The organism is Chitinophaga sp. H8 (genome assembly GCF_040567655.1).
GTDB classification, from domain to species: Bacteria; Bacteroidota; Bacteroidia; order Chitinophagales; family Chitinophagaceae; genus Chitinophaga; species Chitinophaga defluvii.
Genome location: NZ_JBEXAC010000002.1, coordinates 1326444 through 1441786, shown reverse-complemented (window position 1 = coordinate 1441786; position 115343 = coordinate 1326444). Strand labels below are relative to the sequence as shown.

Annotated in this window: 92 protein-coding genes (2 of these 92 cut by a window edge); 38 read left to right on the top strand and 54 right to left on the bottom strand. The window is 44.4% G+C overall.

Features of this window, described 5'->3' with window-relative positions; translation table 11 throughout:
* Positions 1–626, top strand: partial view of an Asp-tRNA(Asn)/Glu-tRNA(Gln) amidotransferase subunit GatB gene (gene gatB, locus ABR189_RS19735; protein ID WP_354662194.1) — the final stretch only. The gene continues 832 nt to the left of window position 1, outside the view; the window shows 626 of its 1458 coding nt (coding positions 833–1458); its start codon lies beyond the left edge, outside the window; its stop codon occupies positions 624–626.
* A gap of 250 nt (positions 627–876) precedes the next feature.
* Positions 877–2022: a redoxin domain-containing protein gene (locus tag ABR189_RS19730; protein WP_354662193.1), complete on the top strand. Its 1146-nt coding sequence runs from the start codon at positions 877–879 to the stop codon at positions 2020–2022.
* A 76-nt stretch (positions 2023–2098) separates the two neighbouring features.
* On the opposite strand, the gene ABR189_RS19725 is transcribed toward ABR189_RS19730, so the two are convergent.
* The 10 genes from ABR189_RS19725 to ABR189_RS19680 form a co-directional block, all read right to left on the bottom strand.
* Positions 2099–2605, bottom strand: a complete 507-nt coding sequence (locus tag ABR189_RS19725; protein WP_354662192.1) for a hypothetical protein — start codon at positions 2603–2605, stop codon at positions 2099–2101.
* A gap of 52 nt (positions 2606–2657) precedes the next feature.
* Complete coding sequence (locus tag ABR189_RS19720; protein ID WP_354662191.1) at positions 2658–4130, bottom strand: SusD/RagB family nutrient-binding outer membrane lipoprotein; 1473 nt, start codon at positions 4128–4130, stop codon at positions 2658–2660.
* Positions 4131–4147: 17 nt separating this feature from the next.
* The gene (locus ABR189_RS19715) at positions 4148–7267 is read right to left on the bottom strand and encodes a SusC/RagA family TonB-linked outer membrane protein (protein ID WP_354662190.1); all 3120 of its coding nucleotides are present in this window, start codon (positions 7265–7267) and stop codon (positions 4148–4150) included.
* A 506-nt stretch (positions 7268–7773) separates the two neighbouring features.
* Positions 7774–8622: a hypothetical protein gene (locus ABR189_RS19710; protein ID WP_354662189.1), complete on the bottom strand. Its 849-nt coding sequence runs from the start codon at positions 8620–8622 to the stop codon at positions 7774–7776.
* 24 nt (positions 8623–8646) lie between these two features.
* The gene (locus tag ABR189_RS19705; protein ID WP_354662188.1) at positions 8647–10368 is read right to left on the bottom strand and encodes a SusD/RagB family nutrient-binding outer membrane lipoprotein; all 1722 of its coding nucleotides are present in this window, start codon (positions 10366–10368) and stop codon (positions 8647–8649) included.
* A 31-nt stretch (positions 10369–10399) separates the two neighbouring features.
* Positions 10400–13555 carry a SusC/RagA family TonB-linked outer membrane protein gene (locus ABR189_RS19700; RefSeq protein ID WP_354662187.1) on the bottom strand — a complete coding sequence of 1052 codons (3156 nt, stop codon included), beginning with the start codon at positions 13553–13555 and terminating at the stop codon, positions 10400–10402.
* Between the two features lie 293 nt (positions 13556–13848).
* Complete coding sequence (locus ABR189_RS19695) at positions 13849–15291, bottom strand: SusD/RagB family nutrient-binding outer membrane lipoprotein (RefSeq protein ID WP_354662186.1); 1443 nt, start codon at positions 15289–15291, stop codon at positions 13849–13851.
* A 26-nt stretch (positions 15292–15317) separates the two neighbouring features.
* Positions 15318–18554 carry a SusC/RagA family TonB-linked outer membrane protein gene (locus ABR189_RS19690; RefSeq protein WP_354662185.1) on the bottom strand — a complete coding sequence of 1079 codons (3237 nt, stop codon included), beginning with the start codon at positions 18552–18554 and terminating at the stop codon, positions 15318–15320.
* A 750-nt stretch (positions 18555–19304) separates the two neighbouring features.
* A complete protein-coding gene (locus ABR189_RS19685; RefSeq protein ID WP_354662184.1) occupies positions 19305–19997 on the bottom strand; it encodes an IS1595 family transposase in 693 nt (230 codons plus the stop codon).
* A gap of 270 nt (positions 19998–20267) precedes the next feature.
* Positions 20268–22679 (bottom strand): efflux RND transporter permease subunit, encoded by a 2412-nt coding sequence (locus ABR189_RS19680; protein ID WP_354662183.1) that lies wholly within the window; start codon positions 22677–22679, stop codon positions 20268–20270.
* A gap of 466 nt (positions 22680–23145) precedes the next feature.
* On the opposite strand from ABR189_RS19680, the gene porZ reads away from it, so the two are divergent.
* Both porZ and recO read left to right on the top strand, forming a co-directional pair.
* Entirely contained in the window at positions 23146–25443 is a 2298-nt protein-coding gene (porZ, locus tag ABR189_RS19675) for a type IX secretion system anionic LPS delivery protein PorZ (protein WP_354662182.1), read from the top strand.
* 89 nt (positions 25444–25532) lie between these two features.
* The gene (recO, locus tag ABR189_RS19670) at positions 25533–26270 is read left to right on the top strand and encodes a DNA repair protein RecO (protein WP_354662181.1); all 738 of its coding nucleotides are present in this window, start codon (positions 25533–25535) and stop codon (positions 26268–26270) included.
* A gap of 8 nt (positions 26271–26278) precedes the next feature.
* Here recO and ABR189_RS19665 read toward each other — a convergent pair whose 3' ends face one another.
* The 4 genes from ABR189_RS19665 to rsfS form a co-directional block, all read right to left on the bottom strand.
* Positions 26279–27067: a UDP-2,3-diacylglucosamine diphosphatase gene (locus ABR189_RS19665; protein WP_354662180.1), complete on the bottom strand. Its 789-nt coding sequence runs from the start codon at positions 27065–27067 to the stop codon at positions 26279–26281.
* A gap of 202 nt (positions 27068–27269) precedes the next feature.
* Positions 27270–27905, bottom strand: coding sequence for a LutC/YkgG family protein (locus ABR189_RS19660; RefSeq protein ID WP_354662179.1), 636 nt, complete (start codon positions 27903–27905; stop codon positions 27270–27272).
* A gap of 6 nt (positions 27906–27911) precedes the next feature.
* On the bottom strand, positions 27912–29933 hold the full coding sequence (ftsH, locus tag ABR189_RS19655) for an ATP-dependent zinc metalloprotease FtsH (RefSeq protein ID WP_354662178.1): 2022 nt from the start codon (positions 29931–29933) through the stop codon (positions 27912–27914).
* A gap of 75 nt (positions 29934–30008) precedes the next feature.
* On the bottom strand, positions 30009–30413 hold the full coding sequence (gene rsfS / locus ABR189_RS19650) for a ribosome silencing factor (RefSeq protein ID WP_354662177.1): 405 nt from the start codon (positions 30411–30413) through the stop codon (positions 30009–30011).
* Between the two features lie 161 nt (positions 30414–30574).
* On the opposite strand from rsfS, the gene ABR189_RS19645 reads away from it, so the two are divergent.
* On the top strand, positions 30575–31318 hold the full coding sequence (locus ABR189_RS19645; RefSeq protein WP_354662176.1) for a biotin--[acetyl-CoA-carboxylase] ligase: 744 nt from the start codon (positions 30575–30577) through the stop codon (positions 31316–31318).
* 16 nt (positions 31319–31334) lie between these two features.
* On the opposite strand, the gene ABR189_RS19640 is transcribed toward ABR189_RS19645, so the two are convergent.
* The gene (locus ABR189_RS19640) at positions 31335–32879 is read right to left on the bottom strand and encodes an ArnT family glycosyltransferase (protein ID WP_354662175.1); all 1545 of its coding nucleotides are present in this window, start codon (positions 32877–32879) and stop codon (positions 31335–31337) included.
* A gap of 302 nt (positions 32880–33181) precedes the next feature.
* Here ABR189_RS19640 and ABR189_RS19635 point away from each other — a divergent pair, with 302 nt between their 5' ends.
* Together ABR189_RS19635 and ABR189_RS19630 are read left to right on the top strand one after the other, a co-directional pair.
* Positions 33182–34144, top strand: a complete 963-nt coding sequence (locus tag ABR189_RS19635; protein WP_354662174.1) for an AraC family transcriptional regulator — start codon at positions 33182–33184, stop codon at positions 34142–34144.
* 90 nt (positions 34145–34234) lie between these two features.
* Entirely contained in the window at positions 34235–35227 is a 993-nt protein-coding gene (locus ABR189_RS19630) for an aldo/keto reductase (protein ID WP_354662173.1), read from the top strand.
* A gap of 85 nt (positions 35228–35312) precedes the next feature.
* On the opposite strand, the gene ABR189_RS19625 is transcribed toward ABR189_RS19630, so the two are convergent.
* The 4 genes from ABR189_RS19625 to ABR189_RS19610 form a co-directional block, all read right to left on the bottom strand.
* Positions 35313–35642: a translation initiation factor gene (locus ABR189_RS19625; protein WP_354662172.1), complete on the bottom strand. Its 330-nt coding sequence runs from the start codon at positions 35640–35642 to the stop codon at positions 35313–35315.
* An 11-nt stretch (positions 35643–35653) separates the two neighbouring features.
* Entirely contained in the window at positions 35654–36541 is an 888-nt protein-coding gene (locus tag ABR189_RS19620; RefSeq protein WP_354662171.1) for a diacylglycerol/lipid kinase family protein, read from the bottom strand.
* Between the two features lie 32 nt (positions 36542–36573).
* Positions 36574–37425 (bottom strand): carboxylating nicotinate-nucleotide diphosphorylase, encoded by an 852-nt coding sequence (gene nadC / locus ABR189_RS19615; RefSeq protein WP_354662170.1) that lies wholly within the window; start codon positions 37423–37425, stop codon positions 36574–36576.
* Positions 37426–37623: 198 nt separating this feature from the next.
* On the bottom strand, positions 37624–38043 hold the full coding sequence (locus ABR189_RS19610) for a DUF4783 domain-containing protein (protein ID WP_354662169.1): 420 nt from the start codon (positions 38041–38043) through the stop codon (positions 37624–37626).
* Positions 38044–38473: 430 nt separating this feature from the next.
* Here ABR189_RS19610 and gpmI point away from each other — a divergent pair, with 430 nt between their 5' ends.
* The 4 genes from gpmI to uvrC all read left to right on the top strand — a co-directional run bounded on the left by gpmI (position 38474) and on the right by uvrC (position 44105).
* Positions 38474–39997: a 2,3-bisphosphoglycerate-independent phosphoglycerate mutase gene (gene gpmI, locus ABR189_RS19605; RefSeq protein WP_354662168.1), complete on the top strand. Its 1524-nt coding sequence runs from the start codon at positions 38474–38476 to the stop codon at positions 39995–39997.
* 214 nt (positions 39998–40211) lie between these two features.
* Complete coding sequence (locus ABR189_RS19600; protein WP_354662167.1) at positions 40212–41492, top strand: LVIVD repeat-containing protein; 1281 nt, start codon at positions 40212–40214, stop codon at positions 41490–41492.
* Positions 41493–41712: 220 nt separating this feature from the next.
* Positions 41713–42297, top strand: coding sequence for a hypothetical protein (locus tag ABR189_RS19595; RefSeq protein WP_354662166.1), 585 nt, complete (start codon positions 41713–41715; stop codon positions 42295–42297).
* 2 nt (positions 42298–42299) lie between these two features.
* The gene (gene uvrC, locus ABR189_RS19590; protein ID WP_354662165.1) at positions 42300–44105 is read left to right on the top strand and encodes an excinuclease ABC subunit UvrC; all 1806 of its coding nucleotides are present in this window, start codon (positions 42300–42302) and stop codon (positions 44103–44105) included.
* A 25-nt stretch (positions 44106–44130) separates the two neighbouring features.
* On the opposite strand, the gene ABR189_RS19585 is transcribed toward uvrC, so the two are convergent.
* The 9 genes from ABR189_RS19585 to ABR189_RS19545 form a co-directional block, all read right to left on the bottom strand.
* Positions 44131–44730: a DinB family protein gene (locus ABR189_RS19585; RefSeq protein ID WP_354662164.1), complete on the bottom strand. Its 600-nt coding sequence runs from the start codon at positions 44728–44730 to the stop codon at positions 44131–44133.
* A gap of 183 nt (positions 44731–44913) precedes the next feature.
* Positions 44914–45489 carry a Crp/Fnr family transcriptional regulator gene (locus ABR189_RS19580; RefSeq protein WP_354662163.1) on the bottom strand — a complete coding sequence of 192 codons (576 nt, stop codon included), beginning with the start codon at positions 45487–45489 and terminating at the stop codon, positions 44914–44916.
* Between the two features lie 218 nt (positions 45490–45707).
* Positions 45708–46754, bottom strand: a complete 1047-nt coding sequence (porN, locus tag ABR189_RS19575) for a type IX secretion system ring subunit PorN/GldN (protein ID WP_354662162.1) — start codon at positions 46752–46754, stop codon at positions 45708–45710.
* Positions 46755–46774: 20 nt separating this feature from the next.
* Complete coding sequence (porM, locus tag ABR189_RS19570) at positions 46775–48316, bottom strand: type IX secretion system motor protein PorM/GldM (RefSeq protein ID WP_354662161.1); 1542 nt, start codon at positions 48314–48316, stop codon at positions 46775–46777.
* 59 nt (positions 48317–48375) lie between these two features.
* Complete coding sequence (gene porL / locus ABR189_RS19565; protein WP_354662160.1) at positions 48376–49116, bottom strand: type IX secretion system motor protein PorL/GldL; 741 nt, start codon at positions 49114–49116, stop codon at positions 48376–48378.
* A gap of 122 nt (positions 49117–49238) precedes the next feature.
* Positions 49239–50525 carry a T9SS ring complex lipoprotein PorK/GldK gene (gene porK / locus ABR189_RS19560; protein ID WP_354662159.1) on the bottom strand — a complete coding sequence of 429 codons (1287 nt, stop codon included), beginning with the start codon at positions 50523–50525 and terminating at the stop codon, positions 49239–49241.
* A gap of 364 nt (positions 50526–50889) precedes the next feature.
* Positions 50890–52941 (bottom strand): thioredoxin domain-containing protein, encoded by a 2052-nt coding sequence (locus ABR189_RS19555; protein ID WP_354662158.1) that lies wholly within the window; start codon positions 52939–52941, stop codon positions 50890–50892.
* A gap of 73 nt (positions 52942–53014) precedes the next feature.
* On the bottom strand, positions 53015–53779 hold the full coding sequence (locus tag ABR189_RS19550) for a uroporphyrinogen-III synthase (RefSeq protein ID WP_354662157.1): 765 nt from the start codon (positions 53777–53779) through the stop codon (positions 53015–53017).
* Positions 53780–53841: 62 nt separating this feature from the next.
* Positions 53842–54867 carry a DUF4271 domain-containing protein gene (locus ABR189_RS19545; protein WP_354662156.1) on the bottom strand — a complete coding sequence of 342 codons (1026 nt, stop codon included), beginning with the start codon at positions 54865–54867 and terminating at the stop codon, positions 53842–53844.
* 221 nt (positions 54868–55088) lie between these two features.
* Here ABR189_RS19545 and hemW point away from each other — a divergent pair, with 221 nt between their 5' ends.
* The 7 genes from hemW (at position 55089) to ABR189_RS19510 (ending at position 66021) form a co-directional block, all read left to right on the top strand.
* Positions 55089–56213, top strand: a complete 1125-nt coding sequence (gene hemW, locus ABR189_RS19540; protein ID WP_354662155.1) for a radical SAM family heme chaperone HemW — start codon at positions 55089–55091, stop codon at positions 56211–56213.
* A gap of 505 nt (positions 56214–56718) precedes the next feature.
* Positions 56719–57705, top strand: coding sequence for a FecR domain-containing protein (locus ABR189_RS19535; protein ID WP_354662154.1), 987 nt, complete (start codon positions 56719–56721; stop codon positions 57703–57705).
* A 39-nt stretch (positions 57706–57744) separates the two neighbouring features.
* On the top strand, positions 57745–61377 hold the full coding sequence (locus ABR189_RS19530) for a SusC/RagA family TonB-linked outer membrane protein (protein ID WP_354662153.1): 3633 nt from the start codon (positions 57745–57747) through the stop codon (positions 61375–61377).
* An 18-nt stretch (positions 61378–61395) separates the two neighbouring features.
* Entirely contained in the window at positions 61396–62832 is a 1437-nt protein-coding gene (locus ABR189_RS19525) for a RagB/SusD family nutrient uptake outer membrane protein (RefSeq protein WP_354662152.1), read from the top strand.
* A gap of 25 nt (positions 62833–62857) precedes the next feature.
* The gene (locus ABR189_RS19520; RefSeq protein ID WP_354662151.1) at positions 62858–63718 is read left to right on the top strand and encodes a zinc-binding metallopeptidase; all 861 of its coding nucleotides are present in this window, start codon (positions 62858–62860) and stop codon (positions 63716–63718) included.
* Positions 63719–63757: 39 nt separating this feature from the next.
* Positions 63758–65062, top strand: coding sequence for a DUF4302 domain-containing protein (locus ABR189_RS19515; RefSeq protein ID WP_354662150.1), 1305 nt, complete (start codon positions 63758–63760; stop codon positions 65060–65062).
* Positions 65063–65412: 350 nt separating this feature from the next.
* Positions 65413–66021, top strand: a complete 609-nt coding sequence (locus ABR189_RS19510) for an RNA polymerase sigma-70 factor (protein WP_354662149.1) — start codon at positions 65413–65415, stop codon at positions 66019–66021.
* A 67-nt stretch (positions 66022–66088) separates the two neighbouring features.
* Here the strand turns inward: ABR189_RS19510 and ABR189_RS19505 are convergent, their stop codons facing one another.
* Together ABR189_RS19505 and ABR189_RS19500 are read right to left on the bottom strand one after the other, a co-directional pair.
* Positions 66089–67063 (bottom strand): deoxyhypusine synthase family protein, encoded by a 975-nt coding sequence (locus ABR189_RS19505; RefSeq protein ID WP_354662148.1) that lies wholly within the window; start codon positions 67061–67063, stop codon positions 66089–66091.
* 109 nt (positions 67064–67172) lie between these two features.
* Positions 67173–67625 carry a hypothetical protein gene (locus tag ABR189_RS19500; RefSeq protein WP_354662147.1) on the bottom strand — a complete coding sequence of 151 codons (453 nt, stop codon included), beginning with the start codon at positions 67623–67625 and terminating at the stop codon, positions 67173–67175.
* Between the two features lie 297 nt (positions 67626–67922).
* Here ABR189_RS19500 and ABR189_RS19495 point away from each other — a divergent pair, with 297 nt between their 5' ends.
* The 8 genes from ABR189_RS19495 (at position 67923) to ABR189_RS19460 (ending at position 75362) form a co-directional block, all read left to right on the top strand.
* Positions 67923–68579 carry a tetratricopeptide repeat protein gene (locus tag ABR189_RS19495; RefSeq protein ID WP_354662146.1) on the top strand — a complete coding sequence of 219 codons (657 nt, stop codon included), beginning with the start codon at positions 67923–67925 and terminating at the stop codon, positions 68577–68579.
* 85 nt (positions 68580–68664) lie between these two features.
* Positions 68665–70107, top strand: coding sequence for an alpha/beta hydrolase (locus ABR189_RS19490; protein WP_354662145.1), 1443 nt, complete (start codon positions 68665–68667; stop codon positions 70105–70107).
* A gap of 79 nt (positions 70108–70186) precedes the next feature.
* On the top strand, positions 70187–70768 hold the full coding sequence (locus ABR189_RS19485) for an acyl carrier protein phosphodiesterase (RefSeq protein WP_354662144.1): 582 nt from the start codon (positions 70187–70189) through the stop codon (positions 70766–70768).
* A gap of 104 nt (positions 70769–70872) precedes the next feature.
* Positions 70873–71490, top strand: a complete 618-nt coding sequence (locus ABR189_RS19480) for a DUF2911 domain-containing protein (RefSeq protein WP_354662143.1) — start codon at positions 70873–70875, stop codon at positions 71488–71490.
* Positions 71491–72051: 561 nt separating this feature from the next.
* Positions 72052–73194 carry a cystathionine gamma-synthase gene (locus ABR189_RS19475; RefSeq protein ID WP_354662142.1) on the top strand — a complete coding sequence of 381 codons (1143 nt, stop codon included), beginning with the start codon at positions 72052–72054 and terminating at the stop codon, positions 73192–73194.
* A 96-nt stretch (positions 73195–73290) separates the two neighbouring features.
* The gene (locus ABR189_RS19470; RefSeq protein WP_354662141.1) at positions 73291–74064 is read left to right on the top strand and encodes a TIGR02757 family protein; all 774 of its coding nucleotides are present in this window, start codon (positions 73291–73293) and stop codon (positions 74062–74064) included.
* A gap of 18 nt (positions 74065–74082) precedes the next feature.
* Positions 74083–75024, top strand: a complete 942-nt coding sequence (locus tag ABR189_RS19465; RefSeq protein ID WP_354662140.1) for a DUF6263 family protein — start codon at positions 74083–74085, stop codon at positions 75022–75024.
* Entirely contained in the window at positions 75024–75362 is a 339-nt protein-coding gene (locus ABR189_RS19460; RefSeq protein WP_354662139.1) for a hypothetical protein, read from the top strand. The genes ABR189_RS19465 and ABR189_RS19460 overlap by 1 nt, the downstream gene beginning before the upstream one ends.
* Positions 75363–75381: 19 nt before the next feature.
* On the opposite strand, the gene ABR189_RS19455 is transcribed toward ABR189_RS19460, so the two are convergent.
* Both ABR189_RS19455 and ABR189_RS19450 read right to left on the bottom strand, forming a co-directional pair.
* Positions 75382–76065, bottom strand: coding sequence for a sterol desaturase family protein (locus ABR189_RS19455; protein WP_354662138.1), 684 nt, complete (start codon positions 76063–76065; stop codon positions 75382–75384).
* 87 nt (positions 76066–76152) lie between these two features.
* The gene (locus ABR189_RS19450; protein ID WP_354662137.1) at positions 76153–78060 is read right to left on the bottom strand and encodes a serine hydrolase; all 1908 of its coding nucleotides are present in this window, start codon (positions 78058–78060) and stop codon (positions 76153–76155) included.
* Between the two features lie 171 nt (positions 78061–78231).
* On the opposite strand from ABR189_RS19450, the gene ABR189_RS19445 reads away from it, so the two are divergent.
* Together ABR189_RS19445 and ABR189_RS19440 are read left to right on the top strand one after the other, a co-directional pair.
* Positions 78232–79245 (top strand): fumarylacetoacetate hydrolase family protein, encoded by a 1014-nt coding sequence (locus ABR189_RS19445; protein ID WP_354662136.1) that lies wholly within the window; start codon positions 78232–78234, stop codon positions 79243–79245.
* Between the two features lie 31 nt (positions 79246–79276).
* Positions 79277–80152 carry a flavin reductase family protein gene (locus ABR189_RS19440; RefSeq protein ID WP_354662135.1) on the top strand — a complete coding sequence of 292 codons (876 nt, stop codon included), beginning with the start codon at positions 79277–79279 and terminating at the stop codon, positions 80150–80152.
* Between the two features lie 74 nt (positions 80153–80226).
* On the opposite strand, the gene ABR189_RS19435 is transcribed toward ABR189_RS19440, so the two are convergent.
* Positions 80227–80976, bottom strand: a complete 750-nt coding sequence (locus ABR189_RS19435; protein ID WP_354662134.1) for a DUF4197 domain-containing protein — start codon at positions 80974–80976, stop codon at positions 80227–80229.
* Between the two features lie 39 nt (positions 80977–81015).
* Positions 81016–81849, bottom strand: coding sequence for a universal stress protein (locus ABR189_RS19430; protein ID WP_354662133.1), 834 nt, complete (start codon positions 81847–81849; stop codon positions 81016–81018).
* Between the two features lie 330 nt (positions 81850–82179).
* Between ABR189_RS19430 and lysS the strand changes: the two genes are divergently transcribed.
* The 3 genes from lysS (at position 82180) to ABR189_RS19415 (ending at position 86606) form a co-directional block, all read left to right on the top strand.
* Complete coding sequence (gene lysS / locus ABR189_RS19425) at positions 82180–83694, top strand: lysine--tRNA ligase (protein ID WP_354662132.1); 1515 nt, start codon at positions 82180–82182, stop codon at positions 83692–83694.
* Between the two features lie 94 nt (positions 83695–83788).
* Positions 83789–84145: a hypothetical protein gene (locus tag ABR189_RS19420; protein WP_354662131.1), complete on the top strand. Its 357-nt coding sequence runs from the start codon at positions 83789–83791 to the stop codon at positions 84143–84145.
* 307 nt (positions 84146–84452) lie between these two features.
* Positions 84453–86606: a S9 family peptidase gene (locus ABR189_RS19415; protein WP_354662130.1), complete on the top strand. Its 2154-nt coding sequence runs from the start codon at positions 84453–84455 to the stop codon at positions 86604–86606.
* A gap of 1176 nt (positions 86607–87782) precedes the next feature.
* Here ABR189_RS19415 and ABR189_RS19410 read toward each other — a convergent pair.
* The 4 genes from ABR189_RS19410 to ABR189_RS19395 form a co-directional block, all read right to left on the bottom strand.
* On the bottom strand, positions 87783–88121 hold the full coding sequence (locus ABR189_RS19410) for a tRNA-binding protein (protein ID WP_354662129.1): 339 nt from the start codon (positions 88119–88121) through the stop codon (positions 87783–87785).
* Between the two features lie 576 nt (positions 88122–88697).
* The gene (gene lptC, locus ABR189_RS19405; RefSeq protein ID WP_354662128.1) at positions 88698–89213 is read right to left on the bottom strand and encodes an LPS export ABC transporter periplasmic protein LptC; all 516 of its coding nucleotides are present in this window, start codon (positions 89211–89213) and stop codon (positions 88698–88700) included.
* 106 nt (positions 89214–89319) lie between these two features.
* Positions 89320–90621, bottom strand: a complete 1302-nt coding sequence (gene bamG, locus ABR189_RS19400) for a BamG family beta-barrel-assembly machinery protein (RefSeq protein ID WP_354662127.1) — start codon at positions 90619–90621, stop codon at positions 89320–89322.
* A 225-nt stretch (positions 90622–90846) separates the two neighbouring features.
* Positions 90847–91482, bottom strand: coding sequence for an LON peptidase substrate-binding domain-containing protein (locus tag ABR189_RS19395; protein ID WP_354662126.1), 636 nt, complete (start codon positions 91480–91482; stop codon positions 90847–90849).
* Between the two features lie 268 nt (positions 91483–91750).
* Here ABR189_RS19395 and ABR189_RS19390 point away from each other — a divergent pair, with 268 nt between their 5' ends.
* From ABR189_RS19390 to ABR189_RS19380, 3 genes are read left to right on the top strand one after another with little or no spacing between them, the layout of a single operon-like run.
* Complete coding sequence (locus ABR189_RS19390) at positions 91751–92794, top strand: glycosyltransferase family 4 protein (protein WP_354662125.1); 1044 nt, start codon at positions 91751–91753, stop codon at positions 92792–92794.
* Positions 92795–92826: 32 nt separating this feature from the next.
* A complete protein-coding gene (locus tag ABR189_RS19385; protein WP_354662124.1) occupies positions 92827–93540 on the top strand; it encodes a class I SAM-dependent methyltransferase in 714 nt (237 codons plus the stop codon).
* Position 93541: 1 nt separating this feature from the next.
* The gene (locus ABR189_RS19380; RefSeq protein ID WP_354662123.1) at positions 93542–94510 is read left to right on the top strand and encodes a hypothetical protein; all 969 of its coding nucleotides are present in this window, start codon (positions 93542–93544) and stop codon (positions 94508–94510) included.
* Positions 94511–94596: 86 nt separating this feature from the next.
* Here ABR189_RS19380 and ABR189_RS19375 read toward each other — a convergent pair whose 3' ends face one another.
* A complete protein-coding gene (locus ABR189_RS19375; RefSeq protein ID WP_354662122.1) occupies positions 94597–95463 on the bottom strand; it encodes a glycosyltransferase family protein in 867 nt (288 codons plus the stop codon).
* Positions 95464–95602: 139 nt separating this feature from the next.
* Between ABR189_RS19375 and meaB the strand changes: the two genes are divergently transcribed.
* A complete protein-coding gene (gene meaB / locus ABR189_RS19370; RefSeq protein WP_354662121.1) occupies positions 95603–96532 on the top strand; it encodes a methylmalonyl Co-A mutase-associated GTPase MeaB in 930 nt (309 codons plus the stop codon).
* A gap of 171 nt (positions 96533–96703) precedes the next feature.
* Here the strand turns inward: meaB and ABR189_RS19365 are convergent, their stop codons facing one another.
* Positions 96704–98590 carry a chloride channel protein gene (locus ABR189_RS19365; protein ID WP_354662120.1) on the bottom strand — a complete coding sequence of 629 codons (1887 nt, stop codon included), beginning with the start codon at positions 98588–98590 and terminating at the stop codon, positions 96704–96706.
* 412 nt (positions 98591–99002) lie between these two features.
* On the opposite strand from ABR189_RS19365, the gene ABR189_RS19360 reads away from it, so the two are divergent.
* From ABR189_RS19360 to ABR189_RS19350, 3 genes are all read left to right on the top strand, one after another.
* Positions 99003–99584, top strand: a complete 582-nt coding sequence (locus ABR189_RS19360) for a protoglobin domain-containing protein (RefSeq protein WP_354662119.1) — start codon at positions 99003–99005, stop codon at positions 99582–99584.
* 42 nt (positions 99585–99626) lie between these two features.
* Entirely contained in the window at positions 99627–99887 is a 261-nt protein-coding gene (locus ABR189_RS19355) for a DUF2024 family protein (RefSeq protein WP_354662118.1), read from the top strand.
* A gap of 75 nt (positions 99888–99962) precedes the next feature.
* Positions 99963–100568 carry a MarR family winged helix-turn-helix transcriptional regulator gene (locus ABR189_RS19350; RefSeq protein ID WP_354662117.1) on the top strand — a complete coding sequence of 202 codons (606 nt, stop codon included), beginning with the start codon at positions 99963–99965 and terminating at the stop codon, positions 100566–100568.
* A gap of 53 nt (positions 100569–100621) precedes the next feature.
* Here ABR189_RS19350 and ABR189_RS19345 read toward each other — a convergent pair whose 3' ends face one another.
* The 14 genes from ABR189_RS19345 to ABR189_RS19280 all read right to left on the bottom strand — a co-directional run.
* On the bottom strand, positions 100622–100840 hold the full coding sequence (locus ABR189_RS19345) for a hypothetical protein (protein WP_354662116.1): 219 nt from the start codon (positions 100838–100840) through the stop codon (positions 100622–100624).
* Between the two features lie 47 nt (positions 100841–100887).
* Positions 100888–101460 carry a DUF420 domain-containing protein gene (locus ABR189_RS19340; protein WP_354662115.1) on the bottom strand — a complete coding sequence of 191 codons (573 nt, stop codon included), beginning with the start codon at positions 101458–101460 and terminating at the stop codon, positions 100888–100890.
* Positions 101461–101590: 130 nt separating this feature from the next.
* Positions 101591–102262, bottom strand: a complete 672-nt coding sequence (locus ABR189_RS19335) for an SCO family protein (RefSeq protein ID WP_354662114.1) — start codon at positions 102260–102262, stop codon at positions 101591–101593.
* A gap of 75 nt (positions 102263–102337) precedes the next feature.
* Complete coding sequence (locus ABR189_RS19330) at positions 102338–102742, bottom strand: cytochrome C oxidase subunit IV family protein (RefSeq protein ID WP_354662113.1); 405 nt, start codon at positions 102740–102742, stop codon at positions 102338–102340.
* Positions 102743–102882: 140 nt separating this feature from the next.
* Positions 102883–103557, bottom strand: coding sequence for a cytochrome c oxidase subunit 3 (locus ABR189_RS19325; protein ID WP_354662112.1), 675 nt, complete (start codon positions 103555–103557; stop codon positions 102883–102885).
* A 27-nt stretch (positions 103558–103584) separates the two neighbouring features.
* Complete coding sequence (locus tag ABR189_RS19320; protein ID WP_354662111.1) at positions 103585–104148, bottom strand: cytochrome c oxidase subunit 3; 564 nt, start codon at positions 104146–104148, stop codon at positions 103585–103587.
* A 17-nt stretch (positions 104149–104165) separates the two neighbouring features.
* Positions 104166–105074, bottom strand: a complete 909-nt coding sequence (gene cyoE / locus ABR189_RS19315) for a heme o synthase (RefSeq protein ID WP_354662110.1) — start codon at positions 105072–105074, stop codon at positions 104166–104168.
* An 87-nt stretch (positions 105075–105161) separates the two neighbouring features.
* The gene (locus ABR189_RS19310) at positions 105162–106982 is read right to left on the bottom strand and encodes a cytochrome c oxidase subunit I (RefSeq protein ID WP_354662109.1); all 1821 of its coding nucleotides are present in this window, start codon (positions 106980–106982) and stop codon (positions 105162–105164) included.
* A 117-nt stretch (positions 106983–107099) separates the two neighbouring features.
* A complete protein-coding gene (locus ABR189_RS19305) occupies positions 107100–108134 on the bottom strand; it encodes a cytochrome c oxidase subunit II (RefSeq protein WP_354662108.1) in 1035 nt (344 codons plus the stop codon).
* A 70-nt stretch (positions 108135–108204) separates the two neighbouring features.
* Positions 108205–109410, bottom strand: coding sequence for a quinol:cytochrome C oxidoreductase (locus ABR189_RS19300; RefSeq protein ID WP_354662107.1), 1206 nt, complete (start codon positions 109408–109410; stop codon positions 108205–108207).
* 43 nt (positions 109411–109453) lie between these two features.
* Positions 109454–110053 (bottom strand): c-type cytochrome, encoded by a 600-nt coding sequence (locus ABR189_RS19295; protein ID WP_354662106.1) that lies wholly within the window; start codon positions 110051–110053, stop codon positions 109454–109456.
* Positions 110054–110093: 40 nt separating this feature from the next.
* On the bottom strand, positions 110094–110687 hold the full coding sequence (locus tag ABR189_RS19290; protein WP_354662105.1) for a DUF3341 domain-containing protein: 594 nt from the start codon (positions 110685–110687) through the stop codon (positions 110094–110096).
* An 87-nt stretch (positions 110688–110774) separates the two neighbouring features.
* Complete coding sequence (nrfD, locus tag ABR189_RS19285; RefSeq protein ID WP_354662104.1) at positions 110775–112208, bottom strand: NrfD/PsrC family molybdoenzyme membrane anchor subunit; 1434 nt, start codon at positions 112206–112208, stop codon at positions 110775–110777.
* A gap of 113 nt (positions 112209–112321) precedes the next feature.
* A protein-coding gene (locus ABR189_RS19280; RefSeq protein WP_354662103.1) for a TAT-variant-translocated molybdopterin oxidoreductase crosses the window boundary here: on the bottom strand, positions 112322–115343 show its 3' portion. 38 nt of this gene lie beyond the right edge of the window; only the last 3022 of its 3060 coding nucleotides appear in the window; the start codon falls outside the window, past its right edge; its stop codon occupies positions 112322–112324.

Genomic DNA, 115343 nt, shown 5'->3' with positions numbered 1-115343 from the left:
ACTTCCCTGAACCGGATCTGGCGCCCTTCAAACTGTCTGATGCATTTATTGATGACATACGGGCCACTTTGCCCGCTTTGCCGGAAGAACTGATCCGGAAATATACCCAACAGCATGGCTTATCCGAATATGATGCCAGGGTGCTCTGTGATGATAAAGCAACCTCCGATTACTTTGAAAACCTTACAGGCTTTACTTCCCAATATAAAGCTGCGGCCAACTGGATGCTGGGGCCGGTAAAATCATACCTGAATGAACAGGCCATCAGTATGGCACAGTTCCCGCTGCCTCCACAGCAATTGACCCGGCTGTTACAGATTGTGGAAGCAGGTAACGTCAGCTTTTCTATTGCTTCCTCCCGTATCTTACCGGAAATGATCCTGGCCCCGGAAAAAGATCCGCTGGAAATAGCCACCGCGCTTAATCTGCTCCAGGAAACCAATACGGATAGCCTGGTACCTATTATTGATGAGGTATTGGCCAAATACGCCGGAAAGGTGGCTGAGTTCCGGGCAGGAAAAAAAGGGCTGATGGGATTGTTTGTGGGAGAGGTAATGAAATTGTCAAAAGGGAAAGCCGATCCCAAATTAACCAACCAGCTACTGGAGCAAAAATTAAAAGGCTGAAATATTGTCGCAGACAATTTGCCTATATTCAATACCTAAATCCATTGCCAGCATGGAAACCCTTGGCTGGCAGGTGCATATCTGCCCCATCCATGCCAATTATTCACTATATCAATAAGCCAACAAAAAGTGAAAATTTGACCAGTGGCGGGTATTGCTGTTCATTGTTTATTACTTTTGACAATAACAGCGTGCTATCATTCGTATTACACTTGTTTAAATAACAGTATTGCACGGTAAAAAAATGACTATGAAAAAATACTTACTCTGGCTGGCAATGGGAGTATTCCTGGCCAGCTGCTCGGAGCAAACCGAAAAAGGAGACTTTAAAATTGATGTGCATTTAAATAATGTACCTCTTGGCCAGGTGTTCCTCGAGGAGCTGACCCTGCAGAATGTAAAAGTAGTGGATACTACCGCAGTGAAAGATGCCAGTGGTAATTTCTCCCTGAAAGGAATGGTAGCCGAACAGGGGCTTTACCGCATCCGCTTTGCTGATGGCAAAAATATCCTGCTGGCTTTAGATGCCGGAGATATGAAGATTGACGGGGATTATAACAACCTGGAAAAAATAACCGTATCAGGTTCTGAAGCCACTACAGAAATGCAGGCTTTTGTACAGGATATCAGTAAAAAAGCAATGGTGCTCACAGAAGAAATGAGAGCAGTAGACAGCTTACATAACATTAAAGCACCGGATAGCGTTTTACAAACAAAAGTAGCTACCCTGCAAAAGAACGAAAAAGCTTTCCAACAGGAATTCTTTGACCTGGCCGCTAAAACAAAAAACCCTGCCAATGCCGTTTTTGCTATCAGCCAGGTAAGCGATCCCAGGGCCCTACTGGAAAATAAAAAGCTGATTGCTGATATCAAAACCCGGTTCCCTAAAAATGAACTGGTAAAAAGTATGATTGATAAGCTGACCGAAATGGAATCGGCTGCTACAGGTGCTGCAGGTGGTGAAGAGGCGGCTGCTGTTAAAATAGGCCAGGAAGCTCCTGACTTCACCCTTCCGGATGTTTCCGGCAAAATGGTGAGCCTGGCTTCCTTCCGTGGTAAATATGTACTGGTAGACTTCTGGGCCAGCTGGTGTAAACCCTGCCGCATGGAAAACCCTAACGTGGTGAAAGCCTATCAGCAATTCAAGGATAAAAACTTCACAATACTGGGTGTATCCCTGGATCAGAAAAAAGAACCCTGGTTACAGGCTATTAAAGACGACGGACTTACCTGGAACCATGTAAGTGACCTGAAGTTCTGGGAATCTGCTGTCGTGCCTCTATATGGCATCCAGGGCATTCCAATGAACTACCTGCTGGATCCTCAGGGTAAAGTAATCGCTTCTAACCTGAGAGGGGAAGACTTGGAAGCTAAACTGAAAGAAATAGTGAAATAATTATAAATACCACCAATAAAAGGAAGGCGCCTCAATAATTGAGGCGCCTTTTTGATGTAACAAGTATACAATGCTATTAAGGTGTTACCCTGATACGGCACTGCACCGGGATGATCTCGCTGTTATCATCCATGGTGAGTAAGATAAGAAATGCTCTTTCTCCTCCTTTATCCAACGGGATCTTATCCGATGCCTTCGGTGCTTTTGTATTAAACTCCGTAACATTGGTAGATAAAGTATAAGTAGTCCCGTTTACCGCTACTGGTGCTGCCAGATAAGATGGATAACTGGGATCTTTCAGATTACCTGCATTAAGTGCAGTAGCGCCGCAAACGATTTTGCTGACTTCTTTGATCTTATGAGGAGCATTAGCCGGAATGCTCAGTTCCAGTTTAATCACGCCTCCTCCCTGTATGGATACCTTGTAATAAGGGTTAAACCCGCTGGTAGTGGCGCCGACGAAGGTAACCGGTATTTCCGGTTTATTATCCTTTACCAGATCATCGGTAAATTCCTTTTTACAGGCCACGGCCCCGAATGCAAACAAGGCAAAAAGAACTATTTTATTAAATACAATTTTCATAATGCTTTCCTTTTAATAAATAATAATCCGGATGATGCTTATCCGCGTAATATCAATCCACATCCCACCAAACTTTTACGTTAGGCAGTTTTACATCTTTAAAATTAGGGTTAGCGGCCACTTCATCATTAATATACTGCGCTCTAACCGGACGCTTTCCGTCAATCCCTACCGCATTCTGGTGTTCTGGCATCACCGGATAACCGGTTCTTCTCCAGTCATTCCAGGCTTCCAAACCACACCCTGTATGAGAAATATATTTCTGCGTAATGATCTGCTCTATCTTCTTTGCTTTATTGCCGGATAAAGTAACTACTGCCGGATGGCTGGTGAAATAAGCTTCAATATCTGCTTCCTTTACGCCTGCATCTTCCATAGAAGCACGGATGCCTTCTTCAAAATAGGCCTGTGCCTCTGCATCAGTAATGTTTACACCATCCAACCTGATACCTGCTTCTGCCAGCATAAATGCTCTTTGTGCACTGGTAAGCAATCTGGATGGACCAACACCGCCTTTCCCTGTAATGACATCACTCCATTTTGACCATGTTTCAGCAGGAGGAAGCGTACCTCTGTAACCATTATCCAAAGTCACATAATTACCGGTTGGTTTAGTAATAAACAGGGGTAATCTGGGATCATCCAATGCTTTCAGCCGGTCTACATAACGGGTACTGGCAATCATTTCATTCCGGAAAAGGCTGATATTAATCAACTCATAAAGGGGGCTGCGGCTTCCTACACTACTGCCAAATGGCACTGCCAGATTCTCTGCATTATCCGTAATAAAATCGTTTTTCACCAATAGCTCGTTAATAATAGTGGTTGCCAGGGCGGGCTCTTTCCCGCTGATTTGCATAGCCAGCTTTAACAATAAGGTGTTGCCTGCTTTTTTCCAGGCATCCGTATCGCCGTTGTAGATAATATCATCGGTTCCCAGCTCCATAGTACTCGCAGAATCCATGGCCAATATTCCCGCCTTTGTCATATCAATCAGTCCGGTGATAGTAGCATTACCTTTATAGATATCTTCCTGCGTATCTAACTTAGGCTGCAATATTTCTCTGTCATCACCATACAGTGCATCAGAATAGGGCACATCTCCCCAAACATCCGTAGCAATACTGAAGGTATAAGCAGACATAATTTTACCCACACCGATATACGCTAATCCATCTACTTCACGGGCGCCTTCAATCATCTTTTTATAGGATATCAGTGAGGCACTGCCATACAATTCAAATGACCACTGATTACCAAAATCACCACCATCTGTATTATAGATATCCCAGGTGGCAGGGCTGCCGGCAGCTCCGGTCAGATAATCCATTGTTACTGCGGTAAACCGGTTCAGTTCATTACTGGTAGCAAATGCAGTCCCGGAAAGAGCGGTCGGCAATAACAAGGTAGGAGGTACCTTGGTAGGTTTGTTGGGTGTGGCGTTTACATCCAGGAATTTCTTGCATCCTGCAAAAGAAATCGCCAGCAATAACATCGGTATATATTTTAGCTTCGTTGACTTCATGTTCATTAATTTTTGCGTTAGAAAGTAACTCTCAGATTCACTCCATAGTTGCGGGTATTAGGTGCCCCATTCAACTCCAACCCTTGTATATTACCTGCTCCCTGTGTATTCGTTTCAGGATCCGCAGGAAAATGTGGTGCATAGAAATAAAGATTGTGCGCGCTAACCCCCAGGCTCAGCGATCCAATAGGAGACCTGCTTCCAAAAAGGCTGGTAGGGAAATTATAATACAAAGACATTTCACGCAGCCGGTATACGGTAGCATCAAATACTGCTCCTTCAGATGCCAAACCTCCCAATGCTGCCCAGTAAGATTGTGCACTTATCTGAATGTTGTTGGGAATGTATTTACCATCTGCTACCTCTATCACACCAGGTAATATCCTGGGCTGTTCCCTGTCTTTGCTCGTAATATCCAGACTTCCGTTACTCCTCAGGTCAACCATGCTGAAAGAGTAAATATCTCCTCCCTGACGGGTATCTACCTGAAATGAGAAGGTAAAGTTTTTGTACTTTACTGTATTGGTAATGCCACCAAACCATCTTGGGTTAGGGTCTGCAATGACTTCTCCTGCTACGGCAGGTACCAGTAATCCGGTATTAGGATTGATCACCAGCTGTCCATCCGCATTCCTCACATTTTTACTACCGATAATTACACCGTAAGCGTAACCTTTTGCAATAGAAGGATCGATACCGCCGAAATAGTTACCGATAATAACGCTGTTTTCTACTCCCGGAGCAATTTCTTCTACTTTATTGCGAATGCGGGTATAGTTGGCTGAAAGTTCCCATGAAACAGATCGTGTTTTTACCGGCACAGCATTCAACATCAGCTCTATACCTTTGTTGGTCATCAAACCCACGTTGGTGGTCCTGGTATTAAACCCGCTGGAAGGGGAAACCGCCACATCAAAAATCTGATTGGCACTCCTGGTATAAAAATAAGTAGCGTCCAGGTTAACCCTGTTCTTAAACAATCCGATGTTTACCCCACCTTCATAGGAGGTGATAAATTCCGGTGTGAGCTGTTCACTACCTATTCTGCCATCCAACTGAAATCCGCTGATATTACCTGTTCCTAGGGCAAGCGGATATTCTATGCTGGCAGTATTGTTACCATAAGATGTTTTGGCGTATAATGTTTGTAACAGATAAGGGTCTGCATCACGGCCTACCTTAGCGGCACTAACCCTTACCTTAGCATAGGAAAGTACATCTGATTCCAGATGGAAGGCATCCGTTGGTACAAAACTTAATGCAGCTGAAGGATAGAAGTATTTATTCTTACTCACCGGCAGTGTAGATGATTGGTCCATCCTTCCTGTCAGATCAAGGAACAGATAGTTCATGTAACTAAAATTCAACTGCCCGTAATAACCGATCAGCCTGCGCCGGTTAGATTGCTCCTGGCTGGCAGAAAACACACTACCATTACTCACATTGAAGAAATTAGGAATAGTAAGCCCATCCGCAACAACAGCAGCATTCTCATAATCACGATGGTTGATATTCTGTCCTAATAAAGCAGCAATATTTAACCCTTTCGTAAAGATATCCTCCTTGTTAGCCCGGATCATCAGATCGCCGTTCAATTCAGAACGCACAAACTGATCTTCTGTTACCTGACCAGCAGCTTCTCTGGCAGAGCCAATCTGCAATATCAGTTTTCTTCTGTCAGAATACACATCAGCTGTAGCACGATAAGAAACATTCAGCCACTTCGTAATGTCATATCCCATGGTAAAGTATCCGAACAGACGGTCTACATTACTGGTCAGTTGTTCTTTTTCTGCACTCCACATAGGGTGGTTCTGTGCAGGATTATAGAAAAAGCTCTTTTGGTTAATATCCTTCAGATCTTTATACTCCATTCCCATGAGATCATAGCTTCTTGGAATACGTGTCAGCTGTCCAAAGGCACTTCCTCCATTACCCATCGGGGTGCCTCCTTGTCCGCTTCTTACATAGGTAATGGAAGTACCAATCTTTAACCCGTTCTGTAATTTTTTATTTCCCCCCACCTGAATACTATGGCGCTTATATTCAGAAAAAGGAATAATACCCTTCTGAATAGTGCTGCTCACGCCAAGGGATATATTATTATCAGGTGTTCCTGATGCGATACTTACACCATTCTGTACAATAGTTCCTGTTTTGTAAAAGTCCCTGATATTATTGGGATAGGCACGGTAAGGTACCTTATCGCCCTGCACAGTTACAACGCTATCTAGCCCTGAGCCAAATTTTGGCCCCCAGGAATTGCTGGAGGTATTTACAAAATCATTATTGGCACCCTGGCCATATTCATTTTGCAATTTAGGCAGGCCATAAACATTCTGGAAAGTAACGGATGAAGTAACGGTCACCTCTGTTTTACCGGTAAGATTTTTTCCGGCTTTTGTAGTAATAACAATAGCACCGGAAGAGGCTCTTGATCCATACAATGCCGCTGCTGCAGGACCTTTCAACACGGTAATGGATTCAACGATTTCCGGGCTGATATCATTCAGACGGTTTGCCGGCTGTGAACCAAAAAGGGTATTCTCTGTCTGGTCCAGTGAGTTACTGAATATAACACCGTCCACTACAATCAATGGCTGATTATTTCCGGAGAAAGAAGTGATACCTCTAATGTTAATATTGGTACTGGATCCTGGTGCACCACTGGCAGAGGTAATGTTAACCCCGGCTACTTTACCAGCCAGGGAGTTCAATACGCTGGGCTCCGCTTTTTGCGAAATCGCTGCGCCATCCACCGTCTGAACGGCATAACCTAAAGCCCGCTTATCACGGGTAATACCCTGGGCAGTTACAATTACTTCCTGCAAACTCTTGGTATCCTGTTTTAGTTGCAGGTTAAAATTACTTTTCCCTCCGCTGAGATTCAGCTCCTGGGATTCGTAGCCAATAAATGAAACAACCAGTGTAGCCGCATCCGTTGGTACATCTAATTTAAACGTACCATCCGCTTTACTGAATACACCTGTTTGAGTGCCTTTCACAGCAACAGTGACTCCCGGTAATGGAACACCATCCTTTGCATCAGTGACTTTACCGGTAATAGTTCGGTTTTGAGCATATGCACATAGCACGCTCATGGCCATAAGAAGCCATAGGAGTAATCCTTTTTTCATAAGCAATTAAATTTGATATGTGAATTCCAGTTAACTACATAGCACAGGAAGTACTGCAAACGAGCTGTATGCAATTTATAGGGTGATTTACATCATAGCGGTTAACTATCACAGCATGATAATTGCTCTGGGCTGCACAGGATCAAAGGCTATAGAAGTAATACAATAAAAGCATGGCACACTGTTGTAAGGTGGTACCCTGTTTAGATTTTGTTTTTTAAGTTTTGGATATTAATTACTGACGTTGTGAATTTTGGTTTAGATTAATAAATGATTCAATTGATTTTGGTTCGTTAGATTTGGTTTGATTTTGGTTCGTTGGGTTAAAATATTCTTTGTGCTACATTACTGATGCTCTCCTATTGGACTAAATTCTAACGCAATATATAAAAATAACAGGAATTCACCACGTACAACTTATGTGTTATAATAAAAAAGGTTAACCTGAAGCAGTCATGACTGCTTCAGGTTAACCCACGTTAGTTATTCTTTATAACGGGTTCCCGCTATTTATGTATTTTAATTGTTACTGTTCCAAATGACCCCTCTGTAACACTATTGGTAATACTCGCAGTGATTATTTTATTACATGCATCTAACTCTCCCGCACCTACGATAGTAAAATTATGATATCCTATATAACTGGCCAGATAGGTTTGTTTGGGAATAATGACAGAGTGTTTTTTAGGATCTATTGTAACTTTAACCACTGCACTGGGGTTTTCAATAAACCCTGTAATCTTTAATCCTTCTGCACCATCTCTGGATATTGTTACAGGATAGCTTCCTTCCCAGAAATCAGGATCATCTATCGTGAACGTACCTGTGAATTCATCCAAATCCAAAGGACATACCTTCCGGTACTTGATAGTAGGGCTGGAACCATCCAGGTTCATTGCATCCCCTCCATAGGGCGACTGACCATCCAGGAATGCAGGTACTACCTGTCCGTTAGCCAATGTCATATTCAGCCCTATTTCAAAATAATCACCTGCTTTTATATCAGCGGTTGTTTTTCCGAACAGCTCAATCATCTCCTTCGCTGTAACACTCTCCACAGCAGGCAATGTGGTAACTCCTGTTTTCAGGATTTTCACATTCGAATAATCACCGTTCATTGTTACTGCTATATCAGAGGTTCGGGGAGGTGTATTATCCTTAAAATATAACCCAACATTGAATTTGCTGCTGAATTGATTCGGATCTTCAATTAAGAAATCTGTAGTTTCATCAATGGTGAGTAAAGGTATCGGCGTTTGTACCAGCGCAGGCAGTTTCTCATTATCATTCTTTCTGCAATGGCTTAAAAGTACCATCCCCCCCAGTAATATTATTAAGCTAAGTATCTTCTTCATAGTAAAAGATTTAATGCGTAAAAATTAATCCTTATCCCAAAATACCCTTGCGGAGGCAGGTTGCTTCTGTGGTGGTGCATTTACGTTTACACTCAGATCATCATTGCTCCATGGCAGGGATAGCGGGTATGCCCTGGTAAGTTGCACCTGGATAGCTGGCTGCACAGGATTGGACGGATCTCCGCTGATAGGCGGCTGCAATTTACCACCTGGTGCCTGTGCAGGATTATTAGGATTAAAAAGTACGGGATAGCCTGTACGGCGATAATCAGTATATTGATCCACACTGCTGCCATAACTGCCTATCCATTTCTGTGTCAGTATGATTTCCATTTTCTTAGCTGCAGAACCTGCATCATACTCTGCCAATGCTTTGGTTTTGTAAGTAGTAACCGCTGCAGAACCTACCAGTTTGGGTATTACCTGGGTATTCCCTACCAATGTTACTACATAATCTACCATCTTCATCGATTCATCCATAGCTGCAGATAACGTAGCCTTTGCATCGCCTGCCAGTACACCGGCACTCATCAGCTCCGCTTCTATGTACATACGATCGGCATTAGTAAGCATCTTAAAAGGTGCAGCACCGGTGGAAGAAGAGGCATCTACTTTTTCAGCCCCGCCATCATCATAACGGCCCCCTACAGGATAAATACCAAACACGGTCATACTCTGATCCTGTGAAAAATCCCTGTTAGGCCCTATAGATCCAAACGCGATAGATAAATATCCGCCATCCCGGTATTCTGAAGGACTCTGAGAAGGCTCATCATTTTTAAGCTGACGATAAAAGTAATAAGGAATCCGGGGATCAGGATTACTGGTTAGAATAGCTGGATTATATCCTTTCATAATAGCCCAGAACCAGGGACTCTGGTAGTGCGTTTTTTGTCCGGCATAATAATCATTAAATCCAGGGTTACGATCATCTGGAGTGGTGCTTTTACCATATTTAAGCATAAAGCTCCCTTCTGTAGATTCGATCAGCATATCACTTCCTACCAGTGCAGTTACCTGTGCAGAAACATTCTGCACCAGCCTTAACTGATTATACAGTTTCAGCTTAATAGTATTAGCTGCTCTTTCCCACAACTCCGGCTTTCCACCATAAATCAGGTCATCCGCGCCGGGCTTTGCAGGATTTTCCGCATCTGCTTTAAGGTCTGCAATACCTTCGTCCAGCAATGCCAATAGCTTAGGATATATCTCACTATCCTTGTCGTATTTGGGATAGCGTATTCCATCGGATATCAGCTTATTGGCTTCTGAAAAAGGTACATCACCAAACACATCTACAAACTGGCTGATGGCATATGCCTTTAATATTTTGGCAATACCGGTGTAGATTTTATTATCCTCCTGGGTGCCCTGGTTAATGATGGTTTCAATGTTCTGAAGACATCCCAGCACATCAGATCCTACCTGTGCAGGAGAGCTGCTGTACATACCTTTCCAGGCACCGTTGATGTTAAATTCATTTCCGTCTGCACCGTATTGATCCTGTGCTTCACGCACTGTTACCTGGTGCATGTATACAGATAATACTTCCGTAAGCCCGCGTGCACCGCGGTTATCATTCGTAAATCCAAGTGCATATACCATCCCTTGCTCGGCGGCAGGTAACAACCTGTTCAGAGAAGTAACTGCCGGGTTATTGGGATCTTTGTTGACGTCCAGGAAGTTTTTAGTACAACCAGTTAGCACTACCAGGCTCACTAAAAAACTATTTATTATTCTTTTCATTTTTTCCGGTTTTGGGTTGTTCTCTAATTAGTTAGAATGTTACCTTAAGATTCACACCATATCTCCGGGTGGTAGGCGCTGCTGATAACTCGATCCCTTGTGTAGTAGTAGATCCGAAGCTGTTAGCTTCCGGATTGAAATTAGTATACTTGGGAAAGTTAGGCGCGAGATACCATAAATTACGGCCGGTTACGGTAAATGTTAATCCGCCGATAGGTGTCCGTTTAAAAAGATGTTTCGGAAAATCATACCCAATAGTCAGCTCGCGGAAAGTATACAAAGTAGCATCATACACATTCCACTCTGTGGCAGAGTTAATGGCAAATGACTCTCCAAAATACAGTTCATTCATACTAACCACTGTACTATTCGGAATCTTATTTCCTTTGGAATCTTTAATAGGTAATCCTGTGTTGGCATCACCATAATACCCTGGGATGATATAACCTCTTTCACGATCTTCCGTATCTTTTGTTACACCACGTCCAAGTAATGAACTAACGGTCACTGAATACAGATCTCCGCCTTTGGTCATATCAAATAAGGCGTTCAGGAAAATTCCTTTATAGTTCAGCGTGGTACTAAGCCCCGCTTTAAAATCCGGATTGGGATCACCTATCATCTGTTGCTCTGTAGAACGGATCAGCAGCCCTGTATTGGGATCTATCAGCAGGTTGCCTGCTTCATCCCGGTAGTCTACTGTTCCACGCAGATACCCAAATGGTTTTCCTGCTTCCAGATAAGGAGATATTTCTGTAAGGATATTGTCCAATGGGATACGTGTTACCCCTGGCAACAATTCTGTTACCTCACTCTTATTCTTGGTGAAAACACCATGCAATGACCAGGTTAGATTTTGTGTCTTTACAGGGATCACATTCAGATCTATTTCTACCCCTTTATTGGTCAGCTTACCGAAGTTTTCAAATATTTGTGTAAACCCTGAAGACGCGGGTAAGGTAATAGGAGCAATCTGGTTACTGGAATTCCTGTTGTACACCGCCACATCAAGGGCGATACGTCCCTTTAAGAATTCCAGGGTTGCACCTACTTCCACATCGCGGGTAAACTCTGGTTTCAGATTGGGATTAGCAGCAGAAGGATCAGCTATTAATCCTGAAACTCCCTGGAAGGGGCTGTTAGTTCTGAATATGTTGATCAGCGAATACGGATCAGCATCGCGGCCTACTCTGGCCCAGCTGGCACGGATCTTACCAAAGTTCAGTACATCTCCGCCGATATCAAATGCCTGTGTAAACACAAACGAACCGGATACACTGGGATAAAAATAGCTGTGACTGTTGGTAGGCAAAGTAGAAGACCAGTCATTTCTGCCCGTGAAGGTCAGGAAAGCAAATTGTTTATACCCCAGCTCCAGGTCTGCAAAAAGCCCCCATAAGCGTCTGCGGGTGTATTCTCCCTTATCAGGTAATACCGTTTTGGTGTTGGTGATGGTATAAATACCTGGTGAGATGATTTCATTTCCGAGGATGATCTGATTTCTCATCGTACGTTGGTTCACGTTATGCCCCAGTACTGCTTTAAAATCAAAGTCCTCATTTATTTTAGGCGTTAATGTTACCAGGAAGTTGGACTCTATTTCCTGGAACTGATAGTTTTGTTCCTTGATACGTCCTTTTCCTTCTGCCGCACGGGAACCAATATCCGTGATTTCCCTTCTGAAGAAGGTATTGGTATTGGTACCTATCTGGTAGTTAAGGCTGATCCATGGATTTATTTCATATCCCAGTTTGATGCTGGCGATATAACGGTCAGTCACCGTTGAAATAGTATTATGCCGGAAAGACCAGAGCGGGTTATCATATTGCGCATTACTGGTAGATACCGGCAAACCGTTTTTATCTTCGAAAGGCAACCCTGCAATATTCCAGTTACGTGCGAGGAACAGGTTACGTGCAAAGGAAGAAGCAGATCCTTCCACCTGGTTTTCACCAAATACACCACCTACCTGATTGCTACGGGAATAACTGAAATTTCCACCTACCGTAACCCCCATGCCCAGCTTGGAACTACCACCAATACTGATATTGGCGCGGTTAAAGCTGGAATTAGGAACATAACCGTCCTGGTTAAGATAAGAAGCAGTAGCACTCAATGCTGTTTTCTCATCTCCTCCGTTTACAGTTACTGAATTTTCATAAATAGATCCCGTTTTAAAAAGGTCTTTTACGTTATTGGGTATTGCCCTATAGGCCACTTTACCGGTGGGGAACAATTCCGGAAATGCAGCCAGGTAGTCGGGCCATACGGGTATAGAATCCAGTGTACCAAACCTGGGGCCCCAGGAACCATTGGCATTGGCATAATTAAACAGGGTACCAGGTCCGTAAGTATTCTGATACTTAGGCAGGTTAGCGATGTTTTCAAAAGAAAGAGAAGTAGAATAGCTTACTTCCAGCCCTTTTTTGGACCGGCCTGCAGAACCTGATTTAGTAGTAATAATTACGGCACCATTGGAGGCACGTGAACCATACAGTGCGGCGGCCGCGGCCCCTTTTAATACGGTCATGCTGGCGATGTCATTGGGATCGAGGGATGAAAGGCCACTGGAATAGGCGCCACCTCCGGAAGTCTGACTGGAAGTAGTGATCTGGTCATTATTATAAGGAACACCATCTACCACGATTAATGGTTCATTATTACCAAAAAACGAAGTATTACCCCTTATATTAATGCGGGTAGCAGCACCTGGCGTACCTTGCGATACCCTGATATCCACCCCTGCTACCTTTCCTTGTAACCCTTTTAACATATCCGGTTCTGACTTTTGCAGCAATTCATCCGGCTTTACCTGGCTGAGGGAATAACCCAGGGATTTTTCACTTCGCTTGATACCCACAGCAGTGACTACAATTTCACCCAATTGTTTTTTATCCGTTTCCAGTGCTACATCTATGTTATTACCAGCACCTATGGTCATTTCCCGGTTCAGGTAACCTACAAATGAAAACACCAGCACTGACCCTGGCGACACTTCTGTAATACGATAAGTACCATCTCCAATGGTAAAAACCCCCTTTGTGGTTCCTTTTACGACAACTGTTACACCGGGCAGGGGAGACCCGTCTTTGGCATCCGTAACTTTTCCGCTGATGGTTCGTGTCTGGGCTGTCGCGTGTAATACGCTGGTGACCACGAACAGCCAGGCGAGTAGCTCTCTTTTCATAAGCAATTAGATTTTGACTGATGGTATGAGTAGAATAACAATATTAATTTACGTAAAAAAAAGCATATATACCATCACGATACGCTAAAATAGTATCAGTTAATTATAAAAATACTGTGATATAATAAATGTTAAATATTTGTTAAAGCAATATATTGAAGTTATCATGTGCACAAACGAACATGATAATTAAAAGGATGGATGCAGAAAAGGAGGGAAATTGGGGGATAACATTTATGCACAAAAAAAGGGGGAGCGTCATGCTCCCCCTTTCACACTTTATAAAAAAATAATTATTTAGTATCCCACCATACTTTGTCGGTAAGCAACTTGGAACCCGGGAAGTTACCATTGTTGGTCACTTCTGAACTTGGATACAGGAAACGCTGTGGTTTGCTGTCATCATTGTAAATCGAAGCTTTTGACTTGATCAGGAAGCTGGGATATCCGGTACGACGATATTCAGTCCATGCCTCAAAACCCTGATTACCGCACATAGCAAAGTATTTCTGGGTAATGATGTCCCTGATACGTCCTTCTGCTGCTGCCGGAAATGCGGCTACTCTGTCAGCTACATAAGAGCCTTCAGCTATATCATAAGAGCTAAAGCTGGCACTGATACCTTGTCCATACAAACCAGAAGCACTACCTCCGCCATAACCACGAGCAGATGCTTCCGCCTGCAGGAAATAACTTTCTGCTGCAGAAATGAATTTAACCGGTGCCATAGCTGATTTATTGTTGGAATACCTTGCTCCTACTACAAAAGAAGGCGTAGAGTAACTACCAGATGTAATCAACGCAAAGCCTCCCTGTACGATAGGGGTTACCTTTCCTGTGGCGGCCAGTGGCTGATAAAATACGCTCACCCTGGGGTCCTGCAATGCATTCATCGTATCCACACAGGTAGCACTTGCCAGCAAATTGGAGGTAAACTGCAGCTGAACAATTTCAGAATAAACCGGGTTCTGGTTATCACCAGTACCAGAGTATTTCACTTCCGCATCTCTTTCCAGGAAATTGTGTTTAGCTACTACCGCTTTAATACCTGCTTCTGCTTTCGCTTTATCTACATCCAGCAGGCGCAGATAAGCTCTTAATTTCAGTGTATTAGCAAATCTGTCCCATTGCTCCATATCACCTCCAAAGATCAGGTCATCCGCACCTGGCAGGTAAGCAGACGCAGGATCGATCATAGCTTGTGCCTCGTCAATGTATTTAAAAATGCTGTCATACACTTCTTTTTGTGTATCATATTTAGGGTTCAGATTATCATCCCCCTTTGTTGCTTCTTTTAATGGCACATCACCAAAAGCATCTGTCAGCATCTGATAGTTATATGCCTTCATCAGCAAAGCAATCGCAGCATATTGTTTATTCTTGTCAGACCGGCCTTCTTTCAGGATCATCTCCAGATCTTCCAGAGAGTTGCTGTACAGGTTATTCCAGGGCCAGTCATAATCAGCTGCACCTGGCTGATACTGATCTATAGACCTATACTGGGAAGCACCAAAGTTCTGTGTCCAGTATTGGCTCCAGATATTACCGTAAATCTGAAACGTACCCCCCAACACAAACGAGATGCCCGCCTGCGCAGAAGGTAAAATCAAAGATACCTGTGCATTTTCCGGTGCATTCGGATTATCGTTAATATCCAGGAAATTTTTACACCCGGTAGTCGTCACCATACAGATGGCTAATGCTCCCAGTGCGGATTTTATATAACCTTTTTTCATTTTCAATCTTTTAAATTTTAACAACTTTAGAATGTCACTTTCAGGTTAAACCCGAAATTCCGCACGGATGGTTGCGCCGTAAAATCAAAACCCTGCGCATTGCTGGCTCCGGAAGAATTGATTTCAGGGTCTGCATAGATATTATCCTTTGCTGTCCATAATGCCAGGTTGTTACCAAACAAACCAACGGATGCATTACCGAATGGTGTTCTTCTCAACAACGCCTGTGGTAATCTGTAGCTCAGGCTTATTTCACGTAACCGGATATACGAAGCATCTACGATATTTTCACCTGTAGCTCTGGATGGACCAGAAAAATAACTGGTGGGATCAAATTTAATAGAGGTGTTCTCTACCAGTTTGCCGGTACCATCATCATAAACGGAATTTGGCCATACATGTGGTTCACGGCCACCCACGATTGTTTCAGGGTCTGTTCCGGTAAATAACATGTTGTCTCTTGTTCTGGAGAAGAATCTGCCACCTTGTTTGGTATCAAACAGGATATTAAAGCTGAATCCTTTATAGGAAGCATTAGCACCTGCAGAAGCCATATAATCCGGATTGTAGGATCCCAGGTATACCGCATCTGTTTTCATAGGTGTACCGGTTTGTTTATTGATCACTACACGTCCCTGGTCATCACGCATCATCGCTTCGGAATAGAAAGTACCATAAGGTTTCCCTACTGCAGCAACAATGCTCATACCACCAAAACCACCTAAGGATACCTGGCTTACGCCATTGGCGATTTCCAATACTTCATTGTCGTTCTTGGTATAAGTACCGTACAATTCCAGTGTAAATCCGGAAGCGGTACGGATAGGTGTACCACGCAGGCTCAGTTCCACCCCTTTATTCTGAACAAGCCCTGTATTCAATGCTTTAAATCCAAAACCGGTAGCATTTGAAATAGGCGTGCTCAGGATCTGGTCTTTAGATTTATTCTGATAATAAGAGAAGTCTACAGAGATCCTGTCATTAAAGAAGTTCATCTCCGTACCTACCTCAAATGCAGTGGTGATTTCAGGCTTCAGACCAGCATTACCGATACGATCTCCCATGGTATAACCAGGTACACCATTAAAGGGGAAGGTATTGATAGCAAAACCGCCTCTGAGCTCTGTTTTGTTATAGTATGTTTTTAACAGGTAAGGACTTGCATCATTACCCACCTGCGCCCAGCTGGCACGCACTTTACCATAACTGATCACGTTGCTGGCTTTAGTGCCGTTCAGCAGTTCAGAAAAAACAAAGGAACCATTCACACTTGGATAGAAGAATGAATTATTGGCTATTGGTAATGTGGAAGACCAGTCGTTACGGGCGGTTGCTCCCAGGAATATCATGTTTTTATAAGCCAGGTTCAACTCTCCGTATAAACCTACCAGACGGCGGTTGGTATACTCATTAAAGGAATAGATAGGACCATCACTGTTATCCAGGCTATACCATCCTGGAATTACCAGACCATTTGCAGTATTCGTAGCTGTTTGCAGGGTAGTAAAGGTACGCTGGCGAACGTTGTTACCTACCATTAAAGAGGCATTGAAATCCTTGTTAAACTGCTTTTTGGCAGTAACCATCAGGTCATGTGTAATTTCACTCAGGTTAAAATGGTCTTCTCCGTATTTACCGGTTTCCACCTGTGCATATTCAGGACCATAATTTCCGGATTTGGTATCTAAAGGAGCAAAATTGAATTTTGGACTCTTATATCTTCTGCGATCTGAATACACATCGGCACCTACTCTTTCCACGATATCCAACCACTCAACGGGTTTGTAACCAATGGTAAAGTTACCGTTCACACGATCCACATCATTCAGATTCTTGTAGTTTTTCAGGATATAATAAGGGCTCTTCACATAAGCGTTATAGTAGCCATATCCTTCATTTCCTTCTTCATCATAGAATCCTCCCATACTGTAATAAGGATTGCTCAGATCACCCATCTTGTCCAAAGGAATATCACGGGGTGTCTGTAATACAGTGTTGTATACAGAACCACCATCCTGACCACCCTGGATCATGTTGCTGTTAATCTTGGTATAATTAACACCGATGCTGGTATAGAATTTATTGCTCAACTGGGCTGTACCGTTAAAACGTACACCATACTTGTTATAGTTATCATAACCGCCTGGCATGATACCATCAGAATTCAGGCTGTTCAGTGATAAATAGTAGGATGTTTTTTCGCCTGCACCAGATAAGGACAGGTTATTATTGATAGCTTTTCCCAGTTCAAAAAAGTTCTTGATATTATCTTTCAGGGCTACATAAGGCTTAGACTGTCTTTTTCCGTTAATTTCCTGTCCCCATTCTCTATCCTTACCATCAAACTTAGGTCCCCAGCTGGTATTTTCTTTAGGATCAAAGTCATAATATCCTTCTCCATATTCATTCTGGAAAGTAGGCAGTTTCAGTACATTAGAAAAAGTAACGGCTGTATTGAAAGTGATTTCCTGTTTTTTATTACCATCTATCTTTTTACCTTGTTTGGTAGTGATGACGATCGCACCATTAGATGCACGGGAACCATACAATGCCGCTGCCGCAGGCCCTTTCAATACTGAAATAGATTCAATATCATCCGGGTTGATATCATTTCCCCTGTTACCAAAGTCTACGTTATTGCGGGCATCCTTACCCAGTTTATCACTGTTACCCAAAAGGCTGGAGTTATCAATGGGTACCCCATCTACTACCATCAGCGCCTGGTTATTACCGGCAATGGAAGAACCACCTCTCAGTACAATCCTGGAAGAACTACCAGGTGCACTTGCAGTAGTGGTGATGTTCACACCGGCTACCTTACCTGCGAGTGCATTCAAAGGGCTGGTGCTCTGACCTCTGGTCAGCTCATCGTTTTTGATGATGGGAGCTGCATAACCCAGTGAACGTTTGTCACGGCGTATGGCATTTGCCGTTACTACGGTTTCTGTAAGTTTGGTAATGTCCAGATGCATCACCACATTAACGGTATTGGATGCACCCAGTTTGGATTCCAGTTGTTGCATACCAACTGACTTAAATACAAGTACAGGGCTTGATGTACCATCCGGAAGTTTAATGGAATAAACCCCATCCGGGTTTGTAACCGCACCGGTGCTGGTGCCTTTCACTATTACTGTGGCTCCTATTACAGGTTGCCCATCATCTGCTGATGTAACTTTCCCCGTTATAGTGCGACTCTGCGCAAAAACCTGACCAGCTGCCAGACATAGCACGGACAGGAGGAGAAATAGACTTTTCCTCATAAGCATGATTTTGTTCCGATTTTGATTTTAAATAAAAACGTTTAAACAATGGGCATAAACGCCTGGTTCATTTTGGTTTTGTGCATTAGATTTTTGTGGTCACTTATTTATGCGGAGAAGGAAAAAATTATATCAAAGTATAAGGTTTACTCCCTTAATGAAGAACATTGATTTAACAAACTTGCCAAACGAAAAAAATTTTACTAACCTGATAACGATATCACCTGGTTAAATAACAAACACATTATTTAACTAAATAATAAATGTTGTCCGGTTGAATAAAATAACAAGCAGGTTCCGATAATTTCAATTTCAATCACGTAGGGAAGCTATTAATACTTCTTCCTCATAAGCAGTTTCCGTGTGTTTAACCTAAATTTAACATATCAAATATAGGATTTTTAACAAAACTTTAGTTCTATTATTCTTTCTCGATAATTAAATAACAAAACTTTGACAATTTGTTAACTTATCATGTTGTTTTTAATTAGTATAAAATGAGCTCATAATATTTTGGAACAGAGGGGTTTATAAAAAAAAAGCAAGCGATAAGATTATCGCCTGCGCTCATCAACCAAAATCTAAATCGAGATTACTCTTAAATATTTTTTAGCCTTACGCTAAATGACTGCAATTGCAGATATGCATGGTTTCCGTTAATATTTTTCATTATAGCATATAGGAACCTGCCTTACTAGGGCCATTGCATAACATGACTAACTTACATTCCATGACTTTACCTGCTACTGATCAGGCTAACGTAAGCGGGTAAGTTTTTAATAAATTCAACATCCCGGCATACAAATCCTCATGCCGGCTGTTATAGCGGAACTCACATTCCTTTAAATGCAGATAGGCGGTATTACGGTTCAATCCTTTGAACTTAGCCAGCCTGTGACGGGTAAGTGCCCAGAATGCATCCACATCGTCTGTATCGGCCTTTTCTGTGCCACCATTTTCCAAACGGTATAAACGATACTGACCCAGATCCACCAACCCGCGGAATAAACGGATCCTTTCCACAGCTCCCAGGGTTTCCAGCCCTGAACGCCCCCTTACTACGGCATGTACCATAGAACGGCTCACATCCGGCAATATCTCCGTATGTACCCGCTCTTCCTGCTTATAAATTCCGAAAATAACCGGCTTTATAATCTTCCCTACTTCGGGCTTTACTGCTACCAGCGTATCCTGATCATACACGCTTTCAGATAAATCCTCCTCCGGCAACTGCGCAGTAACCTGACTGATGCCCGGATTACCTTCCTCGCAGGAACGCGCAATCTGCTGGCGTATCTTTTTCAGATAACTATTAATGGTTACCCGGCTCACTCCGCTGATACTGGCAATTTGAGTGGCGGTGAGATCATCGGCAAATAGCTTGAGGATCTCCTTAAACTTTCGCTCAGATAAATGAGCTCCTTTTAAGTATTTGTTTTTCATGAACAAGAGATTAGAACGGCATCATAAACCTCTTATTTTTTCCCCGGTATATCAGGCCATTTTATACAAACGGCTAAAACTATGTGATGAATGCTGCCCACTAGATTATTTCATCACACTTTTTTGTCCATTTTAGCCAAAAAAGGATCCCAATTGCGCATTTCATAAAAAAAGCCGGCTACTTTTTACAGTAGCCGGCCATTAAATATGCCTGTCATGTTATCTCCCGGTTATTGCGCCTTGTATGCTCAACCGGGTTAAATACACTGATTATTCCTTATCATCCACCCCAATTTGAGATAACTCCATATCCTCTTCATCATCCAGTGGTTTCCACAATTCCTTCTTCTTTGCCTTCTTTAACAAGGCTTTTTCCATCCACAACAACAACGCCGGCAAAATGGTGAGGTTGGTAATCATCGCCATCACCAGCGTCAGGGAGGTTAACCACCCCAATGCTTTGGTACCTCCAAACTCTGAAAAACTAAATATCATAAACCCGGCAAACAGAATCATGGAAGTATAAATTATACTTAATCCTGTTTCGTGAATGGTTTGTTTAACGGTAGCAGATATATCCAGGTCATGATGCGGAAGCTCCTGCTTAAAGTTGACCAGAAACCGGATCGTTACATCAATTGCTATCCCCAACGCTACACTAAATACCAATACAGTAGAAGGTTTGATGGCAATATTGGCCCATCCCATCACCCCGGCAGTTACCACCAGCGGAATGATATTCGGAATCAGGGAAATGATCAGCATCCGCCATGAACGGAACAGGTACAACATACAGAACATGATCAGCACAAAGGCCAGTAAGATACTCTCAGTAAGGCCATTGATAATAAACCGGGTCCCTTCCTGGAAGATAATACTGGTACCGGTAAAGGTGACATGATAGTGCGCAGTGTCAAAAATGGCATTTACCTGCGGGCGTAAGGAGTCCATTAACCGGGGCAGCTTTTCAGAGCCTACATCCGCCATATTCACACTGATACGCGCTATCTGCCGGGTACTATCCATAAAAGAAGATACCAGCTTGGTAAAGGTAGAGGTACCTCCACCTGCTGCTTCTCCACCTTTCATGCGCAGATAAGGGGCCAGAAAACCTATGTCAAACTGATTGGGTACGCTGTAGTTGGTACTGTCTCCGTTATAATAAGCCTGCTTTGCAAATTTAATCCCTTCTACTACCGACAATGGCCGCGCAAAATCCGGCTGCGCACCTACCAGCTTAGTCAGCTCATCCAGCTTATTCAGGGTTTGCAAACTGATCACCCCGTTCTTCTTTTTGGTGTCTACCGCTATTTCCAACGGCATCACGCCCTTAAAATTCCGCTCAAAAAACTTCAGATCGGTATACAGCTTATCCGTTTTAGGCACGTCATCCAGCATATAACCTACTGACTTCAACCGCAACATCCCTACTATAGCTGCTCCCACCACCAATATCGTTACAATGTAGATCGCAGGGCGATATTTGAATACCATGGTATCCAGGAAGCTGAGCACTGCACGGAACATCCGGTTATCCAGGTAACTGGTATGCTTGGTTTTAGGGGGTGGCAGATAACTTAATACTGCTGGCAGGAAAATAAAGGAGATCACAAAGATGAACATGATGTTCAACCCGGCTACTACCCCAAATTCTTTTAAGATGGCACTATTGGTAAAACAAAATACACCAAAGCCAATGGCGGCGGTAATATTGGTGAAAAGGGTCACAATGCCCATCCGCTGGATCATACGTATCAGCGCCTTCGTTTTATTGTTATGCTTGGCATACTCCGTATGGTACTTGTTCAGAAAGTATACGCAGTTGGGAATGCCGATCACCACAATCAATGGCGGGATCAAACCGGTCAGCAAGGTGATTTTGTATCCCATTAACACAATGGTAGCTACCGACCATATTACGCCTATGGCTACCACTACCATCGACATCATCACAGACCCAAAGGAGCGGAAGAACATAAAGAGGATCAGCGCCGTTAGCACAAAGGAGATCTTCAGGAACAATTTCAACTCATCGGCTACCTTCGTGGCCATGATAGTACGTATCAAAGGCAATCCGCTCAACCGTACCTCCGTTTGATGCTTCTTTCCAAAAGCATCGGCCAGCTTCATGATCTCATCTGCTACCTGGGTACGCTTCGCGGAATTAAATACATCCCGGTTCACATAAATAGCCATCAGGTAGGCATTGGTTTCCGGATTGTATAAAAGCCCCTTATAAAATGGCAGCGAATGGAATACCCCCGCCAAACTGTCGATCGTTGCCTGCTGACTCAAATCCCCGTTAAACAACTGTACGGCTGTCAGCTTTTTAGTGCTGTCGTTCTTTACCAGATTAATGGCTAACGGTACACTTAGTATATTTTCTACTGCTGTTATCTTTTTAAGATCCTTATTCAGTTGTACATAGTCTGCGAAAAAACCGGCTTCAAAAAACTTATCGTGCTGTACTCCCAACACGATCATATTCCCATCTTCGCCAAACTGCTTCTTAAACTGCTGATACTGAAGGAATTTAGGATTATCCCTGGGGATAGAAGCTACATAATCATAAGACATCTGCACCTTACTGGCAAAGTATGCCATAACACCCGTACTGGCCAGCAATACAATGAGAAGCGGTAACCGGTATTTTAACACAAAACCTGCTAAGCGTTGCCACATAAAGGATTTCTCAATTTGGTAAATGGCGTAAAGGTAAGTAAAGTTGTATTAAATAATGTGTTGATTTCTGATCATCAAGTTGATAGAATGGATAGTTTTGGGAGAGCTGTTGGTTTTTAGCTGTTAGCTTTTAGCTTAAATGCAGCGGAGAGGAAGTTATACATGTAAACCTATTTTAGGACGAGACCCTATGCTTGAAGCATAGTTAAAGCATGGTTAAAGCATAGTTAAAGCATAGATAGAGTATGAATAGTGCATGAAAGGCTATGAAATGGGTTTAACAAAAACATCCTGCGGGGCAAAATTACCACACAGGCAACAGATCATTAGCATATAACTATCATTGAACCTTCCGCTGCATTGAGCTAAAAGCTAACAGCTAAAAACTAACAGCTAACTGCTAATAGCTAAAAGCTTAATACATAGCTTCCAGCTAATCATTTAATTTAATTGCTATTTTTGAACTATGCGCCTCATTGCCGGCTTCCTGCTATTTTCCCTGTTACTGCTTTGCTCCCTTCAAAATGTGGCGCAACAAGTACCCATTGGGCATTGGCGTAATCACTTACCCTGTCTGCCCGCCAGAGCCGTGGCAACCGGCGAGGGTAAAGTATTTTGTGCCAGCGCCTACAGCCTGTTTTCCGTAGAGGAAGAAGAGCATGCCATTACCCGGTACGACAAAACGGGCGGTATGCATGATATGGGAATCAGCGCCATCGGTTTCGACGAAGCCTCCCGGACGCTCCTGGTGGCTTACCAAAACAGCAACCTGGACCTGCTCCTGGATGGCCGCATATACAACCTGCCTGATATCCTCCGCAAACCCGTTTCCGGCGATAAAACGATCTACAGCATTACCTGCTACAACCGTTTTGCCTATCTCTGTACCGGTATCGGGATCATCGTGGTAAACCTGGATAAACGGGAAATAGCGGATACCTGGAACCCGGACAACAACGGAAATATGGCCCCGGTAACTTCCTTCACTTCCTATGACGGCTACTTTTATGCGGCTACCGCCCAAGGAGTTAAAAAAGGAGCTATTCAGGGCGCCAATCTGGCCAACTACCAAAACTGGATCCCCGTTACAGCCGGACTTCCGGCCGGTGCTGTGGAACAGGTGTTTCAACTGGATAAACAACTCCTGTGCCGCCAGGGTAATCACCTCTGGATCTGGCAAAATAATCAATGGCAGCCCTGGTACACGGATAGCTGGCATCTGACCGGCGCAACCGTTTCAGAGAATACACTGCTCCTCTGCGAAAAACAGTTGTCCTCCGGAGCGGCACGTGTGCTGCAAATAACACCGGAGGCCAGCATTTACCAAACCCTGCAGCATGCACAAATTACGGCTCCTGTACAGGCTACTGTGCAAGGCGATAACATCTGGGTGGCCGACTCACTCCACGGACTGATACTATTCAGCGGCAATACCTACGAAAATCTTACGCCCAATGCACCCCGGAGTATTGCTACCGGCGATATGCTGTTTGCCAATAATACCCTATGGGTAACTGCAGGCGGTGTCAATGACCAATGGCAACCTACCGGCAATAAAAACGGATATTACCGCTTTGAAAAAGAAGAATGGCAGAACTACAATTACCTGCAATATCCGTATCTGGATACTGTACCCGACCTGATCACACTCGCCGCCGATCCTGTCAAAGGAGACATATACATGGGCGCTTTCGGTGGTGGCCTGTTAGCATGGACACCCGATGGTGGTCATACACTTTTTAAACAGCAGGTATTACCCCCTGCGCAAGACAATCCGCAGGCTTACCGTATCAGCGGGCTGGCAGCTGACGCGGCAGGTAATATCTGGATGACTTCCTACGGAGCCCAGCGGGAACTCCTCGTGAAAAAAACAGACCAGTCCTGGCAATCTTTCTTCATCCCGTTTTTTCATATGGGCAATGCCGTTAGTCAGGTATTAACGGATGACTATAACCAGGTATGGATCGTATCTCCTAACGGGAATGGCTTGTTTGTACTGAACTATGGCAGCGATATACAGCACACTGCAGACGACAACTGGCTGCAGCTGCGCGTTGGTGCTACGCAAGGCAATTTACCGGACGATAATGTCAACTGCCTGGCCAAAGATAAAGATGGATATATATGGGTGGGTACCAACAGAGGTATCGGCATCTTTCAATGCGCACAAAACCTCTTCAATGCAGGCAGTTGCGCGGCCTATCTGCCGGTAGTAAAACAAGATGATTTTGCTGGTTTTTTATTTCAGAACGAACAGGTAAATGCCATCACTGTAGATGGGGCCAACCGCAAATGGATAGCTACCCGCAACGGCGTGTGGCTCATCAGCCCGGATGGACAACAGGTAATCCTTCATTTTAATACGGCCAACAGTCCATTGCCGGATAACATCGTTCACAAAATAGCCGTTGATCCGCTAAGTGGAGAAGTATTCTTTGCTACCGGTAAAGGACTGGTTTCCTACCGGGGCACTGCTACAGAAGGCTCCAATACCCCGTCTGATAGTGTACTCGTATTTCCTAACCCGGTTCCTCCGGGATATAGCGGTACCATCGCTATCAGGGGAGTGGTACAAAATGCTATAGTTAAAATTACCGACATCAGTGGTAAACTCATCTATCAAACCCGCGCAGCAGGAGGGCAGGCCGTCTGGAATGGATTGGATTATACCGGCCGCCGCCCGCAAAGTGGTGTATATCTCGTATTTGCCACCAACGACACCGGCCAGGAAAAACTGGTTACCAAACTCGTATTCATCCATTAGCAAATGTGCACCGGATTTTATTTAGTTTTGAAGGTTGTCGGCACAGTGATTTCCTGCACAATGGAACACTGCCGGAAAGTGGGTTAACTATGTTACATAAAACAAGAGGTATTGTACTGCGCACCGTAAAATATGGTGATACCAGCGCTATTGTAAGCATCTTTACAGAGCTGTTTGGTATACAGTCTTACATGGTCAATGGGGTACGGTCCAGTAAACCCAAAGCGGCAAAAGGTAATTTGCTGCAACCAGGCAATATTATGGAACTGGTGGTATATCATCAGGAAGGCAAAAACCTGCAAAGGATCTCAGAGTTTAAACTGGGATACGTGTATAGCGCCATGCAGTTTAATGTGGTAAAAAACACCGTGGCCATTTACCTGATTGAGCTGCTGCAAAAATGCCTGAAAGAACCGGAACAACATCCCGAACTCTATTATTTTGCCGAATATGTGCTGCAGGTGCTGGATCGTTCTGAAATGGCTGTGGTAGCTAATCTACCCTTGTACTTCACATTAAAGGTGGCAGAAAAAATGGGGTTCCGGCTCAATGGAAGCTTCTCAGAGCATACTCCTTTCCTCGATCTGCAGGAAGGTACCTTTACCGACCTGCCGCCTCATCATACGTATTTTCTGGATGAGGTAAACAGTGAGATCACCCACCGCTTATTTCAATCGCAGGATCTGGCGCAGCTGGCTGCTATCACCATGAATAAAGACCGCAGAAGAAAACTCCTATATGCTTACCTGGATTTCTTCAGGCTGCATATGCCGGAATTTACCGAGCTGCATTCTCCGCCTATTTTACATGAGATACTGGATGTCTGAGCAGGTAATTATTGAGCAGGAGTGGATGCGGGCGCACCATCATAATATTTCAGGGCCATTTGCTGACCATCAAATACACCATAGGAGTAATAGTTCAGCCAATCTCCCAGATTAATATAACGGCTGTTATTACCCAGTGCTATTTCCAAAGGCAGATGCCGGTGCCCGAAAATGAAATAATCAAAATGTTCCTTTTGCAAAATCTCTTTGCTGTAAATGGCTAACCATTCATTTTCTTCGCCCAGGAACTTTTCCAATTCCTGCCCCGTAGCAGCCCTGCTTTTACGGCTGAAGTAATTGGCCAGGGAAATACCCCAGGCGGGATGCAAAGCCGAAAATAACCAGCGGCAAAAGGGATTACGGAATACTTTTTTCAAGAACTTATAACCATGATCTCCGGGGCCCAGTCCATCTCCATGTCCGATATAAAATCTGGCGCTGCCTATCTGATAAGTTTGCGGTTCATAATATACCGGGATATCCAGCTCTTCTTCAAAATAACCATTCATCCACATGTCATGGTTACCGATAAATACAGAAATGCCAATCCCCTTATCTTTCAGCTCAGCCAGTTTTCCGAGAATACGGATATAACCTTTCGGGATCACGTGCTTGTATTCAAACCAGAAGTCAAAAATATCGCCCACCAGAAAGATATGCTGCGCATCTTTTGCCACTTCATCCAGCCACTTCACAATCAGCTGTTCCCTTTTCCTGCTGGCAGCAGCATCCGGCGCACCCAGGTGAAAATCTGAAGCGAAATATACTTTCTTATTGGCAGGAAGCTGAATATCCATGAGCTACAACTACTTTTTAATTTCTTGCGGGCAAAGATAGGAAGAAGTACCGGCAGTTGCTAGTTTATCGCTTTTGAAATCAGTAACTACCCAACAGCTGTCATATGCCAGCAGCTGCTTACTCCCGATGCCAGACCCACAAAAAAAGGCCGTCTTTTTCAGAGACGGCCCTTGCGTTTATTATTTTACAGTAACTGTGTTTTTATTCATCTACCAGGAATACATACACTTCTTTAGGTCCATGTATACCTACTACCAGTGTTTTTTCAATGTCGGCAGTACGGCTGGGACCGGAAGCAAATGAAATCGCTGATGGCAGCTCATTACCGTATTTATCCTTCAGTTTGCTGATACCATCTTTCAGGTCAAATACCAACTGATGCGGATAGGCGATGACGATATGAATAGGTGTGTATACCGGAAGTGCTCTGCCGCTTTGCTGGGCTGCACTCAATACAATTGTACCGGTACGGGCAATCAGGTATTCACAATCTGTAATCGCGGCATCTGCACTGTGCATATCTCCCTGATTCAGGAAAGAAAGTGGGAATGGTTGCAACACGGTCAATACTTCCGTGGTTTTACAATACACATTCTTCCATTCTTTATGCTCACTCAATGCTCTCAGATTTTCTACCAGTTCTGCACGGCCGGCACAAAAGATAAACTTCCCCTGTAATTTGGCAAACTCCTCCGCAAACTTTAACTCCAGCCCGTCGCTATCCGGTTTGAAAACGGAAGTGTTGCCTTCCGAATTAGGGAAAGGCAACTGTACCGGCTGACTTAATGCATTCCGTACTTTTTTCAGAATATTTTCCTTAGCAGGAGAAATCTTCATAAACCATTACGCATTAGCAGGTGAAGGAGAAGGGTTGATGATATCTGACGGGTGTACACCATCAGTAGTCATACCTTCTTTATTCAGGTGATGTTCTCTGTGCACATCAAATGGACGCTTACCGATCAGTCTTTCCAGATCTGCCTGGTACAGCACTTCTTTTTGCAGCAGTTCCTGCGCCAGGATTTTTACCTGGTCCAGTTTTTCTGTCAGCAGATTCTTAGTTCTGATATATGCTTTATCAATCAGGATACGTACTTCCTCATCAATCAATTTCGCAGTTTCTTCAGAGTAAGGTTTGGTAAATGACTGATCATTGTTAGGATCATAGAAGGAAACATTTCCTACTTTTTCATTCATACCATATACCGTTACCATAGCATATGCCATACGGGTAATTACCTGCAGGTCATTTTGTGCACCGGTGGATACCTTACCAAATACGATGTCTTCTACTGCACGGCCGCCCAGGGTCATACAGATATCATCCATCAGCTGTTCTGTATTGTACAGGTATTGTTCCTTAGGCAGGTATTGCGCATAACCCAGGGCAGCCACACCACGAGGTACAATAGTTACCTTCACCAGTGGATTAGCATGTTCCAGGTGCCATCCGCAGATAGCATGGCCCGCTTCGTGGTAAGCAATCACTTCTTTTTCTTCCGGAGAGATGATCTTGTTTTTCTTTTCCAGCCCACCGATTACACGGTCTACCGCATCATTAAAATCATCCATTTCCACCTGGTTTTTACCCTTACGGGCAGCAATCAGGGCAGCTTCGTTACATACGTTGGCGATATCTGCTCCGGCAAAACCCGGCGTCATAGAAGCCAGCTTTTTGATATCCAGGTTAGGGGATGTTTTAATGGGTTTCAGGTGTACTTCAAAGATAGATTCCCTGCCAGCCAGATCCGGTTTGTCAATAGAGATCTGACGGTCAAAACGTCCCGGACGCAGCAACGCACTGTCCAGTACATCAGGGCGGTTAGTGGCAGCCAGGATAATAATACCGCTGTCTGTTCCAAAACCATCCATTTCCACCAGCAACTGGTTCAGCGTATTTTCACGCTCATCGTTGCTCATCATCATATTCTTGCCCCTGGCACGGCCAATGGCATCAATTTCATCGATAAAAATGATACAAGGTGCTTTTTCACGGGCTTGCTTAAACAAGTCGCGCACACGGCTGGCACCCACCCCTACAAACAGTTCCACAAAGTCAGAACCGGAAAGGGAGAAGAAAGGTACCTGTGCTTCTCCTGCCATCGCTTTCGCCAGCAGGGTTTTACCAGTACCCGGAGGGCCTACCAGCAATGCACCCTTAGGAATCTTACCGCCCAGGGCAGTATACTTCTTGGGATTTTTCAGGAAGTCTACAATTTCCATTACCTCTACCTTGGCTTCTTCCAGGCCGGCCACATCGTTGAACGTAATGTTAACACGGGTGCCTTTATCAAACAGCGTAGCTTTGGATTTGCCGATATTGAAGATACCACCAGGGCCACCACTACCACCGGCAGGGCCACCCATTTTACGCATCAGCAATACCCACAAACCAATAATCAATACGATCGGCAACAGCAACTGGAACACAGGCTCCAACCAGCTGGTACGGTCCCTGTAAAGCACCTTTACCTGGTTCTCTGCCGGAACACCAGCCTGCGCCTTGTCCATATCGGCTTTAAAGCTCTCTTCGCTACCTATGGTAAACTGATAATGAGGGCCAGGATTTACTGCCCCAAAACGCCCTTTGGCTACTTTATCAAATTTGGGTTCGTTAAGCCGGTCCTGTTTTATGTAAACTTCAACGTATTTCTTGTTTATTACCTCCAGCTTGTCTACATCACCTGGTTTCAGGTAATCCACTTGAAACTCCTGAAAACTGATTTCTTTTGTCTGGGTACGAAAATCAAAAAAGTTCATAGCCAGCAAGGCAATACCTATAAAGGCATATACCCAGTAGATATTGAACTTTGGTCCCTTTTTAGGCGATTTGTCCGAACCTTTGTTATTGTTGGCTCTTTCCATAGTCTTTCACTCCTTACGGATGTTTATTGCAATCAGAAATATATGTAATATTAATACTTAAATAACTGTTTTTGTTCAGTTATCGTGATGATCCATCCGGTCTGCATCGCTCCACATTTCTTCAAGACTGTAGAATTCACGGGGTTCGGGTTGGAAAATATGCACTACCACATTTACGTAATCCACCAGAATCCATTGTTGTGCAGTAAAACCCTCATGTTTGTAAGGGTCCTCTCCGGTATGCTTTTGTACTTCCTCTACCACAAAATCAGCAATGGCTCTTACCTGTGTATTGGAATTTGCTTCACAAATGATAAAGAAATCAGCCACTGCTTCAGGAATATGACGAAGATCCAGGGAAACAATTTTTTCGCCTTTCTTTTCCTGTATGGCCTTTATGATGGTAGTAAAAATCTCACTTTCTCTTGTTAAGCGCGTTTCCGCTTTCTTTCGCGTATTCAGAACGGTTAAGGGTGCCAATAAAATTCACGTTTTTGTTAAAAATATACTTTAATTGTCAAAGTTACTAAACAAGCAGGAAATAAGCGTGGCTAAATCCCCTGCTGGGGCCGTCCAAATGTTAAGAAAACAATAAAATGTGCTAATTTTCCTGCCCGAAAACAGCGCTAAAAAGATTTCTTGTGATTGGACACCCTTTTTACATTTTAGATAAAATAAACAGCACCAATAACTATGCCATGGAGCAGGTAAATAAAGGGGAGGTGACACCCGGTACTGCCTGGTTTGCTATGGAACAAACAGCCGGAAAAGGACAACGGGGTAAACAATGGGTGTCCCCACCCGGCGAAAACATCATGCTCACCGTAGCCCTGCAGCCAAACGGAATACCGCTTTCCAGGCAATTTATGCTGAGCGTTACAGTAGCCCTGGCTACCTATGATTTCTTCTCTAAATACGCAGGGGAAGAAACCTGCATCAAATGGAGCAATGATATTTACTGGCGTGACAGAAAGGCAGGGGGTATCCTGATTGAGAACGTTTTAAGGGGAAATACCTGGCAATATGCCATTATCGGGATGGGGATCAACATTAACCAGGCCCAGTTCCCCGACCATCTGCCCAACCCGGTTTCCCTGAAACAGATTACCGGCAAAACCTGGGACTCCGTAGCCCTGGCCAAAGAACTTTGCAGCTGCCTCCGGCAAAGGATGCAACAACTACACCCCTCCCAATATGAAGCGCTTCTGCAAGAATACAAAAGCCACCTGTTCCGGCTACAGGAACCGGGTCTTTACCTCCTGAACGGTACGTATTTCCAGGGTATTATCCGGGACGTACTGCCCGACGGCCAGCTTTGCCTGGAAAAAAATGGTGAAATGATGCAACTGGGCTTCGGAGAAATAACTTTTGTAGTAACTAAATAGGGGAAAGCCACCCCGCCTACCAGCTCCGGAACTCCTTTTCTTTTTCCTTTCCCAGCTTAAGTAACAATGCCGGTACTTCGGGCGATACGCCGGTTAAGACATACACCCCCGCACCATACTCCCTGGCCAGCGGATTGGCTACGGTACCTATGGTAACACTGGTTGTGGTATAGGCCCGCGCAATCTCATCCGGAGGATCGCCAACAATGATAATGCAACGAACAGTATCCAGCCGTGGAAACCAGAAAACATAATCCGCATTAAAGGATACCACCGCCGGCATTTTACCCCGGTTGTAATAATTCAGCGCACCGGCCTGCCCATAATTATCACAAATTACAATCGTCTTGTTCTTATCTGCCTCCGGTACACCCTCATATGCTTTCAGGGTCAACACTGCCAGCTCCCGCCAGCCCAGCATATCTGCAAAATCCTGCGGTAATGCATGATTCTTGCCATCTTCCCATCTTAACAACCCCAGGGAATTAAACTTCTCCGCTTTCTGCGCAATAGCTTTCGGGCCAAGTATCGGAAAAATAACATTCAGCAAAAAGGCAAATGGTAATACAATCACCAATACCCATACCACCCGCAAACGCCGCGTCCATCCCTGGGTGAAAAAACGCTCCCAATACACACTGCCAAAGGCCAGCAATACCGGATACAACCCCAACGCATAATAATCCTTGGCCTGCAGGTAAATGAATAACAGCAATACAAAAAGATAAGTCCAGCCAATAATCCGGTAAGGCCGGAAAGGCCTATGAAATATAAATCCCACCAACGCTGCTATGATCAGAAAGCCACCTCCCAGAAAAAACACCAGCTGGGATTTCAGAAAGTCCAGCCGGTTTACATTCACCAACTGATACTGTGCCAGCTCCTTCATGTGATGAATAACCGGCAACCCATTCCGGATTTGCCAGATAATATTGGGTAAGGCAATCAGCAATGCAATGCCGCCGGCCCAATAAAGGTATTTGTTAACAAATAATTGCTTCTGCGGTGATAACAAGGCTGCCGGCAACATCCCCACGGCCAGAAACAGTATGTTATATTTATTCAGAAAACCAACCCCTAATACTACGCCCAGCCACAACAACCACTTATAATGCATGGTACGGATGTATTGCAGCAAACAATAAAACAACAACGTCCAGCACAATACATCAAAGGAATTGGGCTGATACAGCATATTCAACCGGGTATAAGCAGAGCAAAGAAACGCGCAGGCGGCCAGCACCTGGGCAAACCAATCCCCTTTTAAGAGCTCTACCATCCGCCAGATCAATACCATCGTCAATACGCCAAACAATACCGGAAAAAACTTCACCCAGAAAACATCATTTCCCAACCATTTGATCAGCAAAGACACCAACGCAGTAAAGGGAGGTACGGAAAGATAACCGGCAGAAATATGACTGGCCATATCCAGATGCAGATACTCATCCCTATGTAGATCATACATCGGATTGATCACTACATACTGCAATACTACCTTCACTAAAATAAAAAACAACAACAGGTATGGATAGGCAAAACGCCTTGTAGGTTGCATCATATCAGATAAGGGTAAATGATAGTTGGATGTAAAGTAAGGAAATCCCTGAAATGATTAAAGCGAAGGTGTTGCAGCCTTTCGTACAACGCCTTCGCTTTAATATTATTTGATCTTGTAACTGCGCTATGGGTGGTGATCCATATGCATACATCAAAGTGTGATGATAAACAAGATTTTGGTTGATAAACGGGTTAACAAATTGTGATTTTTTTAACAGAATATCAAAAATAAAAATGCAACAACATTTCATTTCCATGAAAATGTTCACATTACAACCACTATTATTTACTTAAATTTGGTACATGGCTGTTAATAAATCACAGGTGCAAACGACACGCATCCCAATCATGAAAATCGAAGATTTCCAAAGCGACCTCTTTGAGTTTCCCCGTACACGCCAAACGCCCAAAGCTCCCGCAAAAGGAAGCTTCCATGTTTTTTCCAGAGGTGAAACTGAAGCAACAGGCTCCTTCAAAGCAGATATCGCTGCCAGCAGACGCGACTATTATAAAATCTCGCTTGTTACTGAAGGTACCGGCATCTTCACGCTGGGTGATCAGCGCTTTGAAATAAAACCTCCGGTACTGCTTTTCGTCAATCCATTTGAGGTTAAAACCTGGCACGCTACTTCGGTAGAACAGGACGGATATTACTGCATTTTTACAGAACACCTGTTTGAAACACATCGCAACCAACAGGAGGAATTGCTGCAACATCCGCTTTTTCAAACAGGGGCATCACCTGTACTGCCACTCACCAATGAACAATGCCATTATCTGCAATCCATTTTCCGGCAACTGCAGCGGGAGCAGGAAGAAGCAGATGCCTACAAACAGGAAGCTATTATCATTTACCTCCGGTTATTAATGCTGGAGGCCAGACGCATCAGCACACAGATACACGACATTCATAAACCCATAACGGCAGCCAACCTGCTGGCACAACGCTTTACCAACAAACTGGAAAAACAGTTTCCTATCGAAACTATTCATAACCAGGTAGCACTCAAAACAGCAAAAGCTTTTGCAGAGGCATTAAATACACATCCTAATCACTTAAATGCCTGTGTAAAAAAAGCCACCGGACGTACCGTAAGTGAACATATCCGGCAACGGATCTTATTAGAGGCCCGCTTATTATTACTGCACACCAGCTGGCAGATTGCGGAAATAGCCTGGTGCCTTGGCTTTGAAGATCCGGGCAATTTTACCCACTTCTTTAAAAATGCCAGCGGACAATCACCGCATTTATACCGGATCCACTAATTACTTTGATATTCACAAGTATTCCTTTGACTGCTACAATCCGTAGTACCTGATCCCTGCCTACTTTTGTCATCATAAAATATTAAAACTATGCAGTACAGAACATTAGGTAAAACAGGAGAACAAGTAGCTGCTATAGGACTGGGATGCATGGGCATGTCCTTCGCATATGGCAGCCAGCAGGATTTTAACGAAACAGAATCATTAGCAACACTGGAGCTGGCACTGGAACTGGGTATCAACTTCTGGGACACAGCAGATATGTATGGGCAGGGGGCTAACGAAGAACTGCTTTCCAAAATACTCGCTACTAAAAGAGATAAAGTATTGCTGGCTACTAAATTCGGTTTCCGGTTTAAAGAAGATCGCAGTACCTATTTTGACGGATCACCCAAATATCTGAAACAAGCCTGTGAGGCCAGCCTGAAAAGGTTAAAGGTGGATGTAATAGATCTGTATTATTCCCATCGTGTAGATGCAAACATCCCGATAGAAGATACCGTAGGGGCAATGGCAGAACTGGTAAAAGAAGGTAAGGTCCGTTACCTGGGTCTTTCAGAAGCATCTGCTGCTTCTTTGAAAAAAGCCCATGCCGTGCACCCCATCGCTGCACTGCAAAGTGAATATTCATTGTTCACCCGTGATGTAGAGAAAGAAATTCTTCCTACTGCCCGTGAACTGGGCATTTCACTGGTCGCTTACAGCCCGCTGGGCAGGGGCCTGAACACAGGTACGATCAACAACACCAGCACCTTGGTAGAAGGAGATTTCCGCAGGGGATTGCCACGCTTCCAGGAAGAAAACCTGCAGCAAAATATGCAGGCTGTAAATGCGCTGAATGCAGTGGCACAGCAAAAGGGCTGTACACCGGCACAATTATCACTGGCGTGGTTACTGGCCCAGGGAAGCGATATCATTCCTATCCCCGGTACCAAACGCAGGAAATACCTGCAGGAAAATGCAGCCGCAGCTGATATAACATTAACTGCTGCAGAGCTGTCAGCCATCAATAAAATCCTGGCGGAATCCAGCATAGCGGGTGAGCGTTATACCGCTGGTGCGATGAAGCTGGTTAATAATTAAAACGCACTCCTTGCACATAATAAACGAAGGATCATGAGCAGTTCACTACCGCCATGATCCTTCGTTTGTTCCATTAACAATAAACTTACTTCACTTTATATCCCCAGTCCTGCAACCACTTCACCACTTTGTCTTTATAATCGCCCTGGATCAGGATCTGTCCCTCTTTTGCACTACCGCCGGTACCACACTTCGTTTTCAACTCCTTGCCCAACTTCTCCAGGTCGGCCACTGTGCCCACAAACCCATCTATCAGCGTTACTACTTTACCGGCACGTTGCTTCGTGTCCAGCTTCACCCTCAATTGCTGCTGTGCAGGAGCCAAGGTTTCAATTTCTTCTTGTTCTTCTTTTCCCAAAGAAAAATTGGGGTCTGTAGAGTATACCAGTCCCCCTGGGTTATGTTTCTTTTTCATAGCATTCTTATTTAAACTTTGTCATTCACAATCACCACCAGGGCAGCGGGGCGTACTTTAAACCTTACTTCTCCTCCTGTACTCAGGGCCACGGCATCTCCATCCACCTGCAGGTAAGCCAGCGCTTCACTTTTCACTACAATTTCCTTACCGGTAAAATGTTTCATGTAGCGGGTTTTATCAATCCTGCCCAATAGCGAGTAAATACTTACCGGCAACAAGCTAAAGAATCCCACCGGTGGCATTACACATACATCCAGCTGTCCGTCAAATACATTTGCCTGCGGGGCCAGCTTAAACTCATAACCAAACTGATTACCATTGGCTACCGTTAATAAAAAGGCCCTTTCCTGCAACCGTTTATCGTCAATACCAATGGAATAAGCAGCAGGCTGGTAACGGCGGAACCCACCAATCACCAGCTTCGCATAGCCCCATAATCCCCGCTTTTTAGTATGCCGGAACTGATCCGCTATCAATGCGTCAAATCCTACTCCTGCATTACTTAAAAACAAGTGCTCATTGGCATACCCTACGTCAATAGGTAATTGTTTATTTTGTACAATCAGTTGCAAAGCCTTTGACACATCCAATGGAATCTTCAGCGCACGTGCCAGCCCATTGCCACTCCCCAGCGGTAAAATAGCCAGCGCAGTACGTGTACCTACCAGTCCCTGGGCTATTTCATTGATAGAACCATCTCCTCCCACCGCTACTACGGTATGCACGCCCCTTTCTACCGCTTCTCTGGCAAGGTCGGCCCCATGGCCCAGATAGGCCAGATGCGTAATCTCCACTTCAAAATCCGAAGCAGGTAAATGTTGCCGGATAGCTCCCTCCAGGCGTTTCTCCCTGTCAGTACCAGCTTTCCGGTTGATGATAAATAATATTTTCTTCAAAACAGGGTGGTTTTAAATGAGCAGTTAGCGCCTCAATAATCCATCGCTTTCAAACTCAGGTCCAGGCTTACTGCATGATGTATAATTGCCCCTACGGAAATGTAATCAACACCCGTTTGGGCATAATCCTGCAGCGTAGCCAACGTAATACCTCCGGAGGCTTCCGTTTCATACTTTCCGTTAATCAGGGCCAGCGCATCCGCGAGCTGTGCCGGAGTAAAATTGTCCAACATGATACGGTGCACCTGGCCTACCGCCAGCACTTCCTTAACATCTTCCAGATTGCGGGTTTCTACCTCAATCTTTAGATGCAGCCCTCGCTGCTTCAGATAATCCACTGTTTTATTCACCGCAGCAGTAATGCCTCCGGCAAAGTCAATATGATTATCTTTCAGCATGATCATATCATACAATCCCATACGGTGATTTACACCACCGCCTATACGTACCGCCTCTTTCTCCAGCATACGGAAATTAGGCGTTGTTTTACGTGTATCCAGTACTTTGGTATGATACCCTTCCAGTGCTTGCACATATTGGTGGGTAAGGGTAGCAATACCGCTCATCCGCTGCATACAGTTCAGTACCAACCGCTCTGCCATCAGGAGGGTATGTACGGCCGCCTGTACTTCAAATGCCACTTCCCCGGCTTTCATTGCATCACCATCTTTTTTCAGCGGTTTAAAAACGGTAAACATGTCCAGCCACTTAAAAATGGCTTCCGCTACTTCCATACCCGCCAGAATACCATCTTCCTTTATCTTTAATTGCGCGCTTCCTTTGGCAGTAGGGGAGATACAAGCCAGCGTGGAATGGTCCCCATTCCCAATGTCTTCTGCCAGAGCAGTACGGATAAAATCATTCAGCGCTTTTTCATCTAACATACCGGATCATTTTTTAGGTTGCCATCCCACAGCGTATTCTAAAATAAGTTTCGCTTGTCCTGAACAGCAGGTTATCAATCAATTCCACAATATCCACCCTTCTTCCAATGCAATATTCGCCAAAAATAAAAAGTGCCCCGCATATATTTGCGGAGCACCTCAGGGTTTTTTCAATTAATGAGGTAAATATGTTAACCACTACTTGCTTTCAAAACGTAATTCATTCAATACCATAGACCCGCCTTTTTTCTGCAGAAAGAAGGAAGTCCGGTAATTACCACCCGAAGTGGCCATATTTCCAATACCAAAGCGGGAACCACCGCCACCTTCACCATTATGGATCATCTCAAAGGATTTCACCTGGTTTTTAGAAAAGAAGTCTTTTAAAATTATTTCAGCCTGGGCCTTGCTGTAAGAGTTGGATTTGCCCCCTATATTTATTTCTACAGTATTATCAAGGTACCGGGACAATCCGCTTACATCTCCTTGCTTTATTGCACTTATCACATCCTCAAAGGGGCCCGCAGCTACCGGTTTAAAAGGACCTGCTGATAATGTAAATGCGGTAAAAATGCCTCCCAACAACAACACTCCAAGCACATATATTAGCTTTTTCATTGCCAGTTTTTTATTTAAAATGCGTTTTTCATTAACTGAAAGGGGTGCTAAAACTATGCCAAAATCATTTAGCAGCGCGAAAATCACACTATTGTTGTAGCACTGAAGCGCTAATTTATACAATTATATTAATATATAATATTGCATTAAAATAGCATACTATTAACAATTGTTTACAAAACCTGATACAGCACATGTTTCAGCTTATCTTATTTTTGCTGAAAAATTTACCGGGTACGATGTACCTTGTGGATCGCTTTGATGAGCTATGAGCTATGAGCTATGAGCTATGAGCTATGAGCTATGAGCTATGAGCTATGAGCTATGAAAAGTGAGAAGTGGGTAATAATAAATAAAAAGTCTTCAGCAACTATAAGCAGCTAGTAGCTCATAGCTGGTAGCTAGTAGCTTAATTTAAACGTACATAGATATGGAAAAGAAAAGAGCCATTCTGGTTATTATGGATGGATGGGGACAAGGACAGGTTCCTGCAGCTGATGCCATTGCGCAGGCAAAAACCCCTTTTGTTAGCAGCTTGTATAATCAATACCCCCACAGCACCCTGGTTACCTGCGGCGAAGCAGTAGGCCTGCCGGACGGACAAATGGGCAACTCCGAAGTAGGACACTTAAATATTGGCGCCGGCAGAATTGTATACCAGGAATTACAGCGTATTAACGTTGCTGTACGCACGGGAGAACTGGCGCAAAATAAAGTACTGACAGATACACTTGCTTACGCAAAAACAAATAATAAATCCCTCCACTTAATGGGACTGCTCAGCGATGGGGGCGTACACTCTCACATCGAACACCTGAAAGCACTCACGCAGATCGCCAAAGAGTATGGCCTTGAAAAAGTGTTTATTCATGCCTTCACAGACGGACGGGATACCGACCCCAAAGGAGGGCTTGGCTACCTGACAGATCTTTCCCAACACCTGGAAAAAACAACCGGCAAAATCGCTACCGTGGTAGGCCGCTACTATGCAATGGACCGCGATAAACGCTGGGAAAGGGTGAAGCTCGCGTATGATGCCATGGTGCATGGTACCGGTACGCCTACCCAGGATCTGCTCATGGCTGTAAAAGCCAGCTATGCAGAGGGTGTAACGGATGAATTTATCAAACCGGTAATCGTAGTAAATGATCAGCAACAACCTATCACCACTATTCAGGAAGGGGATGCTGTACTGTGCTTTAATTTCCGTACCGACCGCTGCCGCGAAATAACACAGGTGCTTACCCAGGAGGATATGCCGGATTTCCAGATGAAAAAGCTCCCGCTGTACTACACTACCATTACCGAGTATGATAAAAGCTTCAAAGGGGTACACGTGATTTTCGAAAATGATAACCTTAACATGACCTTAGGGGAAGCATTGGAAAAACACAACCGTACCCAGATCCGTATCGCTGAAACGGAAAAGTACCCGCACGTATCCTTTTTCTTCTCCGGCGGACGGGAAGTGCCATTCACCGGCGAAAGCAGGATCATGGTACCTTCTCCCAAAGTGGCTACCTACGACCTGCAACCGGAAATGAGCGCGAACGAAATTACCGATGCCATTGTACCGGAAATAGAGAAAAAGTCGGCCGATTTTATTTGCCTCAACTTCGCCAATGCAGACATGGTAGGTCATACCGGTATCTTTGCAGCTGCTGTAAAGGCTGTGGAAACGGTAGACCAATGCGTATCTCGCGTGGTGACCGCTGCGCTGAAAAATGATTATACCGTATTCCTCACTGCCGACCATGGCAATGCAGACTACATGATCAATGCGGATGGTACCCCCAATACAGCACATACCCTAAATCTCGTGCCGCTGTTCATCATCAACAACGAATTTAAAGGCACCGTAAAGGATGGTAAACTGGGAGACCTGGCACCTACTATTCTTCACTTTATGGGCTTACCGGTACCTCCTGAAATGACAGGTAACCTGCTCGTATAATATCCTGATTGTTTTCCGGTAAACAGGGTAGCACATTTACCCCCTGATTACCGAATCAACTATATAAAAACTTCAGGCCGGCTAAAAACAAAATATCCCTGCGGGATATCCTTTTTAGCCGGCCTTTCCTGTATAGCGGCCACCAATACCTGCCTACCGGCTCCTGCCCTGTAACTTTCCTACCAGTACGCCGTTCTATTAAAAAACCCTCCTCATGAAATCTTTCTACCTTTTTTGTGCTGCTATAGCAGCATCCTTGTTATTACTTGCCGGCTGCCAAAAACCTGATACCTGTACCCAGGTGTCAAAGTACACCATCTATACGCCAGTCTTTATGGACATTGCCGACCTGAGAAAAGCAGTAAAAAGTGAGGCCCCGCACACTATTCAGCAGCCCGGAAAGATTTACCTGCTTGGTCACTACATCTTCCTGAATGAACTGAACAAAGGCATTCATATTATTGACAACAGCAGCCCCGCTGCGCCCAAAATCATTGCATTCGTTAATATCCCCGGAAATGTAGATATGGCGGTGAGAGGCAATATCCTTTATGCTGATAGCTACCGTGACCTGGTTACACTGGATATCAGCAACCCCGCAGCTATCAAAGAAGTGAAACGCCTGGAAGATGTCTTCACTAACCGCCAACAACTATTTTTCACTGCGGCTGCCGATCCCAATAAGATAGTGGTAGATTATGAATTAAGGGATACAACCATGACCAGCAATTGCCAGACAATTGAAATGATTGTGATGGACAATGCAGTGGCATACCAAAGTACCAAAGCTCCTTCCAGTGCCAGTATGGCGCTGGGAAAAGGTGGCTCTATGGCCAGATTTGCACTGCTGGGCCAGTACCTCTATACGGTAGATATCACCTCCCTCTCAGCTTTTGATATCCAACAGCCATTAACGCCCGTAAAAAAGAGCAAAACAGAAATCACCGGAGGAATCATGGGTGGCGGTATGATAGAAACCATTTTCCCCTATCGCACCAATCTCTTCGTAGGAGGCCAGCGTGGTATGTACATTTTCGATGCCTCCACCCCCGAAAGCCCTGCAATGAAAGGACGTTTCGAGCATGCCCAAAAGTGTGATCCTGTAGTGGTGGAAAATGATCTCGCCTATATTACCCTCCGGGCAGGGAATACCTGCTCTCCCAACCAGGAAAGTTCACTGATGGTACTGGATGTAAAAGATATTATGGCGCCTAAACTGATCAAAAGCTACCCCATGACCAGCCCTTATGGCCTTGGGATTGACAACGGTAATCTCTTTGTATGTGAAGGGGCCACCGGTATCCGGTTCATGAATGCAGACGATCCCGCAGCTATTACCCAGCTTGCCCAAGAAAAGGGACTGGATGCGTTTGATGTGATCCCGCATAACAAAATACTCCTGGTTACGGCAAAGGATGGTTTGTACCAGTATGATTACAGCAACATGCTGCAGCCTAAACTGCTCAGTAAAATAAATATTACGGTAAAACAATAACCTCACGGGGTAATAAGCAGTCCCAGCTATTTTTTATAAGAAAGTAACTATTTAAAGGGATTGTACGTTTAACGTTTTTAGTGCTCTCGACAGATTTGCTCATGCACGATGCGCCGTTTTCACGGCGCATTTACTTTTTCCTGCTTTATCAGGCTTTCTTATGGCATATTACCACTCATTCCAGTGGCATACTGCCAACTTTTCTTCCTAATTTTACAAAATGAAGCGAGCGTGCATAGTTATCATGATAATGGCGCTGATAGGCTGCCTGGGCTGTAATACAGAAAATGAAAATCATTCACAAAATACACCTGCCAGATTCAGAGACCTGAAAGGCTTTTTTTCAGCCGAAATAATACGCCTGCAGCAAAGCGGCCTCCAGCTGCATAAAACAGCACGGCTAGGCTCCGAAGAAGATAGTATGATCATCCTTAAACAGGATAGTGCTACCCTGCAGGACCTCCTGAAACCATTTATAGATGCAGATATCAATAAACCTTCTTTATGGGATGCCTATGATACCGTACACCTCACCGATCAGTTCAAAGGCAGCCAATCCGTAGTGTATACTGCAAAAGACCCGCAGGTAAATCCCCGGCAGATTATGCTCGACCTTGATAAAACAGGACAAATACAAACAGTAAATATTCACTCCTATTCCCGCAACCTGATATATGAATCCAGGCAGGACCTGTTTTATCAGTATAATAAAACCATCAATATCACCACCTTTCAGAAAATTGCTTTCCTGGCTCCCAAAGAAATGGATGTAAAAGTAAGACTGGAACCTAAAAACCCCTTGTGATTATGACAAATGTGGAGTTTCAACAAATATCACATACCATTCCCTGGCAGGCAGGTATCTACAAATATTATTCAGCAGGTGGCGAGCTATTGTATGTGGGCAAAGCCAAAAGCCTGCGTAAAAGGGTAAGCTCCTATTTTGTAAAAAACCATGATAATTATAAAACCCGTAAACTGGTAGAAAATATCCATCATATAGAGTTCACTATTGTAGACTCTGAACAGGATGCCTTTTTACTGGAAAACTCGCTGATAAAACAATTTCGCCCTAAATACAATATCGATCTGAAGGATGATAAAACTTATCCTTTTATCGTGATCAAACACGAGGATTTCCCCCGGGTATTCCTTACCCGCAACCTGATCAGGGACGGCTCTGAATATCTCGGCCCTTTTACATCAGTAGGCAGGGTAAGAGAACTGCTGGAAATTATTAAGTATAATATCCCGTTACGTACCTGCAACCTCAAATTAACGCCTCAGAACATCCAGAAAGGCAAGTTCAAGGTATGCCTGGAATATCACCTCGGCAATTGTAAAGGTCCCTGCGAAGGACTGCAAACAGAAGAAGATTACCGGGAAGGATTACTGCAGGTAAAAAACATATTGAAAGGCAACCTGTCTCCCGTGCTCAATATGTACCGGGAACAGATGCAGGAACATGCAGCCAACATGGAGTTTGAAAAAGCAGAAATACTCCGCCAGAAAATGGAAAGCCTCCATACCTATAAAGCCAAATCTACCATCGTCAATACAAACGTTGGTAATGTGGATGTGTTTTCCATTCTGAGCGATGGCAACCAGGCCTATGTAAACTATCTCCGGGTATTCAATGGCACCATTACAGATACCAAAACAGTTACTGTAGAGAAGAAGCTGGAAGAAGATGATGATGAAGTATTGTCTTATGCTATTGCTTATTTGCGGGAGGCATTCCAGAGCCTTACCCATGAAATCATCGTTCCCTTTGCCCTGGAATATCCGGAAAGCAGTGTCACGATAACGGTGCCTAAAGCAGGGGATAAGAAAAAGTTGCTGGACCTGTCGGAAAAGAACGTGAATTATTTCCGGGAAGAACTCCATCGTAAAAAAATACTGCACCTGGAAGGCAAGAGTGATATGGAAAGGAAAAAGGTATTGTACCAGCTGCAGGCCGACCTGGAATTACCCGCTTTACCAGAGCATATTGAATGTTTTGATAACTCTAACTTCCAGGGTAGCTATCCGGTAGCTGCCTGTGTGGTATTTAAAGATGGCCTTCCCTCCAAAAAAGATTACCGCCATTTTAACATCAAAACTGTAGAAGGGATCAACGACTTTGCCTCTATGAAGGAAATCGTTTACCGCCGTTATAACCGCCTGCTCGCAGAGCAGCAGCCATTACCCCAACTGGTCATCATCGATGGTGGTAAAGGCCAGCTGAGCTCCGCGATGGAAAGCATTGAGGCGCTGAATCTCATTGGCAGCATGACGGTAGTGGGGTTAGCCAAAAATGAAGAAGAATTATTCTTCCCAGGTTCCAGCGAAAGCCTTCGCCTTTCCTATGATAGCGAAAGCCTGAAACTGATCCGCCGGGTAAGGGACGAGGTACACCGTTTTGGTATTACTTTTCACCGGCAAAAACGCAGCAAAGGCACCTTTAAAAATGAACTGGAAAACATCAAGGGGATAGGAGAAAATACAGCTACCCAACTGCTCAAAACCTTTCGCTCCGTAAATAAAGTAAAACAACTCTCAGAAGAAGAACTTGCCAAAGAAGTGGGCAACGCAAAAGCCAAACTGATATGGGCCTATTTCCATAATAGCTAATCCTGTTACGCACCCATTATTGATACTATCTGCCTATGATTGCTAACTCTGCAGTCATACCGGCCAATGCCTGACTGGCCTGCAACAAATGACGTTGTTCATGTGCAATCAGAAAACGGAAAGTATCTCCTGCAGAAAGTTTTATCCAGCGGGATATGGAAATGGGGACCTTCACAGTCTGGATATTCACTTTTTTCGCACGTTGCAGTAAAGCATCAATAGCTTGCTGTTGCTGTAAAAAAGTCCTGATCACCAGATCACTGTCCAGCTTAACAGGAGGTTGATGATCCTTGGGGGATTTCATCCGGGAACGTAGCTGCCCATTCTCCCTGGGTTGCATCAGGTTTGTAAAATAATTCCCTATCCAGCTGCCTTTAAAGTCCTTTGCAGGTGAGCTGTGTAATTGTTCCGCTTTTTGCAAAGCTTTTTCCAGTACAGGTATATAATAGCGGCCATAACTGTTTAAATGTTCCAGGCATTGGGCTACACTCCACTTGCCATAAGCTGGTGATGCCAGTAAAATAGGGGCAGGTAAATGGCTGAACTCCTGGGTTACAGTAGCCTGAAAGGCTTTTACCTGTTGCTGTAGTGTTTGCAGTAATACTTCACTGTTAATGGATGACATATCGTTATTTTTAACACAAAACTACCATGACCCTGTTTACAAAATCTTGGTGCAGATCAACATTTTTCTATTTCCGGTAGTTACCGGCTGTTGGAAATCCGGCATCTGCCCGCTGATGCATACAGCTGCCCCCTGATTGTACTACGCTCTCCCTCTTTGAACCACCTTTTCCAGGTAGTATTGTCACAACCTGATCGTACTCAATAACTTACTGAAAGTAGCGGGATCAATGCCCAGATAGGAAGCAAGATATTTATGCGGAATCAGTTGTAATACCTGCGGACTGCGGGTAAGCAATACCCGGAACTTTTGTGCAGCAGTAAAAGTGAGTATTTCAATATGTCTTTCCAATACTCCCGCCAATGCTTGTGCAGTAGCCAGCCTCACCCATCGTTCTATAAGCGGATATTCCAGGGAAAGCTGGTTAAAGTCGGTATAAGACATCCGCAAAAAGCGGCTGCTGGTGAGTGTTTCCAGGTAATACCGGGAGGGTTGCTGCAACTGAAAAGAATCTACAATACCGGAAAAAGAACCGGTATAAGAAAATACCAGTGTAGCATCCTTTTCTCCTTCCAGATAAAAAGCCCGCTGCACACCTTCCAGTACAAAGTATACATATCGTTCTATTTCTCCTGCGGCGGTCATCACTTCTTTACGCTTATACTGCACCGGATGCCAGCAGGCAGCCAGGGCCTCCCATTCCGCCGGGGGTAAGGGGAGGGTATGAAAGATGGCCTTTTGTAATAATGCTTTTTCCAAGCGTAGTCACTTTCAGGTAAAATACAATAAATACAGCATTTCCCCTACGTAACTCCTGCAACAACAGGATCACACTGCCCCTGGCATCCGCCAATAATGCCAATTCCCCCACAAAACAAATACAACAAAACACAATCAGCTAACAGCTAATAGCTAAAAAAAACGGCCGTTTCAATTGAATGAAACAGCCGCTGCGTATCTTTAAGTTGACAATTATACTAATAAGCCCAGAGATCCTGTTCTTTGTTAAAGATCCTGTCTTTCACGGCCTGTCCTTCCAGCAGACGCATTACACCATCCTTGATGTAGTCTTTGATCTCCCGGTTATAGGTATTGTTTTCCTTGATAACATAGCTGGAGAAAAAGCGCATTTCAAACAAGTCTTCCCAACTGATAGTGGCCGCATCATTATTCTGGTTATACACATCGTATTTAGCCAGGATAGGGCGCATATCCGGATAGTACACCCAGAAGAGCGGGATAGAAGCACGTACGCTGCCATCTTCATTCATGCGGGATACCATTGGTGCAATCCCCAGGATACGTACTTTCAGCGCAGAAGCTTCTTTGTCAAATACCCATACTTCTTTCACTTTGTACTGTTTAATAGTACGCGGATCAAAATCATCGCGGGTAGTTACCATTTTCTCTTCGCCGGTTACCGGATCAATACTCTTTACAGTTCTTTCTTCTCCACTGATTTTGCCCTGAATTTCTTCATAAGGCATTACGGTGGTAAAGCGGTCATCTATAGGGCTGAAAGCCTCTACTTCTTTATTTTTGATGGCGTTGAGTAATATGTTTATAAACAGTTGGTTTACGCCAGACTCGTCCTCTACGTTGTACTGGAAAGGAAGGTTGATCTTTTCCCGTACATCAATTACCTGCCAGATTCTTTTTTCCCAGAACTTGTCGTCCTCACGGATATAGTCATAGGCAAGCGGCACACGTTCTTTAGAGAGGTTCCTTTCTGTTACCCCATCCACCCGTAATGATTTACGGGGTGTATCGGATACAGGCGCACCTACACCATCCTGACGCAGGGAGGTACCGGCAGGCTGCTGTTCTACTACAGGCGTCGACACGGCGTTGCCCGTTGCAGGGTTTACGACCGGTGCATTAGGATCTGCTGCCGGTGCATTACCTTCTGTAGTAGTACGGCGGCGGGTGCTTCCACCACGGCGCTGTGCATCTGCTGCTTCTGTTGCCAGTAATACCAGCAATAAAGCTCCCCAACCAATTCTGTTAAACATTACTGCACGCATAATTCAGTAATTTATGACCGTTAATTTAATTTAAACGAAATATTACCCATACCTCTTACAATACCATCCGGCCCCTTCACTTTCACGTTATCGAAATATACCTGATCACCTGCACGTAACGCACGAATAGACTGGGTAACTTCCGGTGAGCTCGGGAAATACGCTGAATTAGCAGTTCCTTCTGCATAGGTACGACCTTTCCCGTCAATGCCTATCAGGTAACTTACCACTTCAAACTTCACGCCCTCAAATTCAAAGTTCTCCAGGTCAGCACGTAAACCACCCTGTACTTTAAAGTCAGCAGCTTTCATCACCCCACTCTTATTAACCCCTACTTTCAGTACCGGATCCGGCACCATTTTTATCCGGAATTCCTTTGTGCCCATAGGCTTGGTTTTACCATCTACTGTTGCAGACACACTGATAGTGGCTTTACCAGGATTAGAGGCAGTTACAATATAGTTGCCCGGTGATTTCTTGGTGATACTACCATTACTGATAGTAGCAGATACGTTTTCGGCCGGCACACCTGCTGCTGATATGGATATTGGATTAGGTACCCCAATATACAATACATTCATTTTATCAGCAGAAATAGAAGTCGTAGAAGTACCTACGTTATAAGTTTCTGTAAAGGGATATAATTCGGACTCGCCATTCGGCTTTTTCATGGTAATTGTACCAGATATTGTTTTTTCACCCAAACCGGATACTGGTACAGAATAAGTACCAATACCATCTGCAGCTGTCACGGTTTGACCATTCACTACAATGGCCGGATTAGCAGTACTGCTGTAAGCGCCAATTGTGATCTGTGCAGTCAGTGTTTGTCCTTCCATCAGATTCTTTGAATTCAAAGAAACAAACGGACGTAATTTGTCAAACTTGTAGTCATTGGCATCAATCTGACGAAACAGATCATCTACGATCAATGACTCGGAGTTTTTGATATCATTCTGAAACTTACCGAGGATTGTTACTGCTGCAATAGTAGGTACCATGTTGAAATGATACGTAGTCCAGGTCTTCTTCACATTACCATGATCTCCGGATGATTTACCGATCTGGATCTTCAGTGGTAATGTTTTCTCAAACTGGGCTTTCTTAGCAGGTTCTACATAAGTCAGCAGTTTATTCCTTAAGTCAATCAGCTTTTGCTCCATTTCAGGACCATGTTTCTGATTTTCCATCACTCTGGTAGCAGCATCCAGGTTATCTTTTCCTTTCAGCTCTCCTTTTTCATCCCTACCACCGCTTTCACGGATGATATCCTCTTTCAGCCCTTCAATATAGGCGAAGGCTTCGGCAGATATTTTTTTCACCTCCTGCGCCTTATTTTTTAATGGGCCCACCTTTTGCGCATCATTCGCCATTTGTTTTTCGAATTGATCGTAGGTGAGATTGTTCTTATCTGTCAAAGAGTTATTGGACGTATTGATGGAATTATTAACAATGTTAAATGCGTTGAGTATTTCGGCAGAGACATTCAACGCCAGCATGGCCGTCAAGACCAGGTACATGATGTTGATCATCTTCTGCCTAGGATCTTTAGGTAGTGCCATAGTTTTTTTTCAGATTTGATGAAAATGCTTGTTGTGTCAATTTAAAACTATTGCATTACTTATCGTGTCCCGTGCATGGCACTCAGCATATTGCCATAAACAGTGTTCAGATTGCTCAGGTTTTTTGCCAGCAAAGTAATCTGCTCCTGTGTTTTCTTGGCATCTTCCACACTGCCGCTCATCGCCTGGGAAGTATTCAACAGATTGCTGTAGAAACTGTTCATTGCTTTCAGGTGATTGTTCGTATCCTGTAATTCCAATTCATAGATCGCATTCAGGGAAGCCAGATTTTTGGTCATGCCCTGCATTTGCTCATGAAAGTTTTTAGTTGATTCTGAAGCGCTGTTAAAGGAAGATACTGCTGATGCAGCGGCAGTGTAAGCATTGGCTACATTACCAATTGCACTGGCAGCTTCTCTTGTCTTTTGTGTATAATCGCCGGTAGCAGCTACCACATCACTGATATCTCTCATTTTATCTACGGTAGTACCCAGTTTTTGAAAGTTTTCACTCAGGCGCTGCAAATTAGCGGGGGTGATGTCTGCTTCCTGCAGCATCTTATCCATGCCTGCCAATGCGGGGCTACCTGCTACTGCTACTCCTGCAGGATGCTCCGGAGTAGAATCCGGTACAAAGGCATACACAAAAAAGATCAATGCTTCTACACTCAGACCAAAGATCAGGGCCACGTCTGCATAAGGCCAGTGCTGCAGTTTAAATAACGCTCCGATAATTACAACAGATGCTGCAATACATACAAAAAAGTTGAGCCATCTCGCTTTGTTAGGATTCATAGCCATAGGTTAAAATTTAAGCTTGTTTAAAGTGGTTAAGGTTAAAGTTGTTATGGAATAGTTATTGCTCAAAGATTCGCTATAAGTAAACATAATATAAAGGTTTTTCTATATTATATAATGCTGGGCTATTTCCTCTTATTGAAATCATTCTTGGAACGGCTCAGGAACGCAATAGTGCTTCTGAAACCAATGTATGACTTTGCACTGTCCTGATATTCATACGAACGGGTGCCTGTTTGCAGGAAATAACCAATGTCTTTCCAGGAACCGCCTCTCACAGATTTCCTTTTCATCTTGGGAGGTGCATTATCCGGAACATCCTGCCGCAGATATGGGTTCATATCTGACGTGAATGTATAGGCATTTTCGTAAAAAATATCCTGCGTCCATTCTGCCACATTGCCGGCCATGTTATACAATCCATAATCATTAGGCCAGTACGCATCCGCTCTTACAGTATAAAACCCGCCATCTTCCGGATAGTTACCACGGCCTGGTTTAAAGTTGGCCAGTAAACAACCCTTCTTATTACGCAGGTAATAACCACCCCATGGGTAAGGTGTTTGCTCTCTGCCTCCACGGGCAGCATATTCCCACTGCGCTTCTGATGGCAACTGGAAGTTATCCTCGGTAAAAAGCTTCTTGGAAATACGGTAGTCTGCCCAGAAACGGCTGCGCCATTCACAAAAAGCAGTGGCCTGATGCCAGTTAACACCTACCACCGGATAATTATCAAATGCCGGATGCCAGAAATACATCCTGGTCATAGGCTCATTGTAAGCATAGGAAAAGTCACGGATCCAGCACAGGGTGTCCGGATAAATCTGAACATCCTTTTTATCAATGAACTGGGAAGGTGGCTTACCTACATTCTCCCGCAACTTGGCCTTATCCCAGTTAAACGTTTCCTGATGGTATACCAGCTTATGTACATCAATATCCTTTCTGCCGTACAAACGATCTTCCGGTGCATAGATCATGGCATCCAGCTTTTCAATGGTGGCCTTATCCTTCATATTGATCTTCTGCTTCCAGTCAATGTAATCCTTACCATCATCCTGCTTTACATGCCCCAGCAATATGTGTGCGATGGAATCCTGTACCCACTGCACAAACTGCCGGTACTCATTATTGGTAATCTCCGTGGCATCCATGTAAAACCCTGAAATGGAAATAGCCTTATTCCTGGCTGTATAGGAATAGTTCACATCTTCATCACTGGGCCCCATATGAAAAGTCCCGGAAGGTACATACACCATGCCATAAGGTACTGGGGGAAAATACTTTGGTCTCGGACTAACTCCCACGAGTTGACCCTGCGCATTTTTGGGGGTTTTACTACCACCACCACAACTGGCCAGTAAACTCACCAGCAAAATTGCGAACAGACCACTTGAATAATTAAGCTTCATAAGGGTAGCTTTCATTCGTAAATAATGTCTTTAATAGTCTAAGTAGAACTTGCACATTTTCACTTTATGTGCTACCACCATCGTAACCGTTTCATTAAAATGTGTGTTTGTATCAGTGAGCCAGGTAGTTTTTGCCTGTTTGCAAGGGTACAAATTAGCCATATTTCACCCGGTTGATTGCACGAAAGATAGCAAATGTAATAATTAATTCTAATCCGTAGTTACTTTTCATCCAACTTTTTCAACGACGCCATGACAGTTCAGTAACTAATTTAAACGTATTTTTTAACATTTTATTATATATCCCAATTAGCAATTATTTCCGGGGCACTATTCCGCAGAATAAATGCAAGATACATAATAATTAAATTAAATTTGTAATTTCTTTTATATAAGCTACAGGCTTCAGGCAATGATAGTCCTGGCATAAATAAATCAGGGTTTTATCAGATTGCTCCCGTTGCTGTAACAAAGGGAATTCCGGTACATCCCCCGCTGCTCCCAGCAGCACCTTAAACGGAATATAGTGCCTGTTTATTTCCTCCATCCGCGTAATAAATTCCTGCCCTACCACTGCCAGCTCCTTCGTTCCCTTTACCAGCTGCAATACCATTCCTGCCCAAACACCAAAAGAAGTAGGATACCTCACCACCGTCTGGGCCAGGCTCGCCACCGCTCCTACAGCCTGATCTGCCCATTGCCTGTTATCAAAAACAATGGAAAGATACCAAAGGTTGGCGGCCATCACTGCATTGCCACTGGCTACCGCACCATCATAGATCTCTTTCTTGCGGACAATGATATCTGACTGTCCCTCAATAGTATAGTAAAAGAAATGACCTGTTTCATCGGCAAAATGTGTATTTACAAAGCTGGCCATTTCTTTGGCCCGGTACAGCCACCCCAGCTCGCCGGTTATCTCCTGCAAAGCAATAAACGCCCGGATCATAAAAGCATAATCATCCAGGAAACCAGGATATTTTGCCTCCCCGTTCTTGTAAGTATGATACCAGGCGCCATTCGTGGCTGGCTGCGGGAAGTGCTCCACACAAAACTGTGCACAGCGCACGGCCATCTCTTTGAACGAATCATCCCCCAAGGCAGCATATGCCTTACAACAGGCATGTATCATCAATGCATTCCAGCCCAACAATATCTTATCATCCAGCCCCGGCCTGATCCTCCCATCCCGCGCTGCCATCAGTTTGGCACGGCAGGTGGCCAATGTTCCATCCAGGGTGGCTTCATCCAGCCCTCGCGCTGCGGCAAAGGCTGCCAAAGGCTGCTGTATCCATAGAATATTCTGTTCCTCCCAGTTGCCCTCGGCAGTAACATCATAATAGGCACAAAATATGTCGGCCTGCACACCCAATACCGCTTCCACTTCCTCCAGGCTCCAGGTATAAAACTTACCTTCCACACCTTCTGAATCGGCATCCAATGCGGCGTAAAAGCCACCTTCCGGCGAAGTCATTTCACGCGTGATAAATGCCAGGGTTTCCCGGATGGTTTGTGCATATATCTTGCTGCCGGTCAGCTGATAAGCTTCGCATAATACATCCACCAGCAAGGCATTATCATACAACATCTTTTCAAAATGGGGGGCCAGCCACTTTTCATCAGTGGAATACCGGGCAAATCCGCCACCCAGCTGATCATAAATGCCTCCCTGCAACATCTTGTCCAGCGAAAGCAAAGCCTGCTGCAAGGCAGCGTCTTCCTTAAAATAATGATAATAACGCAGCAAATATTGAATGGTAAAAGTACCCGGGAATTTAGGCGCCCGCCCAAAACCTCCCCATACCTTATCTGCCTGGGCCAGGATCTGCTGATACATACTTTCACATTGCCCTGCGGTAAATAATTCATCTTTAGGCAATTGCAGATCAATGCCGCTTTGCATGCCGAACTGGCTGGATTGCCCTATATGCTGGGTAAGGTTGTCGGCCTGGGTTTCAATATCCTCCCGCTTTTCCCGGAAAGCCTGCGATAGTGATAACAACACATCTTTCCACGATGGACGATTATAGGCTTTTACAGGAGGAAAATAAGTACCGCCATAGAAAGGCTTTCTGTCCGGTGTTAAAAAAACATTCAGGGGCCAACCACCAGCACCGGTCATCGCCTGTACCGCATCCATATAGATATGGTCCAGATCCGGCCTTTCTTCCCGGTCTATCTTGATATTGATGAAATGTTCATTCATAATCCGGGCAGTGGCTTCATCTTCGAAGCTTTCCCGCTCCATCACATGACACCAGTGACAAGCAGCATAACCAATACTTACCAGTATAGGCTTGCCCTCCTGCACTGCAAGCTGCAATGCTTCCGGCCCCCATGGGTACCAGTTTACGGGGTTATGCGCATGCTGTAGTAAATACGGACTGGTTTCTCCGGCGAGCTTGTTTGTGTGCATAGTTATGGTTAAATGAAACAAGGACAGCTTACGCTGTCCTTGCAAAGAAATCTATTTTCCTGATTTTTTCAGATTATTTTTTGCTTAATTGTGCCAGAAACTGGTCTAATGCGGCTACCATAGAGGGTGCCTGGGGTGCTGGTGCCTTCACATCCAGTCTTAGACCTGCATCTTCTACTGCTGCAGAAGTAGTAGGGCCAAAAGCACCTATACAAGTGCCATTCTGTTCAAAAGCAGGCACACTCTCAAATAATGACTTCACCCCCGATGGGCTGAAAAACACAATCATGTCATACATAGTGGCCGACAGGATCTGGGTTACATCATTTGAAACTGTTTTATAAAGACTGGCTGTAGCATATTCACACTTGTTGCTTTTCAGCCATTCCTCTATATCCTTTTTCTGACTGTCAGAACTTGGGAACAGAAATTTCTCATTATCCCGGTGCTTGTTCATTACTTCCAGTAAGCCCTTGGTAGAACCATCTGCACCATAAAAAACTTTTCGCTTCCGGTAAAGGATAAACTTTTGCAGGTACAATGCCACTGCTTCTGTGATACAAAAGTATTTGCAATCCTGCGATACTTTGATCTTCATTTCCTCACAAATGCGGAAAAAATGATCTACTGAATTACGACTGGTAAAAATAACCGCAGTATAATTCAGGATATCAATTTTCTGCTTCCTGAATTCCTTTGCTACCACACCTTCCACCCGTATAAAAGGGAAGAAATCCAACTTTACATTGAACTTCCTGGCCAGGTCGAAGTAGGGGGACTTTTCTGTTTCAGGCTTTGGTTGAGAAATTAGGATCGACTGTACTTTTTTTCCTTGCAAATCTTTTTTTGGCCCGCCTTTAATCATACTTTTTTTGCTCTTGTGTTAACAATAGGCGATAATCAAGGATTACCAGTTAACCAAATCAGTAGCACCTTCGTTAATATCAACACCGGCGCTACTTCGAATGCGCAAAGGTAAAGAAAAAAATGCAATCTACTGAATGATAGGTACTGTTTTACCAATGAATAGGACCTAATGTACCTATATACAATTAATAATACAATAAAAAATATCGATACATGAAGAAAAATACGGGCTATTTCCGGCTCACAAAATGCCAGAATTATCAGAAATGGTACCAACAGAATACCCAAAATCTTGTTTATCAGGTACAAAATGAATATATACGCATCTGCCAGATCCGTATTGCCAAATAACCAGCCACAAAAGCGCAGCATTAAGAACTTAACCATGTATATCAACGCTACCAATATCATCAAACCAGGAATCAGCATCCAGGCATTGGCATTGGTGGTAATATACTGCTGCCGGTACATCACCAGGTAAAGAAAAAGTCCCAGGCTGATCGCAAAAAATATATTCAGCAAAAAGTTGGGAAACGGAGATTGGGATAGCTGATCCTTCAGCTGACGCTGGCTTAAGGTTGGATTCAGAAATGCCCGGAAAAGATCAGAAAAGTATTTCGTATATACCAGGCGTATGATGCTCAACAACAATATAATAAAGGCTACCAGGTACACCAGCCAGTCCAGATCGCGATAAGACCGTAATGGATTCATATCGTAATAATGCGGCTTGTCTGCCTTAAAAAAATCATTCTCCCTGGCCAGCTTTTGCATGTAAAGATCATAGGCAGAAGGTGGCTTCACCTTTACAATAGTCTGCGCTGCCAAACTATCCTTTGCCAATAATAAGGTATCCTTCAGCGGCCGTGCCGTACTGTCTTTTTTGACTACCACCACCTTCTTTGGGACTGCCGGAGTGATAGGCCTACCCGACGAATCCGGCTTAGGCTTTGCCACTACTGCTTTTTTGACAACAGGCGCTTGTTTTACTGCGCTATCCGTTTGCGCCAGTATGGGTAAATAACTAAAAATGAAAAGAAACAGGAACCAGTTTCGCACCAGGAAAATATTTTGTCAGCAGTTTTGATCCACTGCTTTGCTATAAAATCGGTTGTTCAATACTTTGGTACCGGATCTGTCTACCTTCACATCCACTGGATTTATTTCTCCTTCCGTTTACAGATCCATCATCAACTTATGATGATTGCAAATATATTAAAATAGTCCATAGCGCCGGGGGAATAGTATGTAAATAGTACCATATGCGCTAATTTTGCCGGATGGCCGGTATCTACCTTCATATTCCTTTTTGCAAGCAGGCATGTTATTACTGCAACTTTCATTTTTCCACTTCTCTTGCTCAGAAAGATGCAATGGTACAGGCCATCCTGCGGGAAATACAATTACAGCAAAATTACCTGGATGGCCTTGCAGTAAGCAGTATTTATTTTGGAGGAGGTACCCCCAGTATATTGCCGAAGGAAGACTTACAGGCCTTACTACAGGCACTCCATCAGCATTTCAACATAACTCCGGATGCAGAGATCACATTGGAAGCCAATCCGGATGACCTTACCGCCGCAAAACTGGCTGCTTTAAAAGCGGCTGGTATCAACCGGCTCAGCATAGGGGTGCAGTCCTTTCATGAAGAAGACCTGCAATGGATGAACCGTGCCCATAACAGCCAGCAGGCTACCCAATGTATTACCCTGGCCCAAGCAGCCGGTTTTGAAAATATTACCATTGATCTGATCTACGGCGGCCCTACGCTCAGTGATGAGGGCTGGGCAACTAATGTGCAACAGGCTATTGCGTTAAAAGTACCTCACTTATCCTGTTATGCACTTACAGTAGAAGCAGGTACTGCCCTGGACCATTTTATTAAAAAGAAAAAAATGGCTGCGGTGGATACCGATAGGGCTGCCCGCCACTTTGAACAGTTAATGCAATGGATGCAGGCTGCGGGCTATGAACATTATGAAATCTCTAATTTTGCCTTGCCCGGCTGGCACTCCCGTCATAACAGCAGCTACTGGCAGGGTAAATCCTACCTGGGAATAGGACCTTCTGCCCACTCTTTTAATGGTACCAGCCGCCAATGGAATATTGCTAATAATACTGCCTACATTAAAGCGATCCAACAGGGTAACCTCCCCTTTGAAAAGGAAATCCTGACCCCGGCCATGGCCCTGAATGAGTACATCATGACATCCCTCCGCACCGCCGCAGGTTGTAACCTTCAATGGGTGGCAGAAAAATTTGGCATCCCGTTACGTCAACAACTGGAAAAAGCCAGCCAGCAATTCCTCCGAAACGGATGGATGCTGCGCGACCAGGATACACTCCGGCTTACGCCCCAGGGCAAACTCTTTGCTGATGGTATTGCGGCGGAACTGTTCTCTTAAAGCTGTTAGCTTTTAGCTTTTAGCTATTAGCTGAATGCAGCGAAGACGAACTGCAGGCCTCATGCAGCGATGATAACGTTGTTATTGGCTATATGCCGTTAGCCATTAGCTTATTATGCTGTGTCAGTATCCTGATCGTAAACTGTAATCAGAATTTGTAGCTAAAGGGATAAACCTTTATCAGGAAGGCCCCGGAATACCCTTGACCTATGGTTAAAGCATAGTTAAAGCATGGTTAAAGCATAGATAGAGCATAGATAGAGCATAAAAAGCTATAAAACAGGATATGGCAAAAAATGCATAATGATACAATATTAACTACGACATAAATAAAATACCCATAACCTATCAGTATTCAATCACTCATAGTCTTAAGCTAACCACTCAAGCCACTCGCTGCATTCAGCTAATAGCTAAAGGCTAACAGCTAACAGCTAAAAAATTTCGCCCCCCACTAGTGGGGTTCCCTTCCTTGAATTGTCTTAGATAAAAAGGGGCATATCCCATGGATTCAACCAATATCTATTTACAGAAACTAGCCTGTTACCTGGACAATCCCGGACAAGATGAGCTGAAGCGGGAGATAGACAGCTGGCGGGCGGCATCACCTCAAAATGAAAAGGCATTCCAGGAGTATTACAGGATATGGAGCACTGCGGCAGAGCTGCAGGTGCTGGCTGCGTTAGATGCAGAAAAACGGCCAGCACCCCCTTTGGCCGGCAGGGTGGTCCCAATGGCGCCAATACCTCCTGCTAATACCGGGCGCCGCAAAATCCGCTGGCTATGGAATGCGGCAGCTGTTTTAATCCTGGGTGCAGCCGGCTACTGGATGTATACCCGCGCTGCTCATATTACCTATGCGGAAAAAACAACATCAACCAATACCATCGATTCTATTATCATGGCAGATGGCTCAAAAATCTTCCTCGATGCCAATACACATGTAAAATATCCGATAAAAATGACCGGGCCGCAATATACCGTGCAGCTAATGCAGGGAAACGCCTTTTTCCAGGTGGCGGCTAATGCCAAACGCAGCTTTATTGTAATGGTAGACCAATCCAGCATCACCGTACTCGGCACCTCTTTCAATATTCATGCTACCGGAAGTGATATCTCCCTGAGCGTAAAAACAGGGAAAGTAATGTTCACGCCGACACCGGATAATGAAAAAACAATGGTCAATGCCGGATCTGGCGTGGTGTACAATAAACTAACCCGGACAATCACACGTTTTGACGCGGTCAATGCTAATAATGATGCCTGGATCACACAGGAACTCGTTTTTGTAGATGCTCCCCTGCAGGAAGTATGTAAAAAGCTGGAAGCCCACTACAAGGTAAAAATCACTATTGTAGGCAATATCTCCTCGCTGGGTAAACTGAACGTCACCTTTAACAATAATAAACTGGAAGAAGTATTGGATGTCCTCAAGGAAACTTACCCGATTTCGATCGTGCAAAAGGCCGATCATATTATTATCAAAAAATAGAATCACCATTTTATCAAACCAATAAAATCGTTGCTACTTATGAAAGAAAACGTCTACAACCGAAAGGGACGGAAGTACAAACTGCTATTGATCGTATCCGTTTTGATGTGTTGTGTACTTGCAGTAAGGGCTGAAGCAACGGCCCTGATTACTTCCCAGGAAACAGAAAAACTACCTGCGCTGTTAAAAAAACTGGAGAAACAATTCCATGTCACCTTTGCTTATGATGCTACTGAAATCAGTAAAGACCTGGAAGTAGATATCAACCCTGCTAATCTTACTATCGATGCAGTGTTGAAACAATTACAAGCGATTGGCATCAGCTCCAAACAGGTGGGTGATAAAGTAATCCTCAAAAAATCTCCCCCAGTAAATGAATACCGGGTCATGCGTGCCGATATCATTGTCAAAGGTCGTGTTAATGTACGCAGTGGTACCGGTGGGGTAGAAACAATTCCCGGCATTAATGTGGTAGAAAAAGGTACCCGCAATGGTACCGTGAGTGATGCGGATGGCAACTTTACACTGAAGGTGCAGGAAGGCGCCACCCTGCTCTTTTCTATGATTGGCTACAAAAGCTTTGAGGTAAGGGTTACGGGAGCCGGTATGAATATTAATGTTACCCTGGAAAAAGATGTCAGCAACCTTCAGGAAGTAGTGATATCCAGCGGTTATCAGAAAATTGACCGCCGCCTGTTTACAGGTGCTGCTACCAAACTGAAAGCAGACGATGTTAAAATGGAAGGGGTAATTGATGTAAGCCGTATGCTGGAAGGCCGTGCTGCGGGCGTGTCCGTACAAAATGTATCTGGCACTTTCGGTACCGCTCCCAAGATACGCGTACGTGGTGCTACTTCCATTACCGGTGATAACAAACCGCTTTGGGTAATCGATGGGGTAGTGCTGGAAGATGTCGTGAATGTATCCATGGACCAGCTGTCTACCGGTGATGCCACTACGCTGATCGGCTCTTCTGTAGCTGGCGTAAATGCAGATGATATCGAAAGCTTCGACATACTGAAAGATGCGGCGGCTACTGCCTTGTATGGTGCCCGGGCAATGAACGGGGTAATCGTGATCACCACTAAAAAAGGTCGTGCCGGTAAAACAAAGATCTCTTACACCGGCAACTTCTCCATGTTGCTGAAACCTACTTACAGCACTTTTAATATCATGAACTCCGCAGATCAGATGTCTGTATATTCTGAGCTGCAACGCAAAGGCTGGCTGAATCATTCTGATGTAGCCAGGAGTGCTGATGGCGGTGTCTTTGCTAAAATGTATGACCTGATCGACTCTTATGATCCGGCTACCAAAAAATATGGATTGGAGAATACCCCCGAAGCCAGGGCTGCTTTCCTGGAACGTTACGCCAGAGCTAATACCGATTGGTTTGATCTGCTGTTCCGTAATTCCATCACCCAGGAACATTCCCTGAGCCTTTCTTCCGGTACCGACCATTCACAATACTACTTCTCTACCAGCTTCTATAATGATAATGGCTGGAGCGTAGGGGATAACGTGAAAAGATATACGGCCAACCTGCGTGCTAATTACCAGCTGTCCGACAGGCTCACCGTTGGTTTTATCACTTCCGGTTCTGTACGTGATCAGAAAGCACCGGGTACCGTTACCCGTGTCAGCAACCCCGTAGAAGGAAAGTATGACCGCGATTTCGATATTAATCCTTTCAGTTATGCACTCAATACCAGCCGTACCTTAACAGCCTACGACACGGATGGGGAACTGGAATATTTCCGCCGCAACTTTGCTCCGTTCAACATCCTCAATGAACTGCGGAACAATACCCTGGCGCTGAATATGCTGGATCTCCGCTTGCAGGGTGAAGTCACCTATAAAATTGCCAAAAGCCTGAACTATAACTTCCTGGGATCTATCCGTACGGTAAAAACTTCCAGGGAACATAACGTAAAGGAAAACGCAAATATGGCGGAAGCTTACCGCGCTGCCGGAAGTGCAACGATCCGCGATAATAATAAATTCCTGTACCGCGATCCGGACAACCCCGAAGCAGAACCTGTCGTAGTATTACCACAAGGTGGTTTTTACAACCGTACAGAAGATCAGCTCGTCAACTACTCCGTGCGTAACACACTCAACTGGAGCCAGACTTTCAACGACATCCACATGGTGAACCTCTTTGGCGGACAGGAAATAAAATATGCCAACCGCCAGAACTCCTGGTTCAATGGTTATGGTTACCAGTTTGACAAAGGAGGCGTGCCTTTCACTGATTACCGTATCCTCAAGCAACTGCTGGAGGCCAATTACAACTACTACGGTATGGATAATAAATACGACCGCTTCGTGGCTTTCTTTGCAAACGGCAGCTATTCCTACAGGGGTAAATATACCTTTAATGGTACCGCCCGTATGGACGGCTCCAACCAGCTTGGTGCTGCTTCAAAAGCCCGCTGGCTGCCTACCTGGAACGTGAGTGGATCCTGGAATGTAAGGGAAGAACCTTTTATGCAGAATGTACGCGCTATAGACATGCTCACACTGAGAGCTACTTATGGTCTTACTGCTGCTATGGGTAATGCTACGAACTCAAAAGCCATTCTGCGGAACGTAACTACCAGACGTCCTTATTTTGACGAAGTAGAATCTGCTATCATCCTGGAAAGCCTGGAAAACTCAGAGCTTACCTGGGAAAAACAATATGAAACAAACGTAGGCCTGGATATAGGCTTCTTCAAAGGCCGGCTGAATGTATCTGTGGATGCATATAACCGCAACGGATTTGACCTGATCAGTGCTATCAGGACTTCCGGTATTGGCGGACAGGAATACAAACTGGCCAACTATGCTGATATGAAATCACATGGGCTTGAATTTACCCTCGGCGCTGGTATAGTGGATAAAAAAGATTTTAGCTGGCGCTCCAATTTCACCCTGGGTTACAATAAAAACAAAATTACCAACCTGAAAAGTGCGCCCAATATCTTTAGCCTGGTAGTACCAGAAGGTGGGCCGCAGGAAGGTTATGCAGTAAGAGGCCTTTTTTCCATTGACTTTCAAGGTTTAGACCCAAAAACCGGTATTCCCCTGTTTATCAACGAACAAGGAGAAACCAGTAATAATGTTTACCTCCAGAGCTTAACTACCGAACACCTGAAGTATGAAGGACCGGTAGATCCTACGCTCACCGGTGGATTCGCTAATACATTCCGGTATAAATCATTATCGCTGAATGTATTCTTTACTTACCAGGCAGGTAATAAAATCAGACTGAATCCGGCGTTCAAAAACAGTTACACTGATCTGGATGCTACACCAAAGGAATTCCAGGATCGCTGGACTTTACCGGGTGATGAACAGTTTACCAACATCCCCTCTATTTTATATCGGCCGGTGGATGCCAGCTTAAATGACGTACATCCATACAGGTATTATAACTATTCAAGCCAGATGGTGGCAGATGGGGGCTTTATCAGACTTAAAACACTGTCATTGCTGTACAATCTGCCAGCACGCTGGACATCAGCTATAGGGGCCGGAAACGCCTCCTTAAACCTGATTGCCCAAAACCTCTGGCTCATTTACGCAGATCCGAAACTGAAAGGACAGGATCCTGAATTCTTCAGTGCCGGTGGGGTAGCATTACCCGTACCAAGGCAGTTTACCTTATCCGTAAAAGTAGGTTTCTAATTTAAACACGCAACAGTCATGAAAAAAATCATTCTATATAGCGCCTTATTCAGCACCGTAGCTTTTACCGGCTGCAAAAAATTCCTGGATACCCTCCCGGATAACAGAACGTCGCTGAATACTCCCGGTAAAGTGGCAGAAATGCTGGTAAGCGCGTATCCCAAAGCCAGCTACATTCCCTTTTGTGAAGCCATGTCTGATAATGCAGACGATAAAGGAATCGCTGAAAGCGAAACCTATAATTCCGTTCCTTATGTGTGGGGGGATGTACCGGAAAAAGACCAGGACGCCCCGGATTACTATTGGAATGGAGCCTACGAAGCTATCGCTGCTGCCAATCAGGCACTGGATGCCATCAACAGTGCTGCTAACCAGAAGGCTTACACGGCACAAAGAGGAGAAGCACTGGTAGCCAGGGCATATGCACACTTTATGCTGGTAACCTTATTCTCCAAAGCATACGATCCCGCTACTGCTGCTTCCGATCCTGGTGTGCCTTATGTAACAACACCTGAAAAAGTAGTACTGCAAAGCTATGAACGGAAAACAGTCAGCTACGTGTATGAAATGATAGAAAAAGACCTCACGGAAGGTTTACCACTGCTTAATGATGCGTCTTATAAAGTGCCTGCTTATCATTTCACCCAAAAAGCAGCACATGCTTTTGCTTCCCGTTTCTATCTGTTCAAACAGGATTATGCAAAAGTAATTGAACACGCCAGCCTCGTATTTCCAGGCAACAACTTCCGCGATAATATGCGCGACTGGCTGGTCACTTACGATCAGCTTACCTATGCCGAACTACGTGCCATATACACCAAGGCTTCCGAAAATGCCAATCTTTTACTGGCAGAAGCTACCACCTGGTGGGGACGTAATTATCCCTCTTACCGCTATGGCCTCACACCCGACCTGATGAACAAAGTATTGGGCGGTAATGTAACCGGCGGTGCATGGGCATATGGTATCTATGGCGATGATGAACACCTGAATATTCCAAAATTCAACGAATACTTTGTAAGAGAAGGATTGAATGCTAATTCAGGACTTGGCTACAATATGATTCCGCTTTTTACTACGGAAGAAGTATTGCTGAACCGTGCTGAAGCATACGTAAGATCAAACAACAATACCGCTGCGCTGGAAGACATCAATGTATTTGCCAGTGGCCGTATTGTTGGCTTTTCACCAGCCCGCATGGTTACTGAAAACAAAGCAAAAGCATATTACAATACAACAGATGCAAAGGTAGCACTCATAAATACTATTCTGGATTTCAAACGGGCAGAGTTTATGCACGAAGGCCTTCGCTGGTTTGATATCATACGTCTTAAAATGCCGGTGGTACATAAAAAGAATGACGAGAAACTAACGCTTTCGCCTACCGATCCGCGCAGATTATTACAATTGCCACAGGAAGTAAAACTGGCTGGCCTTGATTTAAATCCTCGTTGATCTTCACCTTATTAATCGCTGAATCATGAAACACCTTTTTATAAAATTAATGCTGGCTTCCCTCTCCCTGGTTACGCTGGCTTCCTGCAAAAAGAAAGACGACCTGTCTAAACCCATCCTTGGATTAGGAGGGGATACCTGGGAAAAAGGGCCAGTAGATACCTGGATCTCTGACAACCTGACCAAACCTTTTAACATAGAGGTGAAATACCGCTGGGATGCTACTGAATTACAACTCAATAAAACCCTCGTACCTCCCGCACTGGAACAGGTAGTACCAGTTATGGATGCCGTAAAAAAAGCCTGGTTACAAACCTACCTCGATGTGGCCGGAGAAGTATTTGTAAAGCAACTGGTACCCAAACAATTTATATTGGTAGGAAGCGCTAACTACAATTCTGATGGCAGCTTCACCCTGGGTACTGCCGAAGGTGGCCGTAAAGTAGTGCTGTATGAGATCAATAAATTTGATCACAAAAATGCACCGGTAGTACTGGAAATGCTAAGAACCATTCATCATGAGTTTGGGCATATCCTGCATCAGAATATCATGTATCCCCTGGAGTTTAAAAAAATCACACCTGCCGGCTATACGGCCGCCTGGTATAATGTTTCTGAAGCACAGGCCCGTGAAAAGGGTTTTATTACCCAATATGCCCAAAACAATCCGGATGATGATTTTGTAGAAATGATCGCTATCATGATGGTTATGGGAAGACAGGGATTTGAAGATATACTGGCAAATATAGAATCACCCGACGGGGTGGCCGCTTTAAGAAAGAAAGAACAGCTGGTAGTATCCTATTTCCGGAATGCGTACAAAGTTGATTTCTACACCCTGCAGGAACGTTCTGAAGAAAACATCCTGAAGGTGCTCAACAACTAAGGAGGGTACTTTTTACATTAACATTAAGATGACTACTGTATGAAAAAAATACTTTTATATACGCTGCTCATACTGACTACGCTGTCAGCCTGCCGCAAAGAAGACGATCCCATTTTCCCCAAATCAGCAGATGAAAGGTTGAATGAGGTACTGACAAGTTATAGCAAACAACTCACGGAATCCCAGTATGGGTGGAAAGCGATGTTGTTTCCACAGGAAGGCGGATACTTCTTCCATTTCAAATTCAATGATAAAAATGCAGTAAGCATGCTGTCTGATGTGGCAGCCAGCACCACTGTTCAACCTAATGAAAGCACCTGGCGCCTTAAAGCACTGCAAAGGCCTACCTTGATGTTTGATACCTATTCCTACCTGCACCTGCTGGCAGACCCCGATCCGGATGCTTATGGCGGAGTAAGGGGCAAAGGTTTCTATTCCGACTTTGAATTCTCCTTTGAATCCGTTAGTCCGGATACCATCCGCTTAACTGGTAACTTCAATAACTCGGAACTCATCCTGGTAAAGGCTACCAAAGAAGAGGTGGATGCTTACAATGCAGGTAAAGTGGCGGATATTATGGATGCAACGGATGAATTTATTGCCAATACTTTATTCCCTTATCTTAAAATGCCCGACGGAAAAAAACTGGCTATCAACTTCAACATCAACAGTAAAGTATTCTCCCTGCGTTACCTGGATGATAAAAATGAAATCCAGAGCATCACTGCTGCTTTCCTGTTTACTCCCAAAGGGATATTCCTGAAAACACCCATCAAATACGGCAACAGCCAATTCCAGGAAGTGCTCTGGGATGCTACCAAACAAACATACTATGTGATGCTGGGTACTACCAGGGTAGACGTGGAAAGCAGTGATGAAGCCATTATTCCTTTACACCTGGTAATTGGATCAGATTACTCCGCCATTGTAGTGGTAGCCGATCCATTGCCCGGACAATCCCCTGATTTTGTGGATGCACATAACCAGGCTATCATAGATGTTAAAAACACCCGGTACAAACTGGATCTGAAAAACATTTTCTATCTCTTTGACCGCAAAAAGAAAACAATGACCATGGATGCACGCGTTTTCCAGGGCGCTAACCAATTCCAGGCAACTTATACTTTTGATTGGACAATAGATGCAAATGGGGTAAGTACCTTCGTAAATACTGCGGTTAATGGCAACGGCGGCCTGATTGTAAATGAAATGCTGCCGCTCTTACTCCCCCTGATCAACGATCATTTTACATTTGACTTTTATAATGCGGGGGGTACCCTGTTAGGTGGTATGTACAGCCAGGAAAATCCCGGCTTCTACTTTACAGGATTTTTATTACAGTAACACCTGCCGCTAATATAATTAATACCTGCTGTCAGATAAATGGAAAAGGGCCGTTTCTTCACAGAAGCGGTCCTTTCCTTATTCAGGGTGATCCCCCCATTTACTTATGCCGGCTACTGCCGGGGAGTAGCAACACCCGTCCCCCAGAAAATCCACGCTCTTCTTACAACGGCCACCCACCGCCATTTTTTGGTAATGTCAAAAAAAAATTGCATATTAGGTAAGTCGCAGGTGCCTCATTTTTAAGTTTGAACGCATTGTAAAAAACAATAGCTCAAAATTTCTCTATATCTTGTGTAATACGGCAACCATTTTTGATCTGTACCCAGCTTGCATGTAATAACTGAAAAATGACCAAAATCAAAGCAATAGATGAACTGACAGATGAAGAACTCCTCTCCGGCATGCATCAAAAGAACCAGGATGTATTTGCATGCTTGTATAACCATTATTTTCCCCGCCTGGTAATGATTGCCGAAAAATATGTAAAAGACCTCCACATCGCGAAAGAAATTGTACAGGATGTATTCATGAAGTTCTGGGAAAGCCCACCGGTATTACAGCACGCAGTAGCCTTCCGGTCATACCTTTACCGTACTGTCATCAACAATGCCATCAATCATTTACACCGGCAAAAAACGATTGAACGGCATCACCTGAAAATCTCCCAGGACCTCACCGACGAATACATCGATACCCTGCATGAAGAACAGGAACTTAAAATATGGTTGTATGCAGAAATAGAACGCCTGCCGGAACAATGCAGGAAAGTATTTAAAATGAGCCGGCTGGAAGGACTGAAATACCGGGAAATAGCCGGGGAAATAGGTATAGCAGAGAAAACAGTGGAAAATCATATCGTACATGCCCTGAAACTCCTGCGCTCCCGCATCTATAAAAGTGAACAAGTGCAACCCCGCATCAACAGCAAGCTAATGCTCCTCTTCCTGCTTCCCTGAATAAAAAAACCGGATAACCAAACAGCCACTGCCATTTAATTATCCGGTCATTTAAAAACCTGTTATATTACCAACCCAGTATATAAGCAAAAATCAAAGGCGCTACAATCGTAGCATCTGATTCTACAATAAACTTAGGTGTATTAATATCCAATTTACCCCACGTGATCTTTTCATTCGGTACAGCACCGGAATAAGAACCGTAAGAAGTGGTAGAATCAGAAATCTGGCAGAAATAACTCCAGAAAGGCACATCATGCCACTCCAGATCCTGGTACATCATCGGCACCACACATATCGGGAAATCCCCTGCTATACCACCACCAATCTGGAAGAATCCTACTCCTTTACCGGCAGAATTAGCACGGTACCATTCTGTCAGGAACATCATGTACTCAATACCACCCTTCATCGTACTTGGCTTCAGGTCGCCCTTAATGCAATAGGAAGCAAAGATGTTACCCATCGTGCTGTCTTCCCAGCCTGGTACGATAATGGGAATATTCTTTTCCGCTGCTGCAATCATCCAGCTATTCTTGGTATCTATCTCGTAATGCTCCTTCATAGCGCCACTCAACAGCAACTTGTACATATATTCATAAGGAAAATAACGCTCGCCCTTATCATCAGCATCCTTCCACAATTTGTAAATATGCTTTTGAATACGACGGAAAGCTTCCTCCTCCGGAATACAGGTATCCGTAACGCGGTTAAATCCCTGCTCCAGCAAATCCCACTCTTCCTGTGGACTCAGATCCCGGTAATTAGGCACCCGCTTGTAATGCGTATGCGCTACCAGATTCATAATGTCCTCTTCCAGGTTAGCCCCTGTACAGGAAATAATATCCACTTTGCCCTGGCGTATCATTTCCGCAAAGGAAATACCCAACTCAGCAGTACTCATAGCTCCTGCCAATGTAACCATCATTTTACCACCTTCCAGCAAATGTGTTTCATAACCTTTTGCAGCATCTACTAATGCAGCCGCATTAAAATGCCGGTAATGATGCTGGATAAATTGAGAAATGGGACCTTTGTTCATGTCGATTAAACGTTTATATATTATTCACGTAGTTAATAACTATAGCCAGGTGGCAAAGTTAAGACAATTTAACCGATGGCCCATTCCCAACAGCAAGGATGATGAAAAACTAAGCCTTACGCAACCGTTGACGGGTAGTCAGTTCGCCATCCGCAGTAGCTTTTACGCTGGTCCAGTACTTTTCATTTTCCAGCGTAATAAAATATGCAGTATGATCATCTACCCGGTATTCTACGACACAAAATATCTGCTGATTAGGATAACGTCTTTGTAAATTGGTGGAAACATTCAGTGGCAACTGATCTGCGGTAATATAACGATGCGTGGCAATCAACTTACCACTCACATCAAAAAAAGCAGTAACCCTCGACTCTCCGAGAAGAAACTTGGCTGTATAGGTTTTGTAGTCCGTGCTGTACCATCTTACATGTTCAGCATTTACAAATGCCTCCCGGAAGGAAGCTGCTATTTTCTTATTGGCTACTGCCGGATCCGGCGCAGCAACTACCGCCTGTACACTCAACAGTGCGGCAATACCCAGTGTGACAATTAGTTTTTTCATGGCGGAAAAAATTTAGTTTGTTCCACAAAGCTAGCTGCCCCAACAGCCCATGGCAAGCCAATCTTTATTGATGGATAACACTTGATTAGTTTATAATGCTCCACCAGCCCCCTTTTTCATAAACACATCTAGTACAGCTTCTTACATGAGCCACCGCAAGCCTGTTGCACCCAATAAAAGAATGTTGCACCGCTCCACGTTAAGCTTTTGTTAAAGTGGACAACAGTATATCTGGTAAACCCGCCAGGACAGATATATCCTGAATAGTCTAACTTTATCCCGCATAAAAAAATAGCCATGCAATTTGATCCCGATAATAAAATAGTACAGCTGTGTACCGAAGGCATGAATGCTGCGGCTACCGGCCAACCAGAAACAGCACACCGCCTCTTCCGCCAGGCATGGGATCTTGCTGACAATGATTTCGATGCACTTACGGCTGCCCATTTTTTAGCCCGCCACCAAACCAGTCGGGAAGATACCCTCCAATGGAACCTGGAGGCCTTAAACCGGGCATTTGCCATTAAAGACGAAACAGTAAAAAGTTTTTATCCCTCGCTATACCTTAATGTGGCAAAGGCATACGAAGATTTAAGCAACCTCCCCGCAGCAGTACAACACTATCAACTGGCGGCTTCCTACAGCCATCACTTGCCGGAAGGATCCTACGGCAATATGATTAAAACCGGTATCAGCAACGGATTACAACGTACCGGTGCTAATGGCTTTAACCCTCCTGTACTGGAAGCGCTGGTGAACCACTGGTGCGAAACCAAACAACTCCAGGCGCTCTCATTTGTACTCCCGCCATACCTCTCCAACCTCGGCACACCACATCACATAAATAAACTGATCAGTGCGCTCAGCTACCTGAGCGCCACCAGATGCCTGCCTGTAGCGGAACAGGAAAAAGTAGACCAGCTGATAGCAACACTGTCTGATTCAGTCCATTAATTTATCTTGCCGGTACAACCGCTTATTTTCTCCGCCATTCCAGTATCTTTATTTCAATATTCCCAATAGCTTTATAACATTTGCCATGCCATTGACCAGGACATTGTTTTTACCGCTCAGGATCATATCCCTCTTTACACTCTTCTTTTTTGCAGCCGGACATATACAGGCCCAGCAGCTTGCTGGCGACTGGGAGGGCAAAATAGGGCCTTACACCAGCATCATACATATGAAATGGGATAGTGCGCAAAAACGTTATACCGGTACCTTGGATAGCCCCGATCAGGGTGGTTATGGCCTGCCTATCACCGATATTATCCTTAAACAGGATAGCATTGTAATCAATGCAGACCTTATCAAAGGCATTGCGCTTGGAGTAGTAACAGATCAGGAAAAAATTACCGGTACCTGGCGCCAGCCCTCCTTTAATATGGACGTAACGTTGAATAAAACCAGTGGTAAAACCTACCGCGCATACCGGCCGCAACATCCATTACCTCCTTTTCCCTACCGCTCCCAGGAGGTAAGCTACTTTAGTGAAGATAAACAGGTCAGGTTCGGAGGTACATTAACGTTACCCGCTCAGGGAAATGCATTCCCTGCGGTGATACTCATCTCCGGATCAGGGCCCCAGGATCGCGATGGCAGAATATTTGACCATAAACCATTTTTAGTAATCGCTGATCATCTTACCCGCCACGGTATTGCGGTACTGCGTGTAGACGACAGAGGTGTACGTGCTACCAAAGGAGATTTTGCCAATGCCACTTCAGCCAACTTTGTAAAAGATGTACTGGCCGGTGTGACTTACCTGAAAACCAGAAAAGAAATCAATCCGCTTAAAATAGGCTTGATAGGCCACAGTGAAGGAGGATCAATTGCGCCCATGGTGGCTGCCGGGAACAAGGAGATCGCCTTTATCGTATTGCTGGCTGCTCCGGGCATAACAGGCAAAGAGATCCTCCTCACACAAAATAAAGCCATGTTCCTTTCTGCCGGCTCAGATAGTCTGTCGGTAGCCGTATACATGAAACTCTTTGAAAGGATCCTGGATGATTGCCTCCAACAATCAGACTCAGCAACTGCCAGCAATATCACGAAGCAACACCTGCTCGAATGGCAGCAATCCGCTCCGCCGGAGGTGGTAAAACAACTTGGTATGCAGGATGCTAAAGCGGCCAATACCATCACGGCAGGACTGGTGAAATCATTCAGACAACCCTGGATGCAATACTTCCTCACACATGATCCTGCACCGCCACTTACGAAAGTACAATGCCCCGTACTGGCCATCAATGGCAGCAAAGACTTACAGGTCATGGCTGGCCCCAATCTGGCAGCTATTAAACAGGCCCTGCAACAAGGCGGAAATAAACACTTTGAAACGATGGAAATGAAAGGCCTGAATCACCTGTTCCAAACAGCTAATACCGGCAACCTCCGGGAATATAGTACCATCACCGAAACCTTCTCTCCACAGGTACTGGATATAATGACCACGTGGATACTGAAAGCTGTTAGCCATTAGCTATTGGCTGTTAGCTCCCCGAGCGAATTATAAAGTTTTACTTACCTTGAAATGTCTTTTTCAAGCTAAAAGCTAAACCATGAACTTCCTCGCCCACGCATACTTATCATTCAACGATCCGTCACTCATCGTGGGCAATATGATTGCGGATTTTGTAAAAGGAAAGCAGATCCTGCAATATGACGATGCTATCCAGCAAGGTATCCGCTTACACCGTTCCATAGATACGTTTACGGACCAGCACCCTGCTACAGCTGCGGCCAAAGCATTCTTCCGGCCCACCTGCGGATTATATGGTGCGGTATTCATGGACATCGTATACGATCATTACCTGGCAAATGATCCTCAGCACTTTACTCCTCAAAGCCTGGAAACTTTCTCGGCAAGGGTATATCAGGTACTAACCGGCAATATGGCGATACTACCGGATAGATTCCGGCAGGTGTTTCACTATATGCAACAACACGACTGGCTCTATAACTACCGTACCAGACAGGGTATCCTCAGCAGTTTTAACGGTATTGTACGACGGGCCAAATTTATTACCGTACCTGCTACGGTTCCTTATGCGGTTTTTGAAGAACATTATGCGGCACTGGAAACCTGTTATACTACTTTCTTCCCCGACTTGCAGGCGCATGCCCGCCATTTTATCGGGTAATTCCAAATGCCTTGTTAAAACCACCTGCACAACTTCCCTGATTCCCTAAAATCGCGTAGGTTTGGGGCCGCAAACTTTATAATTCAGCATAAACAGCACTGCAGATGATGAAAAAATTATGTATTGCCCTCACTATTGGCATATTCAGCATAAGTCTGGCTACCCAGGCACAGGATAAAAAACTTCCACCTGTAGATGCCAGTCCGATGGATATGGCCTACTATCCCCCCATGTATCCTTACACCGTAAAGGTAAAAGGAGAGCCAGGTACACTGGTTGCCAGGGTAATATACAGCCGCCCCCAGAAAAAAGGCCGGGATATCTTTGGCAACCTGGAAGAATATGGCAAAATATGGCGCCTCGGTGCGAATGAAGCGACCGAAATAGAGTTCTTCCGCCCGGTAATCATTGCTGGAAAAAGTATCCCTAAAGGACGCTATACCATGTATGCCATCCCTACTGAACAGAAGTGGACCATCATTTTAAACCGGGACACAGATATCTGGGGCGCCTATAAGTACGATAAAAACAAGGATGTGCTGAGAACAGACCTGAACGTAAGTACACAGGAAGCGCCGGTAGAATCATTTACCATGACATTTGAAAAGGCGGAAACAGGTACAGGGGCTAACCTCGTGATGGCCTGGGATAAAATCAATGTAACCCTGCCTATTAAGTGGGCACAGCCTGCTACGGCATCAGCTAAACCAACGAGAAACTAATCTTACCTGAATATATTTACCGGATTATCGGCAGCTGTAGTGGTATGGCTGCCGTTTTTCATTTCGTAAAAAAGGAAAGGGCGGTAAGAATACCGCCCTAAGAATTTTAACCATATCCTATGAAAAACCTTAACAAATGTAAGGCGAATCAATATAGGGGGTATTACGCTTTTGGTGAACGCTGTAAAAATGTTCGTAACCGTAAGGATTCCGGCCGTATCACGATAATTACTGCTAATTTGAACAAATATCTATAGCAAATTACCTGTATATATACCTTTTTTATCATAAGTATTTGTACGTACACCTGCTATCTTCCGGGTCCTGAACAACAAAATCCCTACCTAAACAAGTGATAACTATCTATATATATTCAGATGTATACAGGAAAAAAACAGAATATGTACCTTTGGCAGGCTTAACACCCAACTTTTAAAGTAGTTTAGTTAAATTACAGGCTGCCAGCAATTAATTATGGTGTATGTGCATAACCAGCCAATGGCTGACCATCCACCTGAATAGTACGAATACAACTTTATTCATTATAAAACACTTCGAGGCATGAAGCTAGGAACGAAACTCATACACGCAGGTGTAGCTCCCGACCCATCTACAGGAGCCATTATGACGCCCATTTTTCAAACATCCACTTATGTGCAAACTGCTCCCGGCCAGCATAAAGGCTATGAATACGCACGTACGCAAAACCCTACCAGGGATGCACTTCAGGATGCCCTGGCGGCAGTGGAAAATGGCACACATGGCATCTCCTTCGGAAGCGGACTGGCAGCTACGGATGCTGTAATGAAACTCCTCAGCCCCGGCAACGAAGTAATCGCTTCCAGTGACCTCTACGGGGGTACCTATCGCATATTTACGAAAGTGTTTGAACGCTACGGTATTAAATTCCATTTCATCAATATGCAGGATGCGCAGCAAATAAAAGCGCATATTAATGCTAATACCAAACTGATTTGGATCGAAACACCTACCAATCCGCTCCTGAATATCATTGATATCGCCGCCTGTGCACAGATTGCCAGACAAAATAATCTGCTGCTGTGCGTAGACAACACTTTTGCATCTCCTTACCTGCAAAATCCACTGGACCTCGGAGCCGATATCGTAGTGCATTCGGCTACCAAATATATCGGCGGGCATAGTGATGTGGTACACGGTGTGGTAATCGTAAAGCAGGACGACCTGGCACAACAACTTTACTTTATTCAAAACAGCTGCGGTGCCGTGCCCGGCCCTCAGGACTGCTTCCTGGTGCTACGCGGGCTTAAAACCCTGCATGTACGCATGCAACGCCACTGCGAAAATGGTGTGGAGGTGGCACACTTCCTCCGCAATCACCCTAAAGTGGAAAAAGTATACTGGGCAGGTTTTGAAGACCACCCTAACCATGATATCGCTAAAAAACAGATGCGTGGCTTCGGTGGCATGATGTCGTTTACACTTAAAAACGATAGCCTGGAGGCGGCCAACAAAGTACTGAGCAATACCAAACTGTTTTCATTGGCAGAATCCCTGGGAGGTGTGGAGTCCCTTATCGGACACCCCGCCAGCATGACACATGCTTCCATCCCCAGAGAAGAACGTATCAAAAACGGACTGGCAGATTCACTGATCCGGCTGAGCGTGGGCATTGAAGATGCAGAAGACCTTATCGCAGATCTTAAAAAAGCAATCGAACTGTAAAGTAAATGCCGGATAGCAACGCCTGTCCGGCACTTACTTTGTTACTATTATATTAACCATATACCTGACCGTTATATACGGCAACTATTTTATCTTATGAAGGTCCAACAACTGAAGGATTTCTTGAATGCAAAGGCGGCCTATTACAACCATCCGGATTTTATCGCAAACGATCCTATTTGTATTCCGCACCGGTTTAGTCAGCTGCAGGATATTGAAATTGCAGGACTGTTTGCTGCTATCCTGGCCTGGGGTAACCGTACCAGTATCATTAATAAATGTACGGAACTGCTCAACTATATGGACAATGCTCCGTATGACTATATCCGGCACCATCAACCGAGAGAACGGATAAAACTCATGTCCTTTGCCCACAGAACTTTTAACGGTCTGGACCTCCTGTATTTCGTAGAATTCCTCCAGCATTACTATACCAATGTTACTTCCCTCGAATTTGCCTTCAGCGCTCACCTCGTGCCGGAAGATGAAAACATAGAGAAAGCATTGACCGGCTTCCGTAAAGTGTTCTTTGCACTGGAACACCCGGACAGAACCACCAAACACGTCTCTACTCCTGCTAAAAACTCCGCCTGCAAACGGCTGAACATGTATTTGCGCTGGATGGTCAGGAAAGATGATTGTGGCGTGGATTTTGGAGTATGGGAACACATCTCACCGGCACAATTAATATGCCCGGTAGATGTGCATGTGGCCAGAGTGGCTGCCAGACTGGGGCTGATACAAGAAGCCAAGGCCGACTGGCGCACCGCTTTGGAGCTCACAGCCCAGCTAAGACAACTTGATCCCGAAGATCCGGCAAAATATGACTTTGCTTTATTTGGATTAGGCGTAATAGAAAAGTATGTTTGATAAAATAATAATACTGCAATGAAGAAATTTTTTGGACTGATGGCATTGGGATGTGCTATCTCTATAGCCACCTTCGCACAGGAATTTGTAGAACTGGGGTACCATTTCAATAAAGGGGAACTGTTTGAACTGGAACAGAAAAGCCGTACAGAAACGTATATGACTGTAGATGATGTGATGCGCCGCAATACCCGCGATTATAACACCATGATATCCATGGAAGTAACCGATTTGAACGCGGGTAAAGCCACCCTGACTTTCCGCTATAAAGACCTCAAATTCAACTTCAACGCCAAAAACCATAATATTTTTGTGGATGCCAAAGTAGCCAACGATAAAGAACCCTTCCAGGATGCCCTGAAAAGAGTACTGGAACAACCTTTTACTGTTGAACTACAACCTACCGGCATCATCAATAAAATTGACGGACTCGATAAGATCCTCGAAAACTCATTCGTGGCTTTTGACAAACTGAAGAAGGATGAAATTGAGGCTTATGAGAAAATCATGAAAGACCAGTTTGGGGTAGATGCCTTCCGCTCCTGGCTGGAACAATTACTGATCATGTACCCGGTACACGGCATTAAATCCGGTACCCAATGGGAAGAAAGCTTCCCCCTCCGCACCGGCCTGGTAGGACGGATGGACCTGTACTGGAACCTCCAGAGCTGGGATAGCCAAACAGCCAAGGTAAGCGCTACCGGCAAAATCAAAACAGACAAACTGGAACAATTTACCCTGGAAGATGGTATGCTCGCTACTGCTGAAATTTCCGGCGATATGCAAAGTAATTACCTGATCAACCGTAGCAGCGGACTACCCAGCATCTGTGTGCAGAATACAGAAATGAAGGGGGAGTATACCTACAAAAGAAATAAAGCCAAAAAATTAAGGAAGGACCTGAAAGTGCCGGTAAAAGTGGTGACCAATGCTTCCTACAAGATTAAACAAATGAAGTAATGGCCAATATGCCTGATCATCATTTAGAAGAAACCGCCCGCTGGGCACAGGAAACTTTTGAGGTAGCCGTACCTCAGCACATCAGTGCCGAATTGCTGGAAGAACTGTTGGCAGAAAGATTGGAACTACTGATCAGCCGCAACTTCCAGCAATTCGTATTCTTACTCTACCGCCTCGATATCCCGGAAAATAAAGTAAGACATATCCTGGATGATGTATCCGTCACAGCTCCCTATAAAAAAATAGCTGCCCTCATTATCGAAAGGCAGCTACAAAAAATTAAATCCCGCGAAACATTCAAAAATACCAACCTCCCCGATGATGAAGAACGCTGGTAAATAAATAAAAACGCACCTATCAGATAGGCGTGTTCTCCCTTTTTTTCTCAAACATCAGTTGCCGGACCTTCTCCTTATCCTCTTTCTCCACTTCCAGATCAAAGAAAGTACCGAATACCCTGTCCCACACTGCAGAACTTACACCAAATCCCTTCTCATCGCTTTTATAATGATGCAGGTGATGATTACGCCATAACGGCTTCAATAGTTTTATAGGAGGATTCCAGGCATGAATGGCATAATGCATGCTGCCATAAATGAGATAGCCCAGCATAAAACCAGGAAAGAACATAAACGTAACCGGCCCCATAAAAAGGTACATCAGTGCAAAGATGACAGATGCCAGGATCAGACTCGGAACAGGTGGCATAAATAAACGCTGCTTGTCCCGCGGATACTCATGATGATTCCCGTGCATCACATAGATAATCCGCTGCAAACGGGGACTATCACTGCTGAAGTGAAACATAAAACGATGCATGATATACTCAAAGAAAGACCAGAAAAGCATGGCGCCTATAAATACCAATGCTACTTTGCCGATACTGTAACCTAATGTGCTGTGACTATAATAAAGCATATAGCCAATGACAGGCAGATACATGCCCCAGATCACCAATGGATGCGTTTTGGTAAGCATTTCCAGATGCTGGCTCTCAAACAACCTTGCCTGTCCCTTATTCTTAATCTTATCAAACTTCATGACTACCCAGGTTTATACAAAATTATGCGAAAATGCATTATGTGCTGATGGTCAACTATATACTATCGCCGCAAAAAGCGTGCAACTTTATTGCAACAATTCTTCTATAGATACAAATTTGTAGCCCCGTTGTTCTAAATAAGTCAATAATTTATCCAGGTGTGTGTAAAACTTATCTTTCCGGCGCCGGTCCGTACCCAGATGTGTTAATAACAAAAACCCGTTTAACCCTGCCGGTTGCTCCTGTTCATAGGCAGTGACCGACTGGAATATTGACTGGCTGTTGCGGTATTGTTTCCCCATCTCCGGATAGGTGTAATCAGCATTACTCCGGGTACCGGGTGTAAAGTTTACCAGCTGTAGCCCCAGCTCATTTGTCCAGGCGGCAATAGTGTCATTATACCACTCATACGGTGGCAGGAAAAAAGACGCATCACGCTGCTGAATACCCCGCTGTGCCATCGCGGCATAACAGGCATGCAGATCATCCGTAAACTGCTTTTTCGTTACCAGTAAACTATCCCGGCGCGTCCAGTCACAATACAGCAAATGCTGGTCAGAATGCGGCCCTAAATAATGCCCTCCTGCTTTCAACTGACGTATTATTCCCGCAAAGGCACGGTTCCGGTAAAAATTTCCCGTCAGAAAAAACGCCCCTTTTGCCCGGTGCTTTTTTAAGGTGGCCAGTATCTGTGGGGCGCCATCGGCAAACTCATCTGCTGTAAATACCAGCGCCAGCGTACGACGGGTAGTATCTCCCCGGATAATGCCGCCATGGCTATACGTCACCTCCGGCTCAGGATAAGTAAGCTTAAATGCACTGAGATCCGGCCGGTATGCTCTTTTCCGTTGCAACTCATCGGCATACACTATTGCGCCTATCTCCTTAAAAAATGGATAGCCCTCTTCTTCATATTCATACCGGTTATCATTCAGTACCTCATCCCGGTTTACATATACAGTACCACTGAGCATAAACTCCACCTGGTGCTTAAAATCAACGATATAAGCTACATCCGTTAAAAACCCATAAGACCACCCCGTTTTATTAAATACACGCAGGTAATCGGGGATCTTGCGCTTACCCGCTTTAAACAGGAAAAACTTGGTATAACTGTCAAAGTATTCTGCCGTATCATACTTAGGATAACGCGACTCTCCAGGGTATTCCGACATATACCGGTACAAAAACCGGTAATCTGCAGCCGTAAGATCAAACCGCTGCGATGCTGGTACCGACTCCGGAAATAGTACCAACTGCAATAGCTGCTGCAGGTCCTGCAGCGGCGCATTATTATGCCGGGTAAAATCCATAGGACCCAACACCAGCTTATCATTTTTATCCCAATATCCACTGCCTATCTCGATCTTTTTGCTGAAATCATAAGTCAGGTTACTTACCGCAGGGGCCTGCTCATAGAGCGTTTGCCCACCACTTACAAACCGTATCGCGTTGGTATGACGGTTTTCTGTTTCATCCAATGGCATAAAACGCCTTACAATACGCATATCAGGATAACCTTTACGCCACAACTGCTCATGGATGGTTTGCTGGCCCACAAATTCATACAACCGGTTATATGCGTCATTATCACTGATCAGGAATACCCTTTTGATATATTGTGCAATGGAAGGCAGCCCATTTTCAGCAGTACTGTCCGTATGCACCGTTACCTGCCCGCTATAACTGCTGTCCGTTAGCATCGTGGTGTATTTATTTACACCTGATTGCTGTAGGGTATGCAGCTTTTCCAACGCCAGGAATGCTACCGGCATTTTAACCGTACTGGCAGGATTAAAATAAAGGTCCTTGTTCACGTTCAGGTAGTAATGCGAGAAATGAGGCTTGTTATTTTTATCCCGGTCTATTCTGGTGTAGATCAGCTGGTAACGGAAAGTATCGGGGTACTGTAATATGTGCTGCAAAGCCGGCGACGCATGCCGCTTCAACAGGTTTTCCAGTAAGGTATCCGTACGTGTCTGTGCAACTATCACCTCACTAAAAAAACAAAGGAAAATTATCACGCAGAGAATAGGCCCTGAACGAACTACTTTGGGATAGCACATAGTACTAAAATAGGAAATTATTAAGGCCGCCCCAAGCAATTAACAAAAAGCGGATGTTTCTTATATTTGGCAATCATACATCCAGACTAAAAACACAACATGAAACTTGTTACTTATTTAAAAGAAGAAGTAGACCAGCTGGCCATATTGGTAAATGGTATGCTGTACAACACACAGGAACTGCATCCGGACCTACCTAATAATATGCAGATGTTTCTGCTCATGTGGGAAGAAGTGATCGATATCGCCCTGCATGCAGACGCTCAATTGAAGGCGGGCACCAATCCGGGTACAGGCATGGGCATCCCTTATGAAAGTGTGCATGTATTAGCACCTATCCCTTTTCCTACTTCCTGCCGGGATGGTTATGCCTTCCGCCAGCACGTTGCGGCTGCGCGCCGTAACCGTAAGGCAGACATGATCCCTGAATTTGACCAATATCCTATCTTTTATTTTACTAACCATAACGCCATCCAGGGCCCCGGCAAAATTCAATGTATGCCGGACCATTTCGAAAAACTGGACTTTGAACTGGAAGCGGCCATCGTTGTTTGCAAAGCAGGACGTAATATTCCTGCTGCTGAGGCAGACAGCTATATTGGCGGATATATGATCATGAATGACATGAGCGCCCGCCTGCTGCAAATGGAAGAAATGAAACTGAACCTTGGCCCTGCAAAAGGCAAGGATTTCAGTACGGTTATAGGCCCTATGCTGGTTACACCTGATGAACTGGAGCCTTTCAAAACAGCTACCAAACCCGGCCATACCGGTAATACCTACAGCCTGAAAATGACCTGCAAAGTAAATGGTATACAGGTGAGCGAAGGTAATATGGGCGATATGGACTGGACCTTTGCAGAGATCGTAGAACGTTGCGCCTATGGCGTAAATATCCTGCCAGGCGATGTGATTGGCAGTGGTACAGTAGGCACCGGCTGTTTCCTGGAACTCAATGGTACCGGCAAACTCAATGATCCCGATTATAAAGAACAATGGCTGCAACCCGGTGATGTGGTGGAAATGGAAATTGAAGGCCTGGGTACACTCACCAATACCATTGTTGCGGAAAACGATGATTTTTCCATCCTCCAACTCAAGAAAAACATTTAACAACTGGTTACGGCCATACCAATCTAAACGCATGCAAATAATACCCGGTGAGGTAAAAACCAGTGAGCTGCACGCTTACCTGTTGGGCGCTGTAGCGCCAAGACCTATCTGCTTTGCCAGTACGGTCAACAAAGCGGGCGTTCCCAACCTATCGCCTTTCAGCTTCTTTAATATCTTCGGTTCCAATCCGCCTACACTGATCTTTTCTCCTTCCCGCAGGGTAAGGAATAATACCATAAAACATACCCTGGAAAATATCCAGGCTACCGGAGAAGTAGTGATCAATGTAGTGAGCTATGCCATGGTACAACAAACATCGCTGGCCAGCTGTGAATACCCCGAAGGCGTAAACGAATTTGAAAAAGCAGGCTTTACTCCTTTACCTGCCGAAAGGATCAAACCTTTCCGGGTAAAGGAAAGCCCCGTACAAATGGAGTGTATCGTAAAACAGGTGATTGCAACGGGAGATGGGGGAGGTGCCGGTAATCTCGTGATATGCGAACCGGTATTGCTGCACATCAATGAAAATATCCTCAACGAAAAAGGAGGTATAGATCCGCATAAGATCGATCTGGTGGCCCGCATGGGGGCTGATTATTATTGCCGGGCTTCCGGCAATGCCGTGTTTGAAGTAGCCAAACCTAATACCCAGCTGGGCATCGGGGTAGATGCACTGCCAGCCGGCATACGCCAAAGCAATATTCTTACGGGTAATAACCTCGGACAATTAGGCAATGTACATGAACTGCCGGTGATTGATCCCACCTTTGAGGATGAACACCTGAAAAATATCATCCAGTATTACAGCGTATCTCCTGCCGAAATGGAACAGGAACTCCACAAATACGCACAAAAACTATTGTCACAGGGCAATGTAGCTGCTGCCTGGCAGGTACTGCTGTGCTAAAATAAAAACAGCCTCACCTGCAAGCGTATACGCTTACAGGTGAGGCTATGCGCTTCTCCCTTTAAATCAGGGCTTTATTTTCCAAATACTTTCTTCAGCAATTCTGTAGATCTGGCAGCAGGATTAGCACGGATATTGGCTTCTTCCTTTGCAATCTGATCAAACAAAGCATTCACCGCCATTCCGGTTACATAATCCTGTAAGTCAGGATTGATCTTGTTAAAAGTGGTGGGCAGTGCATTGTATTTGTTAACAATATCGCCGTAGTAACGGGTAGCACTGGTGCTGTCCAGCGATCCCTTGATCACTGGTGCAAAAGCTGCTTTCAGCTGATCTGTTGTTTTACTCTTAAAATATTCTGTGGCAGAGTTGTTACCGCCTTTCAACAGGTTTAAAGCATCTGTTAAGGTCATCTGCTTGATAGCGCCTACAAAGATTGGTGCAGCATGGCCTACCGCTTTTTCGGCAGAACGGTTAATCTGCAGGATCGCCTGATCCACCAGGCTACCCAGACCTAAAGACCTCAGCGTATTGCCTACCTTCACCGCATCCGGGGGAAGCAATAACTTGTAGGCTTCATTTCCGAAAAAGCCGTCCTTTTTACTCAGCATCGCAATGCCGGCATTCACCCCTTTTGATAAGGCCTCTTTAATACCAGACCCCGCCTCTCCCTCAGTCACATTGGCGGCTCCATTGTTATTATTGGAAGTGGATGTATTGTTATTCAGCGCCTTATTCAATTTCTTGAAGATCTGCGCCTGGCTGTTGCCTACCTGTAATACGAGGGTACTCAGCAATAAGATCAATGTTCTTTTCATCTGCATGTTGTCGTGTATATTAATATTAATTGTCAAATATCAGTATTATTCATGTATTGTCAATAACGGAATATGTGTATGAAAGGCCAGCTGGCTGGTACGGCTCCGCTTAAAAAGTCCTTCAAATAGCCCGTGTTTTTTAGGGATCGTGAGCAGCAGATCCGCCTTTTCTTTTTCTGCAAATTCCGTGATACCCTTTACCACATTGGGATTATCAATAAAATGATATTCCGGCTGGTAATCTTCCAGCAATGTTTCCAGCATCATCGTTTCAAAAGGAGTATCGGTAGAAAAATGCCGGCTCTCATGATCTATATTAATAACGTGCAAAGTGGCTTTAAATACATTCAACAGTTTCTTTAAAGGCTGAATAGGGGTAGATTCTGCTACCTTCCGCAGGTCGCAGGCAAATACAATGGTTCTGATCGGTGAGAACTGCGCCTTTGCCGGTACAATAATTACCGGGCAGGTGGTATGCTTTACCACATCTACCGTATTGGAACCTACCAGTATCTCTTCCAGCTGGCTTCCTCCCGTGATCCCCATCACTATTACATCCGCCTTTTCTTCCCGGCAGGCAGCGTCAATACCGGCAGACAGTAAATTGTTTTCCGCCCGGTAATCCATCACTACGCCGGCAGGTAAGGAGGCCTCCAGACCGGCTTTCATTTTCTTTAACCCTTCCAGACTGGCTTCCCGCAATTCATCCACATTGATCACCGGCACCGCTACCGGTACATCAGGTATCGGTATGATCAATTCATAGGCATGGTATAATACGATCCGGGTAGTACCCATTTGTCCTGCCAGCCCTATAGCATATTGGGCCGCGTTATAAGCCGTTTCGGAAAAATCGGTGGGAACAATGATTGTTTTCATCTGGGTAGTTTTTAAATCAATAAAAGCCTTGTTTTATAAAGTTAACAATGTCAGTCCTGAAAAAAAGAACTGTTTTCACCTATAAAGAAAAATTAATGCCAGTTTTATAAAACCGGCCAGCGCCCTCCCACTGGCATGCTCTCCATTTACCACCATCCCGACATTTACACCATTCGGCGGCGGCCTAATAGTCCACCTGCTGCCCGCCAAACACGCCGATCTCCTCCAAAAACCCCGACCTCCCCATTCTAAACAGCCTATTTTACCGTAATTCAGTTATTTTTGCACTCCATTTGGTATTTTACAGCACATTGCAACATATATATCTACATGACACAATTATCTGAGCAGGAGATTATACGCCGGGAAAAATTAGCGGAATTACAAAAATTAGGTATCGATCCCTATCCGGCTCCCGCATACCCGGTAAACGACACCTCTGTTAATATTAAAACCAATTATTCCGAAGAAACGAAGGACCGTTTCCAGGAAGTATGCCTGGCTGGCCGCATCATGAGCGTTCGTGATATGGGAAAAGCCTCCTTTGCAGTACTGCAGGATAGCGTAGGCCGTATCCAGGTATATATCCGCCGGGATGATATCTGCCCTGGTGAAGACAAATCTCTCTACGATACCGTTTGGAAAAAACTCATGGACATGGGGGATATTATCGGGGTAAAAGGGTTTGCCTTTATTACCAAAACCGGTGAAACTTCCATCCACGCCAAAGAACTGACAGTGCTTTCAAAAGCGCTCCGCCCATTACCGGTAGTAAAGGAAAAGGAAGGGGAAACTTTTGACGCGGTAACTGATCCTGAATTTAAATACCGGCAGCGCTATGCAGACATGCTCATTAACCCACAGGTCAAAGACGTGTTTGTAAAACGTACCCGGATCATGCAAACCATCCGCGACTTTTATAACAACCTGGGTTATCTGGAAGTAGAAACGCCCATCTTACAGCCTATCCCCGGTGGTGCTACTGCCCGTCCGTTCATTACCCATCATAATGCCCTGGATATGCCCCTGTACCTGCGGGTGGCTAATGAGCTCTACCTCAAACGCCTCATTGTAGGTGGTTTTGAAGGCGTATATGAGTTTGCAAAAGATTTCCGTAACGAAGGGATGGACCGTACCCATAACCCGGAATTTACCGTAATGGAAATGTACGCGGCCTACAAAGACTACGAATGGATGATGCAAACCACAGAAACCCTGCTGGAAAAAATTGCCATCACCTTACACGGTACTACCTCAGTTCCGGTAGGAGAACAAACCATCGACTTTAAAGCGCCTTTCCGCCGGGTAAGCATGTATGAAGCCATCCTAGAACATACCGGGGTGGATATTACCGGTATGGATGAAGCCCAGCTCCGCGAAGTATGTAAACAACTGGGCCTCCACGTAGACCCTAAGTTCGGTAAAGCCAAACTGATTGATGAGATCTTTGGTGAGAAATGTGAACCACATTATATCCAACCTACGTTTATCATCGACTACCCTGTGGAAATGAGCCCGCTCACCAAAAAACACCGCAGCAAAGCAGGCCTGGTAGAACGTTTTGAACTGATGGTGAACGGTAAGGAAATTGCGAACGCCTACAGCGAGCTGAATGATCCGATCGATCAGCGCGAACGCTTTGAAGAACAGGTGCAGCTCATGGAACGTGGTGATGATGAGGCCATGTACATTGATTACGACTTCCTCCGGGCACTGGAATATGGTATGCCGCCTACCTCTGGTATAGGTATTGGAATAGACCGTCTTACCATGCTCATGACCAATCAGCCTTCTATCCAGGATGTACTGTTTTTCCCGCAGATGAAACAGGAAAGACAAGGTTAATCACACCTGGTGATCATATAAAAGTGGCCGCTTCAGCTAGCTGAAGCGGCCACTTTTTATTTAAAAATGATTATCTTTTGAAAAACACAGGCTTATGAAAACATGGATCCCCAATCGCGTAGCCATTATCCTGTATGCCATCGTAATAGGCATCTTTGGCATCTTCCATTTTATGAATGCGGATATGATGGCGGGCGTAGTACCTATTCCCGGAGGTAAGGCATGGGTATACATTACAGGCCTATGCCTAATCCTGGCAGCCATTTCCTTTATCATCGGGAAAAAAGTAAGACTGGCAGGTTATCTGCTCGCGCTTTTTCTCCTGTTTATCATCCTGTCTATTCATGCACCCGGTGCGGTAAATGGTGATGTACAATCTACTACTGCTTTTCTGAAAGACCTGGGGCTGATGGCGGGCGCCATCCTGATCGCTAATATCTCCCCCGACTGATCCTGTAAGGAATCATAGGATACTGCAATAAAAAGAGGCTGTAAGACTACAGCCCCTTACTTTTTTTGACCATATCCTATGAAAACCATTTCAAAGGTAACCGCTGTAAACACTACTTTAAATGCCACTTCCCAAGTGCGCACTTTCCTTTCCTAAATGGTAGCATTTTACGAATAGCTGGTAATTACCCCCTGCTCCGTTTGTGGAAAATGTTGATCATCGTCTTTCATTAATCCTTATTTTCGCCCACTTCCGTTCCCCCGGGAACAGGAATGCAACCAACAAAAACTACCTGACATTTAAATCTATGAGAAGATTACAACGGTTTATGCCGGCTTGTCTGACCAGCCTGGCAGTTTTTTCATTATCATGGCATGGCCTGCATGCACAGGAAAAGAAAGACCTCACTTTTGAACAGATCTTTAAAGGTGCCAAAACGGCGCTGGCAAAGCCTTTACCGGCTATCATCAACTGGGCAGATGAAAACAGTTACCTGGAAATGCGGATGGATAGCAGTAGCCGTCGCTCACAAGCCTGGAAAATAGATGCCCGCACCGGCAAGGCTACTATTTACACCGCTCCGGTAGAGGGTCCTGCCGTAGCCATGCGCAATAAAGACATATTTTACCTGGCGCCCGGCAAACCGGAGGTAAGGCTGACCAACGATACCCTGGTAGAAAAAAATCCTACCCTCTCTCCGAATGGTAAATACGTGGCTTTTACCCGTAACAATGATCTCTATAGCGTAGAAATAACCTCCGGAAAAGAAACCCGGTATACCACAGACGGTTCTGATGTAGTGTACAATGGTTGGGCTTCCTGGGTATACTATGAAGAAATCCTGGGCCGCCCTTCCCGCTACCGCGCCTTCTGGTGGAGCCCTGATAGCAAACAGATTGCCTATATGCACTTCAATGATACCAAAGTGCCCATATTCCCGATCTACAGCGAAACAGGCCAGCACGGCTACCTGGAAAATACCCGCTATCCTAAAGCCGGCGACCATAACCCGGAAGTAAAACTGGGCATGGTACCCGTAACCGGTGGTAATACCGTATGGGCCGATTTTAATGAAAAAGATGACCAGTACTTTGGTACCCCTTACTGGAGCCCAGATGCAAAATCACTCTGGATCCAATGGATGCCCCGTGATCAGAACAACCTGAAAATATACAGCATAGACCCGCAAACAGGTAACAAAAAAGAGGTCTACGACGAAAAACAAAAAACCTGGATAGACTGGTTCGAAGACCTGCCCTTCCTGGAAAAAAATAAAGGCTTTATCATAAAAAGTGATAAAACCGGCTGGGCACACCTCTACTGGTACAACACAGACGGATCCCTTAAAAAACAACTTACCTCTGGCAACTGGACCGTAAACGATCTGGTACAGATAGATGAAAAGAACCAGGTAGTATACTTTACTGCCCGTAAAGAGGCGTCTACCCGCTTTGATCTGTATAAAGTAAGTATTAAGAATGGGACTGTTACCCGCCTTACCTTCGGTGATTACTACCATAGCATCAAACTGAGCCCCGGTGGCAAATACTTCATTACTACCTACTCCAACCTGTCTACTCCTACCAGAATGGCGCTGCTGGATAATAACGGTAAACTGATCCGTGAACTGGGCGACAGCAAAGGGCCTGAATTTGATCAATATAACCTGGCCATTCCTGTCATGCACTATTACAAAACCAGGGACGGACTGGAACTTCCCATGACCATTACCAAACCCCTGCATATGCAGGAGGGTAAAAAATATCCCGTGCTGATCAGCATTTATGGTGGTCCTAACGCGGGTACGGTATACGACAGCTGGAAACCTACACTCACACCACAATGGTGGGCACAGGAAGGGGTGATCCAGGTGGTTATTGATAACCGCGCCAGCGGCCAGCTCGGCAAAATGGGGATGAACTACATCCACCGCAAGCTGGGTATACACGAAATAGAGGATTATATGGATGCGGCCACATGGCTCCGTGCTCAACCATGGGTAGATGATACCAAAATCGCGATGACAGGGGGCAGCTTTGGTGGTTATATGACCTGTATGGCACTTACCTATGGGGCAGATGTGTTTAACTATGGGATGGCCAATTTCTCGGTAACCGACTGGCAACTGTATGACAGCCATTACACCGAACGTTATATGGATACGCCTGCCGATAATCCGGAAGGCTACAAGATAACCGCCGTAATGACGCATGCCGACAAATACAAAGGCCTGCTGAGAATAGTACACGGTACCATGGATGATAATGTACATATGCAAAACAGTATCCAGCTCATCGATAAATTGGAAAACCTGGGTAAGCACTTCGAATTTATGCTCTATCCCGGCGAAAGACATGGTTGGGGTGGCATCAAAAGTGTGCACTCTACCAATGAAGCAAACCGCTTTATCTATACTAATCTGCTGAATAAGCCTTTTCCGCAGCTGTTTATGCAGAAATAGACTTTATATTAACATAGCTTACGGGCTGGCTAAATTGCACTTAGCCGGCCCTTTTTTTGAGCTGTTAGCCCAATGCGAGGAGAGCTGCGAGTCGTGAGCCACAAGCTGCGAGCCCAAATGCAGCGAAAGATAGCTGTTTGTTGCCTGTTCCTTCCCCCTAATCATTGGCTGCATTTCAGCTAAAGGCTAAATTGCATAACAGAAAACGGCTGTTTGTTACACATTCCTTCTCTCCAATCATTCGCTGCATTTCAGCTAAAAGCTAACTGCTAACAGCTAATAGCTTAAGTATAGCCGAACATGGGTTGAAGCATAGTAAAGCCATAGTAAAAGCATAGATAAAGTACCTATATAGTATCCCAATAGTATCCCCCCATCGGTATAAAAGGTATAATGAGAGGCAGATTTACCACACAAGGGTAAGGAGAAAGTTATTTTGATGCCAGGCAATTCCCAGGCAGAGGGCAGAATAAAAGCAGGATAAGTGTACGGATGATAGGATGTTAAAATAGCACTTTTTCAGCAAATCCTGTAAAAAATTACTCACTGCAATTGGACTAAAAGCGCACTGTTTAAAAACATTTGCTGCATTTTAGCTCGCAGCTTATAGCTCGGGGCTCAAAGCTCTTTTCAAAAACCAGAGGTCCTAAAATAGAAACAGGGCTGCAAGACTACAGCCCCGAAAAATTTTAACCATATCTTTATTGAAAAACCTATAGTAAAGATCAACTAATTATACAGACAAATTCAGCTCATTTCAGTGAACGCTATATTTTTTCCAGGGAACGTAGCAAAAAAGAAGGTGAACGCATACACAGTAAAAACACTTTATGATATGTTTTCATGTGACGAGTAAATATCTATTGGGAAAACAACATTTATAGGGGTGTTTTTGCAGGAGTAGAAAAGAAAAAGGGTGGTAAGAATACCGCCCTTGTAATAATTTTAACCATATCCTATGAAAAACCTAATGCAAAGATATAGTAGTGATTTTTGCTTTTTAACCCATTTCCGTGAACGTTATAGAATTGTTCGTAAACACAGAATAATGGATTGGGAGTAATTATATTATCAATTATATTAAATTGATTTAATTAACTATTTAATAAAGAATAAATATAAAAGCGCTTTGCAGCCAGCAATAAACGCTGGTACAATTCAAACCTATTAAATTTATCACGCTATTCTCTTTCCATTTTCTACAATACGGTCTGGTTGTAGTAATACAATCTCCTTATTATCGCCAACCACTCCAAGTACCAGGCATTCAGAAAAAAAGTTAGCAATCTGCTTCACAGGAAAATTTACAACCGCTACTACCTGCTTGCCAATCAATGTCTCCTTTTCATATAATTGGGTGATTTGTGCAGAAGATCTTTTTACCCCTAATTCCGCCCCAAAATCAATTTCCAGCTGGAATGCCGGATTACGGGCATTTGGAAAGTCACTCACCTTTAATATCGTCCCTATACGCATTTGTACCTTTTCAAAATCTTGCCAGCTGATTGTTTCCATGATGTATTCCTTTTTAGTTTGCTATTGAGCAACTAATATAGGCATTGTACCACTTGTTTATGCCCACACAGCCGTAGTAAATGACGAATGCGGTTAATCCTCCGGACCAATAAAACAGATAATGTATGTTGAAGGAAATAAATAATAAAAAAAATAATACGGAAAAATAGTAGGGGGAAGGGTGAGAATATTACACTAAAGGGCACAAAAAAGGGCGGCAAGAATACCACCCTCAGAAATTTTAACCATATCCTATGAAAAACCTGAACCAAAGATATATGCTGTTTTTTGAACAACTAAATCACTTTTCGTAAAAGCTATATTTTACTTGGTAAACGTTAGATATAACCCCTTGTTAACATGCAGTTAACAAATACACCAGTATATCCGGAACAGTTGTCGGATAACCGCTTTTTTTCCGGTATTATACCCCGGAAAAAGCGGGAAAATGATGCAACAAACTGGCATAGTTATTGGTTATATATGTACAAATTTTAGGTTAAAAAATAGGTTAAAGCAAATCACCCAACCTTTCCAGGTCGGGTGATTTTATTTTTAATAACATATAATGCTTATTTACTCAGCTACTGTACTATCTGCCGGAGGGGCGGTAGCCGTACTGTCTTCCATGGTCACCGGACCACTTACGCTCAGTATTTTATAGTCGGAGAAGTCCTGATTGGATTCCATTCCATTAGCCCCCCTGATAGTATCGGTAGGGGTGCTGATCTTTACAGGCTTATAAGTATAAAAGATTTCCTTTTTGGAGTCCCAGTTCAGTTCGCTGCAATCCAGCCGTTTTCCCTGCTTGTTGATCACCACTACACTGTCTTTCAACAACACATTCCCTTCGTTTTCCCAATACTTCCCATATCTCGCCGTTACAGTGCTCTCTACCCCCAAAGTATCATTATAGATCAATACCCGCAATCCTTTTGTAAACTCTACAAAGGGAGGGGTACTCAGGTGCCGGTCCATTTTAGGGGCCATCAGCTTGGACCGTACCTTGCCCTGCTGACTGAAGATGGTTTCAATATCAACCCCTTCCTCAATAGCAGACTTTTTCTGATCCAGGTCCATAATGGCCTGCATATCGTTTTCACAACTACAGATAGTTACCGCTAAAAACGTATATGGGAGTATCTTTCTCAGCATCCTGGTAAAACTGGCATTATTGATTCCTGCCCGTAAAAATGGCTTAGTCGTATTTCTTCTTGATAAACCACCTGTCGTTCAAAGTAAAGCCCACGGAGAATTTATAGACTGCTTCTTTGAGTGCTGTTTTATTATCACCACGCTGTCCTGCCTCAAAAGCAATATTGATCGCGGTAAACTGATAAGAATAAGCCTGTCTGCGTACCGGTAATCCTAACCCTACCGTAAACCCTTTAATAGGCATATCTACACCATTCAGTTTTACGTAGTCGCGGCCATAATAACCACCCAGGCGGTAAGTAACCCGGCCCCAGTAGCCACCCATGCCATTGGCATTAGGGATCACCTGGCCTCCCAGGCTAAACTTCCAGGCATTCTGCACCGCAGAATCCGCTACACCATAGCTGCGGAACTGGTCCCACTGCGTAGTTGTAAAATCCGCGCCTATCATCCAGTTGCCCTCTTTACGCAACATGATACCACCACCCAGTTCCTGAGGGTAGATCGCTTTACCTTTGGCACCTTTTTCATAAAAAGCAGTATCCTGCGTATTATATTCATCTGAAGAAGCGTCATAATACAGGGTTTCCCGCATAGTTTCGCGGCGGGCAGTCAGATTTTGCTGCACACTTCCGGAAGCTCCTATCGTCAGGTCCAGCTCATCGCCCAACTTAGCTTTGTATTGCAAGCCCAGCTTATAGAAAAAGCTGCCATAAGTGTCACGGGTGCTATGTCTGGAAGGAAATATAAAATTGTTGAGCGGGTAAATAGCCTTGGTACTGTTTTGAATGCTTCCAAACAAATAACCAACGTTAGCTCCTACACTTAAATTCTTGCCAATACCAACACCGGTACCCACAAAAACCTGGTATAAACCGCCATTGCCCTCATATTGATTGGCTACCGGCAGCTTTAAAGTATCAAAAAAAGTCTTTTCTGTGTTCTGCAGGATATTGTAAGAAACCCGGGTTACGGGTCTTAATCCGATATTCATCCCCCAGTTCTTCTTCAACGGTATCCCCAATTGTAAATAGGAAAGTGTACCAAAACCGGAACTGAACCGGGTATCCTTGCTGGTAAGATTCTTAACACCGCCTTCTATCCCTATATCCAGGGTAGTAAGCAGTAAGTTGGAATAACTGGCAGGATTAATATAGTTTACTGATTGAGGATCGTTATAAGCTTGTGAAACGCCACCCATACCACGATTAATCGTATTTTGGTTGTTATTCATGTCGCCTAAGCCGTAGCGGGAATACGGAGAATTATCCTGGGCAGTAACATTACTTGCCGCCAGGAACAGTCCACCCAGAAGGCAAAGAATGCTAGCTTTTGTCCAATGCATTGAGTTCGAATATTGAATTTTAACCTTATATGCCGAATAAATACGGGTCTGCAAATATCTTATTTTTAAAGCGGGAAGCAAAAAAAACCAAAATCCCCCCTGTTAAAAGCACGTTAAAGTTCCCGGCTTATCTACCGCTAATCCCCTTCCACAGCGCATTTACAGATCGCCAATTTCTTTCATAAATACCTGTTTCAGGTATTTTTCCCAATAATTTTCCCATTCCTATATATCATCAGCTGATAAGTTCCTGAAATGCCCGTTCAGCTTCACTCTTTCCTTGAGCTTTTCCATCTCTGCCATCATCGGAATCACCTTGTGCAGGTGCCGTTTTAAATACTCCAGCCGCTGCACTTCATAAAAAAGATGCAGCAACTCGTACTCCTCCTCCTGGGATAACCCGGCATGATGAGCCAGATCATAGGCCGTCAGCTCCTCATCTCCCTTGCCGAACCCCTTATGCACCTGCAGAATGTTATGCAGCTCCCGTACAGCATGCAATACCTGCTGCCGCAACCTTTCATTGCTCTTTTCACTATTTACCGGATAACTGACAATAGCACCGGAATATAACTTCTCCGGAATGGTTTTGATGATCTCCAGCACCCGAAACACCTTCACACCCCTGGTACGGATATCCATCTCCCCGTTATCATACTCCTTTTCTACCTTCACCACCTCTACCAGTGTGCCATACTCCACAATCTTCTTATCTACCACCGCCGGAATACCAAAAGGCTTCTGCTCTGCCACGCACTCCCGGATCAACTGCTTGTACCTTGGCTCAAATACATGCAGGTTCAAATGTTCATGCGGGTATACCACCGTACTTAATGGAAATATTGGAATGAAATTAGTCATAGTGATACTAAATTAATACTTACTTCCCTGTTCTCTCACATACCACCCCAACTTATCCGGACTCACCGCACCCTTCTTGTGGAAACGGCCTGTTTGGAAAATTATTTTCTAGTTTTACGGCTCCAACAGGTACATGCTACATATTATAAAAATAATAACATTTATATTTGGCAGATGATTGGTAGCCAATTAGCTGTCATGAATAATACTGTCAGACAAACTTAATAAAAGATAACTTAAACCTATTGGCACCTACAACTTCCAACGAATGGCGCATATACTGATTGATTGTGAAAGAATGAAATACCCTAACACAGGACTTTACACGTACTGCCATGAGTTGGGACAAGCATTGCTCAAAAAAGCCGGTGAAGAACTGTGCTTTTATCTGCCTAAAAAGCTGGGGAAGCACTTTGGCACAACGCCGGATTATTTATGGCAAAGCTCTCTCCATAAATTTTACCTGCCGCACCAGCAACATTTTGATGTATGGCACAGTACCTACCAAACTTCTCCTTATCAAACACGCAGTACCCGTACCAGGAGAGTACTTACCATCCATGACCTGAACTTCCTGCATGAAGCCAAAAGCAAGGCCAAACAGGAAAAGTACATGCGCAGGCTGCAAAAAAATGTAAACCAGGTAGATCATATCGTTGCCATATCAGAATTTGTGAAGCAGGAAGTACACCAGCACCTGGATACAGGCAATAAACCCTTACAGGTCATCTATAACGGCACTACCGTACACGAATACCCCGGCTTCGATACGCCTGTATACAAGCCTACCCGCCCTTTTATATTTGCAATAGGAGTAGTGCTCCCTAAAAAAAACTTTCATGTATTGCCCTGCTTACTGAAAAACAACGACCTGGAGCTTGTCATTGCAGGACAGATTAATGAAGCCTACAAACAAAAGATCCTGCAGGAAGCAGCACTGCACGGCATATCAGACCGTATAAAACTACTGGGTGCTGTGCCGGCGGATAATAAATACTGGTATCTTAAAAACTGTTACGCTTTTGCCTTCCCCTCCCTGGCAGAAGGATTCGGACTGCCGGTAATTGAAGCCATGCATTTCGGGAAACCGATCTTCCTCTCCGACAAAACCAGCCTGCCGGAAATTGGCGGAAAAGAAGCCTACTATTTTAATAGCTTTGAACCAGAAAGCATGCAAAAGGTTTTTGAAGCAGGCATGCACCATTACCAAACGACACATCCGGCACAGGCTATCATCGACAGAGCAAACTTCTTTAACTGGGACGATACTGCGGCAGCATATCTTTCAGTATATCGCGGACTTATCAACTAAAATACATTCACACATTTAACTAATAAAAACATATGAATAACCGCGTAACCAGTGGATTCAACCCCAATTTGTTCCACCCCTTTTTCTTTGTCCGGAAAGGCTTGTACAAAGCCATCAAAAAATATGCGGGTGAATTACAGGGAGTACTCATGGATTTTGGATGTGGCTCAAAGCCTTACAAAGCGTTATTCAATGTAGAACAATATATTGGGGTGGATTATAACGGCGACGGACATAGTCACGAGAAAGAAGAGATTGATGTATTTTATGATGGTAAAACAATTCCCTTTCCGGATGCACACTTTGATGCAGTATTCAGTAGCGAGGTGTTTGAACACTTATTTAACCTGGAAGAAATTTTACCCGAACTAAACCGGGTAATGAAACCCAAAAGTAAAATACTCATTACCTGCCCTTTTGTATGGAATGAACACGAAGTACCCAATGACTATGCCAGGTACACCCAATTTGCACTGAAACACCTGCTGGAAAAGAATGGCTTTACGCTCCTGACAACAGATAAATCCGGCACCTTTATCACTACCATCTTTCAGATGATGGTGGTATACAATGTGCAATACATTTTACCCTTGTTTGGCTTCCTGATGAAAATATCTCCCATCAGATTTATATTGAAATTCTTGTTTATTTTGCTGCCCAATCTTACAGGTACCATCCTGAATGCATTATTGCCGAAGAAGCAGGACTTTTATCAAAATACAATTGTGCTAGCAGAAAAAAACTAACATGAAGGCCGTTTATACCATCTGTACACCCAGTCATATTGCAGAAGCTAAAACACTGATCACATCTGCATTAAATCATAATACTGATATCACAGCTTTTATATTCATATTTAATGCCGACAACTACGCAAAAGAAGAACTGAATAAATTTAATATATCCAACACCGTTATTATTGAAGAGCTTGGCCTGGAAAATTACGGGGCGATGCAATCAAGATATAATGCATTTGAATTAAGCTGCGCACTAAAGCCCTATCTCGCCGATTATCTCCTCCATAAAAAAGGATTTGAGCAGGTAGTATATTTCGATGCAGATATCTATGTAACAGCAGCTTTATCCAATGTATGGCAAGACCTCCAGACGAAAGATATTATCCTCACTGCACATATTAATGGTACCGTTATCTGGGAAAATGATGAGATCGCCCAAAAGGCCAGACGCGGCATACAAAGGAACATGCTCAGAGGAGGCGCATTCAACGGTGGCTTTTTTGCGCTGAATCGCACAGCTGGTACGCAAAAATTTCTTGCCTGGTGGAAAAATGTACTGGTAGATGGTGCATACAATAAGCCCTCCAAAGGTTTGTTTACCGACCAGTTATGGCTGATGCTGGTGCCCGTGCTTTTTAATGACCTGCTCCTTGCCAGCAAACATCCGGGCTATAATATGGCATACTGGAACCTGGATGAAAGAAAACTGAGGCAGGCGGATGGTAACTATCAGGTGTCTGCCGCAGACGGTACCACAGGGCCATTAATATTCTTCCATTTCAGCGGATATAAACTGGAAAATAAATCCATGATCTCCGTATATCACCCCAACCTGTATACTTTCCAGTCAAGGCCCGAACTGACCACACTTTTTAATGCCTACCAGACACAGCTGGCCGCGCATGGATACGAGGCATTAAAAGCCAGATATGCCCCACCTAAAAAGGGCTGGAAAAAACTGTTTGGATGGCGCAAATAGCATAGCATGCAAGAGAACAAGCGTTTCCAGTAAACTGATGGGATTCCAGGTTGGATGGCACAATAGCCTGCAAATGAACCGGGGGGCTATCTCAGCAGTTTATAATTTTTATAATCAAACAACCGTTTGCCTGTCCGCTTTTCTATCCAGTATAGCAATCCTTCTTTAAAAGAAAATTTCTTACGGCTGATATCAAAATCGAATTTCCAGTTCCTGCTGTTAATGCGTTGCTGCATCACGGCAGGATGCGTACCCTTAAACAGGGCCAGCGAATCAATACCGCTATAATCAAATGGTTCTGCTGCAGATTGTGGCACACCATTATCCCCATGATACAACTGGTGGCTGTTATTTAGTTTGCTGGCCTGCTGGCGCGGGTCTTTTACCCAACCATAATGATGGATACTGGCATCTACCCGCTTTACATGCAATTTCTGATCATGCTTACGGAACCCCTGCGCATCCCGGTAGGAGGCAATATTTTTATCGTTGCGGATAATCCTTATTTCTCGCTGATACCAGGTGCGGGAATCACCTACGTAATCATAGCTGCCGTAAAAATGAACATAGTTAAACAATAACCCTTCCACCTTTGGATCATCTTTATAACGGGCCATTGCCTTACGGATATTATCATAATCCTTTTCATGCACCACCTCGTCTGCCTGTATGTAAAAAGCCCAGTCTGCATCCGGACTCACCTCCTTAAAGGCTTTATCTGTTTCTACAGCCAATACACGGCCACCTTCCTTCAGGGTATCATCCCATACAGAATGTGTAATACGGATTTTAGGAGAATCAATAGACCGGATCAGTGCTTCAGTGCCATCATCTGAATTGCCCACACTTACAATCACTTCATCACATAAAGGTAGAATAGAACGGATGGCTTCTGTTACCGGGTAATCATATTTTACAGCATTCCTTACAAAGGTAAATCCACTGACTTTCATCTGATATCGTAGTTATTATAAAAGCAGCTGAATGGTTATGGCGCTGCTACCAATGCATGAAGGTAAATAAACATATCAACTTTGACAATAATACCTTAGTTTAAAGCCAGTTACTGCGTATTTTTGCAATTCACTACTCATGGAAAAAACAAGCATGTACCAGCAATATTTACCCGCACTGTTGAATGGTGATATAAAAGCGTTAGCCCGTTGTATTTCACTTGTAGAAAATGAAGCCACCGGTTATGAACAGCTTTTGGAACACCTCCCGGCTGCTGGCAATACCCGGGTAGTAGGTATTACCGGCCCTCCGGGTGCAGGAAAAAGTACGCTTGTCAATGCACTCATCAGTGAACTGCTAACGCAGCAAAAAAGGATTGCTATTGTTGCCGTAGATCCTTCCTCTCCGTTCAACTTCGGGGCATTGCTGGGCGACAGGATACGCATGAGCGACCATTTCAACCACCCCCGTGTATTTATCCGCTCCCTGGCCAGCCGCGGCGCACTGGGCGGACTCAGCTCCAAAATCATCGAAATCAGTGACGTTATTAAAGCCGCACAATTCGACTATCTGTTTATTGAAACAGTAGGAGTAGGGCAAAGCGAAGTAGAAATTGCAGGAGTGGCCGATACCACCATTGTGGTCGTGGTGCCCGAAGCCGGAGATGAGATCCAGACCATGAAAGCCGGCCTCATGGAAATTGCCGACATCTTTGTAGTGAATAAAGCCGACCGCGATAATGCCAATGATTTTGTAAAAAATCTGCGCCTGCTGGCACATAGCCGCCAGAAAGTGCAATGGGAGATACCGGTGCTTAAAACCATTGCTACCCAACAGGATGGTATACAGGCGGTGATAACAGCTATTGAAAAACATCAGCTTGTTACCTTAAAAGAACCCGGCAAACAATTGCTCCTGCTGGCAGAGAAAGCCTGGCAGCTGATCCAGCAAAGACGCATGAAAGACGTGGATAAAAAACAACTGCAGCACCACATCCGCCTGCTGCTGGACAAAAACAACTTTAACCTCTATCGTTTTGTAGCAACGTATAACAATATTACAAGGTAAGCATCCCTCCGCCAACATTACTGCCTCCTACCACCGGTTCATACCCACTATAAAACAAGAACCCGCTTACCATACCTGGCAAACGGGTACTATAAGAGTGTGTCAAAAGTAAGATATGTCGTCATTTAGCACAGCGCGCAGGCACTTAATCTGCGCCTGACACACCTGCCGCTATTCATGCTTGTTAATAATCCCATTCCGGATCAATATCTTCATCACCTGCCGCTTCAGGGAAATATTCCTGGTAGCAGTTTCTTCTCCTTGCTTCACATGACGGTAAGCGGCAAATACCGTCCGGTAATCCAGCACGCCCAACAAATGTTTGTGGTTATCTGCCACCACAATAGGCAAAATATCCTGCTGATGCCCGGACATAATATCCACAGCATGACGTAAAGAGGTTTCTTCCGGCACTACCAATGCATTGGTATTGGTAATGTAAGTCACCGCGGCCTGCTCCGGAGATGCCGGGTCCAGTACATCTTCCGTTTTAACAATCCCTACCAGCTCTTCATTCGCATTTACCACAGGATATGCTAATGAATGTGCGCCTAACTTATTTTCGTACATCCACTGGCGTAACTCACCGATAGTGTTCTCTTCACTCACCATAATAATATCCGGTAACATCGCTTCTTTTACCTGTACACTTTCCAGCAGGTCAGGTTTATAGGTATGAGGAGTAATGATACCACGGCGTGCTATTTTCTCCGTCATGATCGTATTCTTCATCAAAAAGAAGGAAATAAAATAAGAAGCAACACAGGCACATACCAATGGCAATAAAGTATCTGCATCGCCCGTAGTTTCCAGTGCAAAAATAACTGAGGTAAGCAATGCCCTTGCTGCACCGGCAAACATAGCCGCCATTCCAACTAATGCTGCTACGGAAGGATTGATCACTACAGATGGGAAAATAGCCTGCAGGATAATCGCGGTCAGGATACCTAAGGCACCTCCCATCGTTAATAATGGCGCCAGGGTACCTCCGGAAGTGCCACTCCCAAGTGAAAACGCCCAGGAAATGAATTTCATCACGCTCAGCACAAACAACATGTGCAGGGTTACATTAGCAGATAAGAGATTGTTGATATTGAAATAACCCACCCCCAATGTTTCAGGCGCATAATATCCTACCAGCCCCACAACCACACTACCGATAGCCGGCCACCACATCCAGTGCACAGGGATCTTTTCAAAACCATCTTCAATAGCATATACCGCTTTGGTAATAAGTGCTGCCAGCAGCCCTATAATAATACCTATCACCGAATACATCAGCAGGGCCAGGTTGCCCGCTGCCGGAACATCCGGGAGAATAAATACAGGAGCGCCCCCCCAGAACCAATGGTGAAAGGCCGCCGAGGTAATACAACCCAATATTACCGGGATAATGCTCCTGGGAGAAAATTCAAATAATAACAGCTCTATCGCCAGGATAACTGCTGCCAGCGGGCTGCCAAAGATACAGGACATACCTGCTGCTGCACCTGCGGCCAGTAATATCTTCCTTTCCGTGGCCGTAATCCGTAAAATCTGTCCTATAAAGGACCCCAAGGCTCCACCGGTAGCTATAATGGGGCCCTCAGAGCCAAATGGGCCGCCTGTACCAATAGAAATGGCTGCCGACAAGGGCTTGAGAAAAGTGATGATAGGCTTTATCTTGCTTTTATTGACCAATATCTGCTCCATAGCTTCCGGTATGCCATGCCCACGTATGGCTGCAGACCCATACCGGGCCATGATCCCGATGATCACGGCACCAATAACCGGTACCAGTACCACCAGCCATCCCAGCTGATTGTGTAGGGGAGTGGCTTCCTCCACAGAAAATTTGCCGTAAAATGAAAGATTGGTGATCAGGTTGATCAATAACAACAACCCCTTTGCGATAATACTGATCACAGCAGCATTGGCTACTGCTAAAACAGACAGATAAAGCACTCTCCCTGCATTAAAACTGGCAGGAGGCTCCATGTGCGCAGCCGCCAGTGCAGGATCCATTGATGGCGACACAGGAATGCCTGCCCTCGAAAATGATCGGAAAATATTTTGCATCTGCTATAAAATATAATATGGTAAGAACGTCTGAAACAGTGGTGTATATTCACTGCTGGCTATGTATATTCATGTATGAGATGGATAACCACACTTCAAAGCTATAACGTAAACACTACAATCTCAAACGTTTTTTTTATATGGTACAATAATTGTACTCTTAAAAATACCCCTGGTGCCCCCACTTCCCCCAAACGCAATACACCTTTTTTTTGACTAATTAGTTAACTACTCGTTAACGAAAATAAAGAGTGCCAAACACGTATAACCATTCCCGGATGTAGTTATATTTGCGCTGGCAGCCCGAAAGGACAAGGGTTGTAAATAAATGCAAAACAGTTTTTTTAGTTAGGATCCCTTATTATATTTGTAACATATCCAATGCAGGCTATACCACCAAAATCGAGTATGTATGACGAATGGCAAGCATGATCAGGGCATGTACAATGGCACTGCATTGCCCGCGATAGAATTACGCGAGTTAGTGCTTTTAAAACGGATGCTGTTATTCACCCATGAAGATGAAAAGTATTTGCAACTGGCAGGTAGTATCCTCTCCTCACAAACAGCTGCTTTACTGGATAAATGGTACGAGTATATTCTGACTAATGATTACCTGTCACATTATTTTACGCAAAACGGGCAGCAGGATATCAATTATATCAAAGACCTGCAACCACGTTTTGAAAGCTGGATAAACAGCTTATGCTACCCGCCACAAAATGAAAAATGGCTGAAGTATGAGCAATTAATCCATCAGCACTATGAAGGAAAGCCGGTGACCGAATTCAATATGACCAGTATACCCGCTACTTTTTTCCGGTACCTGGTTACATTTATCTATCCGGCCACCGCATCTGTCAGAGCGTTTTTAACTAATAAAGGGCATCATGCCCCGGAAGTCGACAAAATGCAACAGGCCTGGTTCAAAGCAGTATGCCTCAGTGTAATACTCTGGTGTTACCCTGAAACCCAGCCTGCTAATCAATCATAAATATATCCTTACCGATCAATCCATACCTAAAACCAATCCCCTATGGAAGTAGCAGTTTTTGACACTTATGTAAAGAAAAAAGATGGTGGCTTAATGCATTTTGATATTATTGTAGCTGCCGATACGCACTATGAAAAAGTACTTCACTTTGGTAAAGCTTATTTAAGTACAAAATCTCAGGGCTCTCAGCCTATTTCAGCTAAAGAATGCCGGTTTTGCCACCTGGAAGAAGTGGTACCCAACTGGAAGCGGAAAATTGAACAACAAGGTTACTATATCTACGAAATGGAAGGATGTCACTAATATGTTATTTCCTGCCAGCACAAATTATTGTAACTTGCCTGGCTATACCTTATTCAACAGCAGGAAAGAAAAATTATGGGGAGAAAATCCACATTTGGCCCCGAACAACAGGCAACCAATACTTCCAGTAAGATAGTAGCTGCTTTAGAACGGCTGTCGGAGGTCTTTCGTGTATTATTATGGGATAATGCCAAACAACATGGTATCAGCCCTATACAGATACAGGTGCTTACCTTCCTGTTACATTATCCTGAAGAACAACGAACCATCACTTTTCTGGCTGCCCATTTTAATATGACCAAAGCCACCATCAGTGATGCGGTAAAATCGCTGGAAGCCAAAAACTACCTCATCAGAAAGGTGACCGCTACCGATACCCGTAGCCATACCTTACATCTCATTAAAGCCGGAAAAGCATTGGCTAAAAAAGTGGAATGCTTCGCATACCCGCTGCAAAATACACTGAGCCTCACCTGCTCAAAAGAACAATCAGCCTTATTGGAGCATTTACTACAGCTCATTTTTAAACTTAACCGGGAGGGAATCATTACGCCACAGCGGATGTGCCTGAATTGCCATTTCTACACACAGAAGGGGGGACATTATTGTAATCTGGTACCCTGCAAACTCAAAGCAGCAGATCTTAGGGTAGACTGCCCCGAATTTCAGTTTCCGCAATAAAATATAAGAGAAGAAATATAGTTGTACTGAACAATACCAGTCAGGCAGCCTTATCAGGCTTCACCGCGCGTGCTTCTCCACCAGCGTATACCCAGAAATGCAATAATAGCCAGCGGCATAAAAGCCAGGTAAAGAATACCATTGTTCAATCCGGTAGCAGGGCCCTCACCTAATTGCTGCGCAGTTTTAGTACACAAGGAACACTGTGCCATCAGGGAAGAGCTGGCCACTAACAACACCAAAGTAAATAACGGCAACAATAACTTTTTCATGGTAAAACAGAATTGCTATGCTAAGTTACGAAATTTGACCGGAGCAGCTATCCATAATAAGGGGAAATCATGATATACACGATCACACCGGTAATTGCTACATAAAACCAGATAGGCCAGGTATAACGGGCTATTTTACGATGACGGACAAAGTCAGACTGAAACCCACGGAGTAAAGTAAATAATACCAGTGGTACAATCACTACCGCCAGCACAATATGCGTCAGTAAAAGAAAGTAATAGGCATACCGGGAGGCGCCTAACATCGCTTTCTCAGTAGCATCCACTATACCATCATGATTAATATCTCCGAAACGGGTAGATTCTGTAAAGAAATGATAGGTAACATAAGAGATCAGGAAGATAACAGACAACCCTACTGCAATAAGATTGGTTACCTTATGGGCCTTAATGTGTCCGTTTTTAATAAAGTACAGGCTGGCCACTAACAATACAGCGGTAGCAGAATTCAAAATGGCGTGAAACAAGGGTAATATCCTGACATCAAAGCCGGCATGCATTTCCGGACGTGGCAGATAAAAGAGTATCGCTACAACTACCGGTATTACAACGGATACAATCGCTATAGGCAGGTTAAGGTTTTTGTTCTTTAATTCCATGATCCTGAAATATTAAATGCTAATAAAAAAGCTATGAGCCATGAGCCATCAGTTTCGGGGTAAAATAAGTACTGCGCTTAGCAGCCTTGTCCGCAACTGACAACCAGTAGCTCATAGCTTCCTCGTATCATCAACTACCGGAAACCAGTCCTTTTAAAAACTTCAGGAAACCGGGTCGTTTTTTCTCTTTCTCCAAATGCAACACCGCGATATCATTAGCACATTGGCGGACTGCATTGGCGTCCAAACCATCATAATATCCACGGATATGTCCGTTTTTATCTATCAGGATCAGCTTTTCCGTATGAATAAAATCATCCGGGCCGCCATCTCCCTCCGTAACACTTACAAAAAACTCATGCCGGGCCAGATCATAAATCTCCTTCTTATCCCCGGTTAATAACCACCAGTTGTCCGGGTTAATCCGGTGATCATAGCCATACTTCCTTAACCGCTCTACAGAATCTCTTTCCGGATCTACAGAAAAAGACAACAACTGCAGTAAAGTGTCATTCTTTACATAGGCCTCCTGTATTTTCTGAAGATTTGCAGTGAGTTTAGGGCAGATACTCGGACAGGAAGTAAAAAAGAAGTCTACCAGCAACACCTTTCCTTTCAGGTCATCCAGGCTAACCTTTTGCCCTAACTGATTGGTCAGTTCAAAATTGCCTATTTTATGGAAAACCGTATCATATTGCGTTTTGCCATCTTTCACAATGGTGTCAACTCTCTCGGGGATATAGTAACGTGGTATAGGTACAACATTCTTACCATAATGATCCACAATCAAATATCCAGACAACGGCACCAATATTGCCAACATCAACCCTAAAAGCGCTTTCCGAGAAATGATACGTAAATTTAAAAGGTGAAGGAATTAGTGATGTCCTGCCTCGTTAGTTACAGTAGTAGTTTGTACTGGTGTACCCGGAGCCAGGTCTTTTTTCATGTTTTTCCAGGAATCTCCATCTGCCAGGAAGGCAATGATGAACCATACAAATAACAATAAAGGAATCATGATCGTTAAAATCAGGTTCTTTATTTCATGGCGTAAGTGCATAAATTCAGCCACAATGTAAAATGCCTTTACTATTGTTAAACCGATGAATACGGAGTTCAGTACCAACCGGCTGGGGAAGCCTGTTTCCAGATGTAAAAAAGCCAGTCCCACTTCCACAACTGTTACACCTAACAGGATCCAGAACGTTCTCCAGATGCTTTTGGTAGATGAATCAGTATGCCCATGTTCTTCGTGCGCTACTGCAGTGTCTGTATGTGCCATTACGAGTTATTTAAAACGCTGTTGCTTAAAAATTAGCGGCGGGCCAAACCGGCAGTTTTACCCGCTGCTGTGAATATCCTGATTATTAAATACTTCCGGTGATCATTTCCCGGCTTTATCCGGGCTTACTTCTCTACAGCTTACAGTAAGTAGAAGCAAGTGAACACAAATACCCAAACTAAATCCACAAAGTGCCAGTATAAACCTACTTTCTCCACCATTTCATAATGACCGCGGTTCTCGTAAGTTCCTTTCAGTACGTTAGCCAGAATAATAATATTCAGAATTACCCCCGAAGTTACGTGTAAACCGTGGAAACCGGTAATCGTGAAAAAGAAGTTGGTAAAGTTTGTTCCGGCAGGTGTTCCATCCAGGTTGTTGAACGGATTACGGCCCCACCAGGCACCTTGTTCGTGCAGGTGCATCCATTCCCATGCCTGACAGCTTAAGAATGCAATACCCCCAATAATGGTCCAGATCATCCACTTGGCCACATCTTTCTGATTCCGGAGCTTACCGGCATGTACTGCCAACACCATGGTCACAGAACTCATGATGAGGATAAAGGTCATTAAGCTCACAAATACCAGTGGCAAGTGTGCATGCCCCATGAAGGGGAATGAATGGAATACTTCGTTGGGATCAGGCCAGGAGGTGCTTGAAAAGCGGATGGTGCCATATGATATCAGCAAAGCGCCAAAAGTGAACGCATCTGACATCAGAAAGTACCACATCATCAACTTGCCATAGCTCACATTAAAGGGAGAATATCCTCCACCCCACCATTTTTTCTTCGCTGTAACTGCTGTATCCATTGTTAGTTTTATAAATTTTTATAAAGTTTATCGGGCGATACTTAAAAATATTAACAGGTAAATCCACAAAACATCTACAAAATGCCAGTAAGTGGCTGCCACTTCAATAGGCACCGCACTATAGGAACGTATCCTGGTTCTGTAAGCCCTGGCAAACATCACCAGTAAAGCCACCACACCACCTAATACGTGCAGGATATGCACGCCTAAAATAACATAAATAAAAGAAGCTGACACCGGCCCATCCAGCGGTAATCCGGAGGATGCCATCTGCTTGAAGCCCATTACCTGGCATACTGCAAATGCTACTCCCAGAAAAGCTGTCAGCGTAATCAGTTGTTTATACCGTATCATATTGCGCAGCTTAAACTGCTTCAATGCCAGATGTACGGTTAAACTACTGATTAAAATAATAGCGGTAGACAACCAGAAAATATGCGGCAATTCAAATGCCAACCAGTTTGCCTGTGCTCTCTTCACAACGTATGCGCTGGTGAAGCCAATGAACATCATTGTCATGCTTCCCATTGCAATCCACAGGGAATACTTGTGTGGATGTATTTTTTTACGTTGTACGCTCATTGTTTGCATCACTCCTCCAATTACTTTTATACTTTATCAAACAGGTAAGCCAGCTGCACCACCATCAGGTAAATATAAGACCCGAACATCAGCTTGCGGGCTGCTACCGCATCACATTTCCGGTATAAATTAATAGCACGGAACAGGAAAAACATACCGGCGGCAATCGCAATAATAGCAGATACCGGTCCGGTCAGTTTCAAAAAATAAGGCGCTACTCCTGCTGGAATCAGTAATAAGGTATACATAGCTGATTGCATGGCAGTAAACTTGTTAGGTTCACCATTTGCCGGCAACAGCTTAAAGCCTGCTTTGGCATAATCCTTATACGCTAACCAGCAAATAGCCCAGAAATGAGGAAACTGCCATAAAAACTGTATCGCAAATAAGGCCCAGCCTCCTTCACTCAGTTCATTAGCACCTGCTGCCCATCCGATTAATAAAGGTAATGCGCCAGGAATAGCCCCCACCAATACTGCCAGGGAATTCCATTTCTTCCAGGGAGTGTATACAAATCCGTATATCACCAGGGATACCAGGCTTAATATAGCACTCAGCCAGTTAAAGGCCACTACCATAATGACCAGCCCGCCTATGCCAGTTATAACCGCCAGGAAAATAGCCTCGGTATCGGCCATCCGGCCGGCAGGTAATGGACGAACTGCGGTACGCGCCATCAGCTTATCCGTTTCTTTCTCCCAGATCTGATTAATGGTATTCGCTGATCCTGATACCAGCAATCCTCCTGCAAATAATAAAAGAACTTTGATCAAGTTAAACTCCACTCCCGGCACCAGTAAGTAAGCAACTACAGAAGAAAATACCACCATGAAAGTTAAATTAAACTTCATGAGCTGGAAATAATCCCTGGCCTTGCTGGCTACTGCATACGACGACGACAACTTTATGGTGTTTTCTTGCAACATGTTTTTCATTCGATGGTCCATGGTTTTAAATCATGGACCATCTTATTTAGCTTTCTTCACTTTTTAAACTTCTACCGGCTGCAATCCGCCATCCAATTAGTGCTTGGATTCGTCTGCAGAAACAGGCACAGTTTGCGGAATGAAATCCTTACCGTCTTTACTGTAATCATATGCCCAACGGTGTACTTCCGGAATTTCACCAGGCCAGTTACCGTGACCAGGATGAATAGGTGTAGTCCACTCCAGCGTAGTAGCATTCCATGGATTGGTAGTGGTTAACTTACGTCCTTTGAAAATGCTATAGAAGAAGTTGAATACAAACAACAGCTGTACTGCAAACACCATGATTACCACATAACTGATAAACTGATTCAGCCCGTTGAACTGTTTGAACGATTCCCAGTTGGAATAGTCATAATACCTTCTTGGCATACCTGCCATACCTTCGTAGTGCATAGGCCAGAAGATCAGGTATGCACCTACCAGCGTAATCCAGAAATGTATGTAGCCAATCGTGTTGTTCATGAAACGGCCATACATTTTAGGGAACCAATGATAGATACCCGCAAACATACCAAAGAATGCAGATACACCCATTACAATATGGAAGTGTGCAATTACAAAGTAAGTATCATGCAGGTGAATATCAATGGTAGAGTTACCTAACCAGATACCTGTTAAACCACCGGAGATGAAAGTGCTCACAAAACCGATAGAGAACAGGGCCGCCGGGGTAAACCGGATATTACCTTTCCAGATGGTGGTAATCCAGTTAAATACCTTAATCGCCGATGGTACCGCAATCAATAACGTTAACAGTACAAAGAACGCTCCCAGGAACGGATTCAGACCTGTTACGAACATATGGTGCGCCCATACTACAAACGCCAGGATACAAATCGCAAACAGAGAACCGATCATCGCCAGGTAACCAAAGATAGGCTTGCGTGAGCTGATGGCCAGTACTTCAGATACCATACCCATGGCAGGGAGAATGATAATATATACTTCAGGGTGCCCCAGGAACCAGAACAAGTGCTGGTACAGAATGGCGCTACCACCTTCGTTAGATAATACCTTTCCGGCTACATACAGGTCAGACAGGTAGAAACTTGTACCGGCATGACGATCAAACAGTAACAGGATAAAACCGGATAATAATACCGGGAAAGACAATACGCCCAGGATAGCAGTAAAGAAGAATGACCAGATAGTTAATGGTATTTTGGTCATCGCCATCCCCTTGGTACGCATGTTCAGAATAGTAGAAATATAGTTCAGACCACCCAGTAACTGAGACACTACGAACAGTGCCATACTGGTGAGCCAGAGATCCATACCTATTTTAGAACCGATAGAAGCATCTCCCAACGCACTGAGTGGGGGATAAGCTGTCCATCCTCCGGAAGCCGGACCTGTTTGTACAAACAGGGAAGCCATCATTACCAGGCTGGCCAGGAAGAAGAACCAGTAGCTCAGCATGTTCATGAAAGGAGAGGCCATGTCACGGGCACCTACCTGCAAAGGAATCAGCAGGTTCGAGAAGGTACCGCTCAGACCGGCAGTTAATACAAAGAATACGAGAATGGTACCGTGCATGGTAACCAGGGCATAGTATGCCTCGGCAGTGATACGACCACCTTTCGCCCAATGGCCTAATATAGATTCCAGCCATGGAAAAGTCGCATCAGGAAAGCCCAATTGCAAACGGAACAACACAGAAAAGAAGGCACCAATAATCGCCCAGATAATCCCTGTGATCAGGAACTGCTTGGCAATCATTTTGTGGTCCATGCTAAACACATACTTCGAAATGAAGCTGTCCTCATGATGGTGTTCATGATCGTGATGATCATGCGCTACCGCGCCGTGCTGCATTACCTCCTGCTGACTGTGCAATGTTGCTTCGTGACTCATAATCGGTTCGGTTTATTATTAAACTGATACACGGGAAGTATCTTCGTTATCAGTTTGTCTTTTAATTTTAAATGTCCTCCGTCAAAAAAACTTTATTTCGCTACACAAATTTACTGCTTACTTGTTAGCAGCTACTGCTTTTTGTGTACTATCAGCTGCTGGTGCGGCCGGAGCAGCAGTGGCATGTGCCAGATCATACTGCGACTTTTGTTTAGCTGCCCATGCATCAAACTCTTCCTGTGTTTCCACTACAATCACCGCTCTCATGGAATAGTGACCGGAACCACACATCTGATCACAGGAAATTTCGTATACGAAATCCGGATTACCGGTCTTTTCTTTCATTTGCTTGGTAGTATACTTAGGTGTAAACCACAGCGTAGTAGGAATACCAGGTACAGCATCCATCTTTAAACGGAAGTGAGGTAAACCCACGTCATGAATTACATCCTGAGAACCAATGATCAGTTTCACCGGTTTGTTTACTACCAGGTGCATTTCGCTGGACATAATATCATCCTTGTTCAACTGGTCTTCCCAATCCTGGCCTAATGGGTTACTGCCTGCTGCATCAATTTTCTTGAAATCTTTGCGGCCCAGTAAACCATCTTTACCTGCATAACGGATCATCCAGTTAAACTGCTTACCTGTAATTTCTACGATAGCAGCATCTTTAGGTGCTTCAGATGTAATCTGAAACCAGTGCTTTAAACCAAAAGCCACCAGAATGGTTAATGCAATAGCAGGTATAACAGTCCAGATCACCTCCAGCTTGTTATTGTGCGGGAAATAAAAGGCTTTCTGGCCTTCACGCTCCTGGTATTTATATGCAAACCAGAATAAAAGAATCTGGGTAATTACAAATACAATTCCGGTAATTGCTAAAGTCACATAAATCAGGGTGTCAATACCTTCTCCCTGCTCAGAAGCAGAGTCGCCCAGTATCTTTCCCTTTAAAATGTCATTACAGTAGTAAACACCTACTAGCCCCAGGACCAGAAATGCAATGAGCAAAAAGCCGTTTATACGGTTACTCTGCTGACGCGACTTCTTTTCTCCCTTCAATATGGACACATATTCGCTCGCCTTCGCAATCTGGAAGATGACTATGAATATGAGAACAACAACTAAGACTGCTAAAAATCCTGACATTGCTATATGAAATAATTAAGTTATCTAATGCTTTTTGTTGTTTGCTTCAATCTCCTTTCGCTCACCTTTATTAAGTATGATGAACAATACTTTCTTTCAGATAAGGGTGATTTTTAGGTGTTAATGATGCTTTAGCCAATTGATTAGCTACCACTAACATGATGATTCCAACAAAACCAGCTCCTAATCCCAGTTCATACCAGGGGAAATGCAGTTCGTGCACAGTGCCCGGCATTACCATCTGATAAAAATCCATCCAGTGACCTGCTACAATCAATGCTGAAATGAAAGCCATGGAAGTATAGTTACGCTTTGGATCACGCTTCATCAAAAACAACAGTGGCGTAATAAAGTTAATCAGCAGGTTCAGGAAAAATATTGGTCTGAAAGGTCCCCAAACACGTGGCTGGAAATAGGTTGTTTCCTCAGGTATGTTGGCATACCAGATCAGCATATATTGTGAGAACCAAAGATAAGTCCAGAAAATGCTGAATGCAAATACAAACTTACCCAGGTCATGCAAGTGCTCTTCATTTACCAAAGGCAGGTAACCTTTGCTTTTCAGGTAAATCACAAACAGGGTGATCAGGGCCATCCCTGATACAAACGTACTGGCAAAAGTATACCAGCTGTACATGGTAGAATACCAGTGTGCATCAATACTCATTAACCAGAACCATGGGGTAGTAGAACCCACTGTTAATACGAAGATTACGATAAAACCACCGCACCATACTGTGTTTCTCCACAGGATTTTACGGCCGGTTTCAGGACGCAGGTCCCAGCTATCTTCTTCTATAGACATTCTCCGCAACTTAATGGTGAAGAAGCACCATGCACCAATCGTTAATATGGTAGCTACTATAAAGAAGCTCTTGTTGAGGAACGCAGATTTCCAGTTCAATACCCTGTCTTCTGCAACGTGATGTGCATTTACCCAGTGGTAAATATGTTCTTTTTCTCCCAGCGCCAGTATCAGCAGCACAATCAGTGCAATACCGCCCAGTACGGGAACTGCCATGGAAATAGCCTCAGGTACACGGCGGAAGGCCATCTGCCAGCCACCATGTGCCAGTGTGGTAACACCAATAAAGAAGGTGCTGGCCAGGGTAATCAACAAAAAGTAGGTGCTGTTCTGCAACAGGCCAGCCCAAAAACGGGTAGCATGTTCGCCCTGGAAGGCAAATAACCCGATCAATAAAGACAGCAAGCCAATGCCCATTAACACGAAACTAATCGTTTTTAATCTTGCCGGAACTACAAATTGGTCTTTCATTACTGTATATTAAAATACTTGTTTGAAATTCAGTTTAACTTAATTATTTAGCTACAGTGCTATCTGCTGCGGCTGCCGGAGCAGTTGCTGCAGGCTTTGCACCTCCAGGTTGCATACTTTTAATATATGCGGCCACTTTCCAGCGTTGCTCTCTGTCCAGTTGGCTGGCGTAGCTACCCATCATGTTATAACCATAAGTCATTACGTGAAACAGGCGGCCTTCTGAGTAATTAGCTTTAGCGCCACTTACCAGGTTGGCTGGTGCTGCAGGGTAAGGACCGTCCCCACCTTTATACAACGGACCATTACCATCCAGTTTAGTGCCATGGCAGATGCCACAGTAAATATCATACAGACGCTGACCTTCTGCCAGATCCATCTTGGTAAGGGTCAGCGGATTCTTAACACCATTGGCCAAAGCAGTATCTGCTTCTTTCAGGTGGTAAGGCAACAGCTCCCCTCTCTTCACAGTTCCTTCCACTGGTTTCATTCCTGCCAAACGGGCATCATAAAACTCATATGCCCTGGATTCATACATATCTGGCATATAGATCTTACCGGGCTTTCTGTTATCCTTGCAAGCTGACAGGAAAGCTCCGCTTATCAAAGCAGCTGCAATCAATATGTTGGAAGTCCTTTTCATGTTTCATCAATAGATTTAATACACTTTTTTCTTTTCCTGCTTACGCGTTCACCGGCTCCGCTGGTGCAGCATAAAATTTATCATCACGGTCAAAACGGCCATACCACCATCCGGTTTCTGCACGCTGCTCGTGAATTTCTGTTGCCCCAACACTGGCCAGATAGCTCTTCACTTCTTCCGCATTGGTTTTGCTGGTCAGCTCTATCGCCATTACAAACTTATCGTCTGTCTGACGCGGGTGAAAGATATGTTTCTTTACAAACGGTGCTAACTGGCACAGATAACAAAAAGTAAGTACCATACCTACCGCAGAGAACAATACTGTTAACTCAAACGTAATAGGAATAAACGCCGGTAAAGGAAAATGTGGTTTACCGCCAATGTTCAGAGGCCAGTCAGTAGTAAATACCCAACCCATGAAAGATAATGCCGTAGTAGTACCGGTAATACCATATATAAAACCGGCTGTATGCAGGCTGGTTTCCCTCAGGCCCATGGCATGATCCAGGCCGTGTACAGGAAAGGGAGTGTATACATCGTGAATCTTGTACCCGGCAGTGCGTACTTTCTTTACCGCCGGAAACAACACCGCCTCATCATCAAAACAGCCTACAACAAAATTTTTAACAGCCATATGTTGAAAAATTCAAGTTCCTAAATTAATTACCAATTCAATGTTTGCCATCCGCAGCAGACTGATGCTTACCGCTGCTGTCTGCTATTAATGTGCATGTACATCATGCGCAAATTTCTCCGGGCTCTCTTCTTCATACTTCACCATACCTTCCTTGTAGTTCTCACCGGAAGTTTTCAGCACATGCTTGATTTCCGCTACTGCAATTACAGGGAAGTATTTGGCAAACAGGAAGAAGCAGGTAAAGAACAATCCGAAAGTTCCCAGGTAAAAACCTACTTCCGGCCAGGATGGACGATAGTAAACCCAGCTGGAGGGCAGGTAATCACGATACAGGGAAGTACAGATGATTACAAAACGTTCAAACCACATACCGATGTTTACAATGATAGACATTACGAATGTTACCATCACATTCCTTCTCATTTTCCGGAACCAGAACACCTGCGGAGAAATTACGTTACAGGTCATCATGATCCAGTAAGACCAACCCAACGGACCTGCTGCACGGTATTTATAGAAAGAGTCGAATTCATATGGTACCGCAGAATACCAGGCCATGAATATTTCTGTTAAATACGCACAACCTACTATCGAACCGGTTAATACAATCACCTTGTTCATGGCTTCCATGTGGCCAATAGTGATATACTCTTCCAGGCTCAGTATTTTACGGGTAATGATCAGCAACGTTTGTACCATCGCAAAACCGGAGAAGATCGCACCAGCCACAAAGTAAGGAGGGAAGATCGTAGTATGCCAACCGGGAATTACAGAGGTAGCAAAGTCAAAGGATACTATCGTGTGTACAGAAAGTACCAGTGGGGTAGATAACCCTGCCAGTACCAGGGAGAGTGCTTCATGACGCTGCCAGTGCTTGGTAGAACCAGTCCAGCCAAAAGAAGCTACACCATATAATAATTTACGCAACTTGGTTTTAGCCCTGTCACGCACACTGGCGAAGTCAGGAATCAAACCAGAGTACCAGAATAATAAGGATACCGTAAAGTACGTAGAGATCGCAAATACGTCCCACAACAGGGGAGAGTTGAAGTTCACCCACAAAGGTCCGCGGGTATTAGGGTAAGGCAATACAAAGAATGCCATCCATACACGACCCATGTGGAAAATCGGGAACTGACCCGCACACATTACCGCAAAGATCGTCATCGCTTCTGCTGCACGGTTTACCCCGGTACGCCATCCCTGACGGAACAGCAACAAGATAGCGGATATCAGTGTACCGGCATGACCGATACCTACCCACCACACGAAGTTGGTAATATCCCAACCCCAACCTACTGTTTTGTTCAGATTCCACACCCCTGTACCCCAATAGACTTCCCAGGTTACAGAAAATGCGCCAAATAATAACAGCATTATTGAAATGGCAAAGCCTACATACCACAGTTTACCAGGCTTGGCCTCAATAGGACGGATAATATCCTCCGTAACCTGGTGATAATCCTTAACCCCGTCTACTAAAGGTTCTCTCAGTGTGGATTCGTACTTTAAATGCATAGTTCTTTAAGCTTTAGCTGCTAGCTTCTAGCTACTAGCCCTTTTCTATTTTTATAATCTCTAATTCTCTGATTGCCGCTTCAACAGCGCCTGACAATTACCTGCCAAGCCTGTTATGCGTGATGTCCTTCTTCCTTGTGAGCTTTTTCTGCCTTAGGAGCCGCGTCTTTATTTCTGATCTTGGCCAGGTAGCTGATAGAAGGTAATACGTGCAATTCTTCCAGTACATAGAACATCCTGTCGGTCTGCTCTACATTACGGATCTTGAATATTTCACTCTCCTTATCATTTACATTACCAAATACAATCGCATCTGCACCACAAGCTTGCTGACAGGCAGTTTTTGCTTCACCGTCTTTCAATGGACGACCAGCTTTCTTGGCAGCCAGTTTACCATCCTGTAAACGTTGTACACAGAAAGAACATTTTTCCATCGTACCACGGCTACGTACCACCACATCCGGGTTCAGTACCATCCTGGTCAGGTTATCATTCATATCTGCTACATCATACAGGTTATCTGCGAAGCTATCTGCACCGTTCCAGTCTCTCCAGTTAAAGCGACGTACTTTGTAAGGACAGTTGTTCGCGCAATAACGGGTACCGATACAACGGTTATATGCCATCTGGTTCAAACCTTCAGAACTGTGGTTGGTAGCTGCTACCGGACAAACGTTTTCGCAAGGTGCATTATCACAATGCTGACACAGCATCGGCTGGAACACTACTTCCGGATTGTTTTCATCTCCGCTGAAGTAACGGTCAATACGGATCCAGTGCATTTCATGCGCCAGGATCACCTGCTCTTTACCTACTACTGATACGTTATTCTCCGCCTGACAGGCAATGGTACAAGCACCACAACCAAAGCAGGTGTTCAGGTCAATAGACATGCCCCACTTGATACCAGGATAAGGATGATCAGGATAAAGCGTGCCATCCTTACGGAAGTCAGCACCATATTTTGCCAGCTCAGCCCTGTCTTCATTTACTTCTTTAGGGTTATGGATAAACTCCTGTAAAGTAGTTTCCTTGATGATAGGACGACCTTCGTAACTGTTGTGTGTTTGTGTTAAACCAACTGGGTAAGATGCGCCGGTGGCTTCTACAGCAGCATCGGCAGCAAAGTAATCCCGGTTAGTGCCGTTAAAGCTTACAAAAGGATAAGCGTTTTTACCGATTTCACCGGCTGCTCTACCTGTATGCTTGCTACGGCCATATCCTACTGCAATGGCAATTACGTTAGGATGCAATCCCGGTACAATCAGTAACGGTAATTCTATTTCCTTGCCATTTGCTTTAATTTTCAGTACTTTCTTATCAGCATGGATTTCATAATCATCTCCCAGCTGCATCTTGAATTCCTTAGCCAATGTATTGGATACACAAGCGTAGTTATCCCAGGTAGCACGGGTGATAGGATCAGGCATTTCCTGTAACCAGGGATTGTTAGCCAGTTTACCATTACCGATAGCTACTTTTTCATACAGTACCAGCTCATATTTACCACCTTTCTTAGCACTGCTGATCTTAGCGGCAGCACCAGCTACATCTCCGGCAAAGGAAGCACCACCTAATGCAGGTGCGGTAGCAGGCTCAATAACACCATCCTGTAATGCCTTATCCCATGCTTCCTGTCCGCCTAATTTGCTGATCCAGGAACCTTTCAGATACTCCACCCAGGTAGTGGGGTTAGCACTCCAGGTAAGTAAAGTATCTTCAAAAGCACGTGTTTTAAACAACGGTGCAATGGTAGGCTGTATGAAACTGAAATAGCCGGTTTTACCTTCCACATCACCCCAGCTTTCCAGGAAATGATGATCAGGAGCGGCATATTTACATAATTCGGAAGTTTCGTCTTTTCTGTCGTTAAAGCTAACAGAGAGCTTTACTTTTTTCACACCTTCTGCAAACTTCGCAGCGTCATGATAATCGTAAGCAGGATTAGCGCCATATACTAACAGGGCACCAATGCTACCGGCGTTCATATCGCTTACCAGCTGTGCCATATCTCCATCAATACCCTGACGGTAATTGGCAGTAGTGGCCCAGTCAATGGTAGTACCGTTTGCACCTACCAGGTTGTTGATGGCATTAACGATCAACTGTACGTTTACATCATTAGAACCGCTTACTACCAGTGCTTTACCGGCATTTGCCTTCAGTTCTTTTGCTGCTTTCTGGATACCATCCGCTACACGTTTGTCAGCAATAGCAGGCGCACTTACCGTACCACCTACTGCTGCCAGCAATGCTAATGCGATAGCGCCGGTTTCAGAAGGAACGTGTGTATATCTTTCGTCTGCATTGGCACCGGTAAGGCTCATCATGCTTTCAAACTGGAAGAGCTTGCTCATCTCAGGTTTCTTCGCATCGATCTTACGGGTTTGTGCAAACTGACGGGAATATTCAGCAGGGTTGATCCAGGTACCTAAGAAATCTGCTCCCAGGCTCACAATAGCCTTTGCATTTTCAAAGTGGTATCCGGGAATCGTTTTTTTACCATATGCCAGTTCGTTGGCCTGCAGCATACCGGAATGTGATACGGCATCGTAGGTAACGTGACGGGAATTTGGATATTTAGCCAGGAACTCACCAATTACTTTTTTGGTAGACGGGCTGATAATAGTTGAGCTTAACAGTACTACGGGAGCACCGCCTAAACCTGCCAGTGCTGCAGCTACCTGCTTGTCCAGTTCTGTCCAGGTTGTTTCGCTGCCGCTGATAGTAGGATAGCGTAAACGGGCTACATCATACAGCGCCAGTACAGATCCCTGTACTTTGGCAGTAGTAGCACCCTGTGTAACGGAAGACAAAGTATTTCCTTCTACTTTGATCGGACGGCCTTCACGGGTCTTTACCACTAATGGCACATATTCTCCGTCTACAGCGTAAGTAGAAGCATAATAGTTAGCAACACCAGGAGTAATCTCCTCAGGCTTATTTACATAAGGAATCGCTTTCTTAACTGGTATTTCACAGCTGGCAGCAATAGTAGCGGCTGCTGTAGTAAAACCAAGGTATTTCAGGAAATCCCGGCGGGGGGTAGTGGCATTCAACAGGCTCTCACTCTCAAATGGCAGTTCTTCTCTGAATTCGTTATCCACAATTTCCTTATGTGCATTGGTATTGTGC

What these genes read in the sequence shown, in the direction of transcription:
- ABR189_RS19360 (WP_354662119.1), top strand. Translation starts at nt 99,003, where the DNA reads ATGACGAATGGCAAGCATGATCAGGGCATGTACAATGGCACTGCATTG.
- ABR189_RS19710 (WP_354662189.1), bottom strand. Translation starts at nt 8,622, where the DNA reads ATGAAGAAGATACTTAGCTTAATAATATTACTGGGGGGGATGGTACTT.
- ABR189_RS19510 (WP_354662149.1), top strand. Translation starts at nt 65,413, where the DNA reads ATGACCAAAATCAAAGCAATAGATGAACTGACAGATGAAGAACTCCTC.
- nadC (WP_354662170.1), bottom strand. Translation starts at nt 37,425, where the DNA reads ATGTTAGATGAAAAAGCGCTGAATGATTTTATCCGTACTGCTCTGGCA.
- ABR189_RS19295 (WP_354662106.1), bottom strand. Translation starts at nt 110,053, where the DNA reads ATGAAAAGGACTTCCAACATATTGATTGCAGCTGCTTTGATAAGCGGA.
- porZ (WP_354662182.1), top strand. Translation starts at nt 23,146, where the DNA reads ATGCGCCTCATTGCCGGCTTCCTGCTATTTTCCCTGTTACTGCTTTGC.
- ABR189_RS19420 (WP_354662131.1), top strand. Translation starts at nt 83,789, where the DNA reads ATGAAAACATGGATCCCCAATCGCGTAGCCATTATCCTGTATGCCATC.
- ABR189_RS19340 (WP_354662115.1), bottom strand. Translation starts at nt 101,460, where the DNA reads ATGGAATTAAAGAACAAAAACCTTAACCTGCCTATAGCGATTGTATCC.
- lysS (WP_354662132.1), top strand. Translation starts at nt 82,180, where the DNA reads ATGACACAATTATCTGAGCAGGAGATTATACGCCGGGAAAAATTAGCG.
- ABR189_RS19465 (WP_354662140.1), top strand. Translation starts at nt 74,083, where the DNA reads ATGAAGAAATTTTTTGGACTGATGGCATTGGGATGTGCTATCTCTATA.
- ABR189_RS19535 (WP_354662154.1), top strand. Translation starts at nt 56,719, where the DNA reads ATGGATTCAACCAATATCTATTTACAGAAACTAGCCTGTTACCTGGAC.
- ABR189_RS19330 (WP_354662113.1), bottom strand. Translation starts at nt 102,742, where the DNA reads ATGGCACATACAGACACTGCAGTAGCGCACGAAGAACATGGGCATACT.
- ABR189_RS19705 (WP_354662188.1), bottom strand. Translation starts at nt 10,368, where the DNA reads ATGAAAAGAATAATAAATAGTTTTTTAGTGAGCCTGGTAGTGCTAACT.
- ABR189_RS19390 (WP_354662125.1), top strand. Translation starts at nt 91,751, where the DNA reads ATGGCGCATATACTGATTGATTGTGAAAGAATGAAATACCCTAACACA.
- ABR189_RS19350 (WP_354662117.1), top strand. Translation starts at nt 99,963, where the DNA reads ATGGGGAGAAAATCCACATTTGGCCCCGAACAACAGGCAACCAATACT.
- ABR189_RS19380 (WP_354662123.1), top strand. Translation starts at nt 93,542, where the DNA reads ATGAAGGCCGTTTATACCATCTGTACACCCAGTCATATTGCAGAAGCT.
- recO (WP_354662181.1), top strand. Translation starts at nt 25,533, where the DNA reads ATGTTACATAAAACAAGAGGTATTGTACTGCGCACCGTAAAATATGGT.
- ABR189_RS19395 (WP_354662126.1), bottom strand. Translation starts at nt 91,482, where the DNA reads ATGACTAATTTCATTCCAATATTTCCATTAAGTACGGTGGTATACCCG.
- porL (WP_354662160.1), bottom strand. Translation starts at nt 49,116, where the DNA reads ATGGCTATGAATCCTAACAAAGCGAGATGGCTCAACTTTTTTGTATGT.
- ABR189_RS19520 (WP_354662151.1), top strand. Translation starts at nt 62,858, where the DNA reads ATGAAACACCTTTTTATAAAATTAATGCTGGCTTCCCTCTCCCTGGTT.
- ABR189_RS19700 (WP_354662187.1), bottom strand. Translation starts at nt 13,555, where the DNA reads ATGAAAAGAGAGCTACTCGCCTGGCTGTTCGTGGTCACCAGCGTATTA.
- ABR189_RS19685 (WP_354662184.1), bottom strand. Translation starts at nt 19,997, where the DNA reads ATGAAAAACAAATACTTAAAAGGAGCTCATTTATCTGAGCGAAAGTTT.
- uvrC (WP_354662165.1), top strand. Translation starts at nt 42,300, where the DNA reads ATGACAAATGTGGAGTTTCAACAAATATCACATACCATTCCCTGGCAG.
- porM (WP_354662161.1), bottom strand. Translation starts at nt 48,316, where the DNA reads ATGGCACTACCTAAAGATCCTAGGCAGAAGATGATCAACATCATGTAC.
- ABR189_RS19725 (WP_354662192.1), bottom strand. Translation starts at nt 2,605, where the DNA reads ATGAAAATTGTATTTAATAAAATAGTTCTTTTTGCCTTGTTTGCATTC.
- ABR189_RS19495 (WP_354662146.1), top strand. Translation starts at nt 67,923, where the DNA reads ATGCAATTTGATCCCGATAATAAAATAGTACAGCTGTGTACCGAAGGC.
- ABR189_RS19455 (WP_354662138.1), bottom strand. Translation starts at nt 76,065, where the DNA reads ATGAAGTTTGATAAGATTAAGAATAAGGGACAGGCAAGGTTGTTTGAG.
- ABR189_RS19430 (WP_354662133.1), bottom strand. Translation starts at nt 81,849, where the DNA reads ATGAAAACAATCATTGTTCCCACCGATTTTTCCGAAACGGCTTATAAC.
- ABR189_RS19530 (WP_354662153.1), top strand. Translation starts at nt 57,745, where the DNA reads ATGAAAGAAAACGTCTACAACCGAAAGGGACGGAAGTACAAACTGCTA.
- ABR189_RS19715 (WP_354662190.1), bottom strand. Translation starts at nt 7,267, where the DNA reads ATGAAAAAAGGATTACTCCTATGGCTTCTTATGGCCATGAGCGTGCTA.
- ABR189_RS19680 (WP_354662183.1), bottom strand. Translation starts at nt 22,679, where the DNA reads ATGTGGCAACGCTTAGCAGGTTTTGTGTTAAAATACCGGTTACCGCTT.
- ABR189_RS19630 (WP_354662173.1), top strand. Translation starts at nt 34,235, where the DNA reads ATGCAGTACAGAACATTAGGTAAAACAGGAGAACAAGTAGCTGCTATA.
- ABR189_RS19435 (WP_354662134.1), bottom strand. Translation starts at nt 80,976, where the DNA reads ATGCAGATGAAAAGAACATTGATCTTATTGCTGAGTACCCTCGTATTA.
- ABR189_RS19475 (WP_354662142.1), top strand. Translation starts at nt 72,052, where the DNA reads ATGAAGCTAGGAACGAAACTCATACACGCAGGTGTAGCTCCCGACCCA.
- lptC (WP_354662128.1), bottom strand. Translation starts at nt 89,213, where the DNA reads ATGCAGGCCATTATGGACCTGGATCAGAAAAAGTCTGCTATTGAGGAA.
- hemW (WP_354662155.1), top strand. Translation starts at nt 55,089, where the DNA reads ATGGCCGGTATCTACCTTCATATTCCTTTTTGCAAGCAGGCATGTTAT.
- ABR189_RS19505 (WP_354662148.1), bottom strand. Translation starts at nt 67,063, where the DNA reads ATGAACAAAGGTCCCATTTCTCAATTTATCCAGCATCATTACCGGCAT.
- ABR189_RS19610 (WP_354662169.1), bottom strand. Translation starts at nt 38,043, where the DNA reads ATGAAAAAGCTAATATATGTGCTTGGAGTGTTGTTGTTGGGAGGCATT.
- ABR189_RS19345 (WP_354662116.1), bottom strand. Translation starts at nt 100,840, where the DNA reads ATGAAAAAGTTATTGTTGCCGTTATTTACTTTGGTGTTGTTAGTGGCC.
- ABR189_RS19445 (WP_354662136.1), top strand. Translation starts at nt 78,232, where the DNA reads ATGAAACTTGTTACTTATTTAAAAGAAGAAGTAGACCAGCTGGCCATA.
- ABR189_RS19440 (WP_354662135.1), top strand. Translation starts at nt 79,277, where the DNA reads ATGCAAATAATACCCGGTGAGGTAAAAACCAGTGAGCTGCACGCTTAC.
- ABR189_RS19500 (WP_354662147.1), bottom strand. Translation starts at nt 67,625, where the DNA reads ATGAAAAAACTAATTGTCACACTGGGTATTGCCGCACTGTTGAGTGTA.
- ABR189_RS19320 (WP_354662111.1), bottom strand. Translation starts at nt 104,148, where the DNA reads ATGCAAACAATGAGCGTACAACGTAAAAAAATACATCCACACAAGTAT.
- ABR189_RS19375 (WP_354662122.1), bottom strand. Translation starts at nt 95,463, where the DNA reads ATGAAAGTCAGTGGATTTACCTTTGTAAGGAATGCTGTAAAATATGAT.
- ABR189_RS19485 (WP_354662144.1), top strand. Translation starts at nt 70,187, where the DNA reads ATGAACTTCCTCGCCCACGCATACTTATCATTCAACGATCCGTCACTC.
- meaB (WP_354662121.1), top strand. Translation starts at nt 95,603, where the DNA reads ATGGAAAAAACAAGCATGTACCAGCAATATTTACCCGCACTGTTGAAT.
- ftsH (WP_354662178.1), bottom strand. Translation starts at nt 29,933, where the DNA reads ATGGAAAGAGCCAACAATAACAAAGGTTCGGACAAATCGCCTAAAAAG.
- porN (WP_354662162.1), bottom strand. Translation starts at nt 46,754, where the DNA reads ATGCGTGCAGTAATGTTTAACAGAATTGGTTGGGGAGCTTTATTGCTG.
- ABR189_RS19355 (WP_354662118.1), top strand. Translation starts at nt 99,627, where the DNA reads ATGGAAGTAGCAGTTTTTGACACTTATGTAAAGAAAAAAGATGGTGGC.
- porK (WP_354662159.1), bottom strand. Translation starts at nt 50,525, where the DNA reads ATGAAGCTTAATTATTCAAGTGGTCTGTTCGCAATTTTGCTGGTGAGT.
- ABR189_RS19690 (WP_354662185.1), bottom strand. Translation starts at nt 18,554, where the DNA reads ATGAGGAAAAGTCTATTTCTCCTCCTGTCCGTGCTATGTCTGGCAGCT.
- ABR189_RS19310 (WP_354662109.1), bottom strand. Translation starts at nt 106,982, where the DNA reads ATGAGTCACGAAGCAACATTGCACAGTCAGCAGGAGGTAATGCAGCAC.
- nrfD (WP_354662104.1), bottom strand. Translation starts at nt 112,208, where the DNA reads ATGCATTTAAAGTACGAATCCACACTGAGAGAACCTTTAGTAGACGGG.
- ABR189_RS19305 (WP_354662108.1), bottom strand. Translation starts at nt 108,134, where the DNA reads ATGTCAGGATTTTTAGCAGTCTTAGTTGTTGTTCTCATATTCATAGTC.
- ABR189_RS19595 (WP_354662166.1), top strand. Translation starts at nt 41,713, where the DNA reads ATGAAGCGAGCGTGCATAGTTATCATGATAATGGCGCTGATAGGCTGC.
- ABR189_RS19385 (WP_354662124.1), top strand. Translation starts at nt 92,827, where the DNA reads ATGAATAACCGCGTAACCAGTGGATTCAACCCCAATTTGTTCCACCCC.
- ABR189_RS19640 (WP_354662175.1), bottom strand. Translation starts at nt 32,879, where the DNA reads ATGATGCAACCTACAAGGCGTTTTGCCTATCCATACCTGTTGTTGTTT.
- ABR189_RS19415 (WP_354662130.1), top strand. Translation starts at nt 84,453, where the DNA reads ATGAGAAGATTACAACGGTTTATGCCGGCTTGTCTGACCAGCCTGGCA.
- ABR189_RS19290 (WP_354662105.1), bottom strand. Translation starts at nt 110,687, where the DNA reads ATGGCTGTTAAAAATTTTGTTGTAGGCTGTTTTGATGATGAGGCGGTG.
- ABR189_RS19460 (WP_354662139.1), top strand. Translation starts at nt 75,024, where the DNA reads ATGGCCAATATGCCTGATCATCATTTAGAAGAAACCGCCCGCTGGGCA.
- ABR189_RS19325 (WP_354662112.1), bottom strand. Translation starts at nt 103,557, where the DNA reads ATGGATACAGCAGTTACAGCGAAGAAAAAATGGTGGGGTGGAGGATAT.
- ABR189_RS19625 (WP_354662172.1), bottom strand. Translation starts at nt 35,642, where the DNA reads ATGAAAAAGAAACATAACCCAGGGGGACTGGTATACTCTACAGACCCC.
- gpmI (WP_354662168.1), top strand. Translation starts at nt 38,474, where the DNA reads ATGGAAAAGAAAAGAGCCATTCTGGTTATTATGGATGGATGGGGACAA.
- ABR189_RS19635 (WP_354662174.1), top strand. Translation starts at nt 33,182, where the DNA reads ATGGCTGTTAATAAATCACAGGTGCAAACGACACGCATCCCAATCATG.
- cyoE (WP_354662110.1), bottom strand. Translation starts at nt 105,074, where the DNA reads ATGAAAAACATGTTGCAAGAAAACACCATAAAGTTGTCGTCGTCGTAT.
- ABR189_RS19515 (WP_354662150.1), top strand. Translation starts at nt 63,758, where the DNA reads ATGAAAAAAATACTTTTATATACGCTGCTCATACTGACTACGCTGTCA.
- ABR189_RS19720 (WP_354662191.1), bottom strand. Translation starts at nt 4,130, where the DNA reads ATGAAGTCAACGAAGCTAAAATATATACCGATGTTATTGCTGGCGATT.
- bamG (WP_354662127.1), bottom strand. Translation starts at nt 90,621, where the DNA reads ATGCATTGGACAAAAGCTAGCATTCTTTGCCTTCTGGGTGGACTGTTC.
- ABR189_RS19585 (WP_354662164.1), bottom strand. Translation starts at nt 44,730, where the DNA reads ATGTCATCCATTAACAGTGAAGTATTACTGCAAACACTACAGCAACAG.
- ABR189_RS19410 (WP_354662129.1), bottom strand. Translation starts at nt 88,121, where the DNA reads ATGGAAACAATCAGCTGGCAAGATTTTGAAAAGGTACAAATGCGTATA.
- ABR189_RS19490 (WP_354662145.1), top strand. Translation starts at nt 68,665, where the DNA reads ATGCCATTGACCAGGACATTGTTTTTACCGCTCAGGATCATATCCCTC.
- ABR189_RS19600 (WP_354662167.1), top strand. Translation starts at nt 40,212, where the DNA reads ATGAAATCTTTCTACCTTTTTTGTGCTGCTATAGCAGCATCCTTGTTA.
- ABR189_RS19695 (WP_354662186.1), bottom strand. Translation starts at nt 15,291, where the DNA reads ATGAAAAAAGGTTATATAAAATCCGCACTGGGAGCATTAGCCATCTGT.
- ABR189_RS19470 (WP_354662141.1), top strand. Translation starts at nt 73,291, where the DNA reads ATGAAGGTCCAACAACTGAAGGATTTCTTGAATGCAAAGGCGGCCTAT.
- ABR189_RS19480 (WP_354662143.1), top strand. Translation starts at nt 70,873, where the DNA reads ATGATGAAAAAATTATGTATTGCCCTCACTATTGGCATATTCAGCATA.
- ABR189_RS19730 (WP_354662193.1), top strand. Translation starts at nt 877, where the DNA reads ATGAAAAAATACTTACTCTGGCTGGCAATGGGAGTATTCCTGGCCAGC.
- ABR189_RS19660 (WP_354662179.1), bottom strand. Translation starts at nt 27,905, where the DNA reads ATGAAGATTTCTCCTGCTAAGGAAAATATTCTGAAAAAAGTACGGAAT.
- ABR189_RS19365 (WP_354662120.1), bottom strand. Translation starts at nt 98,590, where the DNA reads ATGCAAAATATTTTCCGATCATTTTCGAGGGCAGGCATTCCTGTGTCG.
- ABR189_RS19525 (WP_354662152.1), top strand. Translation starts at nt 61,396, where the DNA reads ATGAAAAAAATCATTCTATATAGCGCCTTATTCAGCACCGTAGCTTTT.
- ABR189_RS19555 (WP_354662158.1), bottom strand. Translation starts at nt 52,941, where the DNA reads ATGCACACAAACAAGCTCGCCGGAGAAACCAGTCCGTATTTACTACAG.
- ABR189_RS19300 (WP_354662107.1), bottom strand. Translation starts at nt 109,410, where the DNA reads ATGAAAGACCAATTTGTAGTTCCGGCAAGATTAAAAACGATTAGTTTC.
- ABR189_RS19665 (WP_354662180.1), bottom strand. Translation starts at nt 27,067, where the DNA reads ATGGATATTCAGCTTCCTGCCAATAAGAAAGTATATTTCGCTTCAGAT.